The organism is Saccharopolyspora shandongensis (assembly GCF_900106995.1).
In the GTDB taxonomy this organism is placed as follows: Bacteria; Actinomycetota; Actinomycetes; order Mycobacteriales; family Pseudonocardiaceae; genus Saccharopolyspora; species Saccharopolyspora shandongensis.
Genome location: NZ_FNOK01000007.1, coordinates 1 through 109,989, shown reverse-complemented (window position 1 = coordinate 109,989; position 109,989 = coordinate 1). Strand labels below are relative to the sequence as shown.

The following is a 109,989-nucleotide window of genomic DNA, read 5'->3' as shown; positions in this document are numbered from 1 at the left end:
AGACGTCCTGGTGGGCCTTCTCCACCTCGTCGAACAGCACCACCGAGTACGGGCGCCTGCGCACCGACTCGGTCAGCTGCCCGCCCTGGTCGTAGCCGACGTACCCGGGCGGCGCGCCGACCAGCCGGGCCACCGAGTGCTTCTCGGCGTACTCGCTCATGTCGATGCGGATCATCGCCCGCTCGTCGTCGAACAGGAACCCGGCCAGCGCCTTGGCCAGCTCGGTCTTGCCGACGCCGGTCGGCCCGAGGAACAGGAACGAGCCCGTCGGCCGGTCCGGGTCGGCGACGCCTGCGCGCGTCCGGCGCACCGCGTCGGACACCGCGCGCACCGCCTCGGACTGCCCGACGACGCGCGACTCCAGCGCGTCCTCCATCCGCAGGAGCTTGGCGGTCTCGCCCTCCAGCAGGCGGCCGGCCGGGATGCCGGTCCACGCGCTGACCACGTCCGCGACGTCGTCCGCGGTGACCTCCTCCTGGAGCATCGCCTTGCGCTCGGACTGCGTCTGCGCGGCCGCTTCGAGTTCCTTCTCCAGCTTCGGAATCCGGCCGTAGCGCAGCTCGGCGGCCTTGCCCAGGTCGCCGTCGCGCTCCGCGCGGTCGGACTCGCCGCGCAGCTGCTCCAACTGCGTCTTCAGATCGCGGACGTTGTCGATGGACTCCTTCTCCTGCTGCCAGCGCGCAGTCAGCTCGGAGAGCTTCTCGCGGCGGTCGGCCAGCTCCGCGCGCAGCGCGGCGAGGCGCTCCAACGAGGCCGGGTCGTCCTCTTTGGACAGCGCCATCTCCTCGATCTCCAGCCGCCGCACCGCGCGCTCGACCTCGTCGATCTCCACCGGCCGGGAGTCGATCTCCATGCGCAGCCGGGACGCGGCCTCGTCGACCAGGTCGATGGCCTTGTCCGGCAGGAACCGGGCGGTGATGTAGCGGTCGGACAGGGTGGCCGCGGCGACCAGCGCGCCGTCGGTGATCCGCACGCCGTGGTGCACCTCGTAGCGCTCCTTGAGGCCGCGCAGGATCGCGACGGTGTCCTCCGGGCTCGGCTCGCCGACCAGCACCTGCTGGAACCGGCGCTCCAGCGCGGCATCGGTCTCGATGTGCTCGCGGTACTCGTCGAGCGTGGTCGCGCCGACCATGCGCAGCTCGCCGCGCGCCAGCATCGGCTTGATCATGTTGCCCGCGTCCATCGCGCCCTCGCCGGAGGCACCGGCGCCGACGATGGTGTGCAGCTCGTCGATGAAGGTGACGACCCGCCCGGCCGACTCGGTGATCTCCTTGAGCACGGCCTTGAGCCGCTCCTCGAACTCGCCGCGGTACTTCGCGCCGGCCACCATCGAACCGAGGTCCAGCGCCACGACCCGCTTGCCGCGCAACGATTCCGGCACGTCACCGGCGACGATGCGCTGGGCCAGGCCCTCCACGATCGCGGTCTTGCCGACGCCGGGCTCGCCGATGAGCACCGGGTTGTTCTTGGTGCGCCGGGACAGCACCTGCACGACGCGCCGGATCTCGGCGTCCCGGCCGATCACCGGGTCGAGCTCACCCTTGCGGGCGCGGGCGGTGAGGTCCTGGCCGTACTTCTCCAGCGCCTTGTAGGTGCCCTCGGGGTCCGGGCTGGTCACCCGCGCCGAGCCGCGCACGTTGCCGAACGCGTCGGTCAGCGCCTCCGGCGTCGCGCCGTGCTTGCGCAGCAGATCGGCGACCCGGCCGCCTTCGGCGGCGAGCCCGACCAGCAGGTGCTCGGTGGAGACGTATTCGTCGCCCATCTCCGTCGCCAGCCGCTGGGCGTGCGTCAGCGCCCTGACCGCGTCGCGGGAGAGCTGCGGCGCGGACACGGTGCTGCCGCTGGCGGTCGGCAGCTTGTTGACGAGCTGCTCCAGCTCGCGCCGCACCTCCGTCGGATCGGCTCCGACGGCGGTCAGCAGCGGCGCGGTCAGCCCGTCGCCCTGGGCGAGCAGCGCGCCGAGCAGGTGACCGGGGTCGACGTCCGGGTTGCCGGCCACCGTTGCGGCCTGCACGGCGGAGGAGACCGCCTGCTGGGTCTTCGTCGTCGGGTTGAACGCGTCCATTCCTCACCTCGTGGCCGGGGGCGGCTGGTTCGGGTCTCTGCAGCCACCATGTTACCCGGTCAACGTGAGGAAACTTGAGCGAGTTCCACTCAAGAATAGTCAGCTGACTCACTTCGGGTCGCGGCGAGATTTCGATTTATCCGAAATGTCATCAGATTTGCTTGATCGAACGTTTTAACCCTATTTAGCTACACGGCTATGACCTACAGCACATCGCCGCCGGACGGTGGGCTCGTCCTGGCCGCCGAATCCGGCGCCCTGGCCGACATCGAGAACGCGATCAACAGCGTGTTCGACCCGATCTCCGAGGGCTTCTCCGACATCGTCTTCGGCAAGATCACCGTCTTCGGCGTGACCTTCCCGTGGATCGTGGCCTGGCTGGTCATCGCCGCCGCGGTGTTCACGGTCGTCTTCGGCTTCGTCCAGTTCCGCGCGTTCAAGCTCTCCATCGACCTGGTCCGGGGCAAGTACACCGACCCGAAGGAACCGGGCGAGATCAACCACTTCCAGGCGCTGGCCTCGGCGCTGTCGGGCACCGTCGGGCTCGGCAACATCGCCGGCGTCGGCGTGGCGGTGACCATCGGCGGCGCGGGCGCGACGTTCTGGATGATCGTCTGCGGCCTGCTCGGCATGGCCACCAAGTTCGTCGAGTGCACGCTGGGCGTGAAGTACCGGGAAATCGCCGCGGACGGCACCGTCTCCGGCGGCCCGATGCACTACCTGCGCAAGGGCATCCCGGAGCGGATCCCCGGCGCGTTCGGCGCGGTGCTGGGCAAGGTGCTCGCCGTGCTGGCCGCCGTGATGATCCTGTTCTTCGCCATCGCCGGCGGCAACATGTTCCAGGCCAACCAGACCTTCGCGCAGCTGCGCGACGTCACCGGCGGCGACACCGGCTGGCTCGGCTCCGACGGCGCGGCCCTGGTCTTCGGCATTCTGCTCGCGGTCATCATCGGCGCCGTGATCATCGGCGGGATCAAGTCCATCGGCGCCGTCACCAGCCGCCTCGTCCCAGCGATGGCCGTCATCTACGTGACCGCCTGCCTGATCGTCATCGGCGTCAACATCGACTCGGTGCCCACCGCGGTCGGCGAGATCGTCTCCGGCGCGTTCACCCCGGAGGCCGGGTTCGGCGGCATGATCGGCGTGCTCATCGTCGGCTTCCAGCGAGCCGCCTTCTCCAACGAGGCGGGGCTCGGCTCGGCGCCCATCGCGCATTCCGCGGTGCGCACCAAGCACCCGGCCACCGAGGGCCTGGTCGCGCTGCTGGAGCCGTTCATCGACACGGTGATCGTGTGCACCATGACGGCGCTGACCATCGTCATCGCCAAGACGCAGTTCTGGGTGGACGCCCAGCAGCAGGTGCTGGCCGGTGGCGAGACCCCGGACGGCGTCACCGTCACCTCGGAGTCCTTCGCCACGGTGCTGCCGTGGTTCCCCTACGTCCTCACGCTGGCCGTCGCGATGTTCGCCATCTCCACGATCATCACCTGGGGCTACTACGGCCAGCGGGCGTGGCTGTTCCTCTTCGGCAAGGGCAAGACCAGCGAGCGCATCTACAACGTGGTGTTCTGCCTGTTCACCGTCGTCGGCTCGGTGCTGACGCTGGGCAGCGTGCTGAACTTCGCCGACGCGGTGCTGTTCGCGCTGGCTCTGTTCAACATCATCGGGCTGTACATCATGGTCCCGGTGGTGAAGCGGGAACTGGCGTCCTACCGGGAGAAGCTGCGCACCGGCGAGGTCCGCAAGTTCGAAAAGGTCTGACGCACAAGGGTTTCAGCAGATGAATGCTCGTGAGTACTTTGGAGCGCCATAGCGATCCAAAGTACTCACGAGCTCTTTCACCCATGCACGCAACCGCCGCCGCGACGCGTGACGCACGCAAAACGGGCCTGGAACACTACCCGTCCTCGCGGACGGCTTGGATGTCGATCTCGACCTTCAGGGTGGTGCCGATCGCGGCGATCCCCGTCTGCAGGGCCTGGTTGAACGTCATCGCGAAGTCCTCGCGGCGCAGCTGGGTGGTCGCCGTCGCCGAGGCCCGGGTGCCGCCCCACGGGTCCGGGCCCACGCCGGCGAACCGGGTGTCCAGCCGCACCGGCCGGGTCACCCCGCACAGCGTCAGCTCGCCGTCGAGGTCCCAGCGGTCGCCGCCGCGCGGGCGCAGCCCGGTGGACCGGAAGGTGATCTCGGGATGCCGCTCCACGTCCAGGAAGTCCGCGCTGCGCAGGTGGTCGTCGCGCATCCCGTTGGCCGTGTCGATGCCGGCCGCGGCGATCCGGACCTCCACTGTGGACGATTCCACCGGGTTGCCGATGCGCACCTCGCCGGCGAACTCGTTGAAGCGCCCGTGGATGCTGCTGATGCCCAGGTGCTTGGCGGTGACCTGGATCGACGAGTGCACCGGGTCGATCCGCCACAGCCCGGGCGACGGCAGGTCGGCCCCGCCGACCCGGCGCAGCTCGACCTCGCCGAGGGTGGCGGCCGTCCCGTCGTGCACCAGCGTGGTCCGGGCGAGCGGCTCGTGCCCGACCGCCGTGACGATCGCGGTGTAGGCGCCGGCCCGGAGCCCGGCGGCGACCACCGAGCCCTGCGCGTCGCCCTGCACCCTCGCGACCTGCGTGCCGGTGCCGTCGATGACGGTCAGCACCGCTTCCGGCACCGGCCAGCCGTCGCCGCCGCGCACCGTCGCGGTGACCGCCCCCGATGCGGCGGCGACACCGGGCGCTTCGGCCTGCCGTTGGCCGAGATCCATTTCGAACATCTCCTCTTGCGCGTTGGAAGTCCTGGTGCGGGGCGGGCGGACCGTCCAGGCGAACGGTCCGCCCGCACCACCCGGCACCGCCGGTCAGTCGCCCTGCGGGTAGCCGAGCTCGACGTCGTGGGTGCTCTGCTCGCCCGACAGCCGCAGCGAGGTGGCGATCGGCGGGTAGCCGGTCGCGATCACCGTGTACTCGCCGTCCGGCAGGTCGGTGAAGGTGTAGTTGCCGTCGATGTCGGTGGTCGCCGCGCCGACGACCGCGCCGCCGGAATCCAGCAGCGTCACCCGCGCATCCGCCACCGCGACACCGAGGTTGGCCGACCGGACCACGCCGCTGAGCTGCGCGCCGGACTGCAACGCGACGTCCAGGGTGGACTGGTCGCCATCGGTCACGGTGACCGAGTTCGCCACCGGCCGGTAGCCGGGCGCGGTGACGGTCAGCGCGTAGGAGCCGCCGACGAGGTCCGCGAACAGGTAGTGCCCGTCCGGCCCGGTGCCGGCGCTGGCGACCACCTCGCCGCGGACGTCGGTGAGCACCACCATCGCCCCGGCGACGCCCTGCCCGCCGACGTGCACCAGGCCCGTCAGCCGCCCGGCGCCGAGCAGCTGCACGTCGTGGCGCACCGGGCGGTCGCCGACCACGACCATCGACGCGGTCGGCTGGTAGCTGCCGCCGGAGGCGATCAGCACGTAGGTGCCGCCGTGGCCGACCGCGAGCTGGAACTGCCCGTCGTGGTCGGTGCGGGCGCGCTCGACCTGCCGCCCGTTGGCGTCGGTGAGGGTGAGCACCACACCGGACACCGGCGTGCCGACCGAGTCCTGGACGGTGCCGTGCACGAACAGCCCGCCGCCGTCGACCGGGCTCGTCAGCTCGCCCGCCAGGTGCTTGCCGTTGGTCGCGTAGCGACGCGGCGCAACCGGCTCTGACCAGGCATCCGAGCGGCCATCCACAGAGTTGTCCACAGGCTCGGCGGCCAGCTGCGCGGGCCGCTGCCCGACGCCCCCAACCTGGGCAGAGCCGTTCGTCGCGGGACGCGCCACGGCCGAGTTGTCCACAGGCCGGGTGAGGTTGTCCACAGCGTCGTCGTGCGCGGCCACGGCTGCCGCCTCCCTTTCCTCGTGACTGTCGATCGTGCTGCGCAGCGGGGTCTCCCGGATGAAGATCACCGCGAGGAAGGTGACCACCGCGATGCACGCGGAGACGAAGAAGATGTCGCCGATCGCGTCGCCGTAGGCCGCCCGCACGATGGTCTGCACGGGTTCCGGCAGGTGGTTGACGTCGAGCGAGCCGCCGCCCGAGCCGGCCCCCTTCGGCAGGCCGGGGATCTTCGCCAGGCCCTGCATGATGTAGTCCGACACCTGGGTGGCCAGCACCGCGCCCAGCACCGAGACGCCCGCCGAGCCGCCGAGGGTCCGGAAGAACGTCACGACCGAGGTCACCGACCCCATGTCCTTGCCGCTGGTGGTGTTCTGCACCGCCAGCACCAGGTTCTGCATCAGCATGCCGACGCCGACGCCCATCAGGAACAGGTAGACCCCGACCAGCACCAGGTTCGTCTCGTGATCCAGGGTGCTCAGCAGCCACATCGACGCGATCATCACGATCGAGCCGATCACCAGGAACGGTTTGATCTTGCCGGTGACCCTGGAGATGATCTGCCCGGACACGGTCGAGGAGATGAACAGGCCGCCGACCATCGGCAGCGTCATCAGCCCCGCCGTGGTCGGCGTGAAGCTGCGCGCGATCTGGAAGTACTGGCCCAGGAACACCGAGCCGCCGAACATCGCGGTGCCGACCGCGACGGTGCCGATGGTGGCCATCGTGACCGTCTGGTTGCGGAACATCCGCAGCGGCACGATCGGCTCGCTGACCTTGGTCTCGATGATCACCGCGATGAGCAGGGCGAGCAGGCCGCCGCCGACGTAGGCCGCGGTCTCCACCGACCACCACTCGAACTGCTTACCCGCCAGCGAGACCCACACCAGCAGCAGGCTCACGCCGCCGACCAGGAACAACGCGCCGAACCAGTCGATCTTCACCGGCCGCTTGATCACCGGCAGCTTCAGCGTCCGGCCCAGCACGATGAACGCGATCACCGCGATCGGCACGGTCACCCAGAAGCACCAGCGCCAACCGAGCCACGAGGTGTCCACGATCAGGCCGCCGACCAGCGGCCCGCTGACCGTGGCGACCGCGAAGGTGGCGCCGATGTAGCCGCTGTAGCGGCCGCGGTCGCGCGGCGAGACCATCGCCGCGATCACGACCTGGATCAGCGCCTGCAGGCCGCCCATGCCGATGCCCTGCAGGGCCCGGAAGCCGATGAGCGTCTCCATGGACTGCGCGAAACCGCCGAGCACCGAGCCGATCGTGAAGATCGTGATGGCCAGCTGGTAGAGCAGCTTCTTGCTGAACAGGTCGGAGAGCTTGCCCCAGATCGGGGTGGATGCGGTCGAGGTGAGCAGCATCGCCGTGACGACCCAGGTGTACTGACCCTGGGTGCCGTTGAGGTCGGCGATGATCCGGGGCAGCGCGTTCGACACGATCGTCGAGCTGAGGATGGCGACCAACAGCGCCAACATCAGGCCCGACATCGCCTCGAGGATCTGCCGATGCGTCATCGACGATCCCGCGGCGGGCTCGTCGCGCCCGTCCCGGCGGGCCGGCGCTGTGGCGTCCGGCGCCGTCTCCGTCGAGGTGGTCATCGAGTTCCTTCCTTGGTCACGGGGCCGGCGAGACAGGCTCCGTCGTGGATCGTGTTGCGACGAATGTCGTCCATCGCTTCCCCCAGCAGGCCGGCGAGTTGGCGCACCTTGGCGTCGTCCCAGTGGGCCAGCGCCTCGCCGATCCATTCCGCCTTCCGGCGTTCCAGCTCCGCCACCGCGCGTTCCCCCTCGGCCGTGGCGCGCAGCAGCGCTACTCGCCGGTCGGCGGGGTCAGGTCGGCGGGTGATCAGGCCGGCTTGCTCCAGCTGCCCGACCTGGCGGCTCACCACGGACGCGTCGACGATCCGGTGGTGGGCGAGGTCGGAGGCGCGGCATTCACCGCGGAAGACGAGTTCGGTGAGCAGCCCGGCGGCGGCGTAGGGCACCTGTTCTGTCGTGAACTGCCCTCGCTGCATGGCCACCTGCTTGAGGCCGAGCATCGCGCGTAGCGGTCGGAGCAGCTCGGCGCAGGTCTCGAGTGTCGGTCCCATGAGCCCAATCCTTTAGTTGCTGCACGCAACTATAAACTCATTTAGTTGCATGCCACAACTTGTCCCGCTGTGACGCCACCCACCACCCGCGCGATCAGCGAAAACGAGGGGCGCCCCCGGCCGGAAAGATCGGCCGGGGGCGCCCCTCACGTGGTGGAACGAACTCACATCATGGCGTTGAGCTTGCCCAGCAGGCGGGCCAGTTCCTTGAGGTCCTGGGTGGTCCAGCTGGCGAACTGGCCGTGCAGGTGCTTGCGGCGCTCCTCGCGCACCTGGGCCAGCCGCTCGCGGCCCAGGTCGGAGAGCTGGATGCGGCGGGCCCGGCCGTCGTCCGGATCCGGCACCCGCTCCAGCAGGTCCAGGTCCACCAGCGTGGCGATCTGCCTGCTCACCGTGGACTTGTCCAGCCCGGTGCGATCCGCGACGTCCATGCCGCGCAGCGGCCCGGCGTCGTCGACCATCAGCAGCAGGCTGTACGAGGCCGGATCCAGGTCGGGGTGCACGTGCGCGGCCACCGCGGTCGACAGGTTCCGGGCGCGGCGGAACATCATCACCAGCTCGCGCTCGACGGATTCCGCCGCGGTGCGCCGGTCGACACCCTCCTCGCGCACCCCGCCGATCGGCCCGCGCGCCTCGTCCTCGATCACAGCTCTCCCGCCCGCACCGCCGACGATCCGGCGGCACCACACGTCGGCCCGCTCCTCGCGAGGTCAACGCTAGTCCGTTTCGCCCCACTTTAAGTGCACGTCTCGAACACATTTCGCGTGGCAGGGCGGGTGGCCGCGCAGGCCGGGCTCAGCAGTCGCGGCTGCCCACCGGCTCGGGCCGGTGCCACGGCCGGGGCATGCCCTTGGACTCGAAGTAGTCGCCGCCCTTGCGCTTGACGTCGTCGGTGCCCCAGCTGCGCGTGCGCAGCACCGGCACCATTCGCGGGATGTGCTTGCGGCAGTGGATGTAGGCCTCCTCGACCTGCACCACCACCCAGCGCTCCGGCGTGCGGCCGCGGTCGAACTCGGCGGGCAGCGCCGGGTAGATCGAGCGCAGGTCGGCGTCCTCGACGATGCGGGCCTTGCCGTTGACGTGCAGGCCGATCAGGTCGGTGACGAAGTCCACCAGCAGGATCCCGACGTGCGGGTTCTCGCTGATGTTGCCCAGGCTGGCCAGCACGCCGTTGCCCCGGTACTCCGGGTAGCACAGGTGCCGGTCGTCCAGGACCTCCAGGAAGCCGGGCGGCCCGGCACGGAGGCTGGAGTCGCACTCGCCGTGCGAGTCGGAGGTGGCCACGAACGCCATCTCCATCCGCCCGATGAACTCCTTCATCTGCGGGTTCAGGTGGTCCAGCACCTGGTCGTCGTAGAACTTCCGGGCGCGCTTCTCAGTGCCGTAGGCGCGTTGCAGCAGGTGTTCGCCGGTAGAACCGGGCAGCGGTACGGGCCGCTCCTCGACGAACGGATCGCGCGGCGACGCGGCCGCCGGGCCGTGGTGCTGGAGCGGGGTCACGGCCTGCCAGGCATCGTTCGGGGTCGGCGGGTCGGACAGCTCCAGGTCGAGCAGCGCCGCATCGGCCGTTCCGGTCGGCGTCGGGTGATCGGGGGTCACGCGGGCCACCGTGTCACGCCTCCCTCATCCGTTACAACGGTGGATACTAGGTTCCCCCGACAGATCGATGCACGATCTACAAGATGTAGTTGAAAAGCACTCAAAAGTGGCATCAAGGCAGACGCGTCACGAGGCACGAGTTAGGGTCCTCTCTGTGTCGGGGGACGCTTGGAAGTAGTGGTGTGCCTGCCTTGGGTACGACCGCCAACGTGGAGAACAGCCCCGAACCATGACAGCGAATGCCGTACTGAGCCCCGGACCACCCCCGAACAACGAGCCGTCGAACTCCGGTGTGAGCAAGATGGTCCGCCTGATCCGTGAGAGCTTCGCCGTCGTCGAGCCGCACACCGACGAGGTGTCGAGGTTCTTCTACGGCATGCTCTTCAGCCTCTCGCCGGCCACCCGCGACCTGTTCGCGGTGAACATGGAAGTGCAGCGCAGCCGCCTGCTGCGGGCGCTCGTGCACGTCATCCAGATGGTCGACAAGCCCGACGAGCTGCTGCCGTTCCTGCACCAGCTCGGTCGTGACCACCGCAAGTTCGGCGTGGTCTCCGCCCACTACGAAGCGGTGGGCACCGCGCTGCTCGCCGCGATCAAGAAGTACGCCGGCGACGCCTGGACCGACAGCGTCGAGCGCGCCTGGGCCGAGGCGTACACGGTGATGGCCTCCGCGATGACCGAAGCGGCCGCCACCGACGACGGCCCCGCCTGGTACACCGGCCAGATCGTCCACCACGAGCGGCTGAGCTGGGACGTCGCCGTGATCCGCATCCAGCCCGACCACCCGGTGCCGTACCTGCCCGGGCAGTACGTGAGCGTCGAGGTGCCGCAGCGGCCCCGGCTGTGGCGGTACCTGACCCCCGCCAACGCGCCGACCGCCGACGGGATCATGGAGTTCCACGTCCGGTCCGTGGAGGGCGGCTGGGTCAGCCGGGCGCTGGTCGGCCACGCCCGCCCCGGCGACCAGTGGCGGATCGGCTCGCCGATGGGCCGGCTGACCGTGGACCGGGAGAACACCCCGGACGTCCTGATGGTCGCCGGCGGCACCGGGGTGACCCCGATGCGCGCGATCATCGACGACCTCGCGCAGTACGGCGAGAACCCGCGCGTGCAGCTGTTCTACGGCGGCCGGACCCGCGAGGACCTCTACGACCTGGAGAACCTGCAGCGCATCGCGATGCACAACCCGTGGCTGACGATCACGCCGGTGCTGGAGAACGAGCCGGGCCTCTCGGGCGTCGAGCACGGCACGCTCGCCGAGGCGGTGACCCGCTACGGCGCCTGGAAGGGCTGGGACGTGCTGGTCAGCGGCTCGCCGGGAATGATCCGCGCGACGGTCTCGAGCATGCTCGTAGCGGGAACCTCCCTCGACCGCATCCACTACGACCCGTTCACCCTGGACTAGAAGGTGTTCCAAACTCGTCTTCCGTAGCGGTGCGGGTAGCGGCCCCCCTGCGGGAATTACGGTCGCCTTCTCGCTGTGGGATCCCCGACTTGCGCATGAACCACGGGGCTGTCCTCGCGAGAAGACGTCTGAGAACCCGCGGCGGTGCCGGTTGCGAGGGTGGGCTAAGCGGCTGCGCCGCTTGCGGCGACTTGAACCGTGCGGCGTTGCGTATCGCGGTCACCGTTGCACGAGTGGGAAAAGCGGACGCGGCTTGTGTCGCTTGCCTGGCGCGAAGCAGCGTTGCCACCGGCTCGATCTGGACATGGGCGAAGGGGCCCCTTTGACCGGCATCGCCGATTAAAGGGGCCCCTTCGCTTGAAAAATCTGGACGTCCCGGGTCGAGAAGGCTGCCGTGATTCCCGCAGGGACCGGCTGCTCGCACCGCTACGCGAGAAGAGTCTGGGAACCGTTCAGCGGCGCTTGCGGTCCGGCTTCCAGACCACCAGGGCCGTTTCCTGGCGGATCGGGACCAGGTCCCGGCGGTAGGAGGCGTGCACCGCCGCCGCGGCCTGTTCCGCCGCCGCGTGCGCCGCCGCCACCTCCTCGGCCAGCTCCTGGACCTTCGCTCGGAGCGCGTCGACCTCGTTCTCCAGGTCGATGATCCGCTTGATGCCCGCCAGGTTCACGCCCTCCTCCTGGGAGAGGCGCTGCACCTCGCGGAGCAGGGCGATGTCGCGCAGGGAGTAGCGGCGGCCGCCCGCCGGGGTTCGCCCGGGCGAGACCAGGCCCAGCCGGTCGTAGCTGCGCAGGGTCTGCGCGTGCAGCCCGGACAGCTGTGCGGCCACCGAGATCACGAACATCGGCGTGTCCTCGTTGGCCCCTGGCGGGAACCCGAAGCCCGGATCGGTGGGGCGACCGGCCATGACTACCTCCCGAGCAGCTCGTTCAGGTCGCGGCGCGGATCGTGGTCGGCGGTCGCTTCCGCGTAGTCCGCCAGCGCCTCGGCCGCCTTCTCGTCCAACTTGGACGGAACCGCGACCTGCAGCGTCACCATGAGATCCCCGCTGCTGCCGTCCTTCTTGCCCACGCCCTTGCCGCGCACCCGGAAGGTGCGGCCGCTGCCGGTCCCGGCCGGGACCTTCAGCGAGACCTTCCCGTCCAGGGTCGGCACGGTCAACGTAGTGCCCAGCGCCAGCTCGGGGAAGGTGACCGGCACCGTGATCGTCAGGTCATCACCGGATCGTCCGAACACCCGGTGCGAGTTGACGTGCACCACGACGTACAGATCGCCCGAGGCGGCGCCCTGCCGACCGGGTTCGCCCTGACCCGCCAGCCTGATCCGCTGCCCGTCGGACACCCCGGCCGGGATCCGCACCGTCAGCGTCCGGCTGCGGGTGCTGACGCCCTCGCCGCGGCAGTCCGGGCACGGGTCGTCGACCAGCGAGCCGCGGCCCCGGCAGTCCGGGCACGGCTCGCTGAACGCGAACGCGCCCTGGTTCCGCGTCACCAGCCCGGAACCGGTGCAGGTGGCGCAGGTGCGCGGCCGGGTGCCCGGCTTGGCGCCCGAACCGTGGCAGGTCGGGCAGCTCACCGGGCTGGACAGCCGCAGCGGAACCGTGGCCCCGCGCACCGCTTCGGCGAAGTCGATGCGCACCTCGGTCTCCACGTCGGCGCCGCGCCGCGGCCGGCTGGTCGTGCCGGCGCCGGAACGGCGGTTGCCGAACAGGCCGCCGAACAGGTCGCCGAGCCCGCCGCTACCGGTGCCGGCACCGGCACCGGCGCCCCCGAAGAGGTCGCCGATGTCGAAGCCGCCGCCACCCTGGCCGCCGAAACCGCCGAAGCCGCCCTGGCCGCCGCCGAAACCGCCGCTGCCGAACAGCTTCCGGGCCTCGTCGTACTGCTTGCGCTTGTCCGTGTCGGACAGCACGCCGTAGGCCTCGGAGACGGCCTTGAACTTGGCTTCGGCCTGGGCGTTCCCGGGGTTGGCGTCCGGATGGTTCTCCCGGGCCAGCTTCCGGTACGCCTTCTTGATCTCGTCGGCCGAAGCCGCGGAGGAGACGCCCAGTTCGGCGTAGAAATCCTTCTCAAGCCATTCCCTGGCGCTCACCGGGCGCTCCTCCCTCCGTTCCCGATCAACCCTGCTCGGCTTGGTTCTCGTCGGCCGCCGGCTCGGCGGATCCGGCGGGCTCGGCGGCCGGCTCGTGGTCGGTCACCCCGACCATCGCCGGGCGCAGCACCCGGTCGGCGAACCGGTAGCCGCGACGCAGGACGACCGTGACGGTCGGGCCGCTGACGTCCGGGGAGGTGCTGTGCTGCACCGCCTCGTGCACCGACGGGTCGAACTCGTCGCCTTCGGCGCCGAACGCCTCCAGCCCGGCCGAGTTCAACGCCGTGATCAGCTTGTCCGCCACGGCCTTGAAAGCGCCGTTGAGGTCGCCGTGGGCCTCTGCGCGTTCGAGGTCGTCGAGCACCGTCAGCAGGTCGCCGGCCACCGACGCCTTCGCGGCGGCGATCACCGATTCGCGGTCGCGTTCCACCCGCTTGCGGTAGTTCGCGTACTCCGCGGTGACCCGTTTGAGGTCGGCGGTGAGCTCGTCGACCTGCTTCTGCAGCTCGGCCTTCTCGCCGGTCGCCTGCTCGCCCTCGGGCTGCTCGGCGGTCGGCTCCGCGGCCTCCTGCGCGGCGCCCTTGACGATCTCCTCGTCGAGGGTGCCGGAGATGGTCTCGGCCACCTGCGCCTCTTCTCCGTTCGGAGCAGGCGTCCGGCGCTGGCCGGTCACGGGGTCGATGCGACGCCGATCCCGGACCACCACCGGCTCCTGCTCGCCTTCGTTGCGCGACATTTCCGGCCTGTCCGCGGTCACTTCTTCTTCTCGTCCTCGTCGTCGACGATCTCCGCGTCCACCACGTCGTCGTCCTTCGACGCACCGGCCCCGGCGGCACCGGCACCGGCACCGGCCGCACCGGCGTCACCCGCACCGGCCGCGGCGTTGGCACCGGCCTCGGCGTACAGCGCCTGGCCGAGGGCCTGCGACTCGGTGGCGAGCTTCTCCACCGCGGCGGAGATGGCGGGCACGTCGTCGCCCTTGAGCGCCTCGTTGACCTCGCCGATCGCGGCCTTCACCTTGTCCTTGACGTCGGCGGGCAGCTTCTCGTCGTTCTCCTTGAGGACCTTCTCGGTCTGGTAGACCAGCGTCTCGGCCTGGTTGCGGGCCTCGGCCTCCTCGCGACGCTTCTTGTCCTCGTCGGCGTGCGCCTCGGCGTCCTTGACCATCCGGTCGATGTCGTCCTTCGGCAGCGCGGAGCCGCCGGTGATCGTCATCGACTGCTCCTTGCCGGTGCCCAGGTCCTTGGCGGAGACGTGCACGATGCCGTTGGCGTCGATGTCGAAGGTGACCTCGATCTGCGGCATGCCGCGCGGCGCCGGCGGGAGGCCGGTCAGCTCGAACATGCCGAGCTTCTTGTTGTGCGCGGCGATCTCGCGCTCGCCCTGGAAGACCTGGATCTGCACCGACGGCTGGTTGTCGTCCGCGGTGGTGAAGGTCTCCGAGCGCTTCGTCGGGATCGTGGTGTTGCGCTCGATCAGCTTGGTCATGATGCCGCCCTTGGTCTCGATGCCCAGGGACAGCGGGGTGACGTCCAGCAGCAGGACGTCCTTGACCTCACCGCGCAGCACACCGGCCTGCAGGGCGGCGCCGACGGCGACGACCTCGTCCGGGTTCACGCCCTTGTTCGGCTCGCGGCCGTTGGTCAGGTCCTTGACCAGGTCGCTGACCGCGGGCATGCGGGTGGAACCACCGACCAGCACGACGTGGTCGATGTCCTCCAGCTTGGTGCCGGCGTCGCGGATGACCGCCTCGAACGGCTTGCGGCAGCGCTCCAGCAGGTCGGAGGTGATGCGCTGGAACTCGGCGCGGGACAGCGTCTCGTCCAGGAACAGCGGGTTCTTGTCCGCGTCGACCGTGATGTACGGCAGGTTGATGTTCGCGGTGGAGGAGCTGGACAGCTCGATCTTGGCCTTCTCGGCGGCTTCCTTGATCCGCTGCATGGCCATCCGGTCCTTGGTCAGGTCGATGCCCGACGAGGACTTGAACTTCTCGACCAGCCACTCGACGACCCGCTCGTCCCAGTCGTCACCACCGAGGTGGTTGTCACCGCTGGTGGCGCGGACCTCGACGACGCCCTCGCCGATCTCCAGCAGCGAGACGTCGAAGGTGCCGCCACCGAGGTCGAAGACCAGGATGGTCTGTTCCTTCTCGCCCTTGTCCAGGCCGTAGGCCAGCGCGGCCGCGGTGGGCTCGTTGACGATGCGCAGCACGTTGAGGCCGGCGATCTGGCCGGCTTCCTTGGTGGCCTGCCGCTGGGCGTCCTCGAAGTAAGCCGGGACGGTGATCACCGCGTCGGTGACGTCCTCGCCCAGGTACGCCTCGGCGTCGCGCTTGAGCTTCATCAGCACGCGGGCGCTGATCTCCTGCGGCGTGTAGGGCTTGTCGTCGATCTGGACCTTCCAGTCGGTGCCCATGTGCCGCTTGACCGACCGGTTGGTGCGGTCCACGTTGGTGACGGCCTGGTTCTTCGCGGGCTGACCGGTGAGGATCTCGCCGTTCTTCGCGAAGGCCACCACCGACGGCGTGGTCCGCGAGCCCTCGGAGTTGGCGATCACCGTCGGTTCGCCGCCCTCCAGGACGGAAACGACGGAGTTGGTCGTCCCCAGGTCGATGCCGACCGCTCGCGCCATGCTCAATTCCTCCCGACTTGCAACCTGTGCTCAAGGACCATCCCCGACCCTTGAGCCTTGTTCACTCAAGTTTTACCCAACGCGCATCATCACCGTCAATCCGGATTGAGCGCGGGTCACTCAAGCTTTCTGCCAGTACAACGGCTGACCAGCGACGGGAGTTCCCGGGCGTGACGTGGCCGACACCGCGCCGTGATCGAATCGGCCGGTGGCGGACGGGTCAGGCCTGCCGGACGGTGATGCCGCCGCTGCCGGTCGACAGCGTCAGGCGCTTCGCGGCCGCCGGGTCCCGCACCACGCCCACGTCGACGCCGCCGGAGTCGGCCTCCGCCTCGACGCGGTAGTGGTCGCCGGGCACGGTCAGCTCGATGCCGCCGCTGCCGGTGGACGCGTCGACGGACTGCGGGGCGGTCAGCCGCAGCTCGACGTCGCCGGAATCGGCCTTCGCGACGATCTCCGCACCGCGCAGGTCTTCCCCGCTGATGCCGCCGCTGCCGCTCTCGGCCGTGACGCGGCCGCCGATCCCGGCCAGCGTGATCTCGCCGGAGCCCGTGTTCGCGTCGACCGAGCCGTCGACCCCGCGCGCCGAGACCCCGCCGGAGCCGGTGCGCATCCTGGCCTCGCCGCCGATCTCCTCCAGCGAGATCTCCCCGGAGCCGGTTTCGGCGTCGACCGGGCCGTTCACCCGGGTCACCAGCACCCCGCCGGAACCCGTGCGCACGGCGACCGGGCCGCCGATGTCGCCGATCCGCACCTCCCCGGATTCGGTCTCCGCCTGCACCGACCGCATGCCGGCCACGTCCAGCCCGCCGGAGCCGAGGTTGCCCTGCACGGGCACCGAGACCGGCAGCGTGACCTCGTAGTCGACGCTGCAGTTCCAGCCGCAGTCGGTGGAGAGCACCAGCGCACCGCCCTCGATGCGGTGCTCGATCTCGTCGGTGGCGCCGCCGCCCCAGAACAGGCCTTCCCAGCGGTTCACGCGCTGCACGACCTCGGCGCGGGCGCCGGGCTTGTGGCGCACCTCGACCTCGCCGCTGCCGCCCGCGAGCTCGATGCGATCGATCCCGTCCAACGCGGTGGTGCGCTCCTGCACGGACGACTTCGGCCACGCGAACATCGCCGCGCCCCCGATCAGCACCAGCGTCGCGCCACCCACCGCGAGTCCCACCCGAGCCATCGTGATTCCCCCTGAATCCGTTTGATCGCGCCCACGAAAGTACGCACAACGCCCGTTCTCCACCTCAGGGGCACCCCCGAAACATCCCGGAATCCTCCCGAAGCCGGCTTTCGGCGGCGGCCGCACGACTTTCGTCTTCCGCCATCCGGCTGCGCTGCCGCGACTGTGACGTGGCGCACCCGACGCAACCCCTTGCGCGCCAACGCGTCTCCTGATCGGGCGCAGCGAACGAAGCAAGGAGATGCGAAATGTTCAAGAACTCCCGGGGGATTCGGGTCGGCATGTTCGTCGCGGGCGCTTTCGTCCTCGCCGCCACGACGGCCTGCAGCCCCGCGACTTCCGCTCCGCAGCCGGGCACCTCGGACGCGGTCGCGTCGAGCTCCGCCGGGTCGGGCCAGGGCTCGGTCGAGGCGGACGGCAACTCGAACACCCAGGGCTCCAGCGGATCGGCCGGTTCCAGCACTCGCCAGGACTGCGGCGTCGACGTCCTGAAGCTGACGATGGGCGAATCCGACGGCGCCGCCGGGCACATCTACGCGCCGATCCAGTTCACCAACATCGGCTCGACGACCTGCACGCTCTCCTCCGCGCCCGGCGTCTCCTACGTCGGCAGCGGCGGCCGCCAGATCGGCGAGCCCGCCAAGCGCGTGATCAAGGACCGGCCGGTCATCAGCCTGGCGCCGGGCGAGACGGCGTCCGCGCCCTTCCTGTTCAGCCCGGTCGCGCACATGAACCCGGAGGACTGCGGCGCCGAGGCCGCCGAGGGCCTGCGGGTGTACCCGCCGAACAGCAAGGCGGCGATGTTCCTGCCGCTGCCCGGCGCGATGGGCTGCACGACGTTCACCCAGGACTCCGACTACGCGCAGGTCGGCGTGGTCCAGGCGGGACCGAACAACACCGTCATCGGCTGAAACCTGTTTTCCAGGCTCGTTTTGCGTGGCGGTGCGGGTGGCGGCCCCCTGGCGGGAGTTACAGAAGCCTTCTCGCTCGGGGCTGTCCTCACTGGGAGACCCCCGGAGGGGTGGGCACCGAGAACCCGCGGCGGTGCAAGTTGCGTAGGCTGCGCCGCTTCAAAGACAACAACCCGCCCTACTCCACCGCTATGGCGATCCAAATCGCTCGCGAGCTTTCGGCGTCAGTCCGCTTAGGACCGATCGGTCAGGCGCCGAAGACCTCGTCGTGGGCGGCCTCGAAAGCGGCGAGGGACTTGGCGTCGAAGAGCACGAAGCGCACCTCGACGACGTCGGTCTCGGCATCGCGCACGGCGCGCAGGGCGATCCGCGCCGCTTCGTCGAGCGGGTACCGGTAGACGCCGGTGGAGATCGCTGGGAACGCGATCACCTCGGCGGCGAGTTCGTCGGCGACCCGCAGGGATTCCCGGAAGCAGGACGCCAGCAGCCCGGACCGGTCCGCCGCTGCGCTGTAGGTGGGCCCGACGGTGTGGATCACCCAGCGCGCCGGGAGCTCACCGCCGGTGGTCGCCACCGCCTGCCCCGTCGGCAGCCCGCCCGGGTACCGGCTCGCGCGGAGCAGCCTGCATTCCTGGAGGATCGCCGGGCCGCCGCGCCGGTGGATCGCGCCGTCCACGCCGCCACCGCCGAGTAGCGACGAGTTCGCCGCGTTCACGACGGCGTCGACGTCCTGCTCGGTGATGTCGCCCCGGACCAGCGTGACCCGCATGCGAGGAGTGTGCGCCGCCCCCTCGAAGCCCGCTCACCGCGTCGACCGCAGTTTCATTGAGGTTTTTCCAACCTCGATTTGCGTGGCGGTGCGGGTAGCGGAACCTCAGAGGCTCCCTGGTCTGTGGGTGCCCCTCCTGATGTATGTCCAATACACGGCGGAGGGGCCGTTCTCGCCAGGAAGCCTCTGAGAACCCGCGGCGGTGCAAGTGTCGTAGGTGGGCTATGCGCCTGCGGCGCATGCGACACCCCATCGACGTGCACCTTTGCGACCCGCGACTGCGGGCTCACCAGGATGAAAAACGCTCAATTGAAACTGGACCTTTGATTTCCGGGCGAACAGCACGACCTTCAGTTGATCAGTCGCGCGTCCCGCAGGTAGTCCACCGGCTGGAGGAGGAAGCGCACCGTCGGTTCCAGCTCGTCCGCGGTGGGCGGCTCGTCGGCGATGAGCGCCTGCATGAGCAGGCCGTCGATCGCGGCGAACAGCGCCCGGACCACCGGCTCGTCGCCGCCCGCGCCGCCGTTGAGGAACCCGGTGGCCACCTCGATCCAGCGGCGGGCCGCCGGGCGCAGCGCCGGGCGGCGGGCGGCGAGCAGGTAGAGCTCGTACTCGCCCAGGGTGCGTTCGCGCTGGTCGCGCACCATCGCCGCCAGTGCCTCGGCGATCACCCGCGGCCAGTCGGAACCGTCCCGGACCTGCCCGCTCAGCCGGTCGATCTCGTTGATCAGGGTTTCGCAGCTCTCCAGCAGCGTGGCCACCAGCAGGTCGTCGATGCCCGCGAAGTAGTAGGCGATCGACGCGGGCGGCACCCCGGCCTCGCGGGCGATGTTGCGGTGGCTCACCGCGGCGACGCCGTCGCGGGCGACGACCCGCAGCGTCGCGTCGATGATCGCGCGGCGACGGCGCTCACCCTTGAGGCGGCGACCGTCGGTCTCCGCCTCGTCGGGGGCGCGCCGCGGCGAGGTCAATGCGCGCCGCCCAGTTCGAGCGCCAGCACGCCGCCGATGATCAGCGCGATGCCGGCGACCTGCACCGCCGTGATGCCCTCGCCGAGGAACACCGCGCCGATGATCGCCACCAGCGCGACCCCGGCCCCGGCCCAGATCGCGTAGGCGACGCCGACCGGCAGGCCGAGCCTGAGCACGGCGCTGAGCGCGCTGAAGGCCACCAGGTAGCCGACCACGACCAGGATCGACGGGACGGTCTTGCTGAAGCCCTCGGACAGCTTCAGCGAGACCGTGGCGAGCACCTCGCTCAAGATCGCCACCGCCAGCAGCAGGTAGGCCACGCTTCCTCCCGGAGAAACTTGTACGAGTGCCCTACTTTTTCAGCATACGGATGGCCGATCACGCGTGCACGCGGTTTTCCTAGTGGCCCGGACCCTTGTGCTTCTTGTCGCCGCTGTCGCCGGAGATCATCGAAGCGATGTTGATCGCGCCCCAGATGCCGATCGGGATCATCGGCCAGAAGAACTTCAGCTCACCGGAGCTGATCGAGGTCACCGCCCAGATCGCGATGAGGATGAAGGCGACGCCCGCCCAGTCGCGCCACTCCTTGATCGCCTTGCTCTTCCGCCGCTCGCGCTTGGCGACCTCCGGCGACGGTTTCGCGGGCACCGGCTCCGGCAGGTCGGCGACCAGCGGCTGCAACTGGCCGAGCGTCGTCGCCGCGTACGCCTTCTGCAGGCGGTCGTCGTACTCGGTGATGGTGAGGCGGCCTTCGTCCTGCGCGGCGCGCAACCGCTGCGCGATCGCCTCCCGATCAGCGTCCGATGCGCGCATCGCTTCGCCGCCCGACTCGCCCATGCCGATCCCCCTGCCTCGACGCCACCCGCTGTCCTGACCGAACAGATCGTTCGCCGGATCGAATACGTGGCGAAAATCGCACCACGGCCGCAATTCTGCCGCGATCGGCCGCGGCGACGCCCGAGCCGCCGTGAAATCGTGATGCGACGTCGCACACGTCTAACAGGAACAACTCCCGAAACGCCCACAACGGCATCGCGCCCCCAGGCGACCGAGCGATCGCCCGCGGATCCCGCAAGACCGAAACAAATTGGACGAATGCACAACTAGTTTTTCGTCCAGTGGTCTCGCAGAATCACCGTCTGTTCCCGACAGAGCAGCGCCCGTATAGTTACCGATGAGTAACACGGCGTACGCTGCTCACACCACCGCCCCCGGAGGAAAGGCACCCGAACCAATGGGCGCTGTACAGATCACGCTCGGCGGGATCGCTGTCGTGCTCGGCATCGTCGCTTGGGGCATGTTCGCCGCGACGATCGCCAAGTTCGTGCGCATCATCCGCCTCGGGCAGCCGGACGGTACCCGAAACGGCCCCGTCATGGCCCGCCTGGCCACCCTCGTCAAGGAGTTCGCCGCCCACACGCGGATGAACAAGTTCCGCAACGTCGGGATCTGGCACTGGCTGGTCATGTGGGGCTTCCTGATCGGCTCCCTGGCGCTGTTCGAGGCCTACGGCGAGGTCTTCGTACCGACCTGGGGCTGGCCGATCCTCGACGACCTCGCGATCTTCCACCTCCTGATGGAGATCCTCGGCGTCGGCACGGTGGTCGGCATCCTGGTGCTGATCGTGATCCGCCAGCGCAACCACCCGCGCCGCGCCGGCCGGGTCTCCCGCTTCCAGGGCTCGAACTTCGCCTGGGCCTACTTCATCGAGGCCGTGGTCCTGATCGAGGGTGTGGGCATCATCGGCGTCCGCGCCGCGAAGTCCGCGCTGGGCGTGCACGAGATCCCGTTGTGGGCCGAGTTCGTCTCCGGCCCGGTCGGCTCCCTGCTGCCCGCCAGCCCGAACCTCGTCTCGTTCTTCGCCTTCATCAAGCTGATGAGCGCGACGATCTGGCTGATCGTGATCTCCAGGACCATGACGATGGGCATCGCGTGGCACCGGTTCAGCGCGTTCTTCAACATCTACTTCAAGCGCGAGGCCGACGGTGGTGTGGCGCTCGGCGCGGTGAAGCCGATGATGTCGGCGGGCAAGCCGCTGGACTTCGAGGAGGCCGACCCGGACACCGACGTCTTCGGCGCGGGCAAGATCGAAGACTTCTCGTGGAAGGGCTGGCTGGACTTCACCACCTGCACGGAGTGCGGCCGGTGCCAGTCGCAGTGCCCGGCGTGGAACACCGGCAAGCCGTTGTCGCCGAAGCTGCTGATCACCTCGCTGCGGGATCACGCGTACGCGAAGGCGCCGTACCTGCTGGCCGGTGGCCGCAAGGACATGGCCGGTGACGAGGTCGGCATCACCGGTGACGACGCCGAGGCCCGGCTGGCGAAGGTCGACGTGCTGGCGCTGGCGGAGGCCGAGCGCCCGTTGATCGGCGGCCCGGACGAGCTCGGCGTGATCGACCCGGACGTGCTGTGGTCGTGCACCAGCTGCGGGGCGTGCGTGGAGCAGTGCCCGGTGGACATCGAGCACGTGGACCACATCGTGGACATGCGCCGCTACCAGGTGATGATCGAGTCGAACTTCCCGACCGAGCTGGGCGGGATGTTCAAGAACCTGGAGAACAAGGGCAACCCCTGGGGCCAGAACGCCAAGGACCGCCTGGCGTGGACCGAGGACCTGGACTTCGAGGTGCCGGTGTTCGACGGCGAACTCGCCGACGACACCGAGTACCTGTTCTGGGTCGGGTGCGCGGGTGCGTTCGAGGACCGCGCGAAGAAGACCACGCGGGCGGTGGCGGAGCTGCTGCACCTGGCCGGGGTGAAGTACACGGTGCTGGGCCCGGAGGAGACCTGCACCGGTGACCCGGCGCGCCGGGCGGGCAACGAGTTCATCTTCCAGATGCTGGCGCAGCAGAACGTCGAGGTCCTCAACAGCGTGTTCGAGGGCCGCGAGCGGGGCACCCGCAAGATCGTCGCCACCTGCGCGCACTGCTTCAACAGCCTGGCGAACGAGTACTCGCAGCTGGGCGGCGACTTCGAGGTGGTGCACCACACCCAGCTGCTGAACCGGCTGGTGCGGGAGAAGCGGCTGGTGCCGGTCGCGCCGGTCGCCGAGGACGTCACCTACCACGACCCCTGCTACCTGGGGCGGCACAACAAGGTCTACACGCCGCCGCGTGACCTGGTCGGGGCGTCGGGGGCGACGTTCCGGGAGATGCCGCGGCACGCGGACCGCTCGATGTGCTGCGGCGCGGGCGGCGCGCGGATGTGGATGGAAGAACGCATCGGCAAGCGCATCAACGTCGAGCGCGTCGACGAGGCGCTCGGGACCGCGCCGACGAAGATCGCCACCGGCTGCCCGTTCTGCAAGGTGATGCTCTCCGACGGCCTCACCGCCCGCCAGAGCGAGAAGGTCGCCTCCGAGTCGATCGAGGTCGTCGACGTCGCCCAGCTGCTGCTGTCGGCGGTCAAGCGCGGCGAGACGTCCACAACGGACACCGCAGACACGGCGCCCACCGGCAGCTGACGGGCCGTTCTGCAAGACGAAGGGCACTTTCCGCCGATCCGATCGGCGGCAGGTGCCCTTCGTGCTTTCCGGATCGGCATCGAGAATCGAGTGATGCCAACCACTTTCGAACGCGAGCCGACTGCGCCGGCCTAGCGCTGTTTAAACTCCCCCGAAGTACTGCGCCACTTGGCGGAATCGGAGGGACATGGACGGCAACATCCTCGATCCGGACGGCGCACGCGAGCGCCTGGCCGCCTGGAAGGGCCGGATCGACAAGCTGGCCGCGGACACCCAGACGATGAGCGACCGGCTGCAGGAAGTCCGCGTCACCGCGAGCGACCCGAACGGGCTGGCCGAGGTCACGATCGACTCGACCGGCGGGCTCGTGGGCCTGCAGCTGACCAGCCGGATCCAGCGGATGGCGCCGGACGCCGTCGCGCAGGCGATCATGGCCACGCTCGGCGACGCGAAGAACAAGCTGGCCGACCAGTCCCAGGCGATCATCGCGGACACGGTGGGCACCGAATCGCCCGCGGCGCGGGCGATCGCGGACAGCGTGGAACGGCACCTGCGCACCGGTCCGGCCCCGGAACCCGCCGCCTCCTACGCCGAGGACGACGACGAGGGCTACGAGATCAACACCCACCGCGAGCGGTGGTGAACGTGGGCGACGGGTACAACGTCGACATCGAGCAGCTGCGCTCGCACGCGGCCAACGTCGACGCCATCAAGGACCGGTTCGCCGCGGTGAAGTCCGCCAGCGCGAACATCGCGCAGGACGACCAGGCGTACGGGCTGCTGTGCGGCTGGATCTCCGGCGTGCTGGAAGGCCGGCACGCCAAGCAGGACGAGCTGATCGCGTACGTGGAGGAGAACCTCTCGCTGCTCTCAGAGGAGCTGCGCGCCAGCGGCGACGACTACCAAGCCCTCGACGAGGAGCACGCCGGCCTGATCCGTTCGAGCGGCGAGGAAATGCCATGACCGACAACTCGCTGGTCGCCCCGGTCGAATCGTCGCGCGAGGCGTGGACGGGCGCCGGGCTCGCGGACAGCATCGAGGGCCTGGCCGACGCGATCAAGTCCGAGGGCTGGGTCGACGACGTGCTGGCCGGCGCGGGCCTGGCGGTCGAGGTCGCGGCGAGCGCGCTGGACCCGATCAGCGCGCTGCTGTCCAACGGCCTGGGCTGGGCCATGGAGTACTTCGAGCCGCTGCGGGAGATGCTCGACGAGCTGACCGGCGCGCCGGACGTGGTCCAGTCCCACGCCAAGACCTGGAACAACATGGCCACCGAGCTGGGCGCCATGGCCACCGATCTCGAAGCGCACCTGAAGGAAGACCTGCCCGGCTGGACCGGCACGGCCTCGGATGCCTACCACGGCATGATGGCCAACAACGTCGAGGCCATCGGCGGCCTGGCCGCGATCTCGGCGGCGATGGCGGCGGCCACCGAAGGCGCGGGCGGCCTGGTGGAGCAGACCCGGGAGATCGTCCGCGACCTGATCGCCGACCTGGTGGCCAGGGTGATCGTGTGGGCGGTGGAGGCCGTCTTCGTGGTGACGATCCCGGTCGTCGCAGCGCAGATCGCCGCGGCGGTGGTCAAGTGGGCCGCGCGGATCCTCACCTACACCACGGGTCTGATCACCAGCCTCACCAACCTCACCAAGCTCCTCGACGAGTAGGCGTCCATGGCGAAACCCAAGAATCCGCACGGCGACGGCGGAGACGGTGGCAGCACCGGAAAACCCCCGCAGAAGCACGGCAACATCGACGCGGGCAAGGGCATCTCCAGCGCGCAGCAAGCCACCGCCCAAGCCGCGCAGAACGGCCGCCCTGGCGGCCCCGGCGGCAAGCAGCCGAACAACCCCACCAACCCGCCGCCGAACAAGCCCACCCCGCCGCCCAAGCCGACCGCCCCGCCCAAGGCGGACGACATCCACCACAGCGACGCCTCCGAGGCGCACATCGTCGGGGGCGACGGCGGCCGGCAGGGCGGCCACATCGCCGGCACCGGACTCTCGAAGAAGACCGAGTTCCCCCAGAGCTGGGACGGGCCGAAGATCCTCGACGCGGCGCACGAGGTCACGCAGCAGGGACCGCCTGCGAAGGGGCCGTACCTGACCAAGGACGCCGACGGCAAGAAGGCGTGGGCCTACGACTACACCGGCACGGTCGACGGCGTCACCGTCAAGACGACCGTGCTCGCCGACGGCGAGATCCGCACCGCGTACCCGCCGAACAGCGCCGACCCAGGCGTGATCACCAACCCGCCGGCGCCGAACCCGCAGCCGAAGGGCGTGCCGGTGAGCGACCCGCCTCGCTACAGTCACCCCGACATCGGCGGCGATGGCAGCTGGACGTGGGAAGGCCCGAAGGGCAACAAGATAATCAGAGTCGTCCAGGACGCCCAGGGCAACGTGACCACGACCGAACTCGGCGACTACCAGAAGAAGAAGTGAGCGCCATGGATGCGAAGACCTACGCCGCGGTCACGGACGTGTGCGCACGGCTCGCGGGCCGGCTGTCCGACGACACCCTGGGAGTCGTGCGCGACCAGTACGCCGCCGGCGAGTCGGACCTGGCCGAGTCGACGCTCCTGCTCAACCTCGAGGGCGAGGGCGTCGGCATCACCCGCGAGGAGCAGGACCTGATCCGCTCCGCCCTGGACGACCCGGGCAACCCGGACCTGGACGACGTGCCGGTCATCGACGCGGTGCCGCCGCTGCAGTACCGCTTCAGCCCGGCCGGCCCCGCGGACGCGCCCGACCCGAGCCGAGCGGACATCGTCCTGTCGACGGACGCCCCGCGCCACGGCGGCCACCGCCTGCGCCGCGCCTGGCGCGAGCCGCTCGCGGGAGCCCCGGACGCGGCGGCGTGGGTGTACGTGCTGCAGGTGGCCGAAGGCACGGACCAGCTCAGCGCGTACGCGGGCCTGTCCTCGCGGCTGTGGGTGGCGCTGAAGGAGAAGTGGCCGCTGGAGGTGGTGGTGGAGGGCAAGCAACTGCCGCAGTACCAGGCGGCAGCCCTGACCGCCGCCCACCAGATCTGGTCCGCCTGACGCTCACCGACCGGCGGAATCCCGCCGGTCGCGGCGGGGATAGCGGGCTAGGTGGAGTCAACGGGCCGTTCGCTCCACCGCGCCCCGTCCGCCGGGCGGCGCACGCCGTGCCGGATCGCGTGACCGGCGTGGATCCCGCGGGCGAAATCCCGCACGAACCGCCCCAACGCCCGAACCACTCCTCGCATCGCGCACTCCTCTACACTGGTCTGTGAAGTTCGACCCGAACCGTAAGGTACACAGACCTGTGAATACAAGGGGGTTGGGCGATGCCCGCTGCCGCAGGTGATGGAACCGAGGTGCGCCTGACACCGGGCGCCAAGCGCATCCTCGACGTCGCAGCCGAGCTGTTCTACTCGCGCGGCATCAACGCCGTCGGCGTCGACACCATCGCCGCCGAATCCGGTGTCACCAAGCGGACCCTCTACGACCGGTTCGGGTCGAAGGACGGCCTGCTCGTGACCTACCTGAAGACGCGCGACCGGCGCTGGCGCGAGCTCGTCGAAGCCCGCCTGGACGCCGAGGCCGACCCGGTCCGGCGCGCGCTGGTGCCGTTCGACGTGCTCCCCGAATGGCTCCCGCAGAGCAGTCGCGGGTGCAGCTTCGTCAACGCCTTCGCCGAACTCCCCGAGCCCGACCACCCGGGGCGACAGCTGATCGTCGCCGAGAAGCAGTGGCTCCGAGACCTGTTCCGCAACCTGCTCGCCGAGGCAGGCGCCAAGAACCCGGAGGATCTCGCCGTGCAGCTGCTGAGCCTGCACGAGGGCGCCATCGTGAGCTACTCGATCGCCGGCGAATCCGCAGCCGCATCGATCACCCGCGCCGCCGCCGAAGCACTGGTGCGGCAGGCGCTCGGCTGACGCGAAAAGGCCGTCACAGGCAGATGTTCAGCGTGTAGCCGTAGTGGTAGCGGAGCCCGTCGGAACTCGCCGGACACCCGACCGGGAGCAGCTCGCCGCTGAGCGGAGGGATGGCGACCGCGCCCCAATCCGTCGCGTCGTCGACGCAGACCGCGTCGAGGCTGATCAAGCTCCCCCGTTCGCCCGAGACGACGGGCACGAGCGTGAAGCCCCGCTGGCTGTCGACGCGCCGGAACCAGTGGTCGCAGGCCCAGCGCAACTCGTCGGCATCGGTGACGACCAGTTCTTCGTAGAACCCGGACGAACCGCTGACCGAATCGAGCTGGACGAGGTAGTAGCTGTAGGCGTCCGCCTTCGGATCCGCGGTCGCGGCCTCGATCACTTCCCGCAGCACGGCCAGACCCGTGCGGGCGCCCGGGTCGTCCGGATCAGCGGCCAGGACCCGGCCGTACAGCTCAGCCGCCTCGTCGCCGCGAGCAGCGACGGCCTCGTCGATGTCGTCGTCCTCGTCCAGCGCGGAATCCGTCTGCTGCATGAAATCGATCTGCTGGACGAGGCGTGCCGCCAGCAGGTTGGCCGCGACGCGGTCACCCCGGTCCGCGTCCAGCGCGGCGCGCAACCAAGGCTCCCCGGGCCAGTACTCCTTGGCGTCCTCCGCTGCCTCGTCCACCGGCAGGAGGCAGCGGAGCCGACCGAACTCCCGCGCAGCAGCGGGATCCCCTGCTTCGGCATCGGTCCAGAGCCGCGAAAACCGTTCTTCCATCTCCACAAACCGGAATCGTATGGCCCGAATCCCGCCCACCGGCCCCATGTCCAGCGAATGCTGCACTCGTGAGTGGTGAAGCCGGTTCTTACCGGCTTCACCACTCACGACCCCCGCACGTCAGCCGCGCAGCGACGCGAAGAACTCCTGGACGTCGCGGACGTACAGGTCCGGCTCCTCCATCGCCGGGAACGTCCCGCCGCGGTCGTACTCGGTCCAGCGCACGATGTTGTTGATGCGCTCCGCGAACGGGCGGACCGGCGCGAGGATGTCCTTCGGGAACACCGCGACGCCGTGCGGCACGGTGCCGTTCTGCAGCTCCGCGATGACGCCTTCTTCCTCCGCCTTCGAGGAGTTGTCCGGAGTCTCCACAAAGGACCGAGCCGCCGAGCCCGCCGTGTTGGTCAGCCAGTACAGCATCACCGTCGTCAGGATGCGGTCGCGATCGATGGCGTCCTCCGGGGTGTCCTCGCAGTCGGTCCACTCCTTGAGCACGCCGACGATCCAGCCCAGCAGCCCGATCGGCGAGTCCGCCAGCGAATAGGCCAGCGCCTGCGGCTTCGTCGACTGGATCAGCTTGTAGCCGTAGAGCTCGTCGGTGTAGCGCTGCCACGCGCCCATCCGCGCGTGGTCGGCCTCGGTGAGCCCGGCCATCTCCGCCGGATCGCCGCCCGGAAACGTGATCATCCCGTTGGTGTGCAGGCCGATCACGTTGTCCGGCGCGAGGATCGCCAGCTCGCGGGAGATCCACGTGCCCCAGTCGCCGCCCTGCAGGCCGTACCGCTCGTAGCCGAGCCGGCTCATCAGCTCGGCCCAGGCCCGCGCGACCCGGCCGGCGCCCCAGCCGACCGAGCACGTCGGCCCGGACAGGCCGTATCCCGGCAGCGACGGGATGACCAGGTGGAACGACTCGCCGAGCGGCCCGATCACGTCCAGGTACTCGGCGATCGAACTGGGCCAGCCGTGCGTGATCAGCAGCGGCAGCGCGTCCGGCCGGGACGACCGGACGTGCAGGAAGTGGATGTTCTCGCCGTCGATTTCGGTGGTGTACTGCGGGAATTCGTTCAGCCGCGCCTCCTGCGCCCGCCAGTCGTAGCCGCTGCGCCAGTACTCCGCCAACTCCCGCAGGTAGCCAAGCGGCGGGCCGTAGCTCCAGCCCTGCCCGGGCACCTCGTCGGCCCAGCGGGCGCGGGCCAGCCGCTCCCGGAGGTCGTCCAGGTCGTGCTGCGGGATGTCGAGGCGGAACCGGGTGATGTCGCGAGAGGCCATGCACGCTCCTTCGTACGTTGTACGGTACTAGATACGCGCAACGCGCCGGCTTTGTTCCCGAACCCGCGGAAAAAGTTTCGAGGGGCGCCCCCAGCGGGGACGCCCCTCGAACATCGGACCAGGTCAGCTACCCATTTCCTCCAACGAGCGCCCCTTGGTCTCCGTCAGGTACTTCACCACGAACACCACCGAGATCAGCGCGAACGCGGCGTAGATGAAGTAGGTGACCGGCAGGTTCCAGTCCCGCATGCTCGGGAAGCTCACCGTCACCAGCCAGTTCGCGATCCAGTTCGTCGCGGTGCCGACCGCCAGCGCGGCGGCCCGGATGCGCGCCGGGAACATCTCGCCCAGCAGCACCCACATCACGACGCCCCACGAGGCGGCGAAGAACAGCACGAAAGCGCTCGCCGACACCAGCGCGACGGCACCCCACTGGAACGGCAGGTGCGCCTCCTCGCCGACGACCTCGGCGAAGCTGAACGCCCACCCGGTCACGGCCAGCGACACGGCCATCCCGAGCGAACCGATCACCAGCAGCGGCTTGCGGCCGATCTTGTCGACCAGCGCGATCGCGACGAACGTGCCGACGATGTTCACGATCGACGTGAACAGGCTCAGCAGCAGGGAACTGCTCTCGTCGATGCCCACCGAGTGCCACAGCGACGACGAGTAGTAGAAGATGATGTTGATCCCGACGAACTGCTGCAACGCCGCGATGGCCATCCCGACCCACACGATCGGCAGCACGCCGAACCGGCCCCGCAGATCGCTCAGCCGCGGCTTGCGCTCGCCGCCCAGCACGGCCTTGATCTCGGCGACCTTCTCGTCCGGATCACCGGAATCGACCTGCGCCAGGATCTCCCGCGCCCGGTCGACCTTGCCGACCGCGACCAGGTACCGCGGCGACTCGGGAATCGTCGAGGCCACCACCAGGTAGATCACCGCGGGGATCGCGGCCACCCCGAGCATCCACTGCCAGGCCTGCAACGGCCCGAGCATCCCGGAAGCGCTGCCGCCGGCGGCCTGCGCCAGGGCATAGTTGACCAGCTGCGAAACGGCGATCCCCAGCACGATCGCCAACTGCTGCAAGGACCCCAACCGCCCGCGGTACGCGGCGGGCGCGACCTCGGCGATGTAGGCGGGCGCGATCACCGACGCGATGCCGATGGCGACGCCGCCGACGACCCGCCAGATGGCGAGATCCCAGATCGCGAAGGGCACGGCCGAGGCGACGGCGCTGATGATGAACAGGACCGCGGCCAGCTGCATGACCCGGATCCGGCCGACCCGGTCGGCCAACCCGCCGGCGATCCCGGCGCCCACCGCGGAACCCAGCAGCGCCGAGGAAACGGTCAGGCCGGTCAACGCGGAACCGACGTCGAAGTGCCGCTGGATGGCGTCCACGCCGCCGTTGATCACCGAGGTGTCGTAGCCGAAGAGGAACCCGCCGAGCGCCGCGGCCCCGGCGATCATCACGACGTGCCCGAGGTTCTCGGTGGCAGTGCCCGAGGCGCGCGGCTGCAATGCGGACATCGAGTACTCCTGCTGCCCGCTCGCCGACCCCGCCCCGTTGCGGGATCGTTCCAGTACGCCGGGCGAGGGGGATCGTAAGTTCTGAATCCCCAACTTGCTTACTCGATTCAGAGTGAAGTAGCTCACGGTCACCACAAGCCGGGACAACGCGACACAAAACAGGCGCCACCAGGGAAAACGCCACCCGGTACGTGCCTAGATGATTACCTGTCGTGATCACCTGTCAAATCAGGAGCCCGACATGGACGCACCGGAGAAGCAGCACGCGTGGCTGGTCGAGGGCCGCGAATACGCCCGGCACGAGGAGCGCCGCGGCAGGCGCTTCGCGTTCCCCACCCTCGATCCGCCCAGGACGGCGCTGGTGATCATCGACATGGTGCCGTTCTTCGTGTCCGGCAATCCCTACTGCCGGGGCATCGTGCCGAACATCGGCCGCCTGGCGCGAACCGTCCGGGAGACCGGCGGCACGGTGGCATGGGTGCTACCGGCGACGATCGAGCCGACGCAGACGGCCCAGGAGTTCTACGGCCCGGAAGCGGCCGAGGTGTACCGCACCGCAGGCGGAACGGGCCCGCTGGCGCAGCGCCTGTGGCCGGAGTTCACGATCCACGACGACGACGTGCTGGTCGAGAAGTCCGCGCCCAGCGCCTTCTTCCCCGGCCGGTGCCCGCTGCCGGAACTGCTGGAGCAACGCGGAATCGACACGGTCCTGATCGCGGGCACGGTCACCAACGTCTGCTGCGAATCCTCGGCCCGCGACGCGAGCACCCTGGGCTTGCGCGTGATCATGGTCGCGGACGCCAACGCGGCAGGTCGCGACGCGGACCACAACGCCACGCTGCACACCATCTACCGGTCGTTCGGCGATGTTCGCGCGACCGACGAGGTGGTGGCGATGCTCAGCGACGGGTGTCGGTGCGCCGGAAGTTGAGGTACGCCCGCGACGGCGTCGGCCCGCGCTGCCCCTGGTAGCGCGACCCGGCCTCCTTCGAGCCGTACGGGAAGTCCGCGGGGCTCGACAACCGGAACAGGCACAGCTGACCGATCTTCATCCCCGGCCACAACGTGATCGGCAGGTTGGCCACGTTGGACAGTTCGAGGGTGATGTGACCGGTGAACCCGGGGTCGATGAACCCGGCGGTGGAGTGCGTGAGCAACCCCAGCCGGCCCAGCGACGACTTGCCCTCCAGCCGGCCGGCCAGATCATCGGGCAACCGCACCGACTCGAAGGTCGACCCGAGCACGAACTCGCCCGGGTGCAACACGAACGGATCGTCGTCGGGCGTCTCCACCAGCGACGTCAGCTCGTCCTGCTGCTTCGACGGATCGATGTGGGTGTACCGGGTGTTGTCGAAGACCCGGAAGAAGCGATCCAGCCGGACGTCGATGCTCGACGGCTGGATCATGGCGGCGTCGAACGGATCAAGTTCGAGGCGGCCGTCATCGAGCTCTTTGCGCAGGTCCCGGTCACTCAGCAACACGCCCTCAGCGTATCGGCATCCCGGTGATGATCTTCGCGCCCCACCGTGTTAGGCTGACGGCACTCTTCAGGAGAGCCTGATGAGGTACGCGGATGTAGTTCAATGGTAGAACATCAGCTTCCCAAGCTGAGAACGCGGGTTCGATTCCCGTCATCCGCTCGGAGCTGGGAGCCCTGTGTCCACGGAATTCGTGGACACAGGGCTCCTCGCCTTTACATGGGGGGCCGAGCCCCCCAAACCCCCCACGGTGCGGTGGTCGCCCTTCGCCGGCTCCTTGCGAATGGAGCGTTCCCGGCCTGCCCACCGACCAGCATTTTCGTTACCCATCAATTCGGTTTCCGGACCAGCGCACCGCCGCGCCTAATGCTCGAACTGCTCGCCGACCCCGAGTTCGGACCCACCGGTATGGGACTTCGGTGGAGCGACCGCGGTCCTTGCCCTTGGCTTCGGTAATGGCGCCACCCGGTGTTGGGCGCCATCGCGGGTTAGCCGAGGGGACCGGTGGTCGGCAGGTCGTTGATGGCCTTGGTGATGCCTTTCTTGTCGTAGCTGTTGGTGGGCATCGTCGCCACATGGGTGTGGCGTACTACTCCGTCCCGGTCGATCAGCAGGCTGCCGGACTGCTGGATCGCACCGAATACCTTCTTCATCAGCCCGACGGCCTCGTGCGGCGTGCCGCGCTGGCCGGTAACCACACGAAACGGCAGCTCGCGCTTTGCTTGCCAGGCCGCTGCTGCGGCTCGACCTTCAGGGACCGCAACCAGGACGCGCACGTTGGCTGCCGTCAGATCGGCGGCACGCCCGGCGAGGTCTTTGACGTGGCTGTTGCAGACGGGACAGGTAGTCGAGCGCATGAAGTAGAGCAGCACGTTGTCCGTGCCGTGGTAGTCCGCGAGGCGGACGGCATGCCCGGCGGTGTCCTCCAGTGCGATGTCAGGGGCGGTGGATCCGGTTTCGAGCATGGGGGCTCCTTTTGACCGCTCGGGTACCGAGCGGCTCGGTTGGCGGACGTGCAGCGACAGAAGTTCGGGAATGGATTGGGCGGCGAGGCACAACACCGCGGATGGCTATCGATCGTGTTGCTCGAGGAGGCTCGGGTCTTGCAGCAACTGGCGGACCGTCGCCCGGGCCCGATGCAGCCGGGACTTCATCGCGGGCGTGCTCAGGCCGAGCGCGGCGGCGACTGCCCGGCCCGAATAGCCCTGGATGTCCCGCATGATCAGGACGCGACGCTGGTCGGCGGGCAACTCGGCGACCGCTGCAGCAACCCGTTGCGCCTCCAGCCGTTGCATGACGTCGTCCTCCGCCGAAACCATCGTGCCGAGACGCACTGGGGCGTCGCCGCGCAACGCCCGGCGGACCCGGCGCAGGCATTCATTGCGCACGATCCGAAACATCCACGACACGAGCGCACCGGAGGCCCGCAGAGTGCCGATCTTGCGGTACAGAATGATCAGCGCTTCCCGCGCGGAGTCCTCCGCGTCCTCCGGCGAAGCACACAGAGAGCGCGCGAAGCGCTGCACGTGCGGGTGCGAATCCGACACCAGGGCAGCGACGGCGACAGGGTCCCCGCCCTGTGCGGCAACGATCAAAGACTCCCGGGGCCAACTGGCCTCAGCCATGTCTAGCTCCCCACCAACGCAGGGCCTGCCTGGACTACGACGATGACGACACTCACGGCAACCTCCTCCAGCGCCGGGCATGTCCCGGCCCTTACAAGAGTCGGTACGTGGGTCAAAGGATTCAGCCCCCGCGAATGATCACCATCACACGACGCCATTCGCGTCGATGCCGGCATGCCAGCCCGTGCCCGTGGACACGACGGCGCGGGAAGTTTGGCAAGCGGCGCTCGCCATTCTTGACGGCCTCGGGCATCCCGACGCTGAAATCGTCCGCACCCACCTGAACAGGTTGGACACCGATACATCGGGACCAGGCTCGACCGGATAACGTGCCCTGAACCCTTCGCCCCGATCAGGCAGGCTCGCGATGGGGGCGTGTCAGCAGTTGCGTGTGGTGTTCTCGGCCTTGGTGAAGTCGCCCTTTTCGTATGCTTCGGCTGGGATCGTGAAGTACTGGGTTGCTGCTTCTCCCCAGCTCCAGGTCTCGTCTTCCGCTAGTTGGAGCAGGTGGACTTGGGGCTCTTCTCTTCGCATCACGCTTGAGGCGTGGGACAGGCCTGGCCAGCCGAAGGCTCGGTGGCCTTCTGCGCTGTTCCCGTCCATCTCCTCGAACTCCGTGAGGATCAGCGATTCCGCCCCGTAGTGCACGTGCTCGTCGAACTCGACGTCTTCGTCTCGCACGTCCCAGCAGTCCGGGAGCATCGTCACCTCGACCGCCCGGACCGGGCGTCGCGGGTAGCTCGTCGCCCGTTCCGGTGCCGTGGTTTCCACTGCTCTGGCCGGATCTGCCAGCACCACTCGGCATGCTTCGGGGCTGTCGCGTTTCAGGTGTTGGTGGGCCTCGTAGGGCAGGTTCGGGTCGAACAGGAAGAAGTTGAGCAGGCCCCGGACCGGTGGCGCTTGGTCTCCGAGCCACGGCGCCAGCTCATCGAGATCCAGGACCGCGTACAGCGACAGCGGAATTCCCTCGTAGTCCGGCCATTCCTCGCCCGGCTCCAGCAACGCGGAGCCGCCGATGCGGCAGTGGCCGGCCGGTTCGGCGTCACCTACCGGTTCGAGGCGGAACCCGCGCTTCGCCAAGCTCGCGAACTGCCGGCCTGCCGCATCCCCAAGTCGCTCGATGCACAACCGCCGCATCTCGTCCGCGTCTTCGAACTCCATGCCCGAATCACAGCACAACCGGCCGACCAGCGGTCCCCTCACCTGCGACGAGGTCGATCGTCGCACCTCTGGGTGGGTGGCTTTCCTCTTTGCTCTTCGCCGCCGTCTTTCCCGCGAACGTGACGATGGCCCTCGCCTGGCAGCGTCGTTCATTGCCTTGGCAGGTCATCAAGTTCGCGCGGCTTCCGTTGCAGATTCCGCTCGTGCTGTGGGCTCGGCGGGTTGCCCGGGACGCCGAGGGCTGAGCGGCAGGCTCGGTCAGAGGAGGCGGGTGCCGTTCGGGACCGGGTGGTCGAAGCCCGCTAGGACCACGCTGTTCTCCTCGTCGTGGGCTCCCGTAACCAGTACCTCGGACTTGACTCCCGCGATTCGCTTCGGCTCGAAGTTGCACACGCAGAGGACCTGGCGGCCGATCAGAGCTTCCGGTTCGTAGTGGTCCGTGATCTGCGCGCTCGACTTCTTCTGGCCCATCTCGCCGAGGTCGATGGTCAGGACGTATGCGGGCTTTCGCGCCTTCTCGTTCGGTTCCGCCTGCACGATCGTTCCCACGCGCAGTTCCACCTTCTCGAAATCGGCCCACTCGATCAGCGACATCCCGAACCCTCCTGTTTGGACAGTGGGCAGCGTACCCGTTCAGCGTGGCCACATGACCCAGCACAGCCGGGAATGATCACTTCCCGGCGTTGGTTGGGAATTGCACCACCGTCGTTGGGAGTTCAGATGTCTGCTGACAAGCCCGGCCAGCCCCGGAAGCTCACCACCGCCGAGCGGGAGGAATTCCTGGCCCAGCCGCACGTCGCCGTGCTCAGCGTCGGCAGCGACGACGGCCGTCCGCCGTCGACGCTGCCGACCTGGTACAGCTACCGGCCGGGCGGGAACATCGCCGTGGTCACCAGGAAGGACAAGCGGAAGTCACGGCTCATCCGGCTCGCCGGGAAGGTTTCGATTTCCGTTCAGCGGACCGAGGTTCCGTATCGGTACGTCACCGTCGAAGGCACCGTCGTCAGGCAGCAGCGGCCCACTCGGGACGAGCTCGTCGCCATCGGCGGCCGCTACCTGCCCGCCGATGCCATCGACGGTTGGGCCGACTGGGAGCTCGGTGGCGGCAACGGCGCCGGCGAACCTGAGTACGTCGAGATCCGGCCGGATCGCTGGCTGGCCAGGGACTTCGGGTAGCGGCTCAGAAGTCGAAGACGACCCCGGTCTCCACCGTCAGGGCGCAGCTGTTCGAGTACGTCTCGGTGAAGCTCACCTCGCGCCCGCGCCAGTTCCCTTCGAGCTTCGCCGTGACCGGCTCGTACTGGAGGGTGCAGGCCATCGCCGGCTTCGCCGTCATCAGGCGGAAATCCGCCCCGACCGCGTCCAGGTCGCTGCACGCCTTCGCCGCGTTCTTGTGCGTGCCGCCCGCCGGGTGGCATATCAGGACCGCGTTGCCGAGGACCGCTCCGCGGCCGTTGTCCAGCGAAAGCCGGAGTGTGCTTGGGGTTTCGCCTTGTGCCGGGGCCACGGCCGCGGCCATCGTCATCGTTCCGGCGGTCAGGGCAGTGGCGAGCAGGACGCGACGGGTGAGTTTTGCCAACAACTTCCGCAACCTTTCGATCAGAACTGTGCGCGAACGCGCTGGTCATCGGGAGTGCAGGCCGAGGTTCGCCTACCCGATAAAATCCGGGAACGCTTTCCGGATGAAGGTCCGCCGCAGCGGACGCGGAGAATATTACTGGACTACTTGGCGTAATAATCATTAGACCAAAAGAGTTAATGATTGTTTTTGTTCGGGTAAGTCTCTGCTCGGGAGGTTCTGCAATGGGTGGCGGACACGGCGAGCGGTTGGGCGCGGAGTGGCAGGAGCACCGGCCTGCCGTCTTCGGCGTGGCCTACCGGCTGCTCGGCAGCGTCGCCGATGCCGAGGACGTCGTGCAGGACGTGTGGCTGCGGGCCGCCGCGGCGGACCTGGGCGACGTCGACGACCTGCGGGCCTGGCTGGTCACCGTCGCCGCGCGGCGGTCCTACGACATCCTCAAGTCCGCCCGGGTGCAGCGGGAGAGCTACTTCGGGCCGTGGCTGCCGGAGCCCCTGCTGACCGGGCCGGATGCCGCCGAGCCGGTGCTCGTCGACGAGTCGGTCGGCTCCGCGATGCTGCTGATCATGGAGGAGCTGAGCCCGCCGGAGCGGGTGGCCCTCGTGCTGCACGACGTGTTCGGGCTGGAGTTCGCGCGGATCGCCGAGGTGCTGGGCGGCTCGGTGCCCGCCGCCCGGAAGCTGGCCTCGCGGGCGCGGCACCGCGTCGCCGAGGCGAGGGGCAGCGCGCCGGACGTGCCGCGCGCCGAGCTGGACCGGCTGGTCTTCGCGTTCCGCGCCGCCTACGAGACCGGGGACCTCGCCGCGCTGGTCGAGCTGATGCATCCCGACGCCGTCTACCTCACCGACGGCGGCGGGCAGGTCAGCGCGGCCCGCGTGCCCATCGTCGGCGGGCAGCGCATCGCCGAGGTCCTGCTCCGGGTGGGTCGCCGGTGGCGGGCCGACCGCATCGACATCGTCGAGATCGGCGGCGAGCCGGCGCTGGTGCTCCACCGCGAAGGCGGGATCCACTCCGTCGACACGTTCGGGTTCGCCGATGGCCGGATCGTCGCCTACCGGCGGGTGCTCAACCCGCGGAAGCTCGCCCACCTCAAGGCGGTCACATCCGAGTAGGCCCGCTCGTCTCCCTGGTGACAGCCCAGAACGACAGGGAGACAACGATGGCACGTCTGAACCTCGGCGAAGTGGCACCGGAGCCCTACAAGGGCTTCAAGGAAGCCGACGCCGCGCTTCGCAAGGGGCCGCTGGACGACAAGGTGCGGGAGCTGGTCAAGGTCCGGGTTTCGCAGATCAACGGCTGCGTCTTCTGCGTCGACATGCACGGCCGGGAGGCGCGCCGGATCGGCGAGACCGAGGACCGGCTCCTCCAGCTGGCCGTGTGGCAGGAGTCGGAGCTCTACGACGAGCGAGAGCGGGCCGCGCTGGGCTATGCCGAGGCGGCCACCCGCCGCGAGCACATCGGCGACGACCAGTGGGAGGCGCTGCGCAAGGCGTTCCCGGACGAGGCCGAGCTCGGTCACCTGGTCGCCCAGGTCGCGCTGATCAACGCGCTGAACCTCATCGGCGTCCCGCTGCAGATGAAGCCGCCGCGCCGCTGAGGCCGCGGAAGACCCGTGTGCACTTTCTGCTGCCATAGCAACAGAAAGTGCACACGGGGACTCTACTTGCCAGTCGGACCGTCGGCCTGTTCCACGACGATGTCGAGCTGGCCCAGGTGGCGGGCGTATTCCTGGACGAGGTGCAGCAGCACCCTCTCCAGGGTGGCCGGTTCCGCGCCCTTCCAGCGCGGCCCCGGCTCGCCCACCTGCTCCAGGGGCGTGATCGCCACGACTTCGCTGGTGTGCCGTCCCTGGGCTCGGAGGGCCGCCACCAGATCGTCGCGGGTCTCCTCCGGGGCCACGTACCAGCGGCCGTCCGTCCGGTCACCCCAAGGGTTTTCGAACCGGCGCCCCTCGAATCCCCACTCGATCCAGCGCCGTTCGGCGAAGGTCAGGTGCTTGACCAGTTCCAGCGGCGTCCACCCCGACGGAACCCGGCTGGATCGCAGCTCCGCGTCCGGAAGGGCCGTCACCTTGCCGATCACGCTGTCTCGGAAGAAGTCGAGGTAGCGGAGGAGCACCTCGCCGCGCGAGGCCGCGGGCGCCGTGGGTTCCGGGAACATCCGACGAGTATGCGCTCAGTCGACGATCAGGTCCTCCGGGACGGGCTGGTCGTTGTTCACGGTCTCGAAGAGTTCGGTGGCCTTCTTCTTGTCCCAGCTCTTCGCCGTCCCGTCGGTCACCGGGACCGTCGTCGTCACCACCGAGCCCGAGGAGATGCCGCGCATCACCCACGCCAGCGACAGCAGGTCGCTCGGGCCGTCCTCCCTGGTCATCGCCATCGCCTGGGCGCCCGCGTCCGCCAGGGCGTAGGTGGTGAACGGATTGATCAGGGTGGTCGCGCTCGACGCCTCCTGCGCCAGGGCGCCGATGAACTTGCGCTGGTTCGCGACCCGGTCCAGGTCCGAACGCGGCGTCGCGTCGCTGTAGCGCATGCGGACGAAGGTCAGGGCGTTCGAGCCGTCCAAACTCTGGCAGCCCGCCTGCAGCGTCTGGCCGGTCTTGGTGTCGTGCATCTCCTGATCCAGGCACATCTCGACGCCGCCGACCGCGTCGACGATCTCCGCGAACCCGCCGAAGCCGATCTCGGCGTAGTGGTCGATGCGCAGGCCCGTGGTCTGCTCCACCGTCTGCGCCAGCAGCTGCGGGCCGCCTTCCGAGAAGGCCGCGTTGATCATCGTCCGCCCGTGGCCGGGGACCGGCACCCGCGAGTCGCGCGGGATGCTGATCAGCGTCGGGGCCGTGGAGTTGTCCGGCAGGTGCGCAACCATGATCGTGTCCGTGCGCTGGCCCTCCGCGTCGCCGACGTGCAGCCCGGCCGCAGTCTCCGGGTCCAGCCCATCGCGGCTGTCCGAACCCACGATCAGCCAGTTCGTGCCCGCGCCCGCTGCGGGGCGGCCCGGGTAGTCGGGGAAGGCGTCGATCCGCCGGATCGAGGAATCGACGTGGAACCACAGCCATCCCCCGAACACCACCGGTAACAGCACCAGGACCAGCACCGCCGCGAAGATCTTGCGGCCCCTCAGGCGTGGTCTTCCGGCACCGCGGTTCGACGCGTCCCAGTCGTTCCGGAACTGATAGGTGTTCATACCCGCCAAGACGTTCCGCTCGCCGGAAAGTTGCTTCTGTCCCACAAAAATGGACGGCCCCCGTGGCTAAGCTCTCCAGCCGTGACCGAAGCTTCTTACCTCTCCTCCACCCGCGCCGGCTATGACGCCCTAGCCGTCGAGTACGCCGAACGCGCCAAGAACGAGCTCGCCGAGAGGCCTTTCGGCCGTGCCATGCTCGGCACGTTCGCCGAGCTCGTCGACGGCGGACCGGTGGTCGACGTCGGGTGCGGCACCGGCATGGCGACGGGATACCTGGCTTCCCTCGGCGTGAACGTCCGCGGCATCGACCTGTCGCCCGGGATGCTCGCGGAAGCCCGGCGGTTGCACCCCGACCTGCGATTCGACGAGGGCTCGATGACCGCCCTGGACCTGCCGGACGGCGAACTCGCCGGCCTCGTCGCGTGGTACTCGATCATCCACATCCCGCCGGCGCAGGTGCCCGCGGTGCTCGCCGAGTTCCACCGCGTGCTGGCCCCGGGCGGGCACCTGCTGCTCGCCTTCCAGTTCGGCGAGGAGGACGACCTGCTGCACCTGACGGAGGGGTGGGGCCACGTCTTCGACCTCGACTTCCACCGCTGGACGCCCGCCCGGCTCGCCGATCCGCTCAAGGCAGCGGGGTTCGCCATGAGCGCCGCCCTGGAGCGCGAGGCCGACGACACCGAGCGCACCGCGCAAGCCCACGTCATCGCCCGCAAGCTGTAAGGGGTCGTTTCAGAGTCGTGCGCAGGCAGGTGTGGGACGTGGCTGCTTGGAGCGCACACGGCGCGGCGGTTTCGCGCGAAACCGCCGCACCTCGTGAGGGCGGGATGGCGATTTCGCGCGAAACCGCCGCCGGTGCCGGATACCCGGCGCCTTCGGGATCAGCCGGGCGGAGCCATTCCGATACGACCTCCAAGTCCAGATAGGACGGACGCGCCCGCCGGAGCCCCCGGCGGGCGCTTCGCTTCGTCGGTCGTCCAGGCGGACCGCGACGGTGACGCCGGTTTCGCGCGAAACCGGCGATCTGCGTGGGGCCCGGTGGCGGTTTCGCGCGAAACCGCCGCCGGGCGCCTTCGGATGAGCGTTCGCGAAGCCTCCTGACGGGAGGGGGTGAGCGTCGGGGCCGGGTGATCCGGTCACTCCTCCAACCGCTGCCGCCACCACGCCTCGGCATGCCATTCGCCCAGGGCAGGCGCCCGCGGATGGCGGATGGTGCGCCTCCGGAACTCCTCGTCGAGCGGAGCCAACACCCGGCGGAGCTCGGCTCGGGCCTGGGGAGACAGCCTCGGCATCGCACATTCCAGGTCGTCACGTGCCGAGACCGGATTTGCGGATGAGTCGTAGTTCAGCGGGATGTAGCGAAACCGGCCTGGCTGCCGCAGGAATCGTCGATATCGATCGAGCGGGTGGGAAACCAGGATGAGCCAGAACAACCTGCGAGCCTCGACCCGGTCGAGCTCTGACCACGGCCCACGCCCGGCACCGCGAATCCGGCCTGCCGGCCGGATCCCGGGAGGGACTGCACGTTCGGCGCGCAACGCGCCCGGCGACCTACGCGGCATCGCCCTTTCTGCGAATCGTCATGCCGAAATCATGGCACAAGTCCTTCCGGTGCTGCCCCGAACAGCTGCGGCATCGGCGAATACCCCGATCCGATTTCCGGGATCTGCCCGATACCCCCGCCCGGCACCGATCCCTAGCGTGTCGGCAGGTCAACGATCGGAGTCGACATGCGCACTTCCACGCCCGGCAGGCGAATCGCCGCAGCGGCGACCCTCGTCCTCATGCTCACCGCCACGACGACCGCGCCCGCGCTGGCCGCGACCGACCACCAAGACGTCCAGCGCGCACTGGACGTCCTCACCACGCAGGACGGCGTGCCCGGGGCGCAGGTCACCGCGCACGACCGCACCGGGCCGAGCTGGTCGGTGCGCAGCGGCGTCGGCGACGTGAGCACCGGCATGCCGTTCCCGGCGGACGGGCGGTTCCGCGCCGGCAGCATCACCAAGTCGTTCGTCGCGACCGTCGTGCTGCAGCTGGTCGCCGAAGGACGGGTCGAACTGGATGCACCCGTCGAGCGGTACCTGCCGGGCGTGATCGCCGGGAACGGCAACGACGGCAACGCGATCACCGTGCGCCAGCTGTTGCAGCACACCAGCGGGCTTTACGACTACCTCCAGGAATTCCTCGACGTCGACCCCGAGCAGCTGCGCCACCGCGGCGCCGACCCGGCCGAGCTGGTCGGCATCGCGATGCAGCACCGGCCGCTGTTCCCGCCGGGCGCGAAGTGGTCCTACTCCAACACCAACTACGTCCTGGCCGGGATGCTGGTCGAGCGGGTCACCGGGCGCAGCATCCACGCCGAGATCGCCGCGCGGATCACCGGGCCGCTCGGCCTGCACGACACGTACCTGCCGAAGCGCGGCGACGAAATCCTCCCGACGCCGCATCCGAGGGGTTACGCGCCCGTGGGCGGGCTGCTCGACTTCACCGAGTTCGACCCGTCGATCGGCGGGGCCGCGGGCGCCCTGGTTTCGACCGGGCGGGACCTGAACCGCTTCTTCGCGGCCCTGCTCGAAGGCCGCTTGCTGCCCGCCGAGCAGCTTGCCGAGATGCAGCGCACCGTCCCGGCCGATCTCGGTGGGAAGAGCGCGCGCTACGGACTCGGGCTGGCGAGCGTGCCGCTGTCCTGCGGCGGCGAATTCTGGGGCCACGGCGGCGACATCATCGGCTTCACCACCCTGTCCGCCGCGACCAACGATGGCCGCGGTGCCACCGCCGTGACCAACCTGAACCCGGCCACGCCCGAGATCCACCGGGACATGTTCGCCGCCATCGACACCGCTCTCTGCCCCTAGGGGTCGTTTCGGAGCTGGAGCGCGGGGCGCCGGTTTCGCGCGAAACCGGCGATCCGCGTGGGGCGGGATGGCGGTTTCGCGCGAAACCGCCACCTCGTCAGCTTCAGGACGAGCCGGGCGGAGACTTTCCGAAACTTTGTCCACATCGGACGGACTGCGCCTAGCGCAGGCGTTTCGCCCGGAGGACGGTGTCGTGGGTGTGGCCGCCGGGCGACGGTGGGTTCCGCGGTCGGGATTCGTCGACCAGCACGGTCCAGTCGTCGTCGAGGAGTCCGGCGATCTCGTGGGGCTGGTAGAACTCGCTCGGCTCGTAGCCGTGCGCGGCTTCCGGCGGCATGTCCGTCATGTCGTGGCTGACGAACAGGAGCGTGCCGCCCGGGGCGACCGAGGCCAGCAAGCCGCGAAGAGCCGTGTGCCCGGGCTGCTTCACGAGCGGGAAGTAGTGCACCGACACCAGGTCGAACGCGCCGGCCGGCGGCGCGACGGTGTTCAGGTCGGCGCGCGTCCAGGCCACGTCGGGACCGCCCGCGGCGGCTCGGGCGGCGCGCTCCAGCGCTACCTGCGAGACGTCCACCGCGGTGACCTGCCACCCGTGCCGGGCCAGCCAGAGCGCGTCCCCGCCCTCGCCGCATCCCACGTCGAGCGCCTGCCCGGGCGGCAGGTCGGCCGCTTCGGCGACGAGCGCCCCGTTCGGCTCGCCGCTGAACAGCTGGTCCTGGCTGCTGTAGCGCTCGTCCCAGAACTCCTGACCGATCACCTCGGGGCCGCCCTCAGAGGCCATGGCGCCGATCTCCCATGACGAGCTCGCAGACGCGCGCTTCCAGTTCGTTCGAGAAGGTATCCCGGACGGTTCGTTGCTCGGTCATCTCGACCACCTCCGAAACCAACATGACCTCGGGAGCCGAGAACCCGCAACGTTGCTTGCGGAAATGGCAAAAGCGTCAGGGAGTTCCCAGGTGGCGGCTCAGCACCGCGGCCTCCGCGCGGAGCCGTTCGGCGAGGTCGTCGCGGCCGGCCTGCTCGTACTCCTCCGCCGCGGCCGATCGCTCCCGCACCTCGTTCGCCACGATCGACCGCATGTCGGTCTCGGTGAGGTGGCGGCGTTGCGCCTCCGCCGCGCCAACGCCCAGCGCCGCACCCGCGACGTGTTCGTTCCCGCCGCTCAGCGGGCGGTCCGCGGGCACGGCTTCGGCGTTGTCGATCGCCGCCAAGGCCGAGCGGATCGCCGCGACGGCGACGGCGTTCCGGGCCTTCAGGGCCGTTTTCAGGTCGTCACGCAGGCTGGTGCGCATGTGTCGGGACTCCAATCCGGGTGTCGCCGGCCTGCCTTCGGTAGCAGTACGGCTGTACGATATTCGGGTGCCGCGGGTTGCCGATCATGATCAGCGTCGCGCCCAGATCGCGCGGGCCTTCCAGCGCCTGCTCGCCGCGGAGGGCTTCGCGGGCGTGTCGTTCTCGCGGGTGGCGACCGAGGCCGGGATCTCGGTCGGGCTCATCCAGCACTACTTCGCGGGCAAGGACGCGCTGCTGCACTTCGCCTACGAGGACGCCGCGCGCCGCTTGGGCGAGCGGGTGCGGGTTCGCGTCCGCGACGGCGAGGCCGCCCGCCTCCCGATCGCCGAGGTGCTGCTCGACAGCCTCGTCGAACTGCTGCCGCTCGACGACGAAAGGGACGTCGAGTACCGCGTTCGGCAGGGCCTGCAGGCGCAGGCGCTGCATCACGCCGGTCTCGCAGAGGTCGCCCGGCAGGCGGGCGGCGCCATCCTCGACTACGTCACGAAGGTGATCCAGGACGGCGTGGAGCGCGGCGAGGTCGAGCCCGGTGTCGACGCCGTGCTCGCCGCCCGCACGATCCTCGCGACCGTGCAGGGACTGGCCGATCAGGTCGCGCTCTCGGGCGCGGACGCCTTCTCGGCGCGGGACGCGTTGCGCCCGGTCATCGCCGCGGTGTTCACCGGGCATCGCTGATCTCCTCACTGCGGACAAAACCTCGCGACGGCACTGCGGCCGTGCGTCTATCGTAGCAATATGCTCGTATTGTTATTGACCGTCGAGGAGCTCGAACGATGACCGAACGCGTGACCGTGCGGCTGAGCAGCGGCGCCATCCGCGGCCGCAGGCTCGACGAACACCTCTCGTTCCGAGGCATCCCGTACGCCGCCCCGCCGGTCGGCGAGCGGCGGTGGCGGCCGCCCGCGCCGGTCGAGCCGTGGTCCGGAGTCCGCGACGCGACCGTCCCCGGGAATCCCGCGCCGCAGCTGGCACAGTCCTTCGCGGACGCGACCTCCGTCGACGAGGACTGCCTGACGCTCGACGTCACCGTGCCCGCGGCCGGGAGCACCGGGCGCCCGGTGCTGGTCTGGCTGCACGGCGGCGGCGGGACGAACGGCACCGCCGCCGTCTACGACCCGCGAAGGCTCGCCATCTCCGGCGACGTCGTCGTCGTGGCGCCGAACTTCCGGCTCGGCGTGTTCGGCTGCTTCGGGCATCCGGGCCTCGCCGACGGCGGCACCTTCGGCCTGCAGGACCAGCAGGCCGCACTCCGCTGGGTGCGGCGGGAGATCGCCGGATTCGGCGGCGACCCGGCGAACGTGACGCTGATCGGGGAGTCCAACGGGGCCCTCGCGGTCGCGGCGCACCTGACGTCACCCGCCTCCGCCGGGCTGTTCCACCGCGCGATCCTGCAGAGCGCGTTCGGCGCGCTGGGCCCGACACCGGCGCACACCTTCATGCCCGGCGTACCGGCGCTTCCTCCAATGTGGACACCGGTGGCCGAGCTGGACCGGCTCGGCGCCGCCACCGCCGCCGAGCACGGCTGGGCCACGCCCGGCAGCGACGCCGAAGCGGCGCTCGCACAGCTCCGGCGGGTTCCGGCGGAGGAGTTGCTGCAGGTGTCGGGCAACTTCATCCGGCCCGCTTTCGGCGGCACCACACTGCCCGAATCACCTGCGGAAGCACTGCTCGCCGGGCGCTTCCACCGGATGCCGGTGCTGCTGGGCACCACGCTCGACGAGGCCCGGTTCTTCGTCGGGCTCGCCGGAAACCCGGTCACCGACGAGAGCTACCCGCACCTGCTCGCGGAGGCATTCGGCGACGCGGCGAACGAGGTCGCCGCGCGCTACGCGCTCGACCGCTTCCCCACGCCGAACCTCGCCTGGGCGCAGATCTGCACCGACCGGGCGTGGGCGCGGCCGGCCTGGGAACTGGGCCGAGCCCTCGCCGCGCACACCGACACCTGGTTCTACGAGTTCGCCGACCGGGACGCGCCGCCGCTCGTGCCGCTCCCCGGCGCCCCGACCGGCGCGCAGCACTCCAGCGAGCTGGCGTACCAGTTCGACTTCCCCGGCGCACCGCCGCTAGCGGCGGCGCAGCGCGAGCTCGCCGACCGGATGAACCGCTACTGGACCGCCTTCGCCGCCAACGGCGACCCCTCCTGCGCCGACCTGCCGGCCTGGCCCGACGCCGCCACCGGCCACGTCCAATCGCTGGCGCCGGAACGGATCGGCGGCACGGACTACGCGGCCGGGCACGCCCTCGACTTCTGGTCGCGGATGCCCTGAAACGCGGCTGGAAAAAGTTCGCGCCCGAGCGACGAATCGGCCCGGCCTTCGCGGTCCTACTCGTGACCGATCTGAAACACAGGAGATTCAGCCGTGACCAGAGCAGAACCGACGACCCGCGGAATCTGGCCGCTGGTGCACGCCGAGCGGGCGGCCCTGGCCGCCGACCTCGCCGACCTGACCGATGAGCAGTGGGCGACGCCGTCGCTGTGCACCGAGCTCACGGTGCGCGAGGTGCTGGCGCACCTCACCGCGGGGGCGAGTCTCACTCCCGTGCGGTGGTTCGCGGGCGTGATCCGCTGCCGGTTCGACTTCGACAAGCAGGTGGCCATGCGGCTGACGGAGCAGCTGGGCGCCACCCCGGCGGAAACGCTCGCGCGGTTCCGCCGGGTCGCCACCAGCACCACCACGCCGCCGCTGCCGGTCGTGGCGATGCTCGGCGAAGCGATCGTGCACGCCGAGGACATCCGGCGACCGCTGGGCATCCACCGCGACTACCCGATCGACACCCTCGCGCGGCTGGCCGAGTACTACCAGGGCTCCGACCTCGTCGTCCCCGTCAAGAAGCGGATCGCCGGACTCCGGCTCGCCGCGACCGACGGCCCCTTCGCCACCGGCTCCGGACCACTGGTGTCCGGCACCACCCTGGCGCTGACCATGGCCATGACCGGCCGCACGGCCTACTTCGACGAGCTCGACGGCGACGGAGTCGCAACCCTGCGCGACCGCGCGTGACCGTCGCGGATATTCGCTTGGTGCCCGGCACGAACGCTGCGATTCTGAAATGTTCTGCGGCGAACGGAGGAACGCGTGATGGCCCGATCTGACGGCAGGCATCCGATGAAGGTGGCGGTGCAGATCAGCCGCGCTCGGTTCGACGGCCGGGGGTGGCGGGTGATCCGCCCTGAGCGCGGCACCCACAACGCGACACTGATCGACTGCGGCGGCTGGCGCGAGCTCTTCATCGACCGCAGGTCGGCGTACCAGCTCGGCGTGCTGTGGCTGCTGGCCGCGCGATCCCGGCGCACGGTGATCCACCTACCGCTGCGCGGCGGCAGGCAACCGGCCGAACCCGCTTTCGACGGCACGCGGCTGGATCTGGTGCTGACCCACCACACCGTGCAACTGCGGGCCTCACTGTGGCCGCGGCTGCGCTCCGCGCTCGGCCCCGCCCGGCCCCACACGGTGCGCATTCCGTCCACCGACATGCCGGACCCGGACACCATCGACTACATGGCGCGCCACCGCAGGGAGAACGCCGACCTGCTGCACGAGCGCATCCACGCCGACACCCTGTTCCTGACCGGCAGCGCACCCGTGTTCCGGGAGACTGCCGACCGGTTCCTCGACATCGCCTTCCGCGCCCCCGGCTCCGCGCCTGGAGAAGAAACGCCGCACCACTGCTGCACCGAATTCCACGAATTCGACGGCATACTGCGCAACTCGGGCGGAATCCACGTGCAGTACCACGCCCGCTGGCTCCCATCGCGACCAGCTGAGCTTCAGCTCCGGTCGGCCAGGTAGAGTTCCGGGCCGCCGGGCCGGTGCAGCATCAGAACGCGGTACTGCACCGGATGGTCGAGGGCGAACCGGACGTAGGCGCGGCCGCATTGGCCCACCGCGATGAACGGATCCGTCAGCCGCGCGCAGGCTTCGCGGATCCGGCTGCCCAGCCCGTCCCACTCCCGCAGGCATACCTCTTCGACCAGCCGGTCCTTGCTCGCGAAGTGCCGGTACACCGACGGCCGCTCGGCCACGGCCCGCAGCGTGAGCGCCTCCTCGGTGCCCGCCTCGACGAGCATCCGCTCGGCCACGAGGAGGATCTCCTCGCGCAGCCGCCCGCCCAGGTCGCGATGGGCTACGAGATGCTCATCGGCTTCCTGCACACCCTCAAGCTGGTCCAGGCCGAAGGGGTCGACGTGGTGGCGTTCACCGAGCGCGTCGCCGGCTCGGTGGCCGCCTACCCGCCGCTGCTGACCATGATGGGCAAGGCGATCAAGAGCGGCGAGTACGCGCCGGATCTCGGCCCGCTCAACGTCCAGGCCGCGCTGATGGACGACATGATCGACCACCGGGAATCCGTCGGCGTGGAGGCCGTGCGGATGCGGGAGGTCAAGGAGCTGATGGACCGCCGGATCGCCGACGGCCACGGCGATCAGGGCTTCTCCAGCCTGTTCGAGCTGCTGGCGCAGCGCCGGTGACGTGCCGCGGGATGCGGGCGCCCGCACCCCGCCCTTCGCCGCACGCTCGAAAACCGGGCGCTCACCGGCGATCGTCGGCGGACCGGTGACCATGACCACGGTCCGGAACTTCCTCCTGGAGTCCTACTCCATGGATCTTCCGACGACGTTCGACCTGCTGGGCTACGCGCAGGGCGGTCTCAACACCCGAGCCTGAACCGCGCTCGGCCGGTGATCAGCGCCGCCGGCGCAACCCCGTGATGAGGAGCTCGACCAGTCGACGCGCGTCGTAGCGGGGATCGCTGTCCGCGCCGATGCAGAGGTTCCCGACGCCGCGCATCAGCTCGTAAGCGTCCACATCGGACCGGATCTCGCCGGAACCGGCCGCGGCGTCGAGCAGTTGGGCGCACACGGGCACGAGGCGGTCGACGAAGTAGGCGTGCAGCGCTTCGAAACCGGCGTTGTCGGACTGCAGCACGGCGGCGAGACCGTGCTTGGTGACCAGGAAATCGACGAAGAGGTCGATCCACCGCCCCAGCGCGGCGTGCGGGGTCGGGCCTTCCGCCAGCAGGGCCGGACCAGCCTCGGCGCAGGCCTCGACCTGGTGCCGGTAGACGGCGATGATGAGATCCGACCGCGTCGGGAAGTGGCGGTAGATCGTGGCCGTCCCGACGCCCGCCTTGGCCGCGATGTCGCGCACCGGGGCTTCCACGCCCGACTCGACGAAGATCGCGGCGGCCGCGTCGAGCAGGGCCTCCTTGTTGCGCCTGGCGTCCGCCCGCTTGAGCCCGTCGCCGTCATTCATCGCACCGCTCCCTCCGCCGTCGCGATTGCTAACCGGGACAGTGTTCCGTATCGTCAAACGGGACAACGTTCCGTTTGCTCATGATGCCAGAGCACGGACCCGGCGACCAAGCCGCGCATCGTCACCGCACTCTTCGCAATGGAGGAATCCGGACATGCAGTACCGCACCTTGGGCCGCACCGGTGTGCAGGTCAGCTCCCTCGCGCTCGGCGCGATGAACTTCGGCAAGATCGGGCGCACCACCCAGGAAGAGGCCACCGCCATCGTCGACGCCGCCCTCGAAGGCGGCATCAACCTCATTGACACCGCCGACATCTACGGCGGCGGCGAATCCGAAGAACTGGTCGGCAACGCCATCTCCGGCCGCCGCGACGACATCGTGCTGGCCACGAAGGCGGGCCTGCCCGTGGACGACGAGCGCAACCACCGGGGCGGCTCGCGCCGCTGGCTGATCAGCGAGCTGGACAACAGCCTGCGCCGCCTGGGCGTCGACCACGTCGACCTCTACCAGATCCACCGGTGGGACCCGAGCACCAGCGACGAGGAAACGCTGTCGGCCCTGACCGACCTGCAGCGCGCGGGGAAGATCCGCTACTTCGGCTCCTCGACCTTTCCCGCGTACCGCATCGTGCAAGCGCAGTGGGCCGCCCGCGAGCACCACCTGAGCCGCTACACCACCGAACAGCCCAGCTACTCGATCCTGCAGCGCGGTATCGAGACCCACGTCCTGCCCGTGACCCAGGAGTACGGGCTCGGCGTGCTGGTGTGGAGCCCGTTGGCGTCGGGCTGGCTGTCCGGCGCGATCCGCGAGGGCCAGGAGATCACCACCAACCGCTCGGCGTTCATGCCGCAGCGCTTCGACACCGCCATCCCAGCCAACCGCGCCAGGCTCGACGCCGTCGAGCGGCTGGCCGAGGTCGCCGACGGAGCCGACCTGACCATGATCCAGCTCGCCCTCGGATTCGTGACCGCGCACCCCGCCGTGACCGGCGCGCTGATCGGCCCCCGCACGCTGGACCACCTGCACTCGCAGCTCGCCGCCGCGGACACCGTGCTCTCCGCCGATGTCCTCGACGCGATCGACGAGATCGTCAGCCCGGGCACCGACCTCGCGGCGGACGAGAAGTCCGACACCCCACCCGCGCTGATCGACCCGGCCCTGCGGCGCCGCTGACTACTGCGGTGCTTCGCCGAAGATCATGCGGTGCCCGCGGGCCGTGTCCGCGTACTCGCGGGCCCGGTGGATCAGCCCGTCCCGGAGTTCGAAGACGAAGCAGTAGTCGTTGCCGTAGTCGTTGCCGTTGGCGAGCGTCGCCGTCATGGTCGCCTCCACGACCACCCGCTCGCCGTCGACGTGCAGCCCGTGGAAGGCGACGGTGACGTCACGCGCGAACAAGCGGGGGAAGTCGTCGGCGAAGAAGCGCACGATCGCCTCCCTGCCGACCATGTGATCGGGCGCGCCCAGCGCGACGGCGGTGGCGTTCCCCGGCGGCGACAGCCATTCGGCGTCCTCGGTGAAAACCGCGGAGATCTTCTCGGGGTCGTTGCCGGCGAGTGCCTGGAAAGCGTTCTGGATGATGCTTCGGCTCATGGCGCCCACTGTTTCCCTTGGCGCAGGCCGATGTCTTGGACGAATGTTCCCGTCGATCCGCCCATAGCATGGGGTGATGCGATCCGCCGGGAACGAGCGCGAGGCGGTGGCCAGGTGGTGCGTCGCGAGGCCGCCGAGGCCCAGCCGGATAGCCGGCGTCAGCATGGCCGGGTTCCGCGACCGTGGCGCGGGCCCGGTCGACGTACGGGTGGTCCCGCACCCGGCCGTCACGCTGGCGCTGGAATTCGGTGCCGGCCCGCTCGTGGTCGATGCCGAAACCGGTAGGCAGCGGCGGGGAAATCTCGTCACCGGGTTCATGCACGGCGCTGTTCGCGTGCGGGGCGAGAACGTCGAATGCGTGCAGGTGCGCCTGTCCCCGGTGATCGCGCACGAGGTGCTGGGGACCTCCCCTGCGGAGCTGGACCACGTGGTGGTGACCCTCGACGACCTGTGGGGCCGCGACGCGGCGCGGATCCGCGAGCAGCTCGGCGACGCCCGGTCGTGGCAGGACCGCTTCGCCCTGACGAACGCCCTGCTCGCCCGTCGCCGTGAGGCGGGGCGGCCCGTGGATCCGCAGGTGGCCTGGGCCTGGCGGCAGATCGCCGTCAGCCGCGGCCAGGCCCGGGTCGACGAACTGGCGGCCGAGATCGGGTGGAGCCGCAAGCGCCTGTGGTCCCGGTTCCGGGCGCAGATCGGTCTCCCGCCCAAGCGTGCCGCGAAGCTGGTCCGCTTCGACCACGCCGCGCACCGCCTGGCGGCGGGCGGGAACGCGGCCCGGATCGCGGCGGAGTCCGGTTACGTCGACCAATCCCACCTGCATCGGGACGTCCTGGCCTTCACCGGGGTGACTCCGACGACCGTGGCCGGCGAGCCGTGGCTGGCGGTGGACGACATCGCGTGGCACGGGCACGACATCGACTAGCCTGGTGCGGTGTTCGACTCGCCCGACTTCGATCTGGCGCCGTACGCGGAGTTCGACACGTCAGCGCTGGTGCGGCGCACCTACTGCAGCTGGGGCGACGCGGGCTGGCGGTCGCTGCTCGTGCAGTGCTTCGACCACGCATCCGAGGCCGACCACCTCCCGATGCCCGGGGTGTCCGACCTGCATCTCGTGCTCTACGTGGCCGGGGACGTCGCCATGCGGACGCGCGCAGGCGGAAAACCGTTGCGCCGGTGCTGGGTTCCCGGCGATCTGGAGCTGGTGGTGCCCGGGCGAGCGGCCGTGCGCGACTACCGGACGACGTCCGCGATGCGCACCATCCAGGTGCACGTCCCGTCGGCGACCGTCGAGCGGACCGCAGCGCAATTGGGCGGTTCGGGGCCGGACTTCGAAGTGCTGTCGGCCGCGCTGGACACGGGCGATCCGGTCGTCGAGCAGATCATCCGCGCACTGCCCGCCGCCGGTGGCGCGAACGATCTCTACGCGGAATCCGCCGCGGCGTTCCTCGCGACGCACCTGCTGACCCGGGGTCGGCACGAACCCCTGCCGGGGCCCGAACACGCGGCGGTCCGCGCGGGCATCGCCGTCATGCGGGACCGGCTGGCCGAGCCGCTGACGCTGGCCGACATCGCCGCCGAAGCGCACCTGAGCGTCTACCACTTCATCCGCGTCTTCCGGGCGGCGACCGGCGAAACGCCGCACCGGTTCCTCACCCGGCTGCGGATCGAGCGGGCACAACGGCTGCTTTCCGACAGCGCCCTCACCATCGGGCAGATCGCCGAGCGTTGCGGTTTCGCCAGCCCCGGAGCGCTGTCGGCGGCATTCCTGAGCCATGTCGGCGTCCGGCCGTCGGCGTACCGCAAGATCTGATCGAAGATCGGCAATCCAGCGCATGTCCCCGGCCGTCCGCGTCCCCTAGTTTCGGCCGTGCCAAGCAGCTTCGTCGTTGTCGCGCACTCACCGTTCCCGCGATGAGAGCGGTGGGTGCGGCGGCGAACGAAAGGATTCCGACCATGCTCGACTACGCCGCGACCGCGACCTCGACAGCACCGCCGGCCTTCGTCTGGCGCCTGCTCGTCGACGCACGCACCTGGCCCACCTGGTCGACCGTCGACAGCCTGGTCACCGAACGTTCCAGCGGCCTCGACCCCGACGGCCGCGATCCCGTCGGCACGGTCCGCGCGTTCCGCACCGGGCGGACGGTCACCGGGGAACGGCTGACCGGGCGCGTCGAGGAGAAGCAGCTGACGTACGAGGACGCCTTCAACTCGGCCATCCACGACTACCGGGCGGTCATCGACCTCACGCCCGCACCCGGCGGGGGCACGGTCATCCACTGGCACGGCACCTATGCCGCCCGCTGGGGAATGGGCTGGTTGATGAAGCGCGTCATGCGGCGAGTCATGCAGCAGATGGCCGACGGCCTCGCCTCCCACGCGGCGGAGCTGGCGCGCCAAGATCCCGCCGGCTAGGCGCCTGCGGCTCGGTCACCAGCGGTCCGCACCTCGTCGAAAAAAAGATGTGCGGATTTCCGGCGCAGCTGTCGAGAACAGCGCGCCGGCTCCGTCCCTGGGGCACGATCGGTCCCAACGGGCCGCACGACCGAGAAGGAGCTCACCATGAAGTACCTGCTGCTCAAGCACTACCGAGGCGGCCCGGCACGGGCGGTCGACTACCCGCCGATGGATCGGTGGACCCCGCAGGACGTCGACGCGCACATCCAGTACATGAACGACTTCGCTGCGCGCCTGGAGGAGACCGGCGAATTCGTGGACTCCCAGGCACTGGCCCCCGAGGGCGCCTTCGTGCGATACGACGGCGCGGGACGCCCGCCGGTGACCGATGGCCCGTTCGCCGAGACCAAGGATCTCGTCGCGGGCTGGATGATCATCGACGTGGAGTCCTGGGATCGCGCGGTCGAGCTCGCCGGGGAGCTGTCCGCGGCGCCCGGGCCCGGCGGCGAGCCGATCCACGAATGGCTCGAAGTGCGGCCGTTCCTCACCGAGCCGCCCGCCGTGACCGAATGAACGAGCCGCAGCTGCGGGAGCTCGTGCCCGCGGTGATCGGCGTCCTCGTCCGCCGCGGAGCCGATTTCGCGGCGGCCGAGGACGCCGTGCAGGAGGCCCTGATCCGGGCGCTCGAAGCGGAGGAGCAGCCGCGCGACCTGAAGGCGTGGCTGATCTCGGTCGCGTGGCGCAAGTTCCTCGACGCCGCCCGGGCCGAGAAGGCCCGGCGCGATCGAGAGCTCGCGGTGGAGGCCGAACCACCCGGTGGCCCGGTGCCTGCCGCGGACGACACGCTCCGCCTGTACTTCCTGTGCGCGCATCCGACCTTGCCGCCGAGTTCGGCGGTCGCGCTGACCCTGCGCGCGGTCGGCGGCCTGACGACCAGGCAGATCGCGGCGGCATACCTGGTTCCGGAAGCGACGATGGCCCAGCGGATCAGCCGGGCCAAGAAGCGCATCGCCGAGGCCCGGCTCGACGAGCCGGGCGACCTGGCGACCGTGCTGCGAGTGCTCTACCTGGTGTTCAACGAGGGGTATGGCGGGGATGTCGACCTGGCGGCCGAGGCGATCCGGCTCGCCCGCCAACTCGCTGCCCTCTCCGCCGAGCCCGAGGCGGCCGGGCTGCTCGCGCTCATGCTGCTGCACCACGCGCGCCGGGCCTCTCGCACCGGGCCCGGCGGTCGCCTGGTGCCGCTGGCCGAGCAGGACCGCTCGCGCTGGGACACCGAGCTGATCACCGAAGGCGTGACGATCCTGCAGACCGCGTTGGCCCGCGACCGGCTCGGCGAATACCAAGCCCAGGCCGCGATCGCCGCCCTGCACGCCGACGCCCGCACCGCATCCGAAACGGACTGGGTGCAGATCGTGGAGTGGTACGACGAACTGCTGCTCCTCACCGGCAGCCCGATCGTGCGGCTCAACCGCGCCGTGGCGGTCGGCGAAGCCGACGGACCGCGGGCCGGCCTCGCCGAGCTCGCCGAGATCGACCCCGCCCTGCCCCGGTACACCGCGGTGGCGGCATACCTCCGCGAACGGGCGGGCGATCTCGACCACGCCGCCGACCTGTACGCCGAAGCCGCCCGCGCCGCCACCAACCTGGCGGAACGCGACCACCTCACCCGCGAAGCAGCACGAGTCCGCCACCACGAGCGGAAATCACCACCGCCGTGACGGCCACCGGGTCGCGATCACCGGCCGGCGTCGGTGATCTCGTTGGGCCAACGGGTGCGGGAGAGCCGGTCGTTCAGGTCGGTCTGGGGATGTCGATGCGGAACGGCTTGATCACGGTCTTTGCTCCGGAGCGATTCGTTCGGCGCCCGGATGTTCGGGCGCCGGCGTCGAGGTCGATGTGGTCGGCGATCGGAGCATCCGTGGCCATGGTGCCTCTTCCGTTGGTGGTTCCAACATTGGTGACAGGCAGACCTTGACCCGACTGCTCGCGCACCACCAACGGGGATGAGGCGGCCGACCCGAGCCGACGCCCCTCCTCGCCGAATTGGTGCCAGCGAGAAGTGCGGCACGGCAAAGCCTCTCGGCCGATCTCGACCCGTGGCCACTTGACCGAAAGGCAAAACCGAGAATCGGCTCTCAGCGGCAGCTGCATTCCCGGATGTCGGGGTTTCGGTGGCCCGCTGTCGCCCGGGGAGTGGGGATTGTGCGCCACCAGCGTGGTGTCGGCCCGCGGGCTCAGGCGAGGGCGGCGGCCAGCAGGGCGAACGCGGCGATGATGATGGCCACGCGGACGTAGTGGTAGCGGTCCCAGCGGTTCATCTGCTCCTTCCAGTCCTCGGGCCGGTTCTCGGGGGTCCACGTCTTGCCCCGGTTGTTGATCGGGACGAGCAGCAGGAGCGACATGACCACGCTGAGGATCAGCAGCGCGCCGGCGGTGACGACGAGTCCGGCGCCGTCGTGGTGCCATCCGGCGATGGCCCAGACCGCGACGAGGACGAGCGAGCCGATGTACCAGACCGGCATGACGGCGCCGAGCATCCGGCCCCCGTGGCTTCGGCCGCGTTGGTTGCTGTCATCGGGGAGTCCATTGAGGATCGGGTTGATGACGAAGGCGACGGAGAACTCCACCCCCACCATCAGGCCGACGACCACGATGGTGCAGACCTCGAGCGCGCTGAGCATGGCGACCTTCCTGAAATCTAGTGCTGCTAGCTGATGAGGCAACGCTAGCATTGCTGTCGCTCGGTTGTCTAGCGGTGCTAGGATCGAAGCATGTCGGTACAAGAACGCAAGCAGCGTGAGCAGGCGGACCGCGAGCGCCTCATCGTGGCGACGGCCCGCGAACTCGCCGAGCAGCAGGGCTGGGACGCGGTCACCACCCGCCAGCTCGCCGAGCGCATCGAATACAGCCAGCCCGTCCTCTACAGCCATTTCCGCGGCAAGCGCGAGATCATCGGCGCCGTCGCCCTGCAGGGCGCCGCCGAGATGGCCGCGGCGCTGCGGGCCGCGGCCTCCGCCGCGGACGGCCCGCGCGCCCGGGTCACGGCCCTCGCCCGCGCCTACCTCGACTTCGCCGAGCGCAACCCGGCGGTCTACGACGCCCTGTTCCAGCTCGACGGCGGCCTGGTGTTCGCGGACGAGAAGACCCCGGAGCCGTTGAAGGACGCCTTCGCCGCCCTGCTGGAGACTCTCGGCGAGGTCGCCGGGGAAGACGTCCACTCTGGACTGTTCACCGAGGTGTTCTGGGCGGCCCTGCACGGGCTGGCGACCCTGACCCGGGCGGGACGGCAGCTCACAGGGGACGCCGAGCGGAGGGTGGAGCTGCTGGTGGACCGGCTCGCCGTGGTCTGACGCGTCGTACGGCCGGGCAGCAGGGGCCTTCGGGCCCGGCTGCCTGCCTGCGGCATCGCTTCCGGTCACCGTGCCGACGGCGCATCGCCGGTTCTCGGCGTGGACCGAGGCCGGCCTCTGGCGGCGATGCTGCAACGCGGACGTCCGCGTGTGCGGACGTCGGCGTGTGCGGCGAAGTTCGACTTCGAACGGGCGGTTACCGCAGATCAGGCGGCAGCATCGAGCAAACCGTCGACCACCTGTTGCGCCATGGTCACGCTGTCGTCGTCGCCGAGGCGCAGGGCCAGGTTGACCGCGTTCAGCACGGCACCGACCTGGAAGGCAGCCACCTCGGGATCGATATCGGCGATCTCACCGGCGGCGACGGCTAGCCGGAACTGCGTCGCAAGAATCGCAACCCAGGCACGCTGTTGCCGCAGCAGCGCATCCCGGACCGGCCCGGGCCGGCTGTCGAATATCGGCAGGTTCGCGCCCCAGAAGCAACCGCCGGGAAACAGCGGCCGTACGGCATAGTCGATCCATCCGTCGACGAGGGCGCGGATGCGTGCGACGCCCGCGGGGGAGTCCCGGGCGGGCCGGACGACCGCGTCGACGAATGCCTCCTGCGCCGCTTCCACGGTCGCGAGCTGCAGTCTCTCCTTGGTTCGGAACAGCGTCTGAATGCCGGCCTTGCTGATGCCGAGATCTTCGGCCAGACGTCCGAAGCTGAGTCCGTCGAGTCCGTCCAGCGAGGCGATCTCGACCGCGCGGCGGGTCACGGCACGCCGTGACCGCACGCCGCGCAGCAGCCGCCGATCGGCGCTTTCGTCGGCCGTCCTTTGCCCAGATGTGGCCATACGGCCGATCGTATGCCGCTGGTCCGGCGCACGAAAGGAGGTTGCAATATAAATACGGCCGACCGTATTCTTTGACCGATCCGCATCGGTGGAGATCGGCACGTGTTGCCGAGACCGGTGCCGACGAGAAGGGATGCCTGATGGATGGCGTAGCAGCCAAGCGGGCCGTGACCACGGACAGGACGGCGACGCCACGGCCGGTCCGGGACCATTCGACGGCGATCGTGTGGGTCCTGTGCTCGGCCTCGTTCATGGCGATGCTCGACGTATTCGTCGTGAACGTCGCGTTCACGAAGATCGGTGAGTCCTATCAGGGTTCTTCGCTGGCAGATGTGAGCTGGGTCCTCAACGGATATGCGATCGTCTATGCGGCACTGCTGATTCCGGCGGGGCGCTTCTCGGACCGGTTCGGGCGCAAAGCCGGATTCCTGGTCGGCCTCGGCATTTTCACGCTGGCGAGCCTGGCCAGCGCGGTGGCTCCGTCGCTGTGGGCGCTGGTGGCGTTCCGGGTCCTGCAGGCGGTCGGCGCCGCCGCTCTGACCCCGGCCGGCCTGGGGTTGCTTCTCACCGTGCTGCCGCCGGCGCGGGTGCCGGGCGCGGTGAAGATCTGGGCGACAACGAGTTCCTTCGCCGCGGCGTTCGGTCCGGTGGTCGGCGGGGCACTGGTCGAGGCTTCCTGGCGCTGGGTGTTCTTGATCAATCTGCCGGTGGGCTTGGTGGCCGGGGTCGAGGCCATGCGCCTGGTGCCGAATCTGCACCAGCGGATACCGGCTCGGGTGCCCGACCTGCTCGGGGCAGCGCTGCTGATCGTGGCGATCGGGGCGCTGTCGCTGGGCCTGGTGCAGAGCAGCGAATGGTCGTGGGCCAGTGCCGCGACATTCGGCGCACTGGCCGTCGCGGTGCTCGGCGTGGTCCTGTTCGTGGCGCGGATGATGCGGCATCCGAATCCGGTGGTGTCGCCTGCTCTGTTCCGGGTGCCGACGTTCGTGTGGGCCAATGCCACCGTGCTGGCGTTCTGCACCGCGTTCGGGGCGTGGTTCCTCAGCATCACCATGTGGCTGGAGAACGTGGCCGGCTTCAACTCCATCGAAACCGGGCTCGCCATCGTCCCGGGACCGATCATGGTGCCGATCTTCGCCGTCGTCAGCCAGCGACTGATCAAGCGGATGCCGGTGGGTGTCGTTGTGGCCCTGGGGAATCTGCTGTTCGCCGGCGGCGTGGTGCTCGTGCTGACCACCGCTTCCACGCCTGTGCAGTACGCCACCGAGGTGCTGCCGGGCTGGGTGATCTCCGGCATCGGCATCGGCCTCGCTCTGCCCAGCATGATCGCTTCCGCTGCCGTCGATCTGTCGCCGGACCAGTCCGCCACCGGCAGTGCTGTGGTGAACACCGCCCGCCAGCTCGGCTATGTGCTGGGCGTCGCCGTCCTGGTCGCCATCCTCGGATCGCTCGATGCCGCCGCCGACCGGATGCTGACCGCGTTCCAGCACGGCTGGTTGTTCATCGCCATCGTTGCCGCCGGCAGCGCGGCAACGGCATTCGGCATCACGCCCCGCACTCGTCGGTCATAACCGGAACCGGAGCAGGTGAACATGCCGATACCGGCAATGACCGAGCAGTCCGATCCGCTCTGCTTATCCGAGGTAACCGCCGCGGCATTGCTGTTCGATGCTCCGTGGCGACGATTCGGCGTGGTCGGCGACAGCTTGTCGGCCGGCGTCGGCGACCCCACACCCGGGTACACGAACAAGGGCTGGGCCGATCGGGTCGCGAATGTGCTGCAGCGGGTGTGCCCGGATGTGCAGTACCTCAACACCTCGGAGTTCGGGGTCACCACGGCCCGGACCGTGGCCCACCAACTCGACCGCATGGCCGAGTTCGGCCCGGACCTCCTGCATCTGCCGTGCGGCCCGAACGACATTCTGCGGCGCAAGCCCGATTTCGACGAGATCGAAAAGACGATGCGGCGCATGTACGACCTCGCGGCCCGCACCCGCGCCCTGCTGACGACATTCACGCTGGGGAGGGCGTATGTCGTGCCGACCTTTCCGGACTGGGACGAACGAATTCGGGCCATGAACGCCATCACGCGCCGCCTCGGTGCCGAATACGAGGCCGTCGTCGTCGACATGTGGAATCACCCGGTCAACGACCGGGACAACCTTCTCAGCGAGGATCGGATCCACTTCTCGACATCGGGTCAAGCGGTGATGGCAACCGAGGTCGTCCGGCAACTGGTGTACATGCTCTCGAGCCGGACGAGCGAATAGCGCAGGTGTCCGGGGCGACGCAAGGGATCCGACATCCCGGCGGCCGCATCTGCCGGCGAAACGTCCGCCACGGCAAAGCCTCTTGCAGCCAGTCATCTCAGCCTGCGGGTTGTCTCATGGGCTTGAGATGCGGGCTTCGATGCCGTCGAGGAGGAAATCGAGGCCGGTCCAGAAGGTCTGGTCGGCGTCCAGGTGGGGGCCATCGTGCACGACCGTGGCCAGTGCGGGAAATCGGCCGGTGGCGAAGGTCCGCTGCAGATAAGGCCCGAAGGTGGCCTGCCACTGCTTCTGGTCCATCCCGGAGAGCCGCTCGGCGCGCCGCTCGGTGATCTCCCGGCGTACCGCGCCGATCACGTACGCATTGACCGCGGCGACCGCCGGCACGACAGTGTCCAGGTCGACACCGCCCATCGCGGCCAGCACGGCCTCTCCGCTGGCCAGCGTGTTCGGCCCGAGCTGGGGCCGCCCACCGATCAGGTCGGCGAGCCATTCGTGCTGGTGGGCGGCCTGCCGGGTGGCTTCGGCAAGGGAACGCAGCACCTCTCGCCAACCATCTCCGGCCGGCCGGATCTCGGCGTGGACCGCATCGACCATCAGGTCGAGCAACTCCTCCTTGGTGGCGATGTAGCCGTACAGCCGCATCGGCCCGACATCCAGCGCCGCGGCGACCTTGCGCAGCGACACCGCGTCCAGGCCGTCCGCATCGGCGAGTTGGATCGCCGCTTGGACGATCCGCTCCCGGCTCAGCGGGGCCGGCACCGGTCGATCCGGCGGCTCCGGCCGCTCCCACACCAACATGCCGACGAGAATACAGCGTTGGGAGTGATACGGTGTATTGACTGATACGGCGAATCGAGGACAACCATGACCATCGCCATCGTCGGAGCCGGCTTGGGTGGCTTGGCCCTCGCCCGGGTGCTGCACGTGAACGGCATCGACGCCGTCGTGTACGAACGCGAATCGTCGCGCGACGCGCGCGGTCAGGGCGGCATGCTCGACATCCACTCCGGCCAGCGGGCGCTGCACGAGGCCGGCCTGATCGACCGGTTCCACGCGATTGCCCGTGGTGAAGGCCAGGACATGCGTCTTCTCGAGCCGGACGGCACCCTGCTGCTCCAGGAGGACACGCCCGACGACGCCCCGCTTGAGCGACCCGAGGTCGACCGCGCCGATCTGCGCAACCTGCTGCTGGATTCCCTCCCCGAAAACGTGGTGCGCTGGGGGCACGCGTTCAAATCCGCCGACAACGGCCTGCTGCACTTCGCCGACGGCAGCAGTGCGACGTATGACCTGCTGGTCGGCGCGGACGGCGCGCAGTCCCGGGTCCGCGCCCTGCTCACCGACGCTCGACCAGCACACATCGGCCAGAACGTCGTCGAGCTCGGCATTCCCGACATCGACCGCACCTACCCCGACCTCGCGGCGATGGTCGGGCGCGGGAACTACTGGGTGCTCGGCAACGGGAAATCCCTGGCAGCGCAGCGCAACGGCGACGGCCGCGTTCGCATCGGCCTCAGCTTCTACGACACCGCCGAGGACTGGCTCGCCACCAGCGGGATCCCGTTCGACGACCCAGCCGCCGCCCGGGCGCGGCTGATCGACCTGCTCCCCGGCTGGGACGCACGGTTCACCGCGCTGATCGCGGCCTGCGACGACACGGTCGTGCCGCGGTCGATCACCACTCTCCCGGTCGGCCTGACCTGGCCGTCGACGCCAGGCGTCACGCTGCTCGGCGACGCCGCGCACCTGATGCCGCCAGTGGGAGAGGGCGCCAACATGGCGCTGCTCGACGGCGCCCTGCTCGGCCTCGCGCTGGCCGCGCACCCGGACGACTTTCCCGCCGCCGTCAAGGAATACGAACGCGAGATGTTCGAACGCACCAGCGCTGCCGCCCGGATGTCCGCGGACATGCAGGAATTGCTGATGTCACCGGACGCCGCCCAGAAAATGCTCGCATTCTTCCAACCTGGCTGAAGGCAACCGAATACGACCAGAAAACCGGTCGTCCAGCCAGCGCTCTTGGCGGCCGAGGAGTTGCGCAGGGAGCTCTACACCGGGTTGCAGGTGGTCGAGAACTGGAACTCCGCCAATGACGTCGTGTTCTACAGCAAGGACGGGGTGCTCACCAGCGCCGACCGAGAGAACGCCGAAGTCTCGATGCTCGCGCTCCACTTCCTGCAGAGCAGCCTCGTGTTCATCAACACCCTTCTGGTGCAACGGGTTTTGGAAGACCCGGTGTGGGAGAAGCGGCTCACGGCCGAGGGCCGCCGAGCCCTCAGCGCCCTGTTCTGGACCCACATCACCCCGTACGGACGGTTCCGGCTGGACATGGACAAACGCCTGGACCTAGATGTGAGCGGCATAGCCGGACTGGAGAACGCTCGCCCAGCGGCATGAGCAGATGTTCGATGAGCGCCGAATTGGGCATGCCCGTAGTTGAGCGTTGTGGTCGAGCGAGGACACCAGGCCACCACGGATCTTTTGCCAATGTCCACACCCGCCGCACGCAGGTAAAGCACCCCGTCGCGGGCCTGCGCCGTGACCACAGTTCAGCTTCTACTGATCGTGTTGTTCTGGGTGGGCCGCCCGACGTCAACATGCACTGGCCCGAGCCCACCCAGCACCTTCAACTGACCCAGGATGCGGAGGGCACGTGGCGGATGGAGTTGAGCGTGCCCGTCGTGCAAGCCAAGCGGACTGTGTTCTCACGCAACGAGTTCTGGGTGGACGTCACCGAGCCCTGCGTGGTGGAACTGATGTGTACCGCCTACTCCGCCAACTCCGACCCGCGTACGCTCCGGGCCAGCCTGGAGATCAAGGTCAACCACCACGAGATGTCGTACCGGGAAATCCTCGCCGACCTGGGCGTCCAACCGTAGGTCCGCGCGGACGTGCCGGAGCCGAATACCTTGCGATGAATATCGTCCGAAACTACTGGAGTTCGAGAAGAACCAGCGGACATCGTTCAACCACAAGCTCCAATCGCTGATCCAATACATCCGCTCGTCGGCATGAGCGGGCAGTGCGCCTTGCTGAGCCTGAGCGTCCGGTAACGAACGTTCGCTTTACACGACTCGAAGACCTGCGTTTCCCCAGGACGGATCTGTAACGCTTGCCGTGTACGCGCCACCGTCACGCTGCCGGGGGTTCGCGATGCAGTCCCCGCAAAACCGGCGCCACCATCCAAGCCGCACTCGTCCTCACCCACCACGAACACGGCTACACATAGCCCCCACTGAGATCACTGCAGTGCTCACGATCCGTGGGAACTACAGCGCTACCAGCGAATTTGACAGCTCGCGGAAATGCCGATCTAGAAATACGTCAAAAATGGCCATGTGCGGAGACGGAAAAAGTCGTATAGCGTCGGCGCTCCCAATTCGGGAAGCCAACCAGAGGGAGCTGAAGTGGCGATTTTGGTGACCGGCGCGACGGGAACAGTCGGCCGTCATGTGGTCGATGGGCTACTGCGGGCCAGGCAGCAGGTCCGGGCACTGACCAGGGATCCGGCGACGGCCGCGCTACCGTCGGAAGTCGAGGTACACCAAGGGGAAATCGGCCGAATCGACACGGTTCACACAGCGCTGGCCGGTGTTGATCGAATGTATCTGTTTCCGGTGCTCGACGGGCTGGACGAGTTCATCGACGTGGCGGTACAGGCGGGCGTGCGGCGCATCGTGGTGCTGTCTTCCGATTCCTCGGTCAATGTCGTGTTGCCGACGAACAGGGAAGCCGGTGAGCATCACCTCGCGGTCGAGCGGGCAGTGGAGGCTTCCGGAGTCGAATGGACGCATCTACGGCCCGGCGCATTCGCCGGTAACGCGATTGACTGGGCACCTTCCATTCAGGCTGAACGAGTCGTTCGCGCACCTTATGCGGCGGGTGCACAGTCAGTGATCCATTCCGCCGATATCGCGGACGTGGCGACCATCGCCCTGCTCGAAGACGGCCACGCAGGTGCGAAGTACCGGCTGACCGGGCCGGAGGCGATCACCAGGGCCGAACAGGTGCGAGTGATCGCCAAGGTACTGGGCACCGACATCCGGTTCGAGGAGATCACCGCGGCGCAATGGCGCGACTCGGTCCGCGCGTACATGCCGGAGGTTGCGATGGACATGCTGCTCGGTTACTGGGCACACGCGGTGGACAATCCGGACCCGGTGTATCCGACGGTGACCGAGGTGACCGGCCGCCCAGCACGTACCTTCGCGGACTGGGCAGCCGATAACGTGGCGAGTTTCCGCTAGGCACACCGACCGCCACGTCAGGGCGCCAAGTGGCGGTCCGTCCAGGTCTTTGGTGGTGACGATCAGACCGGTGTCATGGGGTCGCCGTAGCAACCGAGAAGAATCGGGCGGATTTGTCTGACCAGCGACGAACTTTCGGGCCGGTCCCGCATGCCCATGCGGTCACCAGCAGTCAGCAAATCCGCCGGAAACTCCGCCGATGCTACGGCGACCCCGGCTGCGACTCGATCTACATCGACAAGGCCGGCGGCAAACTCGCCAAGCGCCCCGAGTTGGACAAAGCGCTGCTGTCGGCCAACCGCGAGGGCGACCAGATCGTGGTGACCAAGCTGGACCGGCTCGGCCGCTCCGTGGAGCACCTGATCCAGCTCTCCAAGGCGCTGGAGAACAAGGGCGTGGACCTGATGGTGCTCGACCAGGGCATCGACACCTCCACCGCCATCGGCCACATGTTCTTCCAAATCTTGGGGGTGATCGCGGAGTTCGAGCACGCCCTGATGTCCGAGCGGACGATGGACGGCCTCGCGGCGGCGCGGGCGCGGCCGGACCGGCGGCCAGAAAGCCAAACTCGGCCCCCGGCAAGTCGAACCGGCACGGCAGATGTACGACGAGAAAGACGAGAACGGCAAGCGCATACACACCGTCCAGCAGATCGCCGACGAGTTCGGCGTCACCCGCCCCACCATCTACCGCCGCCTGGCCAAGGCGACCCCATCCTCACCAGGTCAAACCAGCTGATCCCGCGCTACATGACCCCTGGCCGCAGCTTCGGCAGTTCGAGGCCGTCACCAGCTGCAAGCTGAAGCCGAGTTTGTTGTGGTCCCGACGCTTGGTCTCCACCAGGCCCCGATCGACGTCGTCAAGGAAGGAGAACCGCTCTAACTCGGCCCGGGACAACGGGACTCGGGTTACCGCCACCGGCCGTTCAAGTGCAGGTGGACGTCGGGGCCGTCGGTTCGTTCGCAGGGAGGAGCGTGATCATCCGCGAGGAGGAAGCGCGGCCAGGGCGTCGGCTCGCAAGCTGGTGAGGTCGAAGGTCACTACCCGCTCGATCGGAGCGCACACACATGATCAACCGGACCCGTCGCATGTCCGTCCTGGGCATGACCGTCGCCGTCGGCCTCACCGCGGCCCTGACGGACACAATCTCCATGGACTCCTGGGCAGCGGCCGACGCCCCAGCCTCATCCATCCCGAACGGCCCGGCCCGTACGAGCCCGGCCACGCCCGGCGTCAAGACCTCCCACCTGAACGGGTGGGCCAGGATGTACTTCCCGGCACCCGACAACGACATCCAGGTCACGGTCGATGCGCACGCCACGTTCGACCCCAACGGCGTATCCAAGCCCACCCGGTCGTGGGGAACCTTCCGGATCTCCCACCGCCTCAAGATGCCCGACGGGACGTGGTTCACCAACTGGGGTGACCTCACCGTCGACTGCCTGACCACCGGCGGCCCCACCGCGACCGTCACCGGCACGCTCACCAAAACCACCCCCGGCGGGCCATGGGAAGAAATGCTGAAGAATCACGAGCGCATGGGCGTCAGCTTCTACGTCGCCGGCAATGGCGCGGGACCCAGCCGGATCGGGCTGAGCGGGGGCCCCGGGCCCGAGGACGGTCCACTGCGCAAGTGCATGGCCCCCGCAGCCGACGCGCCGGTGCTCAACGGCGGCTACACACTGATCGACAAGAAATGATCATCTGACGACGGCTCCTGAGCGTCCCGCAAACCGCCCCGAAACTCAACGCGCCAAGCGGAACCGCGGCGGCGAACGGCAATGTGACTGCTTATCAGCACTACTGGGAGCTGTGCGTATTGCTGGCCCTGCGGGACGGGCTGCGCACGGGGGACGTGTTCGCGCCGCTACTCCGACCCGGCCGCTTACCTGCTCACCGAGGACAAGTGGGCGGATCAGCGGGCGGAGTTCTGCCGCCTGGTCGGCAAACCCGCAGGAAAACCAAGCACTCGGCGAACGTCTGAGGACTGCACGCTCCAACGTGCGTTTCCAAGACCGGCGGATCGCCGAGCTCGAAGTACGACTCCTCGACCCGTCCACGACGAATGATCACTGCAAGAGGCACCACGACTGCCCACGGCCGCTGCGCGCTCGGGCAGCTACAGCCTTGCAATGGCAAGGAAGTGAGCGCTGGCGTTGATCAGAAGGGGATCCTCCTCGACCATGCGGGCACATCGAAGTGCTGCATCCAAGCGTGCGTCGAACTCCTGCACACCAGCAACGTCAAGAGCGGGCCATGCGGGACCCTCCACCCCATACACCGAAACGTCCTGTATTCCAGCGGCGTGCAGCTCGTCTCGAAGTTCATCAGCTGTGTGGAAGTGCGCAGAGACGAAACCGAGGTGGCCGTCATAGCGGCCGGTCGCGATGACGGCTTCAACCGAAGGACTCATCTGTCCAGTGAGCCGACCGGTGGTCCCGGTCTCCAAGACAGGGAGATAGCGGCTGATGGCGGCGGCGAACAGCATGCCTCCTGGGCGGAGCACACGCCGGGCTTCGGCCAGCGCTTGCGCACGGTCATCGCGATCGATCAGGTGATAGAGCGGACCGAGGAGCAGCACGACATCCGCGGCGTCATCGGGGCAGGTCAGGTTGCGGGCATCGCCGAGCTCCGCAGTGACACCCGCGATCGCGGCCGCCGCTTCCACATGACTGGCCACCGGATCGACAACGTGCACCGAGTGGCCTTCAGCAGCCAGCCAGCGGGCATGAACTCCGGTCCCGCCACCGACATCGAGCACTCGCATCCGCGTCCCGGTCACGGCCCGACGCACCAGCTCCTGGGTGCGTAGGAACTCCAGCTTTCCATGCGCCGACCGGGTCAGTCGGGCGTCCTCGCTGGTCTCACGAACGTAGTACTCGCCCAAGTCTGGAGTCACGACAACCAGGGTGGTCGTATCTCTCGCACATCGGCAATGGAAATTCCGGCACGCCCAGCCCAGATCACCGATGCCGAGCACATCGCACCTGAACGAAGCACATGGACGACAACCGGAAGGTAAGCCACGAGCGACACGTCAACCAAGAATCCACACGAGCCTTGTCACGAACAACAGAACGGGTCTCCTCGGTTGGTAAAGCCCACGAGGGCATGGTCAGGGCGCGCCATCTGGAGGGCCAAACCGAGCAGACGTGGTGCCTCCGCTCGTGACGAACGCCGTGCCTGGCCGAGGCTGGCAGCCTCAGCGAGCCGGGCGCCGTCGTGCTCCAGCGCCCGGCGTGACCACCGGAAGTCGTGGTCGTGCACATCGGACCTATGTCCGGTTGCTACCTGAGTCCGTTGGCACGGCGGGGTTTCCGGTCATGCGGCCAGGTCCAGCCATTAATGCTGGCGAGGATATGCAGCCCGTCGGGTGGTAAACGGCAAAAACGGCGCCAAGGGCACGGGGGTGCGGTTGGATCTGGCGAAGGCGAATGGCCTGTTGGCCGCGAAACTCCTGGGGTGCCCGGGAGTTCGCGACCAACAGTGTCTCCTAGCGACGATGTATCGAGCCCGTCAAGCTTCGGTCGTTGGGGTGTTGGTTCGGGTAGCGCCCGCGATGGCACGCAGATAGCGGTCGGCCAGCGAGCGAAGTAGCTCGACCAACTCCGGCGGGTCATCGACGGTGAAATCGATACCGTGCATGCCCAGCTGTCCGATGTTGATCGCCAGCGCCTCCGGGGTGTCCGCACCGGTGTGGAGCACGCAGGTCGTGTCGTCGATCGCTTCGACGGTACCCGCGGCCGGAGGAATGCGGGCACTGAGGAATTCAGCGGGTGCGTGCACGGTCACCGATGCCCGGAATCGCCAGGCGGCGGCGGATACGCCGCGGGTGACCCGGTCGGTCAAGTCTTGCGGCAGCTCACGGGGAGTGAATCGCGGCCCGGTCGAGGTTTTCGGCGTGATGCGATCCACGCGGAAGGTGCGCCAGGCGCACCGATCGGTGTCGAACGCGACCAGATACCACCGTCGTCCCCAGTTGACCAGCCGATAGGGCTCGACCGCTCGCCTGCTGTCGCCATGATTGTGGTCGCGGTAGTCGAATCGGAGCCGCTCGTGATCACGGCAAGAGGCTGCGATCGCGGTCAGCGTCTCGGCATCGACACGTGGACTCGTGCCGTCCCCCGGAACTACGACGGTATATGCCTGCAACGCATTGACCCTGCGCCGCAACCGATTCGGCAGCACCTGTTCAAGCTTGGTGAGGGCCCGCAGCGAGGTCTCCTCGACTCCGGCGATGCCGCCCCCGGCGGCGGTACGCAGGCCGATGGTGACCGCGACGGCTTCCTCGTCGTCGAGCAGCAGCGGCGGCAGGCTGGCGCCCGCGCCGAGTCGGTAGCCGCCCGTCGTCCCTCTGGTCGCGTGCACCGGATAACCGAGCTGACGCAGCCGTTCGATGTCGTTGCGCACCGTCCGCGTGCTGACTTCCAGCCGTTCGGCCAGGTCTGCACCGCTCCAGTCGCGTGGGAGCTGCAAGAGCGAGAGCAGCCGGAGCAGTCGTGCCGAGGTCTCCAACATTTCTTCAGTCTGCCATTTCATTAGGAAAGGAGTCTTCCTAAAGATCTCCTACCGTTCAGGACATGACGTTCAAGACCACCACGATCACGCCCTTCCGCATCGATATCCCGCAGGCAGACCTCGACGATCTGCAGGATCGGCTGGCGCGGGTGCGCTGGGCCGACGAACTGCCTCCGGAGACCGAGGGAAAGGTCCAGACCGGGCCGGTGCCGCCGGGTTGGGAGTACGGAGTCCCGCTCGACTACGTGCAGCGGCTGACCGCCTACTGGCGCGATGGATACGACTGGCGCGCATGGGAATCCAAGCTCAATGCTTACCCGCAGTTCACCACCGAGATCGACGGACAGCTCATCCACTTCCTGCACGTCCGTTCGCCGGAGGCTGATGCCACCCCGCTGATCCTGACCCACGGGTGGCCGAATTCGGTGTTCGAGTTCCTCGACCTGATCGAGCCCCTCACCGATCCGCGCGCCCACGGCGAGGACCCTGCCAAGGCATTTCACCTGGTGATTCCCTCTCTGCCCGGCTTCGGCTTCTCGGGCCCCACCCGGGAGAAGGGCTGGAACCGCTACCGCACCGCCGCGGCATGGGCAGAGCTGATGAAACGACTGGGCTACGACCGCTACGGCGCGCACGGCAACGACATCGGTTCGCACGTGTCACCCGAATTGGGTCGGATCGACCCGGACCACGTGCTCGGGGTGCACGTGACCCAGCTGTTCTCCTTCCCTTCCGGCGACCCGGCGGAGCTGGCCGAGCTGACCGAGGAGGAGCGAGGGTACGTGCAGCACCTGAAATATTTCAACGACAACATGTCCGGATATGCCCGGCTTCAGGAGAGCGCGCCGCAGAACCTCGCGCACGCGCTCGCAGACTCACCCACCGGGCAGCTCGCGTGGACGGCGCAGCTGCTGGCCTCGCTGGACGACGATCATGTTCTGACCAACGCCACGCTGTACTGGCTGACCAACACGGCTGCTTCGGCCGCCCGGTTCTACTACGAGGACCACCATGCCGAGCACCCGACCCGACCGACCACCGCTCCCACCGGCTTGGCCAGCTTCGCCTACGACTTCACCCCACTTCGCCGCTTCGCCGAACGCGACCACAGCAACATCGTGTCCTGGAACGAGTTCGACCGGGGCAGCCACTGGGCGACCCAGGACGCACCCGACCTGTTGATCGCCGACATTCGCCGATTCTTCGGCGAACTAAGTGATCAGCACCGAATGATCGTCCGTGGTGGTGGCGTCGTCCTGGCGCCACCAAACCCCGCTGCTCTGCCGAAAGGTTCCACTGATGACGCGAATACTCAGTCGTCGGGCGCTCAATCGCGCCACTCTCGATCGGCAGTTGCTGTTGCGCCGCTCCGAGTTGTCCGTCATCGACGCAGTGGAGCAACTGGTCGGGCTGCAAGCCCAGACCCCGCACACCTGGTACGTCGGATTGTGGTCACGGCTGGCCGGTTTCGTCCCCGAACAGGCTGCCGAGCTGCTCACCGACCGCGAGTTGATTCGAATTGCGTTGATGCGCTCGACGATTCACCTGGTCACCCCCGACGACGCACGTGCGCTGCGCCCCCTGGTCCAACCTGTGTTGGATCGCGACCTCTACCGCAACCACACGCACGGCAAGCCCATCGAGGGCATCGACATGCCGAAGCTGATCGCCGACGGTATCGAGCTGCTCGCCCCGAAACCGTTGACCAACAAGCAGCTCGGCGCGCTGCTCGGCCAACGATGGCCGGATCGCGCGCCCGCCTCACTGGTCTACGCCATCCGCAACCAGGTGCCTCTGGTGCAGGTGCCACCACGCGGCATCTGGGGCCGCAGCGGGCCGATCGCTCACACCACCGCCGACGCGTGGCTCGGCGCAGACCGAACGATCACTGCGTCGCTCGAGCGAATGATCCTGCGCTACCTGGCCGCCTTCGGCCCCGCCAGCGTGAAGGACATGCAGGTGTGGTCCGGTCTCACCAGGCTGCGCGAGGTCGTCGACCGGATGCGGCAGGACTTGATGATCTTCCAGGATCAGCACGGCCAGGAGCTGTTCGACCTACCCGACGCTGCACGCCCGGACCCCGAAACCCCGGCACCGCCGAGGTTTCTGTACGACTTCGACAACCTGTTGCTCTCACACGCGGACCGCACCCGCGTGATCACCGACGAGCACGGCAAGCAGGGATACCGCACCCAGCGCCCCGCTCCGCAGATCCTGCTGGTCGACGGGTTCACCGCAGGCGACTGGACGATCAACCGAAACACCGGATCCGCGACGATCACCATCCGTCCCTACGACCGGCCATTCACCACGCACGATGCGGAAGCTGTCACGGAAGAAGCTCACGCGCTGCTGGCATTCACCGACCCCGACACCGAGACCCGCAACGTCATCCTCGGCAGCCCCCATCAACGAGTGTGATCGGCGATCGCTGTGCCGCACCGATGGGCGGCCCCGGCCGCGACATTTCGATCTGGTGCGACCTGGGGTTTCTCGGTCGTCTCACCGTGATGCCATCCGGCGGCCCCTGGTCAACAACACGGGCCACGACGCTCCGCGCCCGATCACAAAGCCCGCCACACAAGTGCAATCGAGATGCAGTCGCGGATGAGCCGGATTTGAGACCCTGCAAAGAAGTGCAGGGTCTCGGGCTTCGCTTCATGTACCGAGGCTGTGACCTGGGTCTTTTACGTTATCTCGTAACGGTTTCACTGTCGGGCTGTCTCACGAAGCGCTTCATCTCCTCATCAGGTCCGGCAGCTCATGAAGGGTGTTCGCTTTGCCAGATCCGACGAGACGTCGACAGCGAGTCCCCGCCCAGCGTGGGTGGCGTTTTCCAGATCCGGCGGATTCGTTCTGCGCTGTCGAACTGCGGCCAGCCCGGGTCGCCGGTCGTGGCGAATGCGGCGAAGGCACTGCGCATTGCGCTCGAAAGTGGAGAGAAGTCCGGCGGGACCTCCGGGCCGATGAGACTGGCGGCGAGGGGGCCGTGGGCGGTGTCGAAGGTGAAGGGGACATCGAGGCCGTGGCAGGCCCGTAGCGCACCGTTGCGCGCCGGGCTCGGCCACGCGAACTCGTACAGATAGGTTTTCGTTCCTGCGTCGGCGTTGGCCTCGGCGCACCACAGGGCGGGTATCCGGAACAGCGAATCGGACAGGATCAGGGCGTGAAGGTCATCGTCGGTGATGCCGGGATTCCCGGTTCGGTAGTCCCGAACCGCGCTCGCCCTCAGGCCGCACGCGCGAGCGGTATCGACGGGATCGGATGCCGACAGGTCTGCATCGACGGTGAACATGCGGGCCTCGTCTGTGGTGAACCCGCAGATGAGTTCCCGGCTCATGCCGGATGCGCACTGATTCCCGCGCACCCACGGAGGAGCATCGAACAGTTCGTTGTCGATGATCATCGAGTACGGCGCGTTCGGATAGGTCCACTGTGCAGGTTCACTCGACATGATCGCCACCGGCGCCATCTGCACTGCATGAATTGCCTCGGGCGGCACCGCCGCCAGGGCGTCGGCCGTCGGGCGAACGCCGAGATGCGACGTGATCATCGCCGACACAACGCGGGCCTCGTCGGCAGGAACGAAGATCTTTCCCGGGCTTTGCGCGATTCCGCGCCGGAACAGCCCCGGCGCACCATCACCGGCGATCAGGCCCACAATCGACGAGGCGCCGGCCGACTGCCCGATCAGGGTCACCGCGTCCGGGTCTCCGCCGAAGGAGGCGATGTTGTCGTGCACCCAGCGGAGCGCGGCGATCTGATCGAGCACACCCCGGTTGCACGGGGCATCGTCGACCCAGCCGAAACCCTCGTATCCCACCCGGTAGTTCAACGTGACCAGGACGATCCCCGCGGTGGCAAGGGCCGCGCCGTCGAAGTCGGTGGTGGCGGCGGTGCCACCCAGGCAGGCGCCGCCATGGAGCCACACCATGACCGGCATCCCGGACGACGTGACATCAGGGGTCCAAACATTGACGGTGAGACACTCCGGGTCGTCACCGGTGTGCCAGACCGTCGGCTGCGGAACCGAGGAGCCGAAAGCCCGCGCGTCGCGCACGCCGTCCCAGCGGTGTGGCGGAGCCGGCGCCTGGAAACGGCGGGCGCCGTCCAGGGGCGCGGCATACGGAATGCCGCGGAAGACCGAATATCCCTCTCTCGATTCACCGCGCACAGCACCACACTCTGTGCGGACAACCTCATCCACCAGTGACCTCCTTGGGCGTGAGACTCTAATATAAGTCACTGTACTAAAAAAGGAGCCCCAGTGCCGAAGATCGTTGATCGCAAGCAGCGACGTGACGAGGTGGCGGCCGCGCTGTGGCGATTGGCGTACCGCGATGGCTGGAACGCGGTGAGCCTGCGCAGGGTCGCGTCGGAGGCAGGTTTGTCGCTCGGGTCGGTCCAGCACTACTTCGCCGGCACAGACGACCTTCTCGACTACGCCGTCGGAGAAGTGCTCGATATCCTCGACGAGCGGCTCGTCGATCAACTCACCACGCTTGCCGACCCGCAGCACGCCGAGTCGACCGTGCGCCGAGTACTTCAGAACATGATCCCCGGGGCCACCGACGGCTCCGACCCTTCATCCGCACCGGTGTCGGACGACGTTTGGCGGATACAGGTGATGGCCTGGCTGACCATGGTGAGCAGGGCCGCGCAGAATCCGGAGATGTCGGCACGCCTGTCCGCCGATTCTGATCGGCTCGCACAAGCGATCGCCGCGGCGATCCGCATGAGCGCCACCCGCCGATCCCTCGAAGAGGCGCAACGCGATGCGCGCGGACTGCTGTCCCTCGTCGAGGGCCTCATGCTCCAACTGGCGCGTCGCGACATCGGCCCCGCCGAAGCCTCCATGACGATCACGCGCTTTGTCGCAGCCGTCTTCACCCACTGAAGCCGGTCGCGGCGTTCGGGATCTCAGGCGGATGGCGCCCTGCGATGAGCGCCTGAGATGCCGTGTTCGACGGCGTCGAACGCCTGGTTCAGGCGCTGATGGTGCGTCGTGGCGATGTCGGTGAGGTCGTCTCCGGCGAGTCGGCGTCGTACCGTCTCGACGGCGACTGTCCGGTATGCGGCGACGAGCAGGGCCGCGGCCAACGTGCTGTCGCCGGAGAACGTCGTGTCCGTGTCGAGCTCGGCGGCCAGCTCTGTCTCGATCTCATACGCGAATGCGCGGAGCCGCGCGATCAAGGCGGGCGAAGCCGTGACGGTCCGCATCATCGGTTCGATGTCCCCGTCCAGGCCCGAGAGCACGTGCCGCTCCTCCGCGAGTGCGAGGGCGGCCTGACGGAGCGTCTCGACGGCGCTGGTGTCGTCCGCCCGCTCGCGGACTGCGGTTCGCACGATGTCGACAACGTCCGGAAGACGATCGAGCAGGAGGTCTTCCTTCCGCTCGAAGTGCGAGAACACCGTCACCTTGGACACACCGGCGGCTGCGGCGACCTCGGCGATCGTGACGTCGTCGAAGCCGCGCTCCAGGAACAGTTCACTCGCGACGTCAGCGATGCGCGCTCGCGTCTTCGACCCGCCGCGATCTCCTCGATTCGGCATGTGAAAAGGGCTCCCTCACTGCGCTTCATCCTTACGCAGTATACTTATTCGATAAACTTATCAAGTAAAGTCTATCGTATAAGCTACCGGGCAATACCACTGAGGGTTTTTCATCCTGGTCGGATACCGCAGCCGCGGCGTCTGACCTGCGCCTGAGCGCGCGCCGTCGCCAAGCACCGTCAGGCGCTTTCAGGCCCACCCTCGCAACTAGCACCGCCGCGGGTTCTCAGCGTTCGCCTGGCGAGGACGGCCCTGACGCCGTGTATTGGCATACATAAGTCAGGGCACCCACAGTCCAGGCGGACGCTGAGGTTCCGCCACCCGCACCGCCACGCAAAACGAGGTTGGAAAAACCTCACTCCTAACGGACACGAAGTTCAGGGCTTTGGGGGAGCTGCCAATCGCCGCCCCGGTCCTCCTTCGAGAACCACGCGACGAGGTCGGGGATGCGCAGGAAGGTAGCCAGTCCCGAGACGGCGAGGAAGGCGTTGATCCCGAACCGGCTCATGGGCATGCCGAGGCGCAGCAGGCGCGGTTTCACCGTGGCCTGAACCTCGTCAACGAACGGTCGAAGTGTCGTGTCGTAGTTCGCCAGCGCCCGAGGCAGGTCAGTGGGGTGTCGGTTGATCTCACCAGCCAGGACGTAGGCGCCGACCAGACCGCCGGAGACCCCCATGCCGCTGTAGGGGGAGGCGCAGTGCGCGGCATCTCCGACAAGGGCCACGCGTCCGTGGGACCAGGTGTCCGTACGGACCTGCACGACCTCCTGGGAGTAGAAGCTCGGGGTCGTCTCCATGCCTTCGATGAACCGGTCGGTCTGCCATCCCGCGCCGCGGAACCGCTCGGCCCAGAACTCTTTCTGGCGTTCGACCGGCTCGCGATGGATGGCCGAGGCTTCCTCCGATGTTTCCCTTAGCACGAAATACACCTGAGTCTCGTCCGGGTGGTGACTCCTGCGCATGATCATCCGGCCGCCGGGGGCGTTGTAGGTGTCGCGGATGTTGCTGTCCGACGCGATGCGCGGAACGAACCAATACGACATGTGGATGCCCATCTGCCAGTACGGTTCTGGAGTCCCGGCAGGCAAGATGGCTCGACGGACGCGCGACCCTTGCCCATCGGCACCGATCAGCAGGTCGAACGCGTCGGACGAGCCGTCGGAGAAGTAAGCGACGACCTTCTTCTCATCCTGCTCGAAGCGGTCCACGCTCGTCCCGAAGACGTAGTCGACGTCGTTCTTCGTCGCATCGTTGAGAATGCGCACGAGGTCTCCACGCATGATCTCGTACTCGGACGTCAGAGTCTGGCGCCCCTGGCCGGACGTGTTGGCCATGATCGTCGCCCTCGTCTTGCCCTGGGCATTCACAAAGGCGACGCCGGCTTCGTCCACTAGCTTGCTCTTCACGACATCGAGAAGCCCCATGGCCTCGACCGCCTCGATGCCTTGACCGCGGAGATCGACCTGTGCGCCCGTGGCTCGCAGCGCCGGGAAACGCTCGACCACGACTACTCGATGACCACCTCGCACGAGCCAGTAGGCCGTCGCCTGTCCCGCGATACCACCACCGCACACGAGGACCTTCAAGGAGCGAGTTCCGGATGCGGATGTCATGACACCGATTCCCATCTGTCAGCACCAGGAAGACGATCGAGCAGTACCCGTCCCGGTCTCCTCGATTCGGCCCGGCACGATCATTACTTACTCAGTAAACTTACTGGGTAAGGTTACCGAGTCTGAGCAGCGCGGTGCGGGAGAGGTCCGGCCGCTGTTCGATTGGAGGAGTGATGACGTCGCCGACCCCGCCGCGTCCGGTCAACATGTCGCGCGAGCGCTACAGCCCAGGACCCGAACTTTCCGCCGCTCGACCTCGTCAAGAGCTTCGCGCTGCCCATCCCCTCCCTGGTCATCTGTGAACTCCTTGGCGTTCCCTACTCTGACCGGGAGATGTTCCAACGTCTGTCGTCGGTTCAGCTTCAGCTCACTACCTCACAAGACGAACGAACCGAAGCGTTCCTTGCTCTTCGTTCTTACCTGAGCGATCTCGTCGACCGGCATCGCAGTGCTCCGGATGATGACCTGATCGGCATGCTTATCCGCGAACACGATGAGGACATCAGTCACGACGAGCTGGTCGGTATCGCCCTCGTGCTGCTGATCGCGGGACATGAGACCACCGCCAACGCCCTGGGCACGGGCACCGCCCTGTTGCTAGAGCACCCCGAACAACTGGCCGCGATCCGCGACGAGCCCGAGCGTGTCGACGATGCCGTCGAAGAACTGCTCCGTTTTCTCACCCCGGTGCACTCTGGTCTGCCCCGAACCGTCATGGCGGACACCGCCGTCGGTGGGCAGGAAATGCACACCGGCGATCTGGTCCCGTCGCTACCCATGGCCAACCGGGACCTGAGTCTTGTCACCGCTCCAGATGACTTCGACATCTCACGGAAACCGGTCCCGCACGTGGCTTTCGGACACGGCATCCACCACTGTATCGGCGCGCCACTGGCCAGGATGGAGCTACGGATTGCGCTACCAGCGTTGTTGCGGCGCTTCCCCGAGCTCCGGCTCGAGCTTAGTCCGGCAGACATCCGCTTTCGCAGCATGACAGCCGTGCACGGCGTCGAGAGGCTTCCCGTCGCTTGGTGATCCACGGTGGCCGACCAGAAAGCAGCCGATGCGCGAAATGGAATCTCAAGACCGTGGCGGATCCGCCACGTCACCGCCCAGCATTCCGAGATTCCGCCACGAATTCTGAGACCCTCAAAAGAAGCCGGCTACTCCTGGGCCATGTCGACGAAGCGGCTGTAGTGCAGCTGGTGGGCGACCGTGATCGTGGCCGTCGGGCCCGCACGGTGCTTCGCCAGGATCAGGTCCGCCTCGCCCATCCGCGGATCGTCCCGCTCGAACGCGTCCGGCCGGTGGATCAGGATCACCATGTCCGCGTCCTGCTCAAGCGAACCGGATTCACGTAGGTCCGAGAGCTGCGGGCGCTTGTCCGTCCGCTGTTCCGGGCCTCGGTTCAGCTGGGAGATCGCGATCAGCGGCACTTCGAGTTCCTTGGCCAGCAGCTTGAGGTTTCGGGAGAACTCCGAGACCTCCTGCTGCCGGGACTCGACGCGCTTGCCGGAGGTCATCAGCTGCAGGTAGTCCAGCACGATCAGCTGGATGTCGTGGCGCTGCTTGAGCCGCCGGGCCTTCGCGCGGATCTCCATCATCGTGAGGTTCGGCGAGTCGTCGACGAACAGCGGCGCCTCGCTGATCTCGCTCATCCGCCGCGCCAACCGCGTCCAGTCGTCGTCGCTCATCCGGCCACCGCGCATGTCGCCGAGCCGGATCCGCGCCTCGGCGGAGAGCATGCGCATGACGATCTCGGTGCGGCTCATTTCCAGCGAGAAGATGACGCTCCCGAGCCCGTGCTTCACCGACGCCGACCTGGCGATGTCCAGTCCAAGCGTGGAGTTGTGCGTCGGAATCATCGATCGGCCGGCCAGGTACAGGTGATCCGACGAATTCACCTCGACGCATCGAACCGGCACGCTCGCCACCGGCCGCACGTCGGTGATGAAGCGAGTTCCGACCATCCGGGGAGTACGCGCGTTGCGCTCCTTGTGGACCAGCTTCTTGCGATTCAGCCGGAAGACATCGTCCTGCGTGGTGAACGTGAGCGTGAAGGCCGTGGACGACGCTTCCGTTCGGCCACGAACCCCCTTGGTCGTCAAGGTGCAGCGGTAGCCGAGACCGACGACGAGCTCGTACACGTCGCGGGCAAGCCGCTCGTTGGTCACGCTGAACTGCACGGAGCCACTCGGTGCCACCGTGCCATCGGTGTCGAGAAGGCCCGCGAGGATGGCTCGGCGTTGGGATTCGGAGCCTCGGAGGTACTCAGCCGGGATGTGCTTGTTGCCCAGCACGCCCATTGTCCGGAGCAGTGCCTGAACAGTCCCCCGTTCGTTCCGGCATGCCTGGCACTGGCGCAGTCCGCATGTCGGCTCTCCGCAGTCCGGGCACGTCGGCTGCGACACCGGTTCGGAGACGAGACGGGCCTTGTCGCCGCAGCTCTTGCCGCACGTCCGCACTTGGCTGGTCCTCGGCACGAACTCGGCACCGCAAACGACGCACGTCCGCTCGGCGACGGGTTCGGACTCCGCGAACCGGATTCCGTAGTAGCGGTAGCGCATTTGCGGAGCGCGGTAGCCCTCCGCTTCCACGTACATCGCGATCTCTGGATCGTCGCTCGTGAAGGCCGCCGACGCCGATGTGCCATCACCCAGCCAGACACCCAGCACGTAGGGCGCGATGGGGAGTTCTCGCTCCGGCAGGTCTAGTGCCCGCGCGGCGTTCACCGAGTGGTTGAGCCGTCGGTCGGCGGTGTTGCAGCGCAGGGTGGCCGCGATCTCCTCAGTCGTCCGCACTTCCGCAAAAGTTCGTTGGTTGCGGGTGCGGTTGTATGCGACCGCAGCGGCTTGAGCCGACTTCCGCGATGCCCGGGTGTCGGTCAACCACTGGTGCTGGGCATCGGCGGTGATGACCGTGCCATCGGAGAACTCGACCTCGTAGCAGGGGCGGTCTTGCATGACCTCGGTCGCCGCAACGACCTTCGTCGGCTTGCCGTCCGCGCCGATCAGGTGGTCGCCGACCGCGACCTCGCCCATCGTCGTCCAGCCGTCCGGGGTCGGCAGCGGCGTGTCCAGCGAGAGCGCCTTTCCCACACCGGGCCGGGCCGCGACGATGATCATCTGACCCGGGTGGAGGCCGTTGGTCAGGCCGTCGAGGTCGACGAAACCCGTTGGGATGCCTTGGGACTGGCCGCCTCGCGAGGCGATGGCGTCGATCTCGTCCATCGTCGGCTGGAGGAGTTCTTCGAGGACGTGGTAGTCCTCGCTGGCCTTGCGCTCCGTCACGTCGTAGATCGCGGACTGGGCCCGGTCGACGACCTCTTCGATCGCCGCGCCCTCGGAGCCGTGGTAGCCGAGCTGGACGATCCGGGTGCCCGCCTCCACCAGGCGGCGCAGGATCGCCTTCTCCGAGACGATCTCCGCGTAGTAGCCGGCGTTCGCCGCCGTGGGCACCGTGGCGATCAGGGTGTGCAGGTACGGCGCGCCGCCGACCTTGAGCAGCTCCTGGCGGCGTTCCAGCTCCGCCGACACGGTGATCGCGTCCGCCGGTTCGCCGCGGCCGTAGAGGTCGAGGACGCAGTCGTAGATCGCCTGGTGCGCCGGGCGGTAGAAGTCGTTGGGGCTGAGCACCTCGACGACGTCGGCGATGGCGTCCTTGCTCAGCATCATGCCGCCGAGCACCGATTGCTCTGCGGCGAGGTCCTGCGGTGGCTGCCGTTCGAAGGTGGTGCTGCTGCTCGACCCGCCGTCGCTGTCGAAGTACGGATCTTCCTGCTCGTCGGGCACCGCCACCGGACCCGTCACCTCCTCCGGCACAAGGCCTTCACGCGTGGTGTGCGTGAACGCCCGCGCGCGAAGCTAGATCGCCCGCCTGGAGCAGGCAAATCAAGCTGTGGACAAAGCTCGGGACAACCTGTGGATAGATCGAATCGAGCTGGGGATAACTCGCGGCAGCCTTCCACGCAGCTGGGGACAACTTGGGGACAAGTCGGCATGATCGACAAAAAACCCCAGTTCAGCCCCTGTGCGAAGGCTGTGGAAGAAATCCGTGGAAAAGTCCCGGCGTGTCGCTCTCATCGGCGTGTCGGAACTCGGCGAGGCTCGGCCTCCGCCGTGACAACCGGTGCGCGCACCGGACGCAGCATCGTCCACCCGTCACACGAATGCCGGAGTGGACGATGCCGCGTTGTTGAAACCGGTACTACCGGGTCACTGCTCGCCGGCGACCTGGACGCTGACGTTGGCCGTCACGTCCGGGTGCAGCTGCACGTCGACGACGTGCTTGCCGAGCGACTTGATGTGGCCGCGCAGCTCGACGGAGCGCTTGTCCAGGTTCGGGCCACCGGCCTTGCGCACAGCGGTGACGATGTCGCCGCTGGTGATCGAGCCGAACAGCTTGCCCTGCGAGGACACCTTCGCGGTCAGCGCGACCGTGCCGAGGTCCTTCAGCTGCTGCTTGAGCTCGTGGGCGTGCTCCAGGTTGCGCACCCGGCGGTTCTCCTGCACGCGGCGGATCGTTTCGATCTGCTTCTGCGCGCCCTTGGTGGCCACGATGGCCAGGCTGCGGGGCAGCAGGTAGTTGCGCGCGTAACCGTCCTTGACCTCGACGATGTCGCCAGACTCGCCAAGACCGGTCACGTCAGCGGTGAGGATGATCTTCACGACGTGTCTCCTTCCGGGTCAGCGAGCGGTCGAGGTGTAGGGCAGCAGGGCCATCTCGCGGGCGTTCTTCACCGCGATGGCGACGTCGCGCTGGTGCTGGCTGCAGTTGCCGGTCACGCGACGGGCACGGATCTTGCCGCGGTCGGAGATGTACTTCCGCAGCAGCGTCGTGTCCTTGTAGTCGATCTGCGCCGCCTTGTCCTTGCAGAACACGCAGACCTTCTTCTTCGGCTTGCGCACGGGCGCCTTGGCCATCGGTCTTCCTCCTGAGCGAAAACTTCGTAAGCGTTGCTGCGCCGTTTAGAACGGCGGCTCGTCGCTGAACCCACCACCGGAGCCGGCGGGCGGCGCGGAACCCCACGGGTCGTCGGCCGGGGGACCGGACGGGCCCCCACCACCGCTGAAGCCACTGCCGCCACGGCTGACCTTGTTCACCTTGGCGGTCGCGTAGCGCAGGGACGGCCCGATCTCGTCGACCTCAAGCTCGACGACAGTGCGCTTCTCGCCTTCCTTCGTCTCGAAGGAACGCTGCCGCAGCCTGCCCTGCACGACCACCCGCATGCCGCGGGTCAGCGACTCGGCCACGTTCTCCGCGGCCTGCCGCCAGATGTTGCAGCGCAGGAACAGGGCCTCGCCGTCCTTCCACTCGCCGGACTGGCGATCGAAGGTCCGGGGCGTGGACGCGACCGTGAAGTTCGCGACCGCGGCACCGGAAGGGGTGAAGCGCAGCTCCGGGTCGGCGGTCAGGTTGCCGACCACCGTGATTACCGTTTCACCAGCCATGACCTGGGGACTCCAGTCTGGTCGTTAGCGGAATCGGGCCGGTCAGGCGGACGCCTGAGCGGCGCGGGCCTTGGCGGCGCGCGCGACCTTGCGGGGCTCGACGATCTTGCGGATGACCTTCGTCCGCAGGATCGACTCGTTGAGGTTCAGCTGCCGGTCCAGTTCCTTGATGGTGGCCGGCTCGCTGTTGAGGTCCAGGACGACGTAGATGCCCTCGGCGTTCTTCTCGATCTCGAACGAGAGCCGCCGGCGGCCCCAGACGTCGACCTTCTCGACGGTGCCACCGTCGTTGCGGACAACGTTGAGGAAGTTCTCCAAGGACGGAGCGACGGTGCGCTCGTCCAGGCTCGGGTCCAGGATGACCATGAGCTCATAGTGACGCATGAAGACCATTCACCTCCTGTGGACTCACGGCCACGGACTTTCCGTGGCAGGAGGGTCGTTCGCGTCGACGAACTGAACAAGGCTAGCAAGCGGCACCGACACCGCCGTCATCCCCCCGCCCCACCCCCGACGACGTCCGGGGGTCCGCGATTTCAATGAGGTTTTTCCAACCTCGTTCTGCGTGGCGGTGCCGGGATGAAAAACCCTCAATGGAAATCGATGGCCCGATTTCCATTCAAATTGCGGGAGTTGTCCACAGGCACCGGCGTGTCGGGGTGTGACACGCCGGTGACTCGCAGTTTCACATGAAACTGCGGGTCACCGGGTGGGGTCTGCCCAGGGCTGGCGGCGGAAGGTCAGTAGCGGCGGAGGACCCAGCTGCGGACGAGGGCCGCCGTGACCACCGCCAGCGAGATCGCGGCGAGCAGCACCGGGGCCGCCACCCGCTCCGTCACCTCGGTCGGCAAGGCCTCCGCCTTGCCCGCGGCGCGGATCTCCTCCTGCTGCTCACGTGCCTTCTGCTGCTCCTGGGACTGCTGCGCGAGGTCGCCGATGTCCGGCACCAGGCCCGGCACCTGGCCGTAGCGGGCCTGCGCCCACGGCAGCGAGCCGCCCTGGAGGTCCCGCAGGCTGGGCGGCAGGACGCTGAGCGCTCCCGGTGCCCCGCCGCTGGGCGTCACAGCCGGTGGCGGGGCGGTGGGCGACGGCAGGGTGGGGCTCGGCGGCGCCGGGTTCGTGCTGGGCGGCGGGTTCGGCGTCGGCTTGGGAGTCTCGGGCGGCGGCTGATGCGAGGTGGGCGGCGGCGGTTCGACCGCGGGCTTCGCGACCTTCACGGTGAGGGCGTTGCCGATGCTGACCAGGTTGGTGAAGTGCCAGGTGACCGCTTCGACCTTCTTCTCGGGCAGGCCGATCTCGGCGAGCCGGGGCGCGGCGGCCTCGGCGATGTCCTTGCCGGAGTAGAAGGTGCGGCCCTCCCGCGCGGACCCGAGCGAGATCGGCGTCAGGGCGGCGAACTTCTTGGCGGCGTCGTCGGCCTGGCCGAAGGCCAGCGGCATGGCGAGCAGCACGGCCTCGCGGACCTTGAAGTCGAGCGTCGACGGCGCGATGGTGATCTGCTGGCCGGGTTCCGCGTCGACGATGGCCAGGGGCTGGTCGACGACCAGCGGGTCGGCCGCGTAGGCGGCGCCGGCGCCGAGGAAGGTGCTCGCGGTGATCGCTAATCCGACCAGCCCCGCGGACACGGTTCGGCCGAACGCGTTCGGCCGGACCAGCGGATTGGGTTTCCCCCGTGCTCCCATGTCTCGTCTCCCCACGGCCATGCGAATGCCGATCACTCTCTCAAGATTAATAACGCGCGAACACCGCCATTGGTGACGCCCGGGGGGAAAACCCGTGGGTTCCCGTGCTGTGGGAGCGGGCCGTTCACGCCGCCGGGAGGCGGTCCGGTCGGCCGCCTAGACTTCGGGTATGCGTATCGGCGCCCACGTTCGCGATGATGACCCGTTGGCCGCCGCCGCCGAGCGCGGCGCGGAGGTCGTGCAGTTCTTCCTGTCGGATCCGCAGGGCTGGAAGGCCCCGAAGCCGCATCCGCAGGCGGAGCAGTTGCGCGACAGCGACGTCGAGGTGTTCATCCACGCCCCGTACGTGATCAACGTGGCCTCGCTGAACAACCGGATCCGGATCCCGTCCCGCAAGGCCGTGGCGCAGCAGGCGACTGCGGCGGCCGCGGTGGGCGCGACGGGCCTGATCGTGCACGGCGGGCACGTGACCAAGGACGATGCACCGGCCGAGGGCGTGTCGAACTGGCGGAAGCTGTTCGAGCGGCAGGCCGCGGACGGCGGTTTCGGCGTGCCTATCCTGATCGAGAACACCGCTGGCGGCGCCAATGCGATGGCGCGGCGGTTCGACGCGCTGGCGCGGTTGTGGGATGCGGTCGGCGAGTTCGGGGCGGGTTTCTGCCTGGACACCTGCCACGCGCACGCCGCGGGCGAGGAGCTGCTGGACATCGTCGACCGGGTGAAGGCGATCACCGGGCGGATCGATCTGGTGCACCTCAACGATTCGCGGGACGAGTTCGGCTCCTCGCGGGACCGGCACGCCAACATCGGCGCGGGCAACATCGATCCGGACCTGCTGGTCGCGGTGTGCGCGAGCGCCGGGGCGCCGGTGGTGGTGGAGACGCCGGACGAAGGCCAGGCCGACGACATCGCGTTCCTCCGCGGCAAGGTCGCCTGAACGCTTCGACTTCTTCGCGGTATCGAACGGGAGTGATCGGCATCGGCGTCAAGACGGCCCGCAGGTTGACGATCTCCGGCTTGGTCGCGCTGTGCATGTTCACCGCGTTGGCGTTGGCGCTGGGGTATGCCAACAAGGCGCGTTGCACCGGCCCGCTCTTCGACGAGTGGGGGCGTTCGGAGCCCGCTTACCAGGAGCGCGCGTACGGCGACGTGTGCTACTCCGACATCCAGAACCTGTGGGTCGGCCGGGACATCGACCGGCACGTCTTCCCGTACGTGCACGGCGGGATCGAGCCCGACGGGACGTTGTACGGCGGCGTGGTCGAGTACCCGGTGCTGACCGGCGTGCTGATCTGGGTGGGCGCTTGGTTCGCCGACACGGACGCGGGTTTCCTGGCCTTGTCGGCGTTGTTGATGGCGCCGTTCGGGTTGGCCGTCGCGTGGTGGTTGGGCCGGTTGAGCGGTTGGCGGGCGTTGTTGTGGGCGTTGAGCCCGCCGCTGGTGCTCTACGCCTTCCACAACTGGGACCTGCCGGTGGTGGCGTGCGCGGTGGCCGCGGTGTTCGTCGTGCACCGGTGGACGTCGGCGTCGTTGCGCCGGCGGGCGACGGCGGCCGCGGTGCTGTTGGGCCTGGGTTTCGCGCTGAAGCTGTACCCGGCGCTTTTCGTGCTGCCGTTGGCGTTGTACGTGCTGACCGAGGGCCGCGACGAGCGGCGGTTCGACGTGCGCGGCGCGCTGCAGGTGGCGGGGGCCGCAGTCGGAACGGCGGTGCTGGCGAACGTGCCGTTCATGCTGGCCGGGTTCGGCGGCTGGTTGGCGTCGTTCGACTTCCAGTCCCGGCGGCAGGTGGACATCAGCACGAACTCCATCTGGTACTGGGGTTTCCGGCATTGGACCGAGTACGAGGGCTTCCAGTCGGCGATGAGCGTGGTGTCGCCGCTGCTGATGCTGCTGTCGTTCGCGGTGGCTTGCGCGGTGGGCTGGTTGCGCTACGAGCGCACCGGGACGTATCCGTGGATCCAGGTGTCGGCGGCGATGTTGTGCGGTTTCCTGTTGCTGCACAAGGTGCATTCGCCGCAGTACACGTTGTGGCTGCTGCCGTTCTTCGTGCTGGTGGCGGTGCGCTGGGGCTGGATCCTGGCGTACCTGGTGGCGGACCTGGCGATGGGCATCAGCATCTTCCGCTGGTTCTACCTGAACATGGCGGGCGAGCCGAACGGCATCCACGACGGTTTCACGTCGCAGGCGCTGATGATCGGCGTCTGGGGCCGGGCGGCGCTGCTGGTGGGCCTGTTCGTGGCGTTCCTCGCCGCGCGCTCCACTGTGGACGATTTCGGCCCGGTGCGGAGCGCGTTCAAGTTGCGTAGCGAGTCGCCAGTGCCGTGACGGTTGCGGCGACCGCAGCGCGGAGTTCGGGCGGGCCTAGGACCTCGGCTTCGGCGCCGAGGCGGAGCACGTCGTGGACGGCGACGTCCTGCCGTTCGACGAGCAGATCGACCTCCACCCAGCCGTGCTCGTCGGGCGGCCCGGCGGCGGCGAGGGCGTTGGTGCCGAGGGAACCGAACTTCGCGGTGAGCAGTTTCTGCGCGAGCGGCGAGATCCGCAGGCGCGCGGTTCCGCGGTACATCTCGGCTTCCATGCGCCGGGCGGATTCGGCCCAGCTGGCGGCGAGGTCGAATGCCGCGGGCCGGGCGAAGGCGTCCGGGGTGATCTCCGCGGCCAGGATGCGGGAGATCCGGTAGGTGCGGATGGCTTCGCCGGCCTGGGCCACGAGGTACCAGATGCCGCCTTTCAGGACGATGCCCAGCGGGTTGAGCTCTCGGTGCACTTCGCCGCGCCACCGGCGGTAGTGCACGCGCAGGACGCGTTGTTCCCACACCGCTTGGGCGATGTCGGCCAGGTGCGGCACGTCGTCGGCGTCCCGGAACCAGCCCTTCGCGTCGAGGTGGAACCGGTCCTGGATGCGGCGGGCCCGCTCGGCCAGTTCGGCGGGCAACGCGGCTTGGACCTTCAGCTGCGCGGTGGCCAGGACCGCGCCGAGGCCGAGTTCCCGGGCCGGTCCGGGCGCGCCGGCGAGGAAGAGGGAGCCGGCTTCGGCGTCGGTGAGGCCGGTCAGCCGGGTGCGGTAGCCGTCCATCAGGCGGTAGCCGCCGTCGGGTCCGCGGTCGGCGCAGACCGGGACGCCGGCCGCGCCGAGGGCCTCGACGTCGCGGTAGACGGTGCGGACCGAGACCTCCAGTGCCTCGGAGAGCTCGGTCGCGGTCATCCGGCCGCGGTTCTGCAGCAGCAGGATGACGGTGAGGAGCCGGTCGGCGCGCATGGGCCGAATTTTGCCCGCCGTACCTGACAGGGGATGTCAGGTACGGCGTTCAGGCTGGTCGCAAGACCGATCGAAGGGATGTCCATGACCACCGGCAGTTTCACCGTCGTCCGCTGGGACGAGAGCGTCATCGGCGACGGCGAGCAGCACCCGAAGCTCGCGCGCGCCGCGATCACCAACAAGTTCACCGGTGGCATCGAGGCGGCCGAGGTCGCGTGCGAGTACACCCTCGTGTACAGAACCGAGCTGACCGGTTCGTTCACCGGAATGCAGCTGATCCGCGGGACGCTGGACGGGCGCGAGGGCCGCTTCGCCATCGAGGAGCGCGGTCACTTCGGCGGGGACGGCTCGATCCACTCGACCTTCGAGGTGGTGCCGGACTCGGGCACCGGCGAGCTGTCCGGGCTGCGCGGAACCGGCCGCTACACGGCCACCAGCGGCGAGCTCACGGTGCCCTACGAGTTCGACTACGCGCTGGACTGACGGATCGGGCCGTGTGCGTTTTGTGCTGTCATAGCGACACAAAACGCACACGGCCCTTCACCTGCGGAAACGTCAGATCAGAAGACGGACTCGTCGAGCTCCATCAGGGAGTCGTCCGCCGCCTCGATGATCTTGCGGCGACCGGTCAGCTCCGGCAGCACGTTCTTGGCGAAGAACCGGGCCACCGCCACCTTGCCCTGGTAGAACGGCTGGTCCTTGGCCGAGGCGCCCGCGTCCAGCGCGGCGAGGGCGATCTCGGCCTGGCGCAGCAGCAGCCAGCCGATCAGCACGTCGCCCATGCTCATCAGGAACGACACCGCGTGCTGGCCGACCTTGTAGATGTTCTTGACGTCCTCCTGCGAGGAGGTCAGGAACTCGATCAGCGTGCCGAGCATGCCCTGGGCGTCCTGCAGCGCCCGGGCGACCAGCGCGCGCTCCTCCTTGAGCCGCTCGTCGGCGCCCTCGGCCTCCAGCGTCGCCTGGATCTCGGCGGCGATGTGGCCGAGCGCGGCGCCGTTGTTGCGGACGATCTTGCGGAAGAAGAAGTCCTGGGCCTGGATCGCGGTGGTGCCCTCGTACAGGCTGTCGATCTTGGAGTCGCGGATGTACTGCTCGATCGGGTAGTCCTGCAGGAAGCCGGAGCCGCCGAGGGTCTGCAGGGACAGGGTCAGCATCTCGTAGGCCCGCTCCGAGCCGACGCCCTTGACGATGGGCAGCAGCAGGTCGTTGACCTGCTCGGCGACGCTGAAGTCGGTGCCCTCGTGCTGGCCCTGGAAGACCTGGTCCTGGAAGGTCGCGGTGTAGAGGTAGACCGCGCGCAGGCCTTCGGCGTAGGCCTTCTGCAGCATCAGGATGCGGCGCACGTCCGGGTGGTTGGTGATGGCCACGCGCGGCGCGGCCTTGTCGGCGGCCCTGGTCAGGTCGGCGCCCTGCACGCGCTCCTTGGCGTAGTCCAGCGCGTTGAGGTAGCCGGTGGACAGGGTGCCGATGGCCTTGGTGCCGACCATCATCCGGGCGTACTCGATGACCTGGAACATCTGCGCGATGCCGTCGTGCACCTCGCCGAGCAGCCAGCCCTTGGCCGGTACGCCGTGCTGGCCGAAGGTCAGCTCGCAGGTGGCCGAGGCGTTCAGGCCCATCTTGTGCTCGACGTTGGTGACGAAGGCGCCGTTGCGCTCGCCGAGCTCACCGGTGGCGCCGTCGAAGTGGAACTTGGGCACCAGGAACAGGCTCAGGCCCTTGGTGCCGGGCTTGGACTCGATGCCGGGACCTTCGGGGCGGGCCAGCACCAGGTGCATGATGTTCTCGGTCATGTCCTGGTCGGCGGAGGTGATGAACCGCTTCACGCCCTCCAGGTGCCAGGAGCCGTCCTCCTGCTTGATGGCCTTGGTGCGGCCGGCGCCGACGTCGGAGCCCGCGTCCGGCTCGGTGAGCACCATGGTGGCGCCCCAGGCGCGCTCGATCATCAGCTCGGCCCAGCGGCGCTGCTCCTCGGTGCCGTTGCGCCACAGGATCGTCGCGAAGTTCGGGCCCGCCATGTACATGTAGATGGCCGGGTTGGCGCCGAGCATGAGTTCGGCGGCGGACCAGATGACGGTGGGCGGGGTGCCGTAGCCGCCGAGCTCGTCCGGCAGGCTCAGCCGCCACCACTCGCCGTCCATGACCTGCTGGTAGGACTTCTTGAACGCCTCGGGCAGCGTGACCGAGTGGGTGGCCGGGTCGAACTTGGCGGGGGTGCGGTCGCCTTCGACGAAGGAGTCGGCCAGCGGTCCGGTTGCCAGCTCGTTGAGTTCGCTGAGCACGCCCCGCACGGTGTCCTCGTCGGACTGCTCGAAGGCGCCCTTACCCAGCCGTTCCTGCACCTTGAAGACCTCGAAGAGGTTGAACTCCAGGTCTCGGACGTTGCTCTTGTAGTGGCCCATCGAAGGCTCCCTCTTGCGCGCTGCTGCGGGCGGGCCCGGCTCGGCCCTTACTCGTCGGTAACAAGAGAGTATTACCTGGCGGTAACTTCTGCCAAGCGGCCCGGCTGGCGGCTTCTAGAAATCAGGCCGCGACGCGGGGCGTTCCGCCGGAAAGATCCTATTCCCCCAAGGTTCGATATCGAAAACGGCGGCGGTGTGTCGGAGCAGACACCTACAGTTGCGCTCACGTTCCGGCGACTACTCCAGCGGAGGCCCCGATGACGGCGGTGCGCGCGGAAGCCCTGGTGAAGACCTTCGGCGCGAACCGCGCGCTCGACGGCGTCGACCTGGAGATCCCGACCGGTCAGGTGCTCGGCCTGCTCGGACCCAACGGCGCGGGCAAGACCACCGCCGTGCGGATCCTCACCACGCTGCTCAAGCCGGACTCCGGGCGGGCCTTCGTGGCCGGGCACGACGTGCTCGCCGACCCGCAGGCGGTCCGCCGCTCGATCGGCCTGTCCGGGCAGTACGCGGCGGTCGACGAGAACCTCACCGGCTACGAGAACCTCTACATGGTCGGCCGGCTGTACGGCATGACCCGCGCCGACGCGACCGCGCGAGCCCGGCGGCTGCTCGACCGGTTCCGCCTACAGGAGGCCGCCGACCGGCCGTCGAAGGGCTACTCCGGCGGCATGCGGCGGCGGCTCGACCTGGCCGGCGCGCTGGTCGCCGCACCGGCCGTCGTGGTGCTCGACGAGCCCACCACCGGCCTGGACCCGCGCGGCCGGATGGACACCTGGCAGGTCATCGGCGAACTCGTCGCCGACGGCACCACGGTGCTGCTGACCACGCAGTACCTGGAGGAGGCCGACCAGCTGGCCGACAGCATCGCGGTGATCGACCGCGGCCGGGTGATCGCCAGCGGCACCGCCGACGAGCTCAAGTCGCAGGTCGGCGGCGAGCGCCTCGAACTGGTCGCGCAGGACGCGGCCGACCTGCCGGTCGTCGCGCGGGTGCTCGGCGAGGTCGGCGCCGGGGCGCCGGAGGTCGAGGAACACCTGAAGAAGGCGTTCGTCGCCGTGGACAGCGGGCCGAAATCGCTGATCGAGGCGCTGCGCCGGCTGGACGCCGAAGACGTCGCGGTGCACGACGTCGCGCTGCACCGACCGACCCTGGACGACGTGTTCCTGGGCCTCACCGGCCGGCGCACCGAGGAGCAGGAGAAGCAGCCGTGAGTAGCCCTGTGTCAACCCGAGTCCTCCTCAACCGCACCTCAGGGGAACGTGACGCAAACCAGCCACAAGGAACTGCGAAACGCGGGATTGAGCCGGACGCAACCACAACTGTGAAACGCGGAGAGGCGGAACTGCCATGAGCGCGCTCGCCACCAGCATCCGCGACAGCAGCGTCGTCGCGTGGCGGAACCTGATGAACATCAAGCGCAACCCGGACTGGCTGCTGTCCAGCACCGCGCAGCCGATCATGTTCGTGCTGCTGTTCGCCTACGTCTTCGGCGGCAGCCTCGGCGGCGAGGCGTACCGGGAGTTCCTGATCGGCGGGATCTTCGTGCAGACCGTCGCGTTCAACAGCGCGTTCACCGTGATCGGGCTGGCCAACGACCTGAACAAGGGCATCGTGGACCGGTTCCGGTCGCTGCCGATGTCGCGGATCGCGGTGCTGCTCGGCCGCACCACGTCGGATCTCGTGATCAGCGTGCTGACCGTGGTGATCATGTCGGCGTGCGGGCTGCTGGTGGGCTGGCGGATCCGCGGCAGCCTGCTCGAAGCGCTGCTCGCGTTCTTCATCCTGCTGCTGTTCTCGTTCGCGATGTCCTGGGTCGGCGCGTTCATCGGGCTGATCTCGCGCAGCGTCGAGGTGGCGCAGAGCGCCGGGCTGCTCTGGCTGTTCCCGGTCACCTTCGTCTCGTCGGCGTTCGTCCCGGCGGAGGCGATGCCCGCGCCGCTGCGCGCCTTCGCGGAGTGGAACCCGATCACCGTCACCGCCGACGCGCTGCGCCAGCTCTACGGCAACCCGCTGCGGGTCACCGGCCCGCCGCCGGACAGCTGGCCGGCGCAGCACGCGGTGCTCTACTCGATCGGATCCGCGCTGGTCATCCTGGCGATCTTCATGCCGCTCGCGGTTGCCCGCTACCGCCGCGTCGCCAGCCGCTGACCCGACCCGCTCACGAATCCCCGGAGAGGCTGTCTTTGAAGCGGCGGGTTCTCAGGGGCCTTCTCGCGAGGACAGCCCCGACGTGGTGAATTGGGCATTCATGATGTCGGGGATCCCACAGCGAGAAGGCACCTGAGGTTCCGCCACCCGCACCGCCACGCAAAACGAGTTCTCAAACAAGTTCGAGCAGCCCGGCGAGGAACTCCGCGACCAGGCGGTCCCGGTCGATCTCCGCCGCCACGTCGATCAGCGGGCCGTCCGGTTCGGCGAACTCGCGGCGGTCGACGACGAGCATGCCTCGGGTGTGCTCGCCGCGGAGCTCCACCCGGACCGGGGCCTTCTCGCAGCGCGCGAGATCGGGCCGCACCGCGAGCACCGCGGCGCTCGGGTCGTGCAGCGGGCAGCCGGGCCGGGAGTGCCTGCCCCGGTAGAACCGCAGGTAGTGCTGGAGGATCGCGTGCGCGAACTCGGCCTTGCGGCCGGGCGCCGCGGCGATCCGGTCCACGTCGGACTGGTCGAGCCAGGTGCGCATGGTGACGTCCAGGCCGACCAGCGTCAGCGGCCAGCCCGCGCCGAGCACCAACGCGGCGGCCTCCGGGTCGTGCCAGATGTTGGCCTCGGCGAACGGGCCGATGTTGCCGGGTTCCCGCGTCGTGCCGCCCATGACGACCACGTTGCGCACGAGTTCCGGCAGCCGCGGTTCGAGCAGCAGCGCCAGCGCCAGGTTCGTCAGCGGCCCGGTGGCCACGACGGTGCACTCGCCGGGCAGCTCCCGCGCGATCCGGACGAGCTGCTCGGCGGCCGACACCGGCTCGGGCCGCAGCTCGGGCACGGGGCTGGCGTGCCCGCCGAGGCCGTCCTCGCCGTGCACGAGCGCGGAGATGTCCAGCGGTTGCGCCAGCGGGCGCTGCGCGCCGACGGCGACCGGAATGTCCCGCCGACCGGCGACGTCGAGCACCTGCAGGGCGTTGGCGGCGGCAGCGTCGGCCGGCGCGTTGCCGTGCACCGTGCCGACCGCGACGAGCTCGACGTCGTCCCGGCCCAGGAGGAACAGCGTCGCGAGCGCGTCGTCGATCCCGTAGTCGCCATCGAAGATGATCTTGGCCAATTCGCCACCTCGCTCGGGTCGAATCACGGCAAACGTTCTCCGCACAGTTGGATCTAGTTCTATCAGCTGATTCAACAAAAAGTTAGGCGAATCATTGACGTTCCGGCGGACGATGCCTACTTTCTACGGAAATCGATTCCATCACTACGGGAGTGATCATGGTCGGGTCCGTCGTGGATCGGCCCGCGGCAACGCGGCAACGCACCGGGCTGGTGCTCACAGCGCTGATCATCGGTGTGGTGAGCTTCCAGCTCAACGCCACCATGGTCACCCCGGCCATGCCGGACATCGCCCGCACCCTGGGCACCACCACCGACATGGTCGGCCTGTCGCAGACCATGTTCCTGCTGATCGGCGGCCTCGCGGGCGTCGTGCTGTCGCGGCTGAGCGACCACGTCGGGCGGCGCAAGGTCCTGGTGATCTCGCTGCTGGTGATGTCCGCCGGCTCGCTGATCGCGATGCTCGCGCCGAACATCGGCGTGCTGATCGCGGCCCGGGTGCTGCAGGGCGCGTCCGGCGCGACGTTCCAGCTCACCTACCTGATCCTGCGCGACGTCCTGTCGCCGAAGCAGTTCGGCCAGGCCCTCGGCCTGGTCACCGCGATCAACGGCGGCGTCGGCGGCCTCGACGGGCTGGCCGGCGGCGCGCTGGCCGACACCGTCGGCTTCCGCGCGGTGTTCGCGGTGATCCTCGGCCTGGGCGTGATCGCCGCGCTGCTGGCGGGCAGGTTCGTGCCCGAGACCCACGCAGGCACCGGCGGCCGGATGGACTGGGCCGGCGCGGTTGCGCTGACCGGCGCGCTCGCGGCCCTCAACCTCGGCATCAGCCAGGGCAACGACCAGGGCTGGCTCAGCCCGCTCGCGCTCGGCCTGCTGATCGGCGGCGCCGTGCTGCTGGCCGTGTTCTGGCGGATCGAGAACCGCGTCGGCGAGCCGCTGATGGCCGCCCGCCACCTGCGGTCCCGCCAGGTGTGGCCGCTGGTGGCGACCACGCTGCTCGCCCTCACCGGCGTGTTCTGCGCGATCAACTTCACCGTCGTGCTGCTCAGCCAGGACGAGCTCGGCTACGGCATGAACGCGACGCTGTCGGCCCTGATGTTCCTGGCGCCGCCCGCGGTGATCGGGCTGGCGTCCGGGCCGGTGGCCGGCTGGCTCGCGCCGCGCGTCGGCTGGCGGCTGGTGCTGCGGGTGGGGCTGGCGCTGAGCATCGCCTCGCTGGTCTTCGCCGCGGCCTTCGCCGACTCGCGGTGGCTGGTCTTCGCCGCGTTCATCGGGCTCGGCATCGGCTACAACGGCCTGGTCATGACGACGCTCAGCGGGCTCGGCGTGGTGCTCTCGCCGAAGGAGAGCCCCGGGGCGCTGCCCGGCATGAACGGCGCGGCGTTCGGCATCGGCGCCTCGCTGGGCATCGGCATCGTCGCGCCGACCGTGGACGGCGGCGACTACCACTCGGCGCTGTGGATCTCGGTGGCCGTGACGGCGCTGGCGCTGGTCGCGTCGTTCCTGATCAAGCCACCGTCGACGACCGAAGGCGAGAACGTCTAGCGGCGTTCGCCACTGGAGCAGGCGCCGTTTTCGCGCGAAAACGCCACATCCTCCCCGCACAATTCGGGTTGACCCTCACGTCACGTGAGGCCGCATGCTCGGTGCCGAGGAGGCGAGGACCATGAGCTACTCGGTCGGCGAGGCGGCCCGCATCGCCGGGGTGACGGTGCGGACGCTGCACCACTACGACGAGATCGGCCTGCTGACCCCGAGCGGCCGGACGGCGGCGGGCTACCGCAGCTACTCCGACCCGGACCTGGACCGGCTGCGCCGCATCCTGTTCTACCGGGAGCTCGGCCTCGGCCTCGACGACATCGCGAGCATCCTCGCCGACGGTGGCGCGCATGCGCACCTGAAGCGGCAGCACGAGTTGCTGCTGACCCGCATCGAGCGGTTGCAGCGGATGGTCGCGGCGGTGGAACGCGAGATGGAGGCGAACGAGATGGGGATCGACCTGACGCAGGAGGAGAAGTTCGAGCTGTTCGGCGACTTCGACCCGGACGACTACGCCGCGGAGGCCGAGCAGCGCTGGGGCGGCACCGACGCCTACCGGCAGTCCCAGCAGAAGATGTCCGGCTTCACCAAGGCGGACTGGAAGCGGTTCCTGGCCGAGCAGGAGGACATCGGCCGCCGGCTCGCCGAGGCGATGCGGGCCGGGCACGCACCGGACGGCGCGGAGGCGATGGACCTCGCCGAGGAGCACCGCGGGCACATCACGCGCTGGTGCTACGACTGCACCTACGAGATCCACCGCGGTCTCGGCGAGATGTACGTGGCGGACGAGCGGTTCGCGGCGAACTACGAGAATCTCGCGCCCGGCCTCGCCGAGTACGTCCGGACGGCGATCAACGCCAACGCCACCCGAGCCGGCGCGTAGGCCGCCCGGTCCCGGCCAACGGCGATCACCCGGCCACGACGACGGCCACCAGGGCGCGGAGTAGCGTTTCGCACCGGAACAGGTGAGGAGCGTGATGAGTTCGGCATTCCCGGCTGAGCTGCAGCCGCAGAGCAAGCCCAGGGCCAGGGCCGCGTGGGACGTGTACGCGGTCGTCGCGGTCGGCGGCACGCTGGGCTCGCTGCTGCGCTACGGCGCGTCCCTGGCGTGGCCGGGGCCGTGGTCGACGTTTCTGGTCAACGTGATCGGCTGCGTGGCCATCGGGGTGCTGATGCACGTGATCACCGAGCTCGTCGTCGCGCACCGGCTGGTCCGGCCGTTCCTCGGCGTCGGCGTGCTCGGCGGGTTCACCACGTTCTCGACCTACGTCGCCGACGCGGTGCACCTGGTGTTCGAGGACCAGCCCGCGCTCGCCCTGGCCTACCTGGCCGGGACCGTGCTGTGCTGCCTGCTCGCGGTGCTCGTCGGGGTGCTCGCGGCGCGCTCGGTGGCGCGCCTGTTCGGACGGGGGGATCGGTGATGCGGCTCCAGGGCGAGGCGTTCCGGCTCACCGCGATCGTCGGTGAAGCCGACACCTACCAGCACAAACCGCTGTACCACGAGATCGTGCTGCGGGCCAGGCACGCCGGGCTGGCCGGCGCCTCGGTGTTCCGCGGCGTCGAGGGCTTCGGCGCGACCGCGGCGATCCACACCGCGCGGCTGCTGTCGCTGAGCGAGGACCTGCCGGTCGCGGTGGTGATCGTCGACGACGAGCAGCGGGTGCGGGGCTTCCTGCCGGAGCTCGACGGACTGGTCACCAACGGCCTGGTGCTGCTCGACGAGGTCGAGGTCATCCGCTACGCGGGCAAGGATCCGCAGTGACGTTCGTGCTGGTCGCGCTCGGTGGAGCGCTGGGTGCGTGCGTGCGGTTCCACACCGATCGCTGGGTGCAGGCGCGGCACGACACCGGTTTCCCGTGGGGCACGGTGACGGTCAACGCGATCGGCTCGCTGATCCTCGGCTTCCTCGCCGGCGTCGCGCTCTTCGGCGTACCGATCCCGGTGCTCCAGACGTTCATCGGCGTCGGTTTCTGCGGCGCGCTGACCACCTTCAGCACGTTCAGCTACGAAAGCGTCCGGCTGCTGCTCGACGGCGCGCGGCTGTTCGCGGCGCTCAACGTGGTCGTCACGGTGCTCGCCGGGATCGGCTCGGGCGTGCTCGGCGTGGTGCTGGCCGCCGCGATCTGGGGCTGACCCGCCGCGCTGCCCGACCGCCCCCGCGGCGGGAGAATCGAGGCGAAACGGGCACGGGAGGGGGATCCCATGAGCGACACCACGATCATCAAGGTGGACGGCGCGCACTCGCCGCGCGGTTCCCTCGGTCAGTACTACCTCGCCGAAGGCCTCGGCCTGGCGATGCGGCTGTGGCGCGAAGAGCCGCCGGGCGTCGACAAGGAGTCGGCGACGCGCGACTACGAGACCGCCGGATACGTGATCAGCGGCCGCGCGGAGCTGCACAGCGAGGGCCAGACGGTGCTGCTCGAGCCGGGCGACTCGTGGATCATCCCGAGGGGCGCCGAGCACCGCTACAACATCATCGAAACGTTCACCGCGGTCGAGGCCACGCACCCGCCGGCCCAGGTCCACGGGCGCGACGAGAAGTCCGGCTGACCAGCGGGTGGTGTCATGGTCGCGGTGGAAGTCATCGAGACCTCATCGCTGGGCGACCGCAGCTACCTCGTCACCGAAGGCGCGGTGGCGGCCGTGGTGGATCCGCAGCGGGACGTCGACCGGATGCTCTCCGTCGCCGGTCGCCGAGGGGTCCGCATCACCCACGTGCTGGAGACGCACGTCCACGATGACTACCTCTCCGGCGGCTTGGAGCTGTGCCGGCTGACCGGCGCGGAGTACGGGGTGTCGGCGTCGGACGTGGTGTCGTTCGCGCGGCGTCCGCTGGCCGAAGGCGACGTGGTGGCGGTGTCGCCGAGGCTGCGGCTGCGCGTGCTGGCGACTCCCGGCCACACCTTCCACCACCTGTCTTACGTGCTCGAAGAGCCCGGCGGCGTGGTCGGGGTGTTCACCGGCGGCTCGCTGCTGTTCGGCTCGACCGGGCGCACCGATCTGCTCGGACAGCAGCACAGCGAGGAACTCGCCCGGCAGCAGCACGCGTCGGTGCGCAAGCTCGCCGAGGTGCTGCCGGACGATGCGGCGATCTGGCCGACGCACGGCTTCGGCGGCTACTGCTCGGCCGGCGCCGTGTCCGGCGGCTCCGCGACCGTCGGCCAGCAGAAGAAGGTCAACGCCGCGTTCCGGCTCGGCGAGGACGATTTCGTCGACCACGCCCTGTCCGCGCTGGACGCGTTCCCGGCGTACTTCGCGCAGATGGGCGCGCGGAACGCGGCCGGCCCGGAGCCGGTCGACCTGCGGGAACCGGCCCGGGTGCGGCCGGCGGAGCTGGCCCGGCGGCTGCGCGTCGGCGACTGGGTGGTGGACCTGCGGTCCCGCCGGGCGTTCTCGCACGCGCACCTGGCGGGCACGATCAACCTCGGCCTGGACGGGCCGCTGGCCACCTGGCTCGGCTGGCTGCCCGACCGGGGCGCGCCGCTGACGCTGGTCGGCGATTCGCGGGAACAGGTCGCCGCCGCGCAACGCGAGCTGGCGCGCATCGGCATCGACCGGCCGATGGCGGCGGTCGGGCATCCGCACGAGCTCGCCGCGGACGCGAGCCTGGTGCGCAACCTGCCGTCCGCGACGTTCGACGACCTCGCCGAAGCCGGCCCGGGAACGGTCGTGCTGGACGTGCGGATGCGCCGCGAATGGCGGGCCTGCCACCTCAAGAACGCCGTGCACATCCCGCTTTTCGAGCTGCGCGACCGGATGCACGAGCTCGCGGACGGGGTCGTGTGGGCGCATTGCAGCGCCGGGTACCGGGCCGCCGCGGCGGCATCGCTGCTGGCGCGCGCGGGCCGCGAGGTGGTGCTGGTCGACGAGGAGTTCGCCGCCGCGCACCGGGCCGGGCTGCCGCTGGTGTCCGACCGCTGAGGAACCGCCGGCGCCCGGCGCGAGTCTGATCGGTCGTGGACTTCGACTTCGGCGTGCTGCCCGTGCTGGTGCCGGTGGTGCTCGGCGCGATCTTCCTGGTGGGCGGCGCGCGGCAGATCCGGCGGAACCGGTGGCTGGTCCGCCACGGCGGCCGGGCGCACGGGATCGTGGTCGCCCAGGACAGCAGGTGGTCGTCGTCGAACGACGGCTCGGGCGGCAGCTACCACCACGCGCCGGTGATCGAGTTCGTCGCCGAGGACGGCCGGACCCACCGGGCGAAGTCCGAGATCTCGAAGACCCACACGTCGTTCATCCCCGGTCGGTGCGTGCTGGTGCACTACGACCGCGCCGACCCGGCGAAGATCTTCCTCCCCGGCCACGACGGCGGGCCTGCGGTGATCTTCACGCTGATCGGCGCGGTCGTGCTGACCATCGGACTGGGGGCGCTCTGGGCCTTCTGGCGAGGCATGACCGCCGACGACCTGATGGACAACGGCGTCCTGTTCGGGGCGGTGTTCCTGTGCGTCGGCGGCAGCGTGCTGGCCATCGGCGTCGCCGGGATCCTCGCCACGCTGCGCATCAAGACCGGCCCGCGCTCCCGCGGCGTCGTGATCGGCGAAACCACCAGCACCGGCCCGCAGGGCATGACGCGGCACCACGCCATGGTCCGCTGGACCGCCCCGACCGGCGAGGTGCTGGAGGCGCCCAGCGGACGCGGCCGGCTGATCCGCCGCATCCCGGTGGGCACCGAGATCACCGTCCGCTGTCACCCGCGCGATCCGCACCGGATCCTGCTGGCCGGTGACTGGCCGGAGCTGGCCAGCTTCGCGTTCCTGCTGTTCGGCGGCCTGTTCAGCGTTGTCGGCGGCGTCATCACCTGGGCGGTGCTGCACGCTTGATGCCGCCGTTCGGGGGATCCTGGGCCTACACTCGGTGGCGAAAGGGCGTTCGGCGAGCACGGGTGGCCGCCATGACAACCCGGCGGGTGGGCAGACTTCCCGACGATCTGACGAGCTTCGTCGGCCGCCGCGGGGCGATCACACAGGTGAAGCGACTGGTCTCGGCCTCGCGGCTGGTGACCCTGACCGGGGTGGCCGGGGTCGGCAAGTCACGGCTGGCGATGCGCGTCGCGCGCGATCTGCGCCGCGCCTTCCCGGACGGCATCTGGCTGGTGGAACTGGGCAAGGTCCTGCCCCGCGACGATCTCGCCCAGGTGCTGGTCACCAGCCTCGGGCTCGAACTCTCGGACCTGCCGCCGGAGGCGGTGCTCGCAGAGCAGCTCGCCGACAAGCGGATGCTGATCCTGCTCGACGGCTGCGAGCACCTGCTGGACGAGTGCGGGCCGCTGGTCGGGGACCTGCTCGCCGCCGCCCCCGAGGTGCGCGTCCTCGCCACCTCCCGCGCGCCGCTGGCGCTCGCCGCGGAGCGGGTGTGGCCGGTGCTGCCGATGGTCATGCCGCGGTTGGACCGGGACGGCCACGTGGTGCAGCGCGCCACCGGTTTCGAGGTGCTGGAGCTGTTCGCCGACCGGGCCTCGGCGGTGCTGCCGGGGTTCGCCATCGACCCGGCGAACGAGGCGCTGGTGGTCCGGCTGTGCCGGCAGCTCGACGGCCTGCCGCTGGCCATCGAGCTGGCCGCGGTGTGGATGCGATCGCTGTCGGTGGAGGAGATCCTCAACCGGCTCAGCGACCGGTACCGCCTGCTGACCTTGGGCGATCGCAGCGGCCTGCCGCACCACCGCACGCTGCGCGCGGCGGTCGAGTGGAGCTTCGACCTGTGCTCGCCGACCGAGCAGGCCGTGTGGGCGCGGCTGTCGGTGTTCGCCGGCGGTTTCGAGCTGGACGCGGCGGAGGCGGTCTGCGTCGGCGACGGCGTGACCGTCGAGGACGTGTTCATCGGCGTCGCGGGCCTGGTGGAGAAGTCCGTGCTGGTCAAGGATGACGACCAGCCCGGCGCCCGGACCCGGTACCGGCTGCTGAAGACGATCCAGGAGTACGGGCGCGGGCGGCTCGGCGGCGGCGTGAAGGAGCTCGCGCTGCGGCGACGGCACCGCGACCACTTCCTGCTGCTCGCCGAGCACGTCGACGCGGAATGGCTCGGCCCGCACCAGGTGGAGTGGCTGACCCGGCTGCGGCAGGACCGGTCGAACCTGCGCGCCGCCCTGGACTTCTGCCGCGCCGAGCCCGGCGAGGAGCACGAGGGCCTGCGGATGGCGGCGGCCCTGCGGTTCTTCTGGGCGGCCGACGGTTCGCTGCGGGAAGGCCGGTACTGGCTGGACGAGATGCTCCGGGCGGTATCCGAACCGGACCAGCAGCGGGCCCGGGCACTAACGGTGAACGGGCTGGTCAGCGCCATGCAGGGAGACATCGAAGCCGCCCGCGCGCTGCTCTCCGAAGCACGGGACGCGGCGCGGCGGGCGGAGTACGGCTCGGTGCTGGCGCTGATCGCGCACATCACCGGGTTCGTCGACCTGCTGCGCAACGAGAACCAGGCGGCGACATCCCGGCTGGCCGAAGCGCTGGAGCGGCGGGAGATGCTGCAGCACGACGGGGTCGCGCTACTCAGCCTGCCGAACCTGGCGCTGTTGGCGGTGTTCCGCGGCGACTGCGAGCGAGCCGTCGAGCTGTGCGAGGAATGCCGGGAGATCTGCGAAGAGCACGGCGAGCTGTGGGGCCGCTCGTGGGCCGAGCTGGTGCTCGGGCTGGCCCGCTGGCGGCAGGGTGACTTCCCTGGCGCGCTGGAGCACGTGCACGAATGCCTGCGGATGAAGCAGCTGTTCGACGACGTGCCCGGGATCCTGATGGCGATCGAGCTGGAGGCGTGGGTGTCCGCGGTGCAGGGCCGGGTGGCTCGGGCGGCCCGGCTGAGCTCGGCGGTTGCGCACCTGTGGCGTCCGCTGGGCCGCTACCTGTTCGGCCTGGAGCGCTACCTCGCCTGGCATGCGGAAGCCGACGCGCGCATCCGAAACGCCCTGCCGACGGCGGAACTCCGCGCTGCGCGCACCCGCGGCGCGGAGTACACGCTGGACGAACTGATCAGGTTCGCGCTCGGCGAGCGCCCGCCCGCGCCTTCCGAGGAGGCGCTGGTGCGGCTGACGCCGCGGGAGCGCGAGGTGGCGCGGCTGGTCGCGCAGGGCCTGTCGAACCGGCAGATCGCCGAGCAGCTGGTGATCTCGAAGCGGACCTCGGACAGCCACATCGAGCACATCCTCGCCAAGCTGGGCGCCACCTCGCGCGCGCAGATCGCGGTCTGGGTGGCCGAACAGCCGTGACGCGAGGGGCGGTTGAAGTGAACGGCCTGTTCACCGCGCCTATCGAGACGAACGGTCCGTTCACTCCATCCCATCGGGCATCCAGCGAAGCCGGGCGAATGAGGCGAACAGGCCGTTCACCTCTCCTACCGAGGCGATTACGTCGTTCACTCCACGCTCAGCCGCTCATCGCGGTCCGGGCTCAGGCCGTCATGGCGAGCTGCGCGTCGGCGCGGGCGCGGCGGGCCGCCGAGACGACGACCTGACGGCTCGGCGCCGGGCGGTCCGCGCGCGGCGGGCTGATCCAGCTCGGGTCGTCCAGCGGCGGCAGGGCCAGGCGCGCGCCGGCCTGCACGCCGACGACCTCGTCGAGGTCCTCGGGCAGTTGGACGCGGCCATCGGGCTGGGTGAGCAGCACCCAGTCGGCGCCGTCGACCAGCACGGGTCCGGCCTGGAGGTGGATGGCGAGCACTTGGTGCACGCGGGCGGCGAATTCGGCGGGCATGCGCAGCGCGCCGATGCGGCCGCCGATGATGAGCGTGGTGCGGTCGGAGTTCGGGTCGTGCTCGACCCACCAACCGTAGGAGCGGTATTCGGAAGAGCTGTTCATCTCGTTTGTTCGCAGGGCCTTCGGAGAATCGGGGGATGGTGAACCGGCGAGGTGGGTGCGGCGGCTCCGTTGCCGCCTGATCGGACGGGTGGCACCCGCCTCGCCGGTGGGAGGGCCGAACAACAGGCAGCTGGGGCAAGTAGCTGCTGTCCGGTCAATGCAACCTCCTCCCTCGTGCGGGAACGCCGCTGGGATCCGGGGTCGACCCTGGCCGGAACGAACGGGTGGGCCGCGGCCGCTCCGGCGGTTCGTCGCCGTTCGACCACCGGTTTCCCGAGCGGTACGTCCGTTTCAGGACGTGTCGAAAGCATGGGCCCAAAGGCCCTGGTGCCGAAGCGGGACATGTACCGAGGGCCATACCTAGATGCCGCCCGTTCAGGGGATCACGACACGCGCACCCAACTCGCTTGGCTCCCCGCCGCAGCGCGGCGTGCTACTTAACCTGATCCGCACACCTGAGCGAGAGGAGCACGTGATGCGAACTGCCTTCATCCACGGCGAGGTCGACCGGTTCGAGGCGGCGCGCGACGAGCTGGTCGCGGCGTTCACCCGCAGCCGGCCGGAGTCCGACGCAGGCTGGCTGGCCGGGTGCCTGCTGGACGACAAGTTCACCAGGGACGGGCTGCTGGCCCGCTGGACCGAAGAAGACCTGGTGCGATTCCTGGTCGAAGTGGTGCCCCGCCGGTTGCTCGTGCCGAAGTGGTCGCTGGTGCCGGATTTCCTGCACCAGTGGCTGGATTTCCTGGCCGAGGCACGCCTGCTGACCTCGCCCGGCTCGCTCGCCGAGCTGCACGGGGCGGTGGAGCGGGCCGCGCCGGACTACCTCGCGGCGATGGCGGAGCCGACCGAGTGGGCAGCGGCGAAGTTCTGGGACACGACGATGCACGAGCTCGGCTTCGATCCGGAGGATCCGGGGTCTGCGGCGGAGTTCTTCGACGCGGTGGAGGTTGGCGAGATCGACTTCGACGGCGAGATCCTGGAGGAGATCGAGCGCCGGGACGCGCAGGAGCCGCCGGACCAGCACGCGCTCTGGTTTCCGCCGGTCGATCTCGTCCACGTCGAGCCGCACCGGGCCATCGCGGCGAATTCGCCGGTCGTCCGGAAGATGCGCGCCGTCCTGGAATGGGTCGGCACCGGCCGCGATCAGTCCGATGTGGACGACCTGGTCGCCGCTCTCGGCGAGGCATCCGACGTTGAGGAGGCCGACCTGCTGCTGGAGTGGGCCGAGCGGGCGGGCCTGATCCGGGCGGCCGGAGAGCTGCTGGTGCCCGCGCTGATCGCGGAACCCCTGCTGGCCGAACCGGAACTGCTGTGGACCCGGCTCTGGCAGTGCTTCGTGCTGGTCGACGACGTGTTCCACGCCGAGCTGGACGGGATCGCCGAGGACGACGACGCGCTGCCGGAGATCGTCCAGGCCGCGCTGAGCGTGCTGTACTCGCGGACCGACGCGGTGCCGCTGGAGCTGGTGGTGTCGATGGCCTGCGATCTCCTGGACGTGGGAGAACCACGCGACCGGGAGGCGGTGCGCGGCATCGTCCGCCGGATGCTCGCCCAGTGGGAGGCGATGCTGGCGGTCCGCTGCCACGTCACCACCGCGCCGGAGGAGATCGAGGCGCTGGAATCCGCCGTTCCCGCAGGGGTCATCGCCGATCGCACCATGATCGAACTGCTGCCACCCGGCCTGTGGGCGGCGCGGGAATCGTTGCGAGCCTTCGGCTTCCAGGTGCCCACCGTGGATGATCTGGTGCCCTATCCGGCGGAGCTGCTGGCGCTGGTCGTCGCCGGCACCCCGGCCGACGTGCAGCAGGTGCTGATCCCGCGGTGGATCGAGCAGCGCGGCGCGAAGCGGGCCAGCGCGGAGCTGGCGGCGCTGCTCCGGCGCGTGGACGACCCGGCGATCCGCCTGGCGGCTCTAGGCCTGCTGGAGCACACCGGCGCCGAGGGCGTGTCGGCGGTGCGCGAGCTGGCCGAGGATCCGCTGGCCGGCCCGGCGGCGCGGATGTGGCTGCAGTCCCGCCCCGCGAGCACCGAGAACGTGGTCCGTCCCGGCGATGAGCTGCTGTTCTCGCTGGACGGCATGGCGGCGGCGCTGGACGAGGACGTCGACCTGTTCCTCGCGGAGTTCAGCAGGCAGCCGGGGCCTGCGCAGGTCGAGCTGATCGCGGAGATCGCCGCGACGGAGCACAACAGCGCCGGCGAGATCCTCGCGGTCCTCGCCGAGCACCACGAGGAGGAGGTGATCGCGGCGGCGGCACAGGCCGCCCTGAGCTCCTGAGCTCGCGGTTCCGGCCGGTAGGCAGTGAACTCGCTCATCGTCGTTTGTCCCGCTAACCAAAACTTGTTAGCATCGCAAACGAATTTCTTCCGTCCAGCGAGGGGTGGCGACCGATGAGCGCCGGGCACGACGTTCGATTACTCGACGTTTTCAAGGGACAACCGAAGGCGGTGTGGATCACCGCCTTCGCGGCCGTGATCGCCTTCATGGGCATCGGCCTGGTCGACCCGATCCTGCTCTCGATCGCAGAGGCGCTGAACGCAGGACCCGAGCAGGTCACCCTGCTGTTCTCGTCCTACCTGGGCGTGCAGGTGCTGGCGATGCTGATCACCGGCGCGTTCAGCGCGCGCTTCGGCGCGAAGCGGACCGTGGTCACCGGGCTGGTGCTGATCGTGGTCGCGACGCTGGCGTGCGCGATGGCGAGCTCGATCGGCGAGCTCGTCGCGCTGCGCGCGGTGTGGGGCCTCGGCAACGCGTTCTTCATCGCCACCGCGCTGTCGGTGATCGTCGGTGCCGCCAGCGGCGGTCAGGGCGCCGCCATCATGCTCTACGAGGCGGCGCTGGGCATCGGCCTGTCCACCGGCCCGCTGCTGGGCGCCCTGCTGGGCAACATCTCCTGGCGCGGGCCGTTCGCCGGCACCGCGGTGCTGATGGCGATCGCGCTGATCCTCTCGGCGGGCTTCCTGCCCAAGGACGGCAACCGCACCGACCGGGCCAAGGTCCGGCTGCTCGACCCGATCCGGGCGCTCCGCCACGGCGGTCTGCTCCGCACCTCGCTCGGCGCCGCCTTCTACACCGCAGCGTTCTTCATCGTGCTGGCCTGGTCGCCGTTCGTCCTGGAGTTCGGCGCGATCGCGGTCGGCCTGGTGTTCTTCGGCTGGGGCCTGTGCGTCGCCCTCGCCGGCGTGTTCCTGGCCCCGCGGCTCGCGGCGCGGCTCGGCGAGGTCGGCGGCACCATCTTCGCGGTGCTGATCTTCGCGGTACTGCTCGGCGTCATGACGTTCGGTTCCAAGCCCGTGGTGGTCGTCGCGGTGATCCTCAGCGGCTTGGCCTCCGGCCTGCTCAACACCCTGTTCACCGGAACCGCGATGAGCATCAGCAACGCGCCGCGCCCGGTCGCGAGCGCGGGCTACAACTTCCTGCGCTGGCTCGGCGGGGCGGCTGCGGCCACGCTGGTCGGGCACGTGGCCCAGTGGTTCGGTTCGCAGCACGCCCCGTTCGCGGCCGGCGCGATCCTGTGCGTGATCGCCGCGGGCCTGCTGTTCGCGGAGCTGCGCACCCAGGCCAACACGCGCTCGGTCCCCGCCGAAGCCGTGCTGGTCGGCGAGGAGTTCTGACCCGCTGATCTAAATGTGGTGGCACGTGATGGGTAACGCGGGTTGTTGTCCTTGGAGCGGCGAAGCCGCTTAGCCCACCCTCGCAGCTCGCACCGCTGCGGGTTCTCAGAGGTCTTCTCGCGAGGACAGCCCCGACGTGGTGAATTGGCATTCATGATGTCGGGGATCCCACAGCGAGAGGGCCTCTGAGGTTCCGCCACCCGCACCGCCACGCAAAACGAGCCTGGAAACAAGAGGGCTTGCAAGCACTCTTCGAGAATTCGCCGAGTTTTCGAAGAGTGCTTGCCTTCTTTTGGTGGTGTCATACGCTCCTAGCCATTTCTCGATCAAGGAGGTTGCGGTGGCACAGCCGGGCGAACGTCGACTCCTACCGCTGTTGTCGGCCGGGCGGGCGCGGGTGACCTGCCGGTACCGCTGCGGCGACCAGTGCGCGGAGCACCCGCCGAACCCGACGGAGAACCCGTACTTCGGCGACCTGCTGCAGAACGTGCTGTCCCGCCGGGGTTTGCTGCGCGCCGGCGCGGTGGTCGCGGCCTCCGCCGCGGTGCTGCCCGGCCTCGCCGGACGGCCCGCCGTCGCCGCACCCGGCCGGCCGCCGGGGCTGGACTTCACCCCGGTGCGGCCGAACAGCGAAGACGCCGTCGTCGTGCCGGAGGGCTACCAGCAGCAGGTCGTGATCCGGTGGGGCGACCCGATCCTGCCCGGTGCCCCGGAGTTCGACTTCGACGCCCAGACGCCGGAAGCCCAGGAGCGGCAGTTCGGCTACAACAACGACTTCTGCGCGCTGCTGCCGCTGGACGGCGACCGGCGGCTGATGGTGAACAACCACGAGTACACCACCGAGGAGTTCCTGTTCCGCGGCTACGACCCGGAAAACCCCACCGAGCAGCAGGTCCGGGTCGCCTGGGCCGCGCACGGGTTGTCGGTCGTGGTGCTCGAAACCGGCGACGGCGCGCCGAAACCGGTGCTCGACCCGCTGAACCGGCGGATCACCCTCAACACCCCGTTCGAGCTGCGCGGCCCGGCGGCGGGCGGCGAGCTGCTGAGAACTCCGGCGGATCCGACCGGCACGCGATCGTTCGGCACGATGAACAACTGCTCCGGCGGCGTGACCCCGTGGGGCACGATCCTCTCGGGCGAGGAGAACATCCACTTCTACTTCGCCAACGCCGACTCGATCACCGACCCGGCGACCAAGGAGCGCCTGGCGCGCTACGGGATCAAGGGCGCCGCCAGCGAGCGGAAGTGGGAGCGCTTCGACTCCCGCTGGGACCTGGCCGAGCAGGTCAACGAGCCGAACCGGTTCGGCTGGATCATCGAACTCGACCCGCACGATCCGGAATCGACGCCGGTCAAGCACACCGCCCTCGGCCGCTTCAAGCACGAGGGCGCCAACATCCGGGTCGCCGACGACGGCCGGGTCGTGGCGTACATGGGCGACGACGAGAAGTTCGAGTACGTCTACCGCTTCGTCTCCGACCGGCGGATGAAGCCGGGCCGCAGCAAGCACGCCCGGCGGCACAACATGTCGCTGCTGGACTCGGGCACGCTCTACGTCGCGAAGTTCACCGGCGACAGCCCGGACGAGATCGACGGCTCCGGCAAGCTCCCCGCGGACGGCGAGTTCGACGGCGCCGGCGAGTGGATTCCGCTGGCGCACAACGACACCAGCTTCGTGCCCGGCATGACCGCCGAGGAGGTCTACGTCTTCACGCGCCTCGCGGCCGACGAGGTGGGCGCCACGAAGATGGACCGCCCGGAGGACGTGCAGCCGCACCCGAAGACCGGCCGCGTCTACGCGGCGCTGACGAACAACTCGGACCGCGGGACGACCGGCAAGGCACCGGCCGACGAGCCGAACCCGCGCAACGGCAACAAGCACGGCCAGGTCCTGGAGCTTGACGACGACCCGGCGAGCACCCGCTTCGCCTGGCGCCTGCTGCTGGTCTGCGGCGATCCCAACGACCCGGCGACGTACTTCGCGGGCTTCGACAAGTCCCAGGTCAGCCCGATCGCCTGCCCGGACAACGTGGCCTTTGACAGCCACGGCAACCTCTGGATCACCACCGACTCGTCGGCGGTCCTGGGCGCCAACGACGGCCTCTACGCGGTGCCGCTGGAAGGCCCGGAGCGAGGCCACGTGATGCAGTTCCTCAGCGTCCCGCGCGGCGCGGAGGCCTGCGGCCCGATCGTCGAGGACGAGCTGATCATGGTCTCGGCCCAGCACCCGGGAGAGGTCGACGGGGCCAGCGCCGACAACCCGGTCTCCCACTGGCCGGACGGCGGGACCAGCCAACCCCGCCCCTCCGTGGTGGCCGTCTGGCGCTGATCGTCCCGACCGCGCCGCGCCCCCGACCGGCGGCGCGGCGCGGTCGGTGCCGCTCCGGCAGAACCGGCGGAACTGTGGCTCGTGGCGGCGCGTCTCAACCTCGGCATGCCGGCCCGCGGGGCGGTCGGCAGTGGGAGAGAGGCGACGGATGTACCCGACTTGGCTGACCGCTGACCTGGTGTTCCCGGACGGGAACCTGGTGGAGCACCTGACCGCGGCGACGGAGCTCGTACCGGAGCCGCTGCTCGACGACAGCGGGCAAGCCGTCGAGATCGCGGAGTGCATCGACGACGGGTACAACCACCTCTGGATGAACGCGCTGCACTTCGTCGGGCACTGGGCCGACGAGGCGGGCCGGGCCGACGAGCTGCCGACCGAGTTCTGGCTGCGCGTGGCGCAGGCGGCGCACGCCATGGAGTTCCCGGAGTTCGTGCCGTACTGCCACGGCAAGGCGAAGGGCCTCCCGCACCAGGACCCGGGCGACCTGATGGCGGCGTTCAGCACGATGCCGTCCGTCGTCGAGGTTTCCGGTGAGCTGCGCGAACTCTGCCTGGCAGCGGCCGAGCACCTCCTCGCCGACGACCCGGCCACGGCCCGGATGCTCGACGAGATCGACCTCGACGCGCTCGCCGCACATCTGCGCAACGGCGTCTACGACCGGCTCGGCGAGCACCTCAGCGAACTGTTCTCGGACGCCTTCGACGACCTCTTCGCGCTGGTCACCAGCCCGGAGTTCCCGGCGGAGCGGGCGCGGCACGCCTGGGCGGTGATCGGCCCGAACCCGTTCCGGGTGGTCCTCGGCGACGGCATGTTCCCGAGCACCGAAGCCGAGCCCTGGTGGCGGGCCGTCTGAAAGTCACCAGACGGTGCGGAATTCCTGGGTTCCGGTGACCAACGAGATGTTCCGCAGCGACGAGTGCGCGTGCAGGTAGTCCAGTTCGCGCGCGAGATCGCCGGCGCCGTTGCTCCCGAAGTTCTGCGTGGAAATGTTCAAAGTGGACAGCACGGCCACCGCGCGCCCCGACGAATCCAGGACTCCGCTCCCGGAATCGCCGGGGATGCCCGGCGTGACCGTGAAGATGGTGTGGTTCCAGCCGCCGCCGGAATCGCCGAGCGAGGTGCCCGCCTTCGCGTTCAGATCGCTGGCACCGGCCCGCAGCTTCGAGTTGCCGTAGGTCACCACGACGTCGCCCTGCTGCAGTCCGCCGGTGTTCAGGCCGCTGGGGCCGCCCCACACCGGCAAGCTCGGGTTGACCTTCCCGACATCGGCCGGGTCGAGCTGGACCAACGCGAAATCGTTGTAGGCGCAGGCGTTGGCGTCCTTCTCCTTGATCGCCTGCATCGTCAGCCACGAGCTGTAGACCAGCACGCCCGGCTTGCTCGCGCCGGTGACCTGGACCTGGGTGCCGATGGGCAGCGACGGCGAAGTGCAGCCGTTGGTCTGCTCGACGCCGCCGGTCCTGGCGCAGTGCGCGGCCTGCCCGAGGTACACCTTCGACCCGCTCTCGAAGACGAAGTTCGAGGTGCACTGAGCGGATTTGGTCACGGTCTGCACGCCGGGATGCACGGCCGCGGTGGACGAGGCGGCCCAGCGCGGCTCCGCCGAAGCGAACCCGCCGGCCGCCAGGACGGCAACGGCGACCAACGAAACCAAGGGAGCGGAACGAGTCCTCACGATCACGGCCTCCTCCCGGTGCCGCGAAGGCCCGAGCGCCGTGAACCGGCATCAACGAGCCCTGACCGCTACCTGATACCACACACCGCGACCTGCGTCGATGCCGATCAGAAGCGCCCACGCCCCACGGGGACCAACCGCCCCATGCCCAACAATTCGTGAAAGCCTTCCACGAACGACCGGGTCAGCGGCGGTCCCGCAACCCCGAGAGGAACGCCGCCCACTGCCGCCGGGGAAACATCAACACGGCACCATCCCGATCCTTGGTATCCCGAACGGCGACCACCTCAGGGACCAACGCCACCTCAACGCAGCTACCCGATTGGCCGCTGTAGCTGGACTTCCGCCAGATCATCTGCCCTAACGGCATGTCTAACCTTCCATTTCTTCGGCGATCGTTGCGATCAGATCACTTGAATCACTGCTGGACAAGGCAAGGTTCCGCAGCTCGGCGACGGCATCCCGGTAAGCGGCGACGTCCTTTGCGTCGAACAAGAACGCAGGAGCACGGAAGTGCTCCAGATGAACGATGGGCGGTGCTTTCGCGAACTCGTAGAGGACGAACGCGCCATCCTGCGCAGGCGTGTAGCGGGTGAGCCCATCCGGGATCACCCGCACGATCACGTTGTCGATCGCAGCCATCCGGAGTACGTGCCGAAGCTGCTCCGACATGGTTTCGGCGCCGCCCAACGGCTGCCGAAGGGCGTGTTCCGAGACGAGGACCGCCAACTTCGGTGCGGCCTTGGCGAACAGCACGTCTCGACGGGACATGCGCAGGCCGACTCTGATCTCCCGCTCTTCAGCGGGCAAACCGTGCATGATTTGTCTTGCGTAGTCGGCCGTCTGAAGTAGCCCTGGCAGCAAGTTCGGCGCTACATCGACGATGTTGGAGGCTGTGCGTTCGAACTCCGCCAGCTCCACCAAGTGCTTGTGAGTACTGGAGGAGCTGCGCGCGAAGGTGTTCTTGTTTCCGGCGGTTCGTGCGAACTCGACGATCTCGTCGTATCTGGTACCGGTTACTCCGAGTGTTCCCAAGATCCGGGCAACGTCCTCTGGCTGTGGTGTGCGAGTGCCGGTCTCGTAACGGGAGATGGTCACGTGGCTGGTACCAACCCGGTTGGCAAGGTCACGCACTGTCAGGCCGGTTTGCTTGCGACACTCACGCAGTTCAGCGCCCAGAATCCGCGCTTTCGGCGTGTATTCGTTGGTTCCGGCCATGAACCAACGATAGCCCGGAACATCGCCCGATCTTGATCCGTCAATCGTGGATTAGCAAATCTGGTACCGGTAACACGATCATTGATCCGGAAAGGAGAAGCCATGACCGACTACTTGACCTACGCCTGGCGCCCGGTCACGAGAGGCCGCCACGCTTTCCCGATCACAGCAACGAAAACCCCTGCGGGTGTGCCGGTGGTGGCGTTCTGCGGAGCGAGGGCGGACGCGGGAGAGCTGCACGACCGCTCCGAAGTGGACTGGATCCGCGAGGACACCTGCATGCGCTGCTGGCACGTCCTCGCCGCCCGCCCCTGACCGGTCAGGAGGGCTCCCGATTTTGCCTAAAATTGGAAAGTTCCGTGCCGCGGAGAGGTCCCCAATTTTAGGCAAAATCGGACAACCCGAAACCCAACCTCCGCATCACGGAAGGAAACCCCTCGTCATGTTCTGGATTCAGCTCAGCACGTTCGTCCTGTTCAAC

115 protein-coding genes, 1 tRNA gene and 1 pseudogene (1 of these 117 only partly in view) are annotated in these 109,989 nt (G+C 68.9%); 61 read left to right on the top strand and 56 right to left on the bottom strand.

Translation table 11 applies throughout. The features are described 5' to 3' along the window. A protein-coding gene (gene clpB, locus BLW84_RS09935) for an ATP-dependent chaperone ClpB (protein ID WP_093264006.1) crosses the window boundary here: on the bottom strand, window positions 1-2,065 show its 5' portion. It extends 518 nt beyond the left edge of the window; only the first 2,065 of its 2,583 coding nucleotides appear in the window; it begins with the start codon at window positions 2,063-2,065; its stop codon lies off the left edge, out of view. Between the two features lie 198 nt (window positions 2,066-2,263). Here clpB and BLW84_RS09930 point away from each other — a divergent pair, with 198 nt between their 5' ends. Next, window positions 2,264-3,826 carry an alanine/glycine:cation symporter family protein gene (locus BLW84_RS09930; RefSeq protein ID WP_093264003.1) on the top strand — a complete coding sequence of 521 codons (1,563 nt, stop codon included), beginning with the start codon at window positions 2,264-2,266 and terminating at the stop codon, window positions 3,824-3,826. 136 nt (window positions 3,827-3,962) lie between these two features. Here the strand turns inward: BLW84_RS09930 and BLW84_RS09925 are convergent, their stop codons facing one another. The 5 genes from BLW84_RS09925 to BLW84_RS09905 form a co-directional block, all read right to left on the bottom strand. Next, window positions 3,963-4,817 carry a YceI family protein gene (locus BLW84_RS09925; protein WP_093264327.1) on the bottom strand — a complete coding sequence of 285 codons (855 nt, stop codon included), beginning with the start codon at window positions 4,815-4,817 and terminating at the stop codon, window positions 3,963-3,965. A 93-nt stretch (window positions 4,818-4,910) separates the two neighbouring features. Next, window positions 4,911-7,442, bottom strand: a complete 2,532-nt coding sequence (locus BLW84_RS09920) for an MFS transporter (RefSeq protein ID WP_483880102.1) — start codon at window positions 7,440-7,442, stop codon at window positions 4,911-4,913. 80 nt (window positions 7,443-7,522) lie between these two features. Continuing rightward, a complete protein-coding gene (locus BLW84_RS09915; RefSeq protein WP_093264000.1) occupies window positions 7,523-8,017 on the bottom strand; it encodes a MarR family winged helix-turn-helix transcriptional regulator in 495 nt (164 codons plus the stop codon). Between the two features lie 164 nt (window positions 8,018-8,181). Further along, the gene (locus BLW84_RS09910; protein WP_093263998.1) at window positions 8,182-8,664 is read right to left on the bottom strand and encodes a MarR family winged helix-turn-helix transcriptional regulator; all 483 of its coding nucleotides are present in this window, start codon (window positions 8,662-8,664) and stop codon (window positions 8,182-8,184) included. A 148-nt stretch (window positions 8,665-8,812) separates the two neighbouring features. After that, window positions 8,813-9,616 carry a pyridoxamine 5'-phosphate oxidase family protein gene (locus BLW84_RS09905; protein ID WP_093263997.1) on the bottom strand — a complete coding sequence of 268 codons (804 nt, stop codon included), beginning with the start codon at window positions 9,614-9,616 and terminating at the stop codon, window positions 8,813-8,815. A 301-nt stretch (window positions 9,617-9,917) separates the two neighbouring features. Here BLW84_RS09905 and BLW84_RS09900 point away from each other — a divergent pair, with 301 nt between their 5' ends. Continuing rightward, a complete protein-coding gene (locus BLW84_RS09900) occupies window positions 9,918-11,021 on the top strand; it encodes an FAD-binding oxidoreductase (protein WP_093264325.1) in 1,104 nt (367 codons plus the stop codon). Window positions 11,022-11,473: 452 nt separating this feature from the next. Here the strand turns inward: BLW84_RS09900 and BLW84_RS09895 are convergent, their stop codons facing one another. The 5 genes from BLW84_RS09895 to BLW84_RS09875 form a co-directional block, all read right to left on the bottom strand. Further along, window positions 11,474-11,926, bottom strand: coding sequence for a heat shock protein transcriptional repressor HspR (locus BLW84_RS09895; RefSeq protein WP_093263994.1), 453 nt, complete (start codon window positions 11,924-11,926; stop codon window positions 11,474-11,476). A gap of 2 nt (window positions 11,927-11,928) precedes the next feature. Next, window positions 11,929-13,110, bottom strand: coding sequence for a molecular chaperone DnaJ (gene dnaJ / locus BLW84_RS09890; protein ID WP_093263992.1), 1,182 nt, complete (start codon window positions 13,108-13,110; stop codon window positions 11,929-11,931). 25 nt (window positions 13,111-13,135) lie between these two features. Beyond that, window positions 13,136-13,846, bottom strand: coding sequence for a nucleotide exchange factor GrpE (gene grpE / locus BLW84_RS09885; RefSeq protein ID WP_093264322.1), 711 nt, complete (start codon window positions 13,844-13,846; stop codon window positions 13,136-13,138). Between the two features lie 17 nt (window positions 13,847-13,863). Beyond that, window positions 13,864-15,741 (bottom strand): molecular chaperone DnaK, encoded by a 1,878-nt coding sequence (gene dnaK, locus BLW84_RS09880; protein ID WP_093263989.1) that lies wholly within the window; start codon window positions 15,739-15,741, stop codon window positions 13,864-13,866. 220 nt (window positions 15,742-15,961) lie between these two features. Beyond that, window positions 15,962-16,918, bottom strand: coding sequence for a DUF4097 family beta strand repeat-containing protein (locus BLW84_RS09875; protein WP_093263987.1), 957 nt, complete (start codon window positions 16,916-16,918; stop codon window positions 15,962-15,964). Window positions 16,919-17,166: 248 nt separating this feature from the next. On the opposite strand from BLW84_RS09875, the gene BLW84_RS09870 reads away from it, so the two are divergent. Then, window positions 17,167-17,829, top strand: coding sequence for a DUF4232 domain-containing protein (locus tag BLW84_RS09870; RefSeq protein WP_093263984.1), 663 nt, complete (start codon window positions 17,167-17,169; stop codon window positions 17,827-17,829). 247 nt (window positions 17,830-18,076) lie between these two features. Here the strand turns inward: BLW84_RS09870 and BLW84_RS09865 are convergent, their stop codons facing one another. The 4 genes from BLW84_RS09865 to BLW84_RS09850 all read right to left on the bottom strand — a co-directional run bounded on the left by BLW84_RS09865 (window position 18,077) and on the right by BLW84_RS09850 (window position 20,406). Then, window positions 18,077-18,598, bottom strand: a complete 522-nt coding sequence (locus BLW84_RS09865) for an O-acetyl-ADP-ribose deacetylase (RefSeq protein WP_093263980.1) — start codon at window positions 18,596-18,598, stop codon at window positions 18,077-18,079. 350 nt (window positions 18,599-18,948) lie between these two features. Next, window positions 18,949-19,569 (bottom strand): TetR/AcrR family transcriptional regulator, encoded by a 621-nt coding sequence (locus BLW84_RS09860; RefSeq protein ID WP_093263978.1) that lies wholly within the window; start codon window positions 19,567-19,569, stop codon window positions 18,949-18,951. Continuing rightward, complete coding sequence (locus BLW84_RS09855; protein ID WP_093263975.1) at window positions 19,566-19,889, bottom strand: DMT family transporter; 324 nt, start codon at window positions 19,887-19,889, stop codon at window positions 19,566-19,568. The genes BLW84_RS09860 and BLW84_RS09855 overlap by 4 nt, the downstream gene beginning before the upstream one ends. 79 nt (window positions 19,890-19,968) lie before the next feature. After that, a complete protein-coding gene (locus tag BLW84_RS09850; RefSeq protein WP_093263972.1) occupies window positions 19,969-20,406 on the bottom strand; it encodes a DUF1707 SHOCT-like domain-containing protein in 438 nt (145 codons plus the stop codon). Window positions 20,407-20,803: 397 nt separating this feature from the next. On the opposite strand from BLW84_RS09850, the gene BLW84_RS09845 reads away from it, so the two are divergent. The 6 genes from BLW84_RS09845 to BLW84_RS09820 all read left to right on the top strand — a co-directional run bounded on the left by BLW84_RS09845 (window position 20,804) and on the right by BLW84_RS09820 (window position 26,069). Further along, on the top strand, window positions 20,804-23,032 hold the full coding sequence (locus BLW84_RS09845) for a (Fe-S)-binding protein (RefSeq protein ID WP_093263969.1): 2,229 nt from the start codon (window positions 20,804-20,806) through the stop codon (window positions 23,030-23,032). 187 nt (window positions 23,033-23,219) lie between these two features. Next, window positions 23,220-23,675 (top strand): YbaB/EbfC family nucleoid-associated protein, encoded by a 456-nt coding sequence (locus tag BLW84_RS09840; protein ID WP_093263966.1) that lies wholly within the window; start codon window positions 23,220-23,222, stop codon window positions 23,673-23,675. A gap of 2 nt (window positions 23,676-23,677) precedes the next feature. After that, a complete protein-coding gene (locus BLW84_RS09835) occupies window positions 23,678-23,995 on the top strand; it encodes a type VII secretion target (protein ID WP_093264320.1) in 318 nt (105 codons plus the stop codon). Then, on the top strand, window positions 23,992-24,693 hold the full coding sequence (locus BLW84_RS09830) for a WXG100 family type VII secretion target (protein WP_093263964.1): 702 nt from the start codon (window positions 23,992-23,994) through the stop codon (window positions 24,691-24,693). Before BLW84_RS09835 ends, BLW84_RS09830 begins: the two co-directional genes overlap by 4 nt. A 6-nt stretch (window positions 24,694-24,699) precedes the next feature. Continuing rightward, a complete protein-coding gene (locus BLW84_RS09825; RefSeq protein ID WP_143060908.1) occupies window positions 24,700-25,470 on the top strand; it encodes an EndoU domain-containing protein in 771 nt (256 codons plus the stop codon). A gap of 5 nt (window positions 25,471-25,475) precedes the next feature. Beyond that, window positions 25,476-26,069, top strand: coding sequence for a hypothetical protein (locus tag BLW84_RS09820; RefSeq protein ID WP_093263961.1), 594 nt, complete (start codon window positions 25,476-25,478; stop codon window positions 26,067-26,069). Window positions 26,070-26,116: 47 nt separating this feature from the next. Here the strand turns inward: BLW84_RS09820 and BLW84_RS47370 are convergent, their stop codons facing one another. After that, window positions 26,117-26,257, bottom strand: coding sequence for a hypothetical protein (locus tag BLW84_RS47370; RefSeq protein WP_177226381.1), 141 nt, complete (start codon window positions 26,255-26,257; stop codon window positions 26,117-26,119). A gap of 81 nt (window positions 26,258-26,338) precedes the next feature. Between BLW84_RS47370 and BLW84_RS09815 the strand changes: the two genes are divergently transcribed. After that, window positions 26,339-26,929, top strand: a complete 591-nt coding sequence (locus BLW84_RS09815; protein ID WP_093263959.1) for a TetR/AcrR family transcriptional regulator — start codon at window positions 26,339-26,341, stop codon at window positions 26,927-26,929. Window positions 26,930-26,942: 13 nt separating this feature from the next. Here BLW84_RS09815 and BLW84_RS09810 read toward each other — a convergent pair whose 3' ends face one another. From BLW84_RS09810 to BLW84_RS09800, 3 genes are all read right to left on the bottom strand, one after another. Beyond that, a complete protein-coding gene (locus tag BLW84_RS09810; RefSeq protein WP_218157268.1) occupies window positions 26,943-27,599 on the bottom strand; it encodes a hypothetical protein in 657 nt (218 codons plus the stop codon). 213 nt (window positions 27,600-27,812) lie between these two features. Continuing rightward, the gene (locus BLW84_RS09805; protein ID WP_093263954.1) at window positions 27,813-28,961 is read right to left on the bottom strand and encodes an epoxide hydrolase family protein; all 1,149 of its coding nucleotides are present in this window, start codon (window positions 28,959-28,961) and stop codon (window positions 27,813-27,815) included. Between the two features lie 123 nt (window positions 28,962-29,084). Beyond that, window positions 29,085-30,494 carry a sugar porter family MFS transporter gene (locus BLW84_RS09800; RefSeq protein WP_093263951.1) on the bottom strand — a complete coding sequence of 470 codons (1,410 nt, stop codon included), beginning with the start codon at window positions 30,492-30,494 and terminating at the stop codon, window positions 29,085-29,087. 241 nt (window positions 30,495-30,735) lie between these two features. Here BLW84_RS09800 and BLW84_RS09795 point away from each other — a divergent pair, with 241 nt between their 5' ends. Continuing rightward, a complete protein-coding gene (locus BLW84_RS09795; protein WP_093263948.1) occupies window positions 30,736-31,425 on the top strand; it encodes a cysteine hydrolase family protein in 690 nt (229 codons plus the stop codon). On the opposite strand, the gene dcd is transcribed toward BLW84_RS09795, so the two are convergent. Further along, the gene (dcd, locus tag BLW84_RS09790) at window positions 31,394-31,975 is read right to left on the bottom strand and encodes a dCTP deaminase (RefSeq protein WP_093263946.1); all 582 of its coding nucleotides are present in this window, start codon (window positions 31,973-31,975) and stop codon (window positions 31,394-31,396) included. The genes BLW84_RS09795 and dcd overlap by 32 nt on opposite strands. A gap of 88 nt (window positions 31,976-32,063) precedes the next feature. Between dcd and BLW84_RS09785 the strand changes: the two genes are divergently transcribed. Further along, window positions 32,064-32,134: transfer RNA gene (locus BLW84_RS09785), tRNA-Gly, on the top strand. Window positions 32,135-32,460: 326 nt separating this feature from the next. Here the strand turns inward: BLW84_RS09785 and BLW84_RS09780 are convergent. The 3 genes from BLW84_RS09780 to BLW84_RS09770 all read right to left on the bottom strand — a co-directional run bounded on the left by BLW84_RS09780 (window position 32,461) and on the right by BLW84_RS09770 (window position 34,758). Next, the gene (locus BLW84_RS09780; RefSeq protein ID WP_093263943.1) at window positions 32,461-32,937 is read right to left on the bottom strand and encodes a peroxiredoxin family protein; all 477 of its coding nucleotides are present in this window, start codon (window positions 32,935-32,937) and stop codon (window positions 32,461-32,463) included. A 105-nt stretch (window positions 32,938-33,042) separates the two neighbouring features. After that, window positions 33,043-33,597 carry an RNA polymerase sigma factor gene (locus tag BLW84_RS09775; protein ID WP_093263940.1) on the bottom strand — a complete coding sequence of 185 codons (555 nt, stop codon included), beginning with the start codon at window positions 33,595-33,597 and terminating at the stop codon, window positions 33,043-33,045. Between the two features lie 378 nt (window positions 33,598-33,975). After that, complete coding sequence (locus BLW84_RS09770; RefSeq protein WP_093263938.1) at window positions 33,976-34,758, bottom strand: DUF1963 domain-containing protein; 783 nt, start codon at window positions 34,756-34,758, stop codon at window positions 33,976-33,978. An 89-nt stretch (window positions 34,759-34,847) separates the two neighbouring features. Here BLW84_RS09770 and BLW84_RS47365 point away from each other — a divergent pair, with 89 nt between their 5' ends. After that, a complete protein-coding gene (locus tag BLW84_RS47365) occupies window positions 34,848-35,003 on the top strand; it encodes a DoxX family protein (protein ID WP_177226380.1) in 156 nt (51 codons plus the stop codon). Window positions 35,004-35,016: 13 nt separating this feature from the next. On the opposite strand, the gene BLW84_RS09765 is transcribed toward BLW84_RS47365, so the two are convergent. Then, a complete protein-coding gene (locus BLW84_RS09765; RefSeq protein WP_093263935.1) occupies window positions 35,017-35,352 on the bottom strand; it encodes a tRNA-binding protein in 336 nt (111 codons plus the stop codon). A 126-nt stretch (window positions 35,353-35,478) separates the two neighbouring features. On the opposite strand from BLW84_RS09765, the gene BLW84_RS09760 reads away from it, so the two are divergent. Then, complete coding sequence (locus BLW84_RS09760; protein ID WP_093263933.1) at window positions 35,479-35,934, top strand: pyridoxamine 5'-phosphate oxidase family protein; 456 nt, start codon at window positions 35,479-35,481, stop codon at window positions 35,932-35,934. A gap of 4 nt (window positions 35,935-35,938) precedes the next feature. On the opposite strand, the gene BLW84_RS09755 is transcribed toward BLW84_RS09760, so the two are convergent. Beyond that, a complete protein-coding gene (locus tag BLW84_RS09755) occupies window positions 35,939-36,349 on the bottom strand; it encodes an SSI family serine proteinase inhibitor (protein WP_143060906.1) in 411 nt (136 codons plus the stop codon). Between the two features lie 212 nt (window positions 36,350-36,561). On the opposite strand from BLW84_RS09755, the gene sigJ reads away from it, so the two are divergent. Both sigJ and BLW84_RS09745 read left to right on the top strand, forming a co-directional pair. Further along, window positions 36,562-37,449, top strand: coding sequence for an RNA polymerase sigma factor SigJ (gene sigJ, locus BLW84_RS09750; RefSeq protein ID WP_093263928.1), 888 nt, complete (start codon window positions 36,562-36,564; stop codon window positions 37,447-37,449). Window positions 37,450-37,496: 47 nt separating this feature from the next. Further along, the gene (locus BLW84_RS09745; protein ID WP_093263926.1) at window positions 37,497-37,934 is read left to right on the top strand and encodes a carboxymuconolactone decarboxylase family protein; all 438 of its coding nucleotides are present in this window, start codon (window positions 37,497-37,499) and stop codon (window positions 37,932-37,934) included. A gap of 62 nt (window positions 37,935-37,996) precedes the next feature. On the opposite strand, the gene BLW84_RS09740 is transcribed toward BLW84_RS09745, so the two are convergent. Further along, on the bottom strand, window positions 37,997-38,497 hold the full coding sequence (locus BLW84_RS09740; protein ID WP_093263923.1) for a DinB family protein: 501 nt from the start codon (window positions 38,495-38,497) through the stop codon (window positions 37,997-37,999). 15 nt (window positions 38,498-38,512) lie between these two features. Next, entirely contained in the window at window positions 38,513-39,523 is a 1,011-nt protein-coding gene (locus BLW84_RS09735; protein ID WP_093263920.1) for an LCP family protein, read from the bottom strand. A gap of 81 nt (window positions 39,524-39,604) precedes the next feature. On the opposite strand from BLW84_RS09735, the gene BLW84_RS09730 reads away from it, so the two are divergent. Then, complete coding sequence (locus tag BLW84_RS09730; protein WP_093263919.1) at window positions 39,605-40,246, top strand: class I SAM-dependent methyltransferase; 642 nt, start codon at window positions 39,605-39,607, stop codon at window positions 40,244-40,246. Between the two features lie 413 nt (window positions 40,247-40,659). Here BLW84_RS09730 and BLW84_RS48955 read toward each other — a convergent pair whose 3' ends face one another. Continuing rightward, the gene (locus tag BLW84_RS48955) at window positions 40,660-40,815 is read right to left on the bottom strand and encodes a hypothetical protein (protein WP_245761048.1); all 156 of its coding nucleotides are present in this window, start codon (window positions 40,813-40,815) and stop codon (window positions 40,660-40,662) included. 438 nt (window positions 40,816-41,253) lie between these two features. Between BLW84_RS48955 and BLW84_RS09720 the strand changes: the two genes are divergently transcribed. Further along, window positions 41,254-42,381, top strand: a complete 1,128-nt coding sequence (locus BLW84_RS09720) for a serine hydrolase domain-containing protein (protein WP_093263914.1) — start codon at window positions 41,254-41,256, stop codon at window positions 42,379-42,381. A 160-nt stretch (window positions 42,382-42,541) separates the two neighbouring features. Here BLW84_RS09720 and BLW84_RS09715 read toward each other — a convergent pair whose 3' ends face one another. Then, complete coding sequence (locus tag BLW84_RS09715) at window positions 42,542-43,162, bottom strand: class I SAM-dependent methyltransferase (protein WP_245761047.1); 621 nt, start codon at window positions 43,160-43,162, stop codon at window positions 42,542-42,544. A gap of 160 nt (window positions 43,163-43,322) precedes the next feature. Further along, the gene (locus tag BLW84_RS09710) at window positions 43,323-43,673 is read right to left on the bottom strand and encodes a GatB/YqeY domain-containing protein (RefSeq protein WP_093263911.1); all 351 of its coding nucleotides are present in this window, start codon (window positions 43,671-43,673) and stop codon (window positions 43,323-43,325) included. Between the two features lie 67 nt (window positions 43,674-43,740). On the opposite strand from BLW84_RS09710, the gene BLW84_RS09705 reads away from it, so the two are divergent. The 4 genes from BLW84_RS09705 to BLW84_RS09690 all read left to right on the top strand — a co-directional run bounded on the left by BLW84_RS09705 (window position 43,741) and on the right by BLW84_RS09690 (window position 47,465). Then, entirely contained in the window at window positions 43,741-44,349 is a 609-nt protein-coding gene (locus BLW84_RS09705) for a TetR/AcrR family transcriptional regulator (protein WP_093263909.1), read from the top strand. 98 nt (window positions 44,350-44,447) lie between these two features. Next, window positions 44,448-45,941, top strand: coding sequence for a carboxylesterase/lipase family protein (locus BLW84_RS09700; protein WP_093263907.1), 1,494 nt, complete (start codon window positions 44,448-44,450; stop codon window positions 45,939-45,941). Between the two features lie 93 nt (window positions 45,942-46,034). Beyond that, window positions 46,035-46,676, top strand: coding sequence for a maleylpyruvate isomerase family mycothiol-dependent enzyme (locus BLW84_RS09695; RefSeq protein WP_093263904.1), 642 nt, complete (start codon window positions 46,035-46,037; stop codon window positions 46,674-46,676). A gap of 78 nt (window positions 46,677-46,754) precedes the next feature. Next, complete coding sequence (locus tag BLW84_RS09690; RefSeq protein WP_143060905.1) at window positions 46,755-47,465, top strand: hypothetical protein; 711 nt, start codon at window positions 46,755-46,757, stop codon at window positions 47,463-47,465. On the opposite strand, the gene BLW84_RS48950 is transcribed toward BLW84_RS09690, so the two are convergent. After that, entirely contained in the window at window positions 47,444-47,827 is a 384-nt protein-coding gene (locus BLW84_RS48950) for a TetR/AcrR family transcriptional regulator (protein WP_245761046.1), read from the bottom strand. The two genes, BLW84_RS09690 and BLW84_RS48950, sit on opposite strands and share 22 nt — an antisense overlap. On the opposite strand from BLW84_RS48950, the gene BLW84_RS48945 reads away from it, so the two are divergent. Continuing rightward, a complete protein-coding gene (locus BLW84_RS48945) occupies window positions 47,795-48,142 on the top strand; it encodes an imine reductase family protein (RefSeq protein WP_245761045.1) in 348 nt (115 codons plus the stop codon). The two genes, BLW84_RS48950 and BLW84_RS48945, sit on opposite strands and share 33 nt — an antisense overlap. A 214-nt stretch (window positions 48,143-48,356) precedes the next feature. On the opposite strand, the gene BLW84_RS09670 is transcribed toward BLW84_RS48945, so the two are convergent. Further along, window positions 48,357-48,926, bottom strand: coding sequence for a TetR/AcrR family transcriptional regulator (locus tag BLW84_RS09670; protein ID WP_093263895.1), 570 nt, complete (start codon window positions 48,924-48,926; stop codon window positions 48,357-48,359). 154 nt (window positions 48,927-49,080) lie between these two features. Here BLW84_RS09670 and BLW84_RS09665 point away from each other — a divergent pair, with 154 nt between their 5' ends. Beyond that, a complete protein-coding gene (locus BLW84_RS09665) occupies window positions 49,081-50,100 on the top strand; it encodes an aldo/keto reductase (RefSeq protein ID WP_093263892.1) in 1,020 nt (339 codons plus the stop codon). On the opposite strand, the gene BLW84_RS09660 is transcribed toward BLW84_RS09665, so the two are convergent. Then, entirely contained in the window at window positions 50,101-50,517 is a 417-nt protein-coding gene (locus BLW84_RS09660; RefSeq protein WP_093263890.1) for a nuclear transport factor 2 family protein, read from the bottom strand. 76 nt (window positions 50,518-50,593) lie between these two features. Here BLW84_RS09660 and BLW84_RS09655 point away from each other — a divergent pair, with 76 nt between their 5' ends. The 5 genes from BLW84_RS09655 (at window position 50,594) to BLW84_RS09635 (ending at window position 54,632) form a co-directional block, all read left to right on the top strand. After that, window positions 50,594-51,439: a helix-turn-helix domain-containing protein gene (locus tag BLW84_RS09655; protein WP_218157267.1), complete on the top strand. Its 846-nt coding sequence runs from the start codon at window positions 50,594-50,596 to the stop codon at window positions 51,437-51,439. Between the two features lie 9 nt (window positions 51,440-51,448). Then, entirely contained in the window at window positions 51,449-52,327 is an 879-nt protein-coding gene (locus BLW84_RS09650) for a helix-turn-helix domain-containing protein (protein ID WP_093263884.1), read from the top strand. Between the two features lie 143 nt (window positions 52,328-52,470). After that, window positions 52,471-52,929: an SRPBCC family protein gene (locus BLW84_RS09645; protein ID WP_093263882.1), complete on the top strand. Its 459-nt coding sequence runs from the start codon at window positions 52,471-52,473 to the stop codon at window positions 52,927-52,929. A gap of 147 nt (window positions 52,930-53,076) precedes the next feature. Continuing rightward, a complete protein-coding gene (locus BLW84_RS09640; protein ID WP_093263879.1) occupies window positions 53,077-53,484 on the top strand; it encodes a YciI family protein in 408 nt (135 codons plus the stop codon). Next, entirely contained in the window at window positions 53,481-54,632 is a 1,152-nt protein-coding gene (locus BLW84_RS09635) for an RNA polymerase sigma factor (RefSeq protein WP_093263877.1), read from the top strand. The genes BLW84_RS09640 and BLW84_RS09635 overlap by 4 nt, the downstream gene beginning before the upstream one ends. 73 nt (window positions 54,633-54,705) lie before the next feature. Here BLW84_RS09635 and BLW84_RS47360 read toward each other — a convergent pair whose 3' ends face one another. Both BLW84_RS47360 and BLW84_RS09630 read right to left on the bottom strand, forming a co-directional pair. Then, the gene (locus tag BLW84_RS47360; RefSeq protein WP_177226374.1) at window positions 54,706-54,909 is read right to left on the bottom strand and encodes a hypothetical protein; all 204 of its coding nucleotides are present in this window, start codon (window positions 54,907-54,909) and stop codon (window positions 54,706-54,708) included. A 239-nt stretch (window positions 54,910-55,148) separates the two neighbouring features. Further along, window positions 55,149-55,595: an anthrone oxygenase family protein gene (locus tag BLW84_RS09630; RefSeq protein WP_093263874.1), complete on the bottom strand. Its 447-nt coding sequence runs from the start codon at window positions 55,593-55,595 to the stop codon at window positions 55,149-55,151. A 90-nt stretch (window positions 55,596-55,685) separates the two neighbouring features. Here BLW84_RS09630 and BLW84_RS09625 point away from each other — a divergent pair, with 90 nt between their 5' ends. Then, window positions 55,686-56,264 carry a TetR/AcrR family transcriptional regulator gene (locus tag BLW84_RS09625; protein ID WP_093263872.1) on the top strand — a complete coding sequence of 193 codons (579 nt, stop codon included), beginning with the start codon at window positions 55,686-55,688 and terminating at the stop codon, window positions 56,262-56,264. Window positions 56,265-56,470: 206 nt separating this feature from the next. Here BLW84_RS09625 and BLW84_RS09620 read toward each other — a convergent pair whose 3' ends face one another. Next, window positions 56,471-57,100 carry a TetR/AcrR family transcriptional regulator gene (locus tag BLW84_RS09620; RefSeq protein WP_093263869.1) on the bottom strand — a complete coding sequence of 210 codons (630 nt, stop codon included), beginning with the start codon at window positions 57,098-57,100 and terminating at the stop codon, window positions 56,471-56,473. Here BLW84_RS09620 and BLW84_RS09615 point away from each other — a divergent pair. Then, window positions 57,091-58,671, top strand: a complete 1,581-nt coding sequence (locus BLW84_RS09615; RefSeq protein WP_245761044.1) for an MFS transporter — start codon at window positions 57,091-57,093, stop codon at window positions 58,669-58,671. The two genes, BLW84_RS09620 and BLW84_RS09615, sit on opposite strands and share 10 nt — an antisense overlap. A 36-nt stretch (window positions 58,672-58,707) precedes the next feature. Next, entirely contained in the window at window positions 58,708-59,370 is a 663-nt protein-coding gene (locus tag BLW84_RS09610; protein WP_218157266.1) for an SGNH/GDSL hydrolase family protein, read from the top strand. 114 nt (window positions 59,371-59,484) lie between these two features. Here BLW84_RS09610 and BLW84_RS09605 read toward each other — a convergent pair whose 3' ends face one another. Continuing rightward, window positions 59,485-60,168 carry a TetR/AcrR family transcriptional regulator gene (locus BLW84_RS09605; protein ID WP_093263864.1) on the bottom strand — a complete coding sequence of 228 codons (684 nt, stop codon included), beginning with the start codon at window positions 60,166-60,168 and terminating at the stop codon, window positions 59,485-59,487. A 66-nt stretch (window positions 60,169-60,234) separates the two neighbouring features. Between BLW84_RS09605 and BLW84_RS09600 the strand changes: the two genes are divergently transcribed. The 5 genes from BLW84_RS09600 (at window position 60,235) to BLW84_RS48940 (ending at window position 64,420) form a co-directional block, all read left to right on the top strand. Beyond that, complete coding sequence (locus tag BLW84_RS09600) at window positions 60,235-61,344, top strand: FAD-dependent oxidoreductase (protein ID WP_093263861.1); 1,110 nt, start codon at window positions 60,235-60,237, stop codon at window positions 61,342-61,344. A gap of 45 nt (window positions 61,345-61,389) precedes the next feature. Continuing rightward, entirely contained in the window at window positions 61,390-61,767 is a 378-nt protein-coding gene (locus BLW84_RS09595; protein WP_218157265.1) for a Tn3 family transposase, read from the top strand. Window positions 61,768-62,042: 275 nt separating this feature from the next. Next, on the top strand, window positions 62,043-62,249 hold the full coding sequence (locus BLW84_RS09590) for a hypothetical protein (RefSeq protein WP_143060903.1): 207 nt from the start codon (window positions 62,043-62,045) through the stop codon (window positions 62,247-62,249). Between the two features lie 528 nt (window positions 62,250-62,777). Beyond that, window positions 62,778-63,617 (top strand): NAD(P)H-binding protein, encoded by an 840-nt coding sequence (locus tag BLW84_RS09585; RefSeq protein WP_093263856.1) that lies wholly within the window; start codon window positions 62,778-62,780, stop codon window positions 63,615-63,617. A 113-nt stretch (window positions 63,618-63,730) separates the two neighbouring features. Beyond that, a complete protein-coding gene (locus tag BLW84_RS48940) occupies window positions 63,731-64,420 on the top strand; it encodes a recombinase family protein (protein ID WP_245761043.1) in 690 nt (229 codons plus the stop codon). Here the strand turns inward: BLW84_RS48940 and BLW84_RS50280 are convergent. Next, window positions 64,335-64,535: a DUF4158 domain-containing protein gene (locus BLW84_RS50280; protein WP_093263853.1), complete on the bottom strand. Its 201-nt coding sequence runs from the start codon at window positions 64,533-64,535 to the stop codon at window positions 64,335-64,337. The two genes, BLW84_RS48940 and BLW84_RS50280, sit on opposite strands and share 86 nt — an antisense overlap. 185 nt (window positions 64,536-64,720) lie before the next feature. Between BLW84_RS50280 and BLW84_RS09570 the strand changes: the two genes are divergently transcribed. Beyond that, window positions 64,721-65,317 (top strand): hypothetical protein, encoded by a 597-nt coding sequence (locus BLW84_RS09570; RefSeq protein ID WP_143060902.1) that lies wholly within the window; start codon window positions 64,721-64,723, stop codon window positions 65,315-65,317. Between the two features lie 419 nt (window positions 65,318-65,736). Here BLW84_RS09570 and BLW84_RS09565 read toward each other — a convergent pair whose 3' ends face one another. Both BLW84_RS09565 and BLW84_RS09560 read right to left on the bottom strand, forming a co-directional pair. Then, on the bottom strand, window positions 65,737-66,504 hold the full coding sequence (locus BLW84_RS09565; RefSeq protein ID WP_218157263.1) for a class I SAM-dependent methyltransferase: 768 nt from the start codon (window positions 66,502-66,504) through the stop codon (window positions 65,737-65,739). 629 nt (window positions 66,505-67,133) lie between these two features. Continuing rightward, window positions 67,134-68,135, bottom strand: a complete 1,002-nt coding sequence (locus tag BLW84_RS09560; RefSeq protein WP_093263846.1) for a helix-turn-helix transcriptional regulator — start codon at window positions 68,133-68,135, stop codon at window positions 67,134-67,136. A gap of 62 nt (window positions 68,136-68,197) precedes the next feature. Here BLW84_RS09560 and BLW84_RS09555 point away from each other — a divergent pair. Beyond that, window positions 68,198-69,352: pseudogene (locus tag BLW84_RS09555) on the top strand (epoxide hydrolase family protein); the annotation flags it as partial. An 82-nt stretch (window positions 69,353-69,434) separates the two neighbouring features. Continuing rightward, window positions 69,435-70,556 carry a winged helix DNA-binding domain-containing protein gene (locus BLW84_RS09550; RefSeq protein WP_093264311.1) on the top strand — a complete coding sequence of 374 codons (1,122 nt, stop codon included), beginning with the start codon at window positions 69,435-69,437 and terminating at the stop codon, window positions 70,554-70,556. 340 nt (window positions 70,557-70,896) lie between these two features. Here BLW84_RS09550 and BLW84_RS09545 read toward each other — a convergent pair whose 3' ends face one another. After that, window positions 70,897-72,342: a carboxylesterase/lipase family protein gene (locus tag BLW84_RS09545; protein ID WP_093263843.1), complete on the bottom strand. Its 1,446-nt coding sequence runs from the start codon at window positions 72,340-72,342 to the stop codon at window positions 70,897-70,899. Between the two features lie 60 nt (window positions 72,343-72,402). Here BLW84_RS09545 and BLW84_RS09540 point away from each other — a divergent pair, with 60 nt between their 5' ends. Next, window positions 72,403-73,032, top strand: coding sequence for a TetR/AcrR family transcriptional regulator (locus BLW84_RS09540; protein WP_093263841.1), 630 nt, complete (start codon window positions 72,403-72,405; stop codon window positions 73,030-73,032). 23 nt (window positions 73,033-73,055) lie between these two features. On the opposite strand, the gene BLW84_RS09535 is transcribed toward BLW84_RS09540, so the two are convergent. After that, the gene (locus tag BLW84_RS09535; protein WP_093263838.1) at window positions 73,056-73,688 is read right to left on the bottom strand and encodes a TetR/AcrR family transcriptional regulator; all 633 of its coding nucleotides are present in this window, start codon (window positions 73,686-73,688) and stop codon (window positions 73,056-73,058) included. A gap of 361 nt (window positions 73,689-74,049) precedes the next feature. Next, window positions 74,050-75,300, bottom strand: a complete 1,251-nt coding sequence (locus BLW84_RS09530) for an FAD-dependent oxidoreductase (protein ID WP_093264309.1) — start codon at window positions 75,298-75,300, stop codon at window positions 74,050-74,052. A gap of 333 nt (window positions 75,301-75,633) precedes the next feature. On the opposite strand from BLW84_RS09530, the gene BLW84_RS09525 reads away from it, so the two are divergent. Then, a complete protein-coding gene (locus tag BLW84_RS09525; RefSeq protein WP_245761042.1) occupies window positions 75,634-76,335 on the top strand; it encodes a cytochrome P450 in 702 nt (233 codons plus the stop codon). A 128-nt stretch (window positions 76,336-76,463) separates the two neighbouring features. Here the strand turns inward: BLW84_RS09525 and dnaB are convergent, their stop codons facing one another. The 6 genes from dnaB to BLW84_RS09495 form a co-directional block, all read right to left on the bottom strand. Next, on the bottom strand, window positions 76,464-79,091 hold the full coding sequence (gene dnaB, locus BLW84_RS09520; RefSeq protein ID WP_245761057.1) for a replicative DNA helicase: 2,628 nt from the start codon (window positions 79,089-79,091) through the stop codon (window positions 76,464-76,466). A gap of 423 nt (window positions 79,092-79,514) precedes the next feature. Continuing rightward, window positions 79,515-79,967 (bottom strand): 50S ribosomal protein L9, encoded by a 453-nt coding sequence (gene rplI / locus BLW84_RS09515; protein ID WP_093263836.1) that lies wholly within the window; start codon window positions 79,965-79,967, stop codon window positions 79,515-79,517. Window positions 79,968-79,985: 18 nt separating this feature from the next. Beyond that, window positions 79,986-80,222, bottom strand: a complete 237-nt coding sequence (gene rpsR, locus BLW84_RS09510; protein ID WP_093151213.1) for a 30S ribosomal protein S18 — start codon at window positions 80,220-80,222, stop codon at window positions 79,986-79,988. 45 nt (window positions 80,223-80,267) lie between these two features. Continuing rightward, a complete protein-coding gene (locus tag BLW84_RS09505; RefSeq protein WP_093263833.1) occupies window positions 80,268-80,750 on the bottom strand; it encodes a single-stranded DNA-binding protein in 483 nt (160 codons plus the stop codon). Window positions 80,751-80,792: 42 nt separating this feature from the next. Then, complete coding sequence (gene rpsF / locus BLW84_RS09500) at window positions 80,793-81,143, bottom strand: 30S ribosomal protein S6 (protein ID WP_245761041.1); 351 nt, start codon at window positions 81,141-81,143, stop codon at window positions 80,793-80,795. Between the two features lie 347 nt (window positions 81,144-81,490). Continuing rightward, window positions 81,491-82,432, bottom strand: a complete 942-nt coding sequence (locus BLW84_RS09495; protein ID WP_093263831.1) for a hypothetical protein — start codon at window positions 82,430-82,432, stop codon at window positions 81,491-81,493. A gap of 169 nt (window positions 82,433-82,601) precedes the next feature. On the opposite strand from BLW84_RS09495, the gene BLW84_RS09490 reads away from it, so the two are divergent. Further along, window positions 82,602-83,369 (top strand): deoxyribonuclease IV, encoded by a 768-nt coding sequence (locus BLW84_RS09490; protein ID WP_093263828.1) that lies wholly within the window; start codon window positions 82,602-82,604, stop codon window positions 83,367-83,369. A 32-nt stretch (window positions 83,370-83,401) separates the two neighbouring features. Further along, the gene (locus BLW84_RS09485) at window positions 83,402-84,757 is read left to right on the top strand and encodes a glycosyltransferase family 87 protein (RefSeq protein WP_425441701.1); all 1,356 of its coding nucleotides are present in this window, start codon (window positions 83,402-83,404) and stop codon (window positions 84,755-84,757) included. On the opposite strand, the gene BLW84_RS09480 is transcribed toward BLW84_RS09485, so the two are convergent. Next, the gene (locus BLW84_RS09480) at window positions 84,726-85,691 is read right to left on the bottom strand and encodes a helix-turn-helix transcriptional regulator (protein ID WP_177226378.1); all 966 of its coding nucleotides are present in this window, start codon (window positions 85,689-85,691) and stop codon (window positions 84,726-84,728) included. The genes BLW84_RS09485 and BLW84_RS09480 overlap by 32 nt on opposite strands. Window positions 85,692-85,775: 84 nt before the next feature. Between BLW84_RS09480 and BLW84_RS09475 the strand changes: the two genes are divergently transcribed. Next, window positions 85,776-86,174 (top strand): DUF3224 domain-containing protein, encoded by a 399-nt coding sequence (locus tag BLW84_RS09475; RefSeq protein WP_218157262.1) that lies wholly within the window; start codon window positions 85,776-85,778, stop codon window positions 86,172-86,174. A gap of 77 nt (window positions 86,175-86,251) precedes the next feature. Here the strand turns inward: BLW84_RS09475 and BLW84_RS09470 are convergent, their stop codons facing one another. Continuing rightward, window positions 86,252-88,096, bottom strand: coding sequence for an acyl-CoA dehydrogenase (locus BLW84_RS09470; RefSeq protein ID WP_093263820.1), 1,845 nt, complete (start codon window positions 88,094-88,096; stop codon window positions 86,252-86,254). A gap of 257 nt (window positions 88,097-88,353) precedes the next feature. On the opposite strand from BLW84_RS09470, the gene BLW84_RS09465 reads away from it, so the two are divergent. Both BLW84_RS09465 and BLW84_RS09460 read left to right on the top strand, forming a co-directional pair. Further along, the gene (locus BLW84_RS09465) at window positions 88,354-89,310 is read left to right on the top strand and encodes an ATP-binding cassette domain-containing protein (protein WP_177226377.1); all 957 of its coding nucleotides are present in this window, start codon (window positions 88,354-88,356) and stop codon (window positions 89,308-89,310) included. A 136-nt stretch (window positions 89,311-89,446) separates the two neighbouring features. Then, window positions 89,447-90,247: an ABC transporter permease gene (locus BLW84_RS09460; RefSeq protein WP_093263818.1), complete on the top strand. Its 801-nt coding sequence runs from the start codon at window positions 89,447-89,449 to the stop codon at window positions 90,245-90,247. Between the two features lie 172 nt (window positions 90,248-90,419). Here the strand turns inward: BLW84_RS09460 and BLW84_RS09455 are convergent, their stop codons facing one another. Continuing rightward, on the bottom strand, window positions 90,420-91,355 hold the full coding sequence (locus BLW84_RS09455; RefSeq protein ID WP_093263815.1) for a nucleoside hydrolase: 936 nt from the start codon (window positions 91,353-91,355) through the stop codon (window positions 90,420-90,422). A 158-nt stretch (window positions 91,356-91,513) separates the two neighbouring features. On the opposite strand from BLW84_RS09455, the gene BLW84_RS09450 reads away from it, so the two are divergent. The 9 genes from BLW84_RS09450 (at window position 91,514) to BLW84_RS09410 (ending at window position 100,085) form a co-directional block, all read left to right on the top strand. Continuing rightward, on the top strand, window positions 91,514-92,899 hold the full coding sequence (locus BLW84_RS09450; protein WP_143060901.1) for an MFS transporter: 1,386 nt from the start codon (window positions 91,514-91,516) through the stop codon (window positions 92,897-92,899). 121 nt (window positions 92,900-93,020) lie between these two features. After that, window positions 93,021-93,776, top strand: coding sequence for a MerR family transcriptional regulator (locus BLW84_RS09445; protein ID WP_093263810.1), 756 nt, complete (start codon window positions 93,021-93,023; stop codon window positions 93,774-93,776). 94 nt (window positions 93,777-93,870) lie between these two features. After that, window positions 93,871-94,314 carry a fluoride efflux transporter FluC gene (locus BLW84_RS09440; protein ID WP_093263807.1) on the top strand — a complete coding sequence of 148 codons (444 nt, stop codon included), beginning with the start codon at window positions 93,871-93,873 and terminating at the stop codon, window positions 94,312-94,314. After that, entirely contained in the window at window positions 94,314-94,655 is a 342-nt protein-coding gene (locus BLW84_RS09435) for a DUF190 domain-containing protein (protein ID WP_177226376.1), read from the top strand. The genes BLW84_RS09440 and BLW84_RS09435 overlap by 1 nt, the downstream gene beginning before the upstream one ends. Continuing rightward, window positions 94,652-95,026 (top strand): fluoride efflux transporter CrcB, encoded by a 375-nt coding sequence (crcB, locus tag BLW84_RS09430; RefSeq protein ID WP_093263802.1) that lies wholly within the window; start codon window positions 94,652-94,654, stop codon window positions 95,024-95,026. The genes BLW84_RS09435 and crcB overlap by 4 nt, the downstream gene beginning before the upstream one ends. A gap of 69 nt (window positions 95,027-95,095) precedes the next feature. Continuing rightward, window positions 95,096-95,443, top strand: coding sequence for a cupin domain-containing protein (locus BLW84_RS09425; RefSeq protein WP_093263800.1), 348 nt, complete (start codon window positions 95,096-95,098; stop codon window positions 95,441-95,443). A gap of 15 nt (window positions 95,444-95,458) precedes the next feature. After that, window positions 95,459-96,814: an MBL fold metallo-hydrolase gene (locus tag BLW84_RS09420; RefSeq protein ID WP_093263797.1), complete on the top strand. Its 1,356-nt coding sequence runs from the start codon at window positions 95,459-95,461 to the stop codon at window positions 96,812-96,814. A gap of 35 nt (window positions 96,815-96,849) precedes the next feature. Then, complete coding sequence (locus tag BLW84_RS09415) at window positions 96,850-97,713, top strand: DUF3592 domain-containing protein (RefSeq protein ID WP_093263795.1); 864 nt, start codon at window positions 96,850-96,852, stop codon at window positions 97,711-97,713. A gap of 71 nt (window positions 97,714-97,784) precedes the next feature. Continuing rightward, entirely contained in the window at window positions 97,785-100,085 is a 2,301-nt protein-coding gene (locus BLW84_RS09410; RefSeq protein WP_177226375.1) for a LuxR C-terminal-related transcriptional regulator, read from the top strand. A gap of 181 nt (window positions 100,086-100,266) precedes the next feature. On the opposite strand, the gene BLW84_RS09405 is transcribed toward BLW84_RS09410, so the two are convergent. Then, window positions 100,267-100,674, bottom strand: coding sequence for a hypothetical protein (locus BLW84_RS09405; protein ID WP_093263792.1), 408 nt, complete (start codon window positions 100,672-100,674; stop codon window positions 100,267-100,269). 475 nt (window positions 100,675-101,149) lie between these two features. Here BLW84_RS09405 and BLW84_RS09400 point away from each other — a divergent pair, with 475 nt between their 5' ends. The 4 genes from BLW84_RS09400 (at window position 101,150) to BLW84_RS09385 (ending at window position 107,468) form a co-directional block, all read left to right on the top strand. Beyond that, window positions 101,150-102,949: a hypothetical protein gene (locus BLW84_RS09400; protein WP_093263790.1), complete on the top strand. Its 1,800-nt coding sequence runs from the start codon at window positions 101,150-101,152 to the stop codon at window positions 102,947-102,949. Between the two features lie 113 nt (window positions 102,950-103,062). Continuing rightward, a complete protein-coding gene (locus tag BLW84_RS09395; protein WP_093263787.1) occupies window positions 103,063-104,286 on the top strand; it encodes an MFS transporter in 1,224 nt (407 codons plus the stop codon). A gap of 340 nt (window positions 104,287-104,626) precedes the next feature. Next, entirely contained in the window at window positions 104,627-106,615 is a 1,989-nt protein-coding gene (locus tag BLW84_RS09390; RefSeq protein WP_093263785.1) for a PhoX family protein, read from the top strand. A gap of 148 nt (window positions 106,616-106,763) precedes the next feature. Further along, window positions 106,764-107,468: a hypothetical protein gene (locus tag BLW84_RS09385; protein ID WP_093263782.1), complete on the top strand. Its 705-nt coding sequence runs from the start codon at window positions 106,764-106,766 to the stop codon at window positions 107,466-107,468. 3 nt (window positions 107,469-107,471) lie between these two features. On the opposite strand, the gene BLW84_RS09380 is transcribed toward BLW84_RS09385, so the two are convergent. The 3 genes from BLW84_RS09380 to BLW84_RS09370 all read right to left on the bottom strand — a co-directional run bounded on the left by BLW84_RS09380 (window position 107,472) and on the right by BLW84_RS09370 (window position 109,508). Then, window positions 107,472-108,290: a S1 family serine peptidase gene (locus tag BLW84_RS09380; RefSeq protein WP_093264295.1), complete on the bottom strand. Its 819-nt coding sequence runs from the start codon at window positions 108,288-108,290 to the stop codon at window positions 107,472-107,474. A 184-nt stretch (window positions 108,291-108,474) separates the two neighbouring features. After that, on the bottom strand, window positions 108,475-108,645 hold the full coding sequence (locus tag BLW84_RS09375) for a DUF397 domain-containing protein (protein WP_093264293.1): 171 nt from the start codon (window positions 108,643-108,645) through the stop codon (window positions 108,475-108,477). A gap of 17 nt (window positions 108,646-108,662) precedes the next feature. After that, the gene (locus BLW84_RS09370) at window positions 108,663-109,508 is read right to left on the bottom strand and encodes a helix-turn-helix domain-containing protein (RefSeq protein WP_093263779.1); all 846 of its coding nucleotides are present in this window, start codon (window positions 109,506-109,508) and stop codon (window positions 108,663-108,665) included. Between the two features lie 102 nt (window positions 109,509-109,610). On the opposite strand from BLW84_RS09370, the gene BLW84_RS09365 reads away from it, so the two are divergent. Continuing rightward, window positions 109,611-109,823, top strand: coding sequence for an HC3 family zinc finger protein (locus tag BLW84_RS09365; RefSeq protein WP_093263777.1), 213 nt, complete (start codon window positions 109,611-109,613; stop codon window positions 109,821-109,823). Window positions 109,824-109,989: the final 166 nt, after the last annotated feature.

What these genes read in the sequence shown, in the direction of transcription:
- BLW84_RS47370 (WP_177226381.1), bottom strand. Translation starts at nt 26,257, where the DNA reads ATGCGAGGAGTGGTTCGGGCGTTGGGGCGGTTCGTGCGGGATTTCGCC.
- BLW84_RS09505 (WP_093263833.1), bottom strand. Translation starts at nt 80,750, where the DNA reads ATGGCTGGTGAAACGGTAATCACGGTGGTCGGCAACCTGACCGCCGAC.
- BLW84_RS09815 (WP_093263959.1), top strand. Translation starts at nt 26,339, where the DNA reads ATGCCCGCTGCCGCAGGTGATGGAACCGAGGTGCGCCTGACACCGGGC.
- BLW84_RS09560 (WP_093263846.1), bottom strand. Translation starts at nt 68,135, where the DNA reads ATGTTGGAGACCTCGGCACGACTGCTCCGGCTGCTCTCGCTCTTGCAG.
- BLW84_RS09740 (WP_093263923.1), bottom strand. Translation starts at nt 38,497, where the DNA reads ATGTTCCCGGAACCCACGGCGCCCGCGGCCTCGCGCGGCGAGGTGCTC.
- BLW84_RS09630 (WP_093263874.1), bottom strand. Translation starts at nt 55,595, where the DNA reads ATGCTCAGCGCGCTCGAGGTCTGCACCATCGTGGTCGTCGGCCTGATG.
- BLW84_RS09530 (WP_093264309.1), bottom strand. Translation starts at nt 75,300, where the DNA reads ATGACATCCGCATCCGGAACTCGCTCCTTGAAGGTCCTCGTGTGCGGT.
- BLW84_RS09780 (WP_093263943.1), bottom strand. Translation starts at nt 32,937, where the DNA reads ATGCTCGAAACCGGATCCACCGCCCCTGACATCGCACTGGAGGACACC.
- BLW84_RS09830 (WP_093263964.1), top strand. Translation starts at nt 23,992, where the DNA reads ATGACCGACAACTCGCTGGTCGCCCCGGTCGAATCGTCGCGCGAGGCG.
- BLW84_RS48945 (WP_245761045.1), top strand. Translation starts at nt 47,795, where the DNA reads ATGGGCTACGAGATGCTCATCGGCTTCCTGCACACCCTCAAGCTGGTC.
- BLW84_RS09735 (WP_093263920.1), bottom strand. Translation starts at nt 39,523, where the DNA reads ATGAACACCTATCAGTTCCGGAACGACTGGGACGCGTCGAACCGCGGT.
- BLW84_RS09490 (WP_093263828.1), top strand. Translation starts at nt 82,602, where the DNA reads ATGCGTATCGGCGCCCACGTTCGCGATGATGACCCGTTGGCCGCCGCC.
- BLW84_RS09610 (WP_218157266.1), top strand. Translation starts at nt 58,708, where the DNA reads ATGACCGAGCAGTCCGATCCGCTCTGCTTATCCGAGGTAACCGCCGCG.
- BLW84_RS09635 (WP_093263877.1), top strand. Translation starts at nt 53,481, where the DNA reads ATGAACGAGCCGCAGCTGCGGGAGCTCGTGCCCGCGGTGATCGGCGTC.
- BLW84_RS09775 (WP_093263940.1), bottom strand. Translation starts at nt 33,597, where the DNA reads ATGGCTGAGGCCAGTTGGCCCCGGGAGTCTTTGATCGTTGCCGCACAG.
- dnaK (WP_093263989.1), bottom strand. Translation starts at nt 15,741, where the DNA reads ATGGCGCGAGCGGTCGGCATCGACCTGGGGACGACCAACTCCGTCGTT.
- BLW84_RS09400 (WP_093263790.1), top strand. Translation starts at nt 101,150, where the DNA reads ATGCGAACTGCCTTCATCCACGGCGAGGTCGACCGGTTCGAGGCGGCG.
- BLW84_RS09720 (WP_093263914.1), top strand. Translation starts at nt 41,254, where the DNA reads ATGCGCACTTCCACGCCCGGCAGGCGAATCGCCGCAGCGGCGACCCTC.
- BLW84_RS09895 (WP_093263994.1), bottom strand. Translation starts at nt 11,926, where the DNA reads ATGGCCGGTCGCCCCACCGATCCGGGCTTCGGGTTCCCGCCAGGGGCC.
- BLW84_RS09745 (WP_093263926.1), top strand. Translation starts at nt 37,497, where the DNA reads ATGGCACGTCTGAACCTCGGCGAAGTGGCACCGGAGCCCTACAAGGGC.
- BLW84_RS09460 (WP_093263818.1), top strand. Translation starts at nt 89,447, where the DNA reads ATGAGCGCGCTCGCCACCAGCATCCGCGACAGCAGCGTCGTCGCGTGG.
- BLW84_RS09925 (WP_093264327.1), bottom strand. Translation starts at nt 4,817, where the DNA reads ATGGATCTCGGCCAACGGCAGGCCGAAGCGCCCGGTGTCGCCGCCGCA.
- rpsF (WP_245761041.1), bottom strand. Translation starts at nt 81,143, where the DNA reads ATGGTCTTCATGCGTCACTATGAGCTCATGGTCATCCTGGACCCGAGC.
- BLW84_RS09470 (WP_093263820.1), bottom strand. Translation starts at nt 88,096, where the DNA reads ATGGGCCACTACAAGAGCAACGTCCGAGACCTGGAGTTCAACCTCTTC.
- BLW84_RS09915 (WP_093264000.1), bottom strand. Translation starts at nt 8,017, where the DNA reads ATGGGACCGACACTCGAGACCTGCGCCGAGCTGCTCCGACCGCTACGC.
- BLW84_RS09405 (WP_093263792.1), bottom strand. Translation starts at nt 100,674, where the DNA reads ATGAACAGCTCTTCCGAATACCGCTCCTACGGTTGGTGGGTCGAGCAC.
- BLW84_RS09495 (WP_093263831.1), bottom strand. Translation starts at nt 82,432, where the DNA reads ATGGGAGCACGGGGGAAACCCAATCCGCTGGTCCGGCCGAACGCGTTC.
- BLW84_RS09370 (WP_093263779.1), bottom strand. Translation starts at nt 109,508, where the DNA reads ATGGCCGGAACCAACGAATACACGCCGAAAGCGCGGATTCTGGGCGCT.
- BLW84_RS09700 (WP_093263907.1), top strand. Translation starts at nt 44,448, where the DNA reads ATGACCGAACGCGTGACCGTGCGGCTGAGCAGCGGCGCCATCCGCGGC.
- BLW84_RS09475 (WP_218157262.1), top strand. Translation starts at nt 85,776, where the DNA reads ATGACCACCGGCAGTTTCACCGTCGTCCGCTGGGACGAGAGCGTCATC.
- BLW84_RS09930 (WP_093264003.1), top strand. Translation starts at nt 2,264, where the DNA reads ATGACCTACAGCACATCGCCGCCGGACGGTGGGCTCGTCCTGGCCGCC.
- BLW84_RS09850 (WP_093263972.1), bottom strand. Translation starts at nt 20,406, where the DNA reads ATGGGCGAGTCGGGCGGCGAAGCGATGCGCGCATCGGACGCTGATCGG.
- BLW84_RS09655 (WP_218157267.1), top strand. Translation starts at nt 50,594, where the DNA reads ATGCGATCCGCCGGGAACGAGCGCGAGGCGGTGGCCAGGTGGTGCGTC.
- BLW84_RS48955 (WP_245761048.1), bottom strand. Translation starts at nt 40,815, where the DNA reads ATGCCGAGGCTGTCTCCCCAGGCCCGAGCCGAGCTCCGCCGGGTGTTG.
- BLW84_RS09435 (WP_177226376.1), top strand. Translation starts at nt 94,314, where the DNA reads ATGCGGCTCCAGGGCGAGGCGTTCCGGCTCACCGCGATCGTCGGTGAA.
- BLW84_RS09770 (WP_093263938.1), bottom strand. Translation starts at nt 34,758, where the DNA reads ATGGAGTTCGAAGACGCGGACGAGATGCGGCGGTTGTGCATCGAGCGA.
- grpE (WP_093264322.1), bottom strand. Translation starts at nt 13,846, where the DNA reads ATGTCGCGCAACGAAGGCGAGCAGGAGCCGGTGGTGGTCCGGGATCGG.
- BLW84_RS09660 (WP_093263890.1), bottom strand. Translation starts at nt 50,517, where the DNA reads ATGAGCCGAAGCATCATCCAGAACGCTTTCCAGGCACTCGCCGGCAAC.
- BLW84_RS09570 (WP_143060902.1), top strand. Translation starts at nt 64,721, where the DNA reads ATGACCGTCGCCGTCGGCCTCACCGCGGCCCTGACGGACACAATCTCC.
- BLW84_RS09445 (WP_093263810.1), top strand. Translation starts at nt 93,021, where the DNA reads ATGAGCTACTCGGTCGGCGAGGCGGCCCGCATCGCCGGGGTGACGGTG.
- BLW84_RS09410 (WP_177226375.1), top strand. Translation starts at nt 97,785, where the DNA reads ATGACAACCCGGCGGGTGGGCAGACTTCCCGACGATCTGACGAGCTTC.
- BLW84_RS09420 (WP_093263797.1), top strand. Translation starts at nt 95,459, where the DNA reads ATGGTCGCGGTGGAAGTCATCGAGACCTCATCGCTGGGCGACCGCAGC.
- BLW84_RS09440 (WP_093263807.1), top strand. Translation starts at nt 93,871, where the DNA reads ATGAGTTCGGCATTCCCGGCTGAGCTGCAGCCGCAGAGCAAGCCCAGG.
- rpsR (WP_093151213.1), bottom strand. Translation starts at nt 80,222, where the DNA reads ATGGCCAAGGCGCCCGTGCGCAAGCCGAAGAAGAAGGTCTGCGTGTTC.
- BLW84_RS09795 (WP_093263948.1), top strand. Translation starts at nt 30,736, where the DNA reads ATGGACGCACCGGAGAAGCAGCACGCGTGGCTGGTCGAGGGCCGCGAA.
- BLW84_RS09480 (WP_177226378.1), bottom strand. Translation starts at nt 85,691, where the DNA reads ATGCGCGCCGACCGGCTCCTCACCGTCATCCTGCTGCTGCAGAACCGC.
- BLW84_RS09375 (WP_093264293.1), bottom strand. Translation starts at nt 108,645, where the DNA reads ATGATCTGGCGGAAGTCCAGCTACAGCGGCCAATCGGGTAGCTGCGTT.
- BLW84_RS09535 (WP_093263838.1), bottom strand. Translation starts at nt 73,688, where the DNA reads ATGCCGAATCGAGGAGATCGCGGCGGGTCGAAGACGCGAGCGCGCATC.
- BLW84_RS09710 (WP_093263911.1), bottom strand. Translation starts at nt 43,673, where the DNA reads ATGCGCACCAGCCTGCGTGACGACCTGAAAACGGCCCTGAAGGCCCGG.
- BLW84_RS09600 (WP_093263861.1), top strand. Translation starts at nt 60,235, where the DNA reads ATGACCATCGCCATCGTCGGAGCCGGCTTGGGTGGCTTGGCCCTCGCC.
- BLW84_RS09800 (WP_093263951.1), bottom strand. Translation starts at nt 30,494, where the DNA reads ATGTCCGCATTGCAGCCGCGCGCCTCGGGCACTGCCACCGAGAACCTC.
- BLW84_RS09550 (WP_093264311.1), top strand. Translation starts at nt 69,435, where the DNA reads ATGACGCGAATACTCAGTCGTCGGGCGCTCAATCGCGCCACTCTCGAT.
- BLW84_RS09870 (WP_093263984.1), top strand. Translation starts at nt 17,167, where the DNA reads ATGTTCAAGAACTCCCGGGGGATTCGGGTCGGCATGTTCGTCGCGGGC.
- BLW84_RS09385 (WP_093263782.1), top strand. Translation starts at nt 106,764, where the DNA reads ATGTACCCGACTTGGCTGACCGCTGACCTGGTGTTCCCGGACGGGAAC.
- BLW84_RS09840 (WP_093263966.1), top strand. Translation starts at nt 23,220, where the DNA reads ATGGACGGCAACATCCTCGATCCGGACGGCGCACGCGAGCGCCTGGCC.
- BLW84_RS09690 (WP_143060905.1), top strand. Translation starts at nt 46,755, where the DNA reads ATGGCCCGATCTGACGGCAGGCATCCGATGAAGGTGGCGGTGCAGATC.
- BLW84_RS09920 (WP_483880102.1), bottom strand. Translation starts at nt 7,442, where the DNA reads ATGACGCATCGGCAGATCCTCGAGGCGATGTCGGGCCTGATGTTGGCG.
- BLW84_RS09825 (WP_143060908.1), top strand. Translation starts at nt 24,700, where the DNA reads ATGGCGAAACCCAAGAATCCGCACGGCGACGGCGGAGACGGTGGCAGC.
- BLW84_RS09525 (WP_245761042.1), top strand. Translation starts at nt 75,634, where the DNA reads ATGTTCCAACGTCTGTCGTCGGTTCAGCTTCAGCTCACTACCTCACAA.
- BLW84_RS09395 (WP_093263787.1), top strand. Translation starts at nt 103,063, where the DNA reads ATGAGCGCCGGGCACGACGTTCGATTACTCGACGTTTTCAAGGGACAA.
- BLW84_RS09670 (WP_093263895.1), bottom strand. Translation starts at nt 48,926, where the DNA reads ATGAATGACGGCGACGGGCTCAAGCGGGCGGACGCCAGGCGCAACAAG.
- BLW84_RS09640 (WP_093263879.1), top strand. Translation starts at nt 53,077, where the DNA reads ATGAAGTACCTGCTGCTCAAGCACTACCGAGGCGGCCCGGCACGGGCG.
- BLW84_RS09715 (WP_245761047.1), bottom strand. Translation starts at nt 43,162, where the DNA reads ATGGCCTCTGAGGGCGGCCCCGAGGTGATCGGTCAGGAGTTCTGGGAC.
- BLW84_RS09425 (WP_093263800.1), top strand. Translation starts at nt 95,096, where the DNA reads ATGAGCGACACCACGATCATCAAGGTGGACGGCGCGCACTCGCCGCGC.
- BLW84_RS09620 (WP_093263869.1), bottom strand. Translation starts at nt 57,100, where the DNA reads ATGGCCACATCTGGGCAAAGGACGGCCGACGAAAGCGCCGATCGGCGG.
- BLW84_RS09875 (WP_093263987.1), bottom strand. Translation starts at nt 16,918, where the DNA reads ATGGCTCGGGTGGGACTCGCGGTGGGTGGCGCGACGCTGGTGCTGATC.
- BLW84_RS09805 (WP_093263954.1), bottom strand. Translation starts at nt 28,961, where the DNA reads ATGGCCTCTCGCGACATCACCCGGTTCCGCCTCGACATCCCGCAGCAC.
- BLW84_RS09450 (WP_143060901.1), top strand. Translation starts at nt 91,514, where the DNA reads ATGGTCGGGTCCGTCGTGGATCGGCCCGCGGCAACGCGGCAACGCACC.
- BLW84_RS09665 (WP_093263892.1), top strand. Translation starts at nt 49,081, where the DNA reads ATGCAGTACCGCACCTTGGGCCGCACCGGTGTGCAGGTCAGCTCCCTC.
- BLW84_RS09845 (WP_093263969.1), top strand. Translation starts at nt 20,804, where the DNA reads ATGGGCGCTGTACAGATCACGCTCGGCGGGATCGCTGTCGTGCTCGGC.
- BLW84_RS09365 (WP_093263777.1), top strand. Translation starts at nt 109,611, where the DNA reads ATGACCGACTACTTGACCTACGCCTGGCGCCCGGTCACGAGAGGCCGC.
- BLW84_RS09900 (WP_093264325.1), top strand. Translation starts at nt 9,918, where the DNA reads ATGGTCCGCCTGATCCGTGAGAGCTTCGCCGTCGTCGAGCCGCACACC.
- BLW84_RS09865 (WP_093263980.1), bottom strand. Translation starts at nt 18,598, where the DNA reads ATGCGGGTCACGCTGGTCCGGGGCGACATCACCGAGCAGGACGTCGAC.
- BLW84_RS09605 (WP_093263864.1), bottom strand. Translation starts at nt 60,168, where the DNA reads ATGTTGGTGTGGGAGCGGCCGGAGCCGCCGGATCGACCGGTGCCGGCC.
- BLW84_RS09760 (WP_093263933.1), top strand. Translation starts at nt 35,479, where the DNA reads ATGTCTGCTGACAAGCCCGGCCAGCCCCGGAAGCTCACCACCGCCGAG.
- BLW84_RS09615 (WP_245761044.1), top strand. Translation starts at nt 57,091, where the DNA reads ATGTGGCCATACGGCCGATCGTATGCCGCTGGTCCGGCGCACGAAAGG.
- BLW84_RS09625 (WP_093263872.1), top strand. Translation starts at nt 55,686, where the DNA reads ATGTCGGTACAAGAACGCAAGCAGCGTGAGCAGGCGGACCGCGAGCGC.
- BLW84_RS09820 (WP_093263961.1), top strand. Translation starts at nt 25,476, where the DNA reads ATGGATGCGAAGACCTACGCCGCGGTCACGGACGTGTGCGCACGGCTC.
- BLW84_RS09645 (WP_093263882.1), top strand. Translation starts at nt 52,471, where the DNA reads ATGCTCGACTACGCCGCGACCGCGACCTCGACAGCACCGCCGGCCTTC.
- BLW84_RS09765 (WP_093263935.1), bottom strand. Translation starts at nt 35,352, where the DNA reads ATGTCGCTGATCGAGTGGGCCGATTTCGAGAAGGTGGAACTGCGCGTG.
- BLW84_RS09465 (WP_177226377.1), top strand. Translation starts at nt 88,354, where the DNA reads ATGACGGCGGTGCGCGCGGAAGCCCTGGTGAAGACCTTCGGCGCGAAC.
- sigJ (WP_093263928.1), top strand. Translation starts at nt 36,562, where the DNA reads ATGGGTGGCGGACACGGCGAGCGGTTGGGCGCGGAGTGGCAGGAGCAC.